This is a genomic window from Collinsella sp. BM28 (assembly GCF_054551995.1).
Window position 1 is genome coordinate 860,479 of record NZ_JBTOLJ010000001.1, and the last position, 114,433, is coordinate 974,911.

At 60.5% G+C, this 114,433-nt stretch carries 105 protein-coding genes and 5 tRNA genes (2 of these 110 running past the window's edge); 82 read left to right on the plus strand and 28 right to left on the minus strand.

Going from position 1 to position 114,433, the window contains the following annotated elements:
- Positions 1-897, minus strand: partial view of a sensor histidine kinase gene (locus tag ACX9NZ_RS03660; RefSeq protein ID WP_294123500.1) — the 5' portion only. 273 nt of this gene lie to the left of the window's left edge; 897 of the gene's 1,170 nt are visible here — the first part of the coding sequence; it begins with the start codon at positions 895-897; its stop codon lies off the left edge, out of view.
- 3 nt (positions 898-900) lie between these two features.
- The gene (locus ACX9NZ_RS03665; RefSeq protein ID WP_118653780.1) at positions 901-1,590 is read right to left on the minus strand and encodes a response regulator transcription factor; all 690 of its coding nucleotides are present in this window, start codon (positions 1,588-1,590) and stop codon (positions 901-903) included.
- Between the two features lie 257 nt (positions 1,591-1,847).
- Between ACX9NZ_RS03665 and ACX9NZ_RS03670 the strand changes: the two genes are divergently transcribed.
- Positions 1,848-3,467 (plus strand): L,D-transpeptidase, encoded by a 1,620-nt coding sequence (locus ACX9NZ_RS03670; RefSeq protein WP_407496409.1) that lies wholly within the window; start codon positions 1,848-1,850, stop codon positions 3,465-3,467.
- On the opposite strand, the gene sdaAA is transcribed toward ACX9NZ_RS03670, so the two are convergent.
- Positions 3,464-5,083 (minus strand): L-serine ammonia-lyase, iron-sulfur-dependent, subunit alpha, encoded by a 1,620-nt coding sequence (sdaAA, locus tag ACX9NZ_RS03675; protein ID WP_118653781.1) that lies wholly within the window; start codon positions 5,081-5,083, stop codon positions 3,464-3,466. The two genes, ACX9NZ_RS03670 and sdaAA, sit on opposite strands and share 4 nt — an antisense overlap.
- A 316-nt stretch (positions 5,084-5,399) precedes the next feature.
- Positions 5,400-6,875: a glutamate--tRNA ligase gene (gltX, locus tag ACX9NZ_RS03680; RefSeq protein ID WP_118653782.1), complete on the minus strand. Its 1,476-nt coding sequence runs from the start codon at positions 6,873-6,875 to the stop codon at positions 5,400-5,402.
- 171 nt (positions 6,876-7,046) lie between these two features.
- On the opposite strand from gltX, the gene metK reads away from it, so the two are divergent.
- The 5 genes from metK (at position 7,047) to ACX9NZ_RS03705 (ending at position 14,025) form a co-directional block, all read left to right on the plus strand.
- A complete protein-coding gene (metK, locus tag ACX9NZ_RS03685; protein ID WP_233546178.1) occupies positions 7,047-8,354 on the plus strand; it encodes a methionine adenosyltransferase in 1,308 nt (435 codons plus the stop codon).
- Positions 8,355-8,364: 10 nt separating this feature from the next.
- Positions 8,365-10,890: a replication restart helicase PriA gene (gene priA / locus ACX9NZ_RS03690; RefSeq protein ID WP_407496412.1), complete on the plus strand. Its 2,526-nt coding sequence runs from the start codon at positions 8,365-8,367 to the stop codon at positions 10,888-10,890.
- A gap of 153 nt (positions 10,891-11,043) precedes the next feature.
- Complete coding sequence (gene def, locus ACX9NZ_RS03695) at positions 11,044-11,580, plus strand: peptide deformylase (protein WP_118653784.1); 537 nt, start codon at positions 11,044-11,046, stop codon at positions 11,578-11,580.
- A 2-nt stretch (positions 11,581-11,582) separates the two neighbouring features.
- Positions 11,583-12,506: a methionyl-tRNA formyltransferase gene (gene fmt, locus ACX9NZ_RS03700; protein WP_407496415.1), complete on the plus strand. Its 924-nt coding sequence runs from the start codon at positions 11,583-11,585 to the stop codon at positions 12,504-12,506.
- 112 nt (positions 12,507-12,618) lie between these two features.
- A complete protein-coding gene (locus ACX9NZ_RS03705; RefSeq protein WP_407496417.1) occupies positions 12,619-14,025 on the plus strand; it encodes an RsmB/NOP family class I SAM-dependent RNA methyltransferase in 1,407 nt (468 codons plus the stop codon).
- A 58-nt stretch (positions 14,026-14,083) separates the two neighbouring features.
- Here the strand turns inward: ACX9NZ_RS03705 and ACX9NZ_RS03710 are convergent, their stop codons facing one another.
- The 7 genes from ACX9NZ_RS03710 to glgB all read right to left on the minus strand — a co-directional run bounded on the left by ACX9NZ_RS03710 (position 14,084) and on the right by glgB (position 27,436).
- Positions 14,084-14,341, minus strand: coding sequence for an FmdB family zinc ribbon protein (locus ACX9NZ_RS03710; RefSeq protein ID WP_302742591.1), 258 nt, complete (start codon positions 14,339-14,341; stop codon positions 14,084-14,086).
- A gap of 249 nt (positions 14,342-14,590) precedes the next feature.
- Complete coding sequence (locus ACX9NZ_RS03715) at positions 14,591-17,887, minus strand: 4-alpha-glucanotransferase (RefSeq protein WP_407496419.1); 3,297 nt, start codon at positions 17,885-17,887, stop codon at positions 14,591-14,593.
- Between the two features lie 240 nt (positions 17,888-18,127).
- Positions 18,128-20,323 (minus strand): glycogen synthase GlgA, encoded by a 2,196-nt coding sequence (gene glgA, locus ACX9NZ_RS03720; RefSeq protein ID WP_407496421.1) that lies wholly within the window; start codon positions 20,321-20,323, stop codon positions 18,128-18,130.
- 144 nt (positions 20,324-20,467) lie between these two features.
- Positions 20,468-21,577 (minus strand): glucose-1-phosphate adenylyltransferase subunit GlgD, encoded by a 1,110-nt coding sequence (gene glgD, locus ACX9NZ_RS03725; RefSeq protein ID WP_407496423.1) that lies wholly within the window; start codon positions 21,575-21,577, stop codon positions 20,468-20,470.
- Positions 21,578-21,581: 4 nt separating this feature from the next.
- Positions 21,582-22,730 (minus strand): glucose-1-phosphate adenylyltransferase, encoded by a 1,149-nt coding sequence (locus ACX9NZ_RS03730; RefSeq protein WP_407496425.1) that lies wholly within the window; start codon positions 22,728-22,730, stop codon positions 21,582-21,584.
- A gap of 135 nt (positions 22,731-22,865) precedes the next feature.
- Complete coding sequence (locus ACX9NZ_RS03735; RefSeq protein ID WP_407496427.1) at positions 22,866-25,292, minus strand: glycogen/starch/alpha-glucan phosphorylase; 2,427 nt, start codon at positions 25,290-25,292, stop codon at positions 22,866-22,868.
- 92 nt (positions 25,293-25,384) lie between these two features.
- Positions 25,385-27,436, minus strand: coding sequence for a 1,4-alpha-glucan branching protein GlgB (gene glgB / locus ACX9NZ_RS03740; RefSeq protein ID WP_317440067.1), 2,052 nt, complete (start codon positions 27,434-27,436; stop codon positions 25,385-25,387).
- Between the two features lie 503 nt (positions 27,437-27,939).
- On the opposite strand from glgB, the gene ACX9NZ_RS03745 reads away from it, so the two are divergent.
- A complete protein-coding gene (locus ACX9NZ_RS03745; RefSeq protein WP_302742601.1) occupies positions 27,940-28,542 on the plus strand; it encodes a thiamine diphosphokinase in 603 nt (200 codons plus the stop codon).
- Between the two features lie 110 nt (positions 28,543-28,652).
- Here ACX9NZ_RS03745 and ACX9NZ_RS03750 read toward each other — a convergent pair whose 3' ends face one another.
- The 5 genes from ACX9NZ_RS03750 to ACX9NZ_RS03770 form a co-directional block, all read right to left on the minus strand.
- On the minus strand, positions 28,653-29,420 hold the full coding sequence (locus tag ACX9NZ_RS03750; protein WP_407496458.1) for a phosphotransferase family protein: 768 nt from the start codon (positions 29,418-29,420) through the stop codon (positions 28,653-28,655).
- A gap of 107 nt (positions 29,421-29,527) precedes the next feature.
- The gene (adhE, locus tag ACX9NZ_RS03755) at positions 29,528-32,176 is read right to left on the minus strand and encodes a bifunctional acetaldehyde-CoA/alcohol dehydrogenase (protein WP_407496430.1); all 2,649 of its coding nucleotides are present in this window, start codon (positions 32,174-32,176) and stop codon (positions 29,528-29,530) included.
- Positions 32,177-32,496: 320 nt separating this feature from the next.
- On the minus strand, positions 32,497-32,685 hold the full coding sequence (gene rpmB / locus ACX9NZ_RS03760) for a 50S ribosomal protein L28 (protein ID WP_006721280.1): 189 nt from the start codon (positions 32,683-32,685) through the stop codon (positions 32,497-32,499).
- A gap of 299 nt (positions 32,686-32,984) precedes the next feature.
- A complete protein-coding gene (locus tag ACX9NZ_RS03765) occupies positions 32,985-33,416 on the minus strand; it encodes a hypothetical protein (RefSeq protein WP_118653797.1) in 432 nt (143 codons plus the stop codon).
- 215 nt (positions 33,417-33,631) lie between these two features.
- A complete protein-coding gene (locus ACX9NZ_RS03770) occupies positions 33,632-34,126 on the minus strand; it encodes a hypothetical protein (protein ID WP_407496433.1) in 495 nt (164 codons plus the stop codon).
- A gap of 268 nt (positions 34,127-34,394) precedes the next feature.
- Here ACX9NZ_RS03770 and ACX9NZ_RS03775 point away from each other — a divergent pair, with 268 nt between their 5' ends.
- From ACX9NZ_RS03775 to ACX9NZ_RS03995, 45 genes are all read left to right on the plus strand, one after another.
- On the plus strand, positions 34,395-34,748 hold the full coding sequence (locus tag ACX9NZ_RS03775) for an Asp23/Gls24 family envelope stress response protein (protein ID WP_199588904.1): 354 nt from the start codon (positions 34,395-34,397) through the stop codon (positions 34,746-34,748).
- A gap of 53 nt (positions 34,749-34,801) precedes the next feature.
- The gene (locus ACX9NZ_RS03780; RefSeq protein ID WP_118653798.1) at positions 34,802-36,460 is read left to right on the plus strand and encodes a DAK2 domain-containing protein; all 1,659 of its coding nucleotides are present in this window, start codon (positions 34,802-34,804) and stop codon (positions 36,458-36,460) included.
- Positions 36,461-36,472: 12 nt separating this feature from the next.
- A complete protein-coding gene (locus ACX9NZ_RS03785) occupies positions 36,473-38,656 on the plus strand; it encodes an ATP-dependent DNA helicase RecG (RefSeq protein ID WP_118653799.1) in 2,184 nt (727 codons plus the stop codon).
- Positions 38,653-39,225, plus strand: a complete 573-nt coding sequence (gene rsmD / locus ACX9NZ_RS03790; RefSeq protein WP_294123388.1) for a 16S rRNA (guanine(966)-N(2))-methyltransferase RsmD — start codon at positions 38,653-38,655, stop codon at positions 39,223-39,225. Before ACX9NZ_RS03785 ends, rsmD begins: the two co-directional genes overlap by 4 nt.
- Positions 39,226-39,232: 7 nt before the next feature.
- Positions 39,233-39,730 carry a pantetheine-phosphate adenylyltransferase gene (gene coaD / locus ACX9NZ_RS03795; RefSeq protein WP_118653801.1) on the plus strand — a complete coding sequence of 166 codons (498 nt, stop codon included), beginning with the start codon at positions 39,233-39,235 and terminating at the stop codon, positions 39,728-39,730.
- A 78-nt stretch (positions 39,731-39,808) separates the two neighbouring features.
- Positions 39,809-40,309, plus strand: a complete 501-nt coding sequence (locus ACX9NZ_RS03800) for an ATP synthase subunit B family protein (RefSeq protein ID WP_407496436.1) — start codon at positions 39,809-39,811, stop codon at positions 40,307-40,309.
- 1 nt (position 40,310) lies between these two features.
- Positions 40,311-40,862 (plus strand): YceD family protein, encoded by a 552-nt coding sequence (locus ACX9NZ_RS03805; RefSeq protein ID WP_407496438.1) that lies wholly within the window; start codon positions 40,311-40,313, stop codon positions 40,860-40,862.
- Between the two features lie 102 nt (positions 40,863-40,964).
- Complete coding sequence (gene rpmF / locus ACX9NZ_RS03810) at positions 40,965-41,144, plus strand: 50S ribosomal protein L32 (RefSeq protein ID WP_039910269.1); 180 nt, start codon at positions 40,965-40,967, stop codon at positions 41,142-41,144.
- A 75-nt stretch (positions 41,145-41,219) separates the two neighbouring features.
- Positions 41,220-42,236, plus strand: coding sequence for a phosphate acyltransferase PlsX (gene plsX / locus ACX9NZ_RS03815; RefSeq protein ID WP_302741736.1), 1,017 nt, complete (start codon positions 41,220-41,222; stop codon positions 42,234-42,236).
- Positions 42,237-42,414: 178 nt separating this feature from the next.
- Entirely contained in the window at positions 42,415-42,663 is a 249-nt protein-coding gene (locus tag ACX9NZ_RS03820; protein ID WP_118653805.1) for a phosphopantetheine-binding protein, read from the plus strand.
- Positions 42,664-42,666: 3 nt separating this feature from the next.
- Positions 42,667-43,392 (plus strand): ribonuclease III, encoded by a 726-nt coding sequence (gene rnc, locus ACX9NZ_RS03825; RefSeq protein WP_302741737.1) that lies wholly within the window; start codon positions 42,667-42,669, stop codon positions 43,390-43,392.
- 9 nt (positions 43,393-43,401) lie between these two features.
- Complete coding sequence (gene smc / locus ACX9NZ_RS03830; RefSeq protein WP_118653807.1) at positions 43,402-46,938, plus strand: chromosome segregation protein SMC; 3,537 nt, start codon at positions 43,402-43,404, stop codon at positions 46,936-46,938.
- The gene (gene ftsY, locus ACX9NZ_RS03835) at positions 46,938-47,855 is read left to right on the plus strand and encodes a signal recognition particle-docking protein FtsY (RefSeq protein ID WP_407496442.1); all 918 of its coding nucleotides are present in this window, start codon (positions 46,938-46,940) and stop codon (positions 47,853-47,855) included. Before smc ends, ftsY begins: the two co-directional genes overlap by 1 nt.
- Positions 47,856-48,007: 152 nt before the next feature.
- Entirely contained in the window at positions 48,008-49,498 is a 1,491-nt protein-coding gene (gene ffh / locus ACX9NZ_RS03840; RefSeq protein ID WP_407496444.1) for a signal recognition particle protein, read from the plus strand.
- A gap of 152 nt (positions 49,499-49,650) precedes the next feature.
- A complete protein-coding gene (gene thyA, locus ACX9NZ_RS03845; protein ID WP_302741739.1) occupies positions 49,651-50,499 on the plus strand; it encodes a thymidylate synthase in 849 nt (282 codons plus the stop codon).
- A 154-nt stretch (positions 50,500-50,653) separates the two neighbouring features.
- A complete protein-coding gene (locus ACX9NZ_RS03850; RefSeq protein ID WP_294158724.1) occupies positions 50,654-51,166 on the plus strand; it encodes a dihydrofolate reductase in 513 nt (170 codons plus the stop codon).
- A gap of 77 nt (positions 51,167-51,243) precedes the next feature.
- The gene (locus tag ACX9NZ_RS03855) at positions 51,244-51,612 is read left to right on the plus strand and encodes a VOC family protein (RefSeq protein WP_294158537.1); all 369 of its coding nucleotides are present in this window, start codon (positions 51,244-51,246) and stop codon (positions 51,610-51,612) included.
- A gap of 1 nt (position 51,613) precedes the next feature.
- A complete protein-coding gene (locus tag ACX9NZ_RS03860) occupies positions 51,614-52,525 on the plus strand; it encodes a TrmH family RNA methyltransferase (protein ID WP_118653812.1) in 912 nt (303 codons plus the stop codon).
- A 115-nt stretch (positions 52,526-52,640) separates the two neighbouring features.
- Positions 52,641-54,548: an ATP-dependent zinc metalloprotease FtsH gene (gene ftsH, locus ACX9NZ_RS03865; RefSeq protein ID WP_407496447.1), complete on the plus strand. Its 1,908-nt coding sequence runs from the start codon at positions 52,641-52,643 to the stop codon at positions 54,546-54,548.
- Between the two features lie 91 nt (positions 54,549-54,639).
- Positions 54,640-55,542, plus strand: a complete 903-nt coding sequence (locus tag ACX9NZ_RS03870; protein WP_407496449.1) for an NYN domain-containing protein — start codon at positions 54,640-54,642, stop codon at positions 55,540-55,542.
- A 189-nt stretch (positions 55,543-55,731) separates the two neighbouring features.
- Positions 55,732-56,073, plus strand: a complete 342-nt coding sequence (gene rplS, locus ACX9NZ_RS03875; RefSeq protein ID WP_118653815.1) for a 50S ribosomal protein L19 — start codon at positions 55,732-55,734, stop codon at positions 56,071-56,073.
- Positions 56,074-56,189: 116 nt separating this feature from the next.
- Positions 56,190-56,978, plus strand: a complete 789-nt coding sequence (locus ACX9NZ_RS03880; protein ID WP_407496367.1) for a ribonuclease HII — start codon at positions 56,190-56,192, stop codon at positions 56,976-56,978.
- A gap of 163 nt (positions 56,979-57,141) precedes the next feature.
- Positions 57,142-57,615 (plus strand): YraN family protein, encoded by a 474-nt coding sequence (locus ACX9NZ_RS03885; RefSeq protein WP_118653817.1) that lies wholly within the window; start codon positions 57,142-57,144, stop codon positions 57,613-57,615.
- Positions 57,612-59,141, plus strand: a complete 1,530-nt coding sequence (locus ACX9NZ_RS03890; protein ID WP_294123870.1) for a YifB family Mg chelatase-like AAA ATPase — start codon at positions 57,612-57,614, stop codon at positions 59,139-59,141. The genes ACX9NZ_RS03885 and ACX9NZ_RS03890 overlap by 4 nt, the downstream gene beginning before the upstream one ends.
- Entirely contained in the window at positions 59,128-60,054 is a 927-nt protein-coding gene (locus ACX9NZ_RS03895; protein WP_118653839.1) for a DNA-processing protein DprA, read from the plus strand. Before ACX9NZ_RS03890 ends, ACX9NZ_RS03895 begins: the two co-directional genes overlap by 14 nt.
- A 27-nt stretch (positions 60,055-60,081) precedes the next feature.
- A complete protein-coding gene (gene trmFO, locus ACX9NZ_RS03900; RefSeq protein WP_118653819.1) occupies positions 60,082-61,416 on the plus strand; it encodes a methylenetetrahydrofolate--tRNA-(uracil(54)-C(5))-methyltransferase (FADH(2)-oxidizing) TrmFO in 1,335 nt (444 codons plus the stop codon).
- A 47-nt stretch (positions 61,417-61,463) separates the two neighbouring features.
- Positions 61,464-62,381, plus strand: a complete 918-nt coding sequence (locus ACX9NZ_RS03905) for a tyrosine recombinase XerC (RefSeq protein ID WP_302741742.1) — start codon at positions 61,464-61,466, stop codon at positions 62,379-62,381.
- 189 nt (positions 62,382-62,570) lie between these two features.
- Positions 62,571-63,317 (plus strand): 30S ribosomal protein S2, encoded by a 747-nt coding sequence (rpsB, locus tag ACX9NZ_RS03910; protein ID WP_118653821.1) that lies wholly within the window; start codon positions 62,571-62,573, stop codon positions 63,315-63,317.
- Between the two features lie 45 nt (positions 63,318-63,362).
- On the plus strand, positions 63,363-64,232 hold the full coding sequence (tsf, locus tag ACX9NZ_RS03915) for a translation elongation factor Ts (RefSeq protein WP_118653822.1): 870 nt from the start codon (positions 63,363-63,365) through the stop codon (positions 64,230-64,232).
- Positions 64,233-64,364: 132 nt separating this feature from the next.
- A complete protein-coding gene (gene pyrH, locus ACX9NZ_RS03920; RefSeq protein WP_118653823.1) occupies positions 64,365-65,087 on the plus strand; it encodes a UMP kinase in 723 nt (240 codons plus the stop codon).
- Positions 65,088-65,090: 3 nt separating this feature from the next.
- Positions 65,091-65,624 (plus strand): ribosome recycling factor, encoded by a 534-nt coding sequence (gene frr / locus ACX9NZ_RS03925; RefSeq protein WP_118653824.1) that lies wholly within the window; start codon positions 65,091-65,093, stop codon positions 65,622-65,624.
- A 3-nt stretch (positions 65,625-65,627) separates the two neighbouring features.
- The gene (locus ACX9NZ_RS03930) at positions 65,628-66,413 is read left to right on the plus strand and encodes an isoprenyl transferase (protein WP_118653825.1); all 786 of its coding nucleotides are present in this window, start codon (positions 65,628-65,630) and stop codon (positions 66,411-66,413) included.
- 28 nt (positions 66,414-66,441) lie between these two features.
- Positions 66,442-67,302 (plus strand): phosphatidate cytidylyltransferase, encoded by an 861-nt coding sequence (locus ACX9NZ_RS03935; RefSeq protein ID WP_317440031.1) that lies wholly within the window; start codon positions 66,442-66,444, stop codon positions 67,300-67,302.
- Positions 67,302-68,480, plus strand: coding sequence for a 1-deoxy-D-xylulose-5-phosphate reductoisomerase (gene dxr, locus ACX9NZ_RS03940; protein WP_407496301.1), 1,179 nt, complete (start codon positions 67,302-67,304; stop codon positions 68,478-68,480). Before ACX9NZ_RS03935 ends, dxr begins: the two co-directional genes overlap by 1 nt.
- A gap of 16 nt (positions 68,481-68,496) precedes the next feature.
- On the plus strand, positions 68,497-69,945 hold the full coding sequence (locus tag ACX9NZ_RS03945) for a M50 family metallopeptidase (RefSeq protein WP_118653827.1): 1,449 nt from the start codon (positions 68,497-68,499) through the stop codon (positions 69,943-69,945).
- 24 nt (positions 69,946-69,969) lie between these two features.
- Entirely contained in the window at positions 69,970-71,031 is a 1,062-nt protein-coding gene (gene ispG / locus ACX9NZ_RS03950) for a flavodoxin-dependent (E)-4-hydroxy-3-methylbut-2-enyl-diphosphate synthase (RefSeq protein ID WP_407496304.1), read from the plus strand.
- A 361-nt stretch (positions 71,032-71,392) separates the two neighbouring features.
- Positions 71,393-73,102 carry a proline--tRNA ligase gene (locus ACX9NZ_RS03955; protein WP_407496369.1) on the plus strand — a complete coding sequence of 570 codons (1,710 nt, stop codon included), beginning with the start codon at positions 71,393-71,395 and terminating at the stop codon, positions 73,100-73,102.
- Between the two features lie 207 nt (positions 73,103-73,309).
- Positions 73,310-73,636 (plus strand): GNAT family N-acetyltransferase, encoded by a 327-nt coding sequence (locus tag ACX9NZ_RS03960; protein WP_459389431.1) that lies wholly within the window; start codon positions 73,310-73,312, stop codon positions 73,634-73,636.
- 51 nt (positions 73,637-73,687) lie between these two features.
- Positions 73,688-73,763, plus strand: a tRNA-Ala gene (locus ACX9NZ_RS03965).
- Positions 73,764-73,787: 24 nt separating this feature from the next.
- Positions 73,788-73,860: transfer RNA gene (locus ACX9NZ_RS03970), tRNA-Ala, on the plus strand.
- Between the two features lie 510 nt (positions 73,861-74,370).
- A complete protein-coding gene (locus ACX9NZ_RS03975) occupies positions 74,371-74,691 on the plus strand; it encodes a hypothetical protein (RefSeq protein ID WP_118653841.1) in 321 nt (106 codons plus the stop codon).
- 168 nt (positions 74,692-74,859) lie between these two features.
- Positions 74,860-75,393, plus strand: coding sequence for an RNA polymerase sigma factor (locus ACX9NZ_RS03980; RefSeq protein ID WP_118653842.1), 534 nt, complete (start codon positions 74,860-74,862; stop codon positions 75,391-75,393).
- Entirely contained in the window at positions 75,390-76,208 is an 819-nt protein-coding gene (locus ACX9NZ_RS03985; RefSeq protein WP_294122165.1) for a hypothetical protein, read from the plus strand. Before ACX9NZ_RS03980 ends, ACX9NZ_RS03985 begins: the two co-directional genes overlap by 4 nt.
- Before the next feature lie 120 nt (positions 76,209-76,328).
- The gene (locus ACX9NZ_RS03990) at positions 76,329-77,300 is read left to right on the plus strand and encodes an ABC transporter ATP-binding protein (protein WP_118653844.1); all 972 of its coding nucleotides are present in this window, start codon (positions 76,329-76,331) and stop codon (positions 77,298-77,300) included.
- Complete coding sequence (locus ACX9NZ_RS03995) at positions 77,293-78,558, plus strand: ABC transporter permease (RefSeq protein ID WP_118653935.1); 1,266 nt, start codon at positions 77,293-77,295, stop codon at positions 78,556-78,558. Before ACX9NZ_RS03990 ends, ACX9NZ_RS03995 begins: the two co-directional genes overlap by 8 nt.
- Positions 78,559-78,696: 138 nt before the next feature.
- Here ACX9NZ_RS03995 and ACX9NZ_RS04000 read toward each other — a convergent pair whose 3' ends face one another.
- A complete protein-coding gene (locus ACX9NZ_RS04000) occupies positions 78,697-78,897 on the minus strand; it encodes a DUF6019 family protein (protein WP_294158565.1) in 201 nt (66 codons plus the stop codon).
- A gap of 163 nt (positions 78,898-79,060) precedes the next feature.
- Between ACX9NZ_RS04000 and ACX9NZ_RS04005 the strand changes: the two genes are divergently transcribed.
- The 27 genes from ACX9NZ_RS04005 (at position 79,061) to ACX9NZ_RS04135 (ending at position 101,628) form a co-directional block, all read left to right on the plus strand.
- Positions 79,061-79,136, plus strand: a tRNA-Ile gene (locus ACX9NZ_RS04005).
- Positions 79,137-79,324: 188 nt separating this feature from the next.
- Positions 79,325-79,399, plus strand: a tRNA-Val gene (locus ACX9NZ_RS04010).
- A 69-nt stretch (positions 79,400-79,468) separates the two neighbouring features.
- Complete coding sequence (abc-f, locus tag ACX9NZ_RS04015) at positions 79,469-81,478, plus strand: ribosomal protection-like ABC-F family protein (RefSeq protein WP_294122163.1); 2,010 nt, start codon at positions 79,469-79,471, stop codon at positions 81,476-81,478.
- Positions 81,465-81,761 carry a hypothetical protein gene (locus ACX9NZ_RS04020; protein WP_118653847.1) on the plus strand — a complete coding sequence of 99 codons (297 nt, stop codon included), beginning with the start codon at positions 81,465-81,467 and terminating at the stop codon, positions 81,759-81,761. Before abc-f ends, ACX9NZ_RS04020 begins: the two co-directional genes overlap by 14 nt.
- Before the next feature lie 8 nt (positions 81,762-81,769).
- On the plus strand, positions 81,770-82,453 hold the full coding sequence (locus ACX9NZ_RS04025) for a site-2 protease family protein (protein ID WP_407496310.1): 684 nt from the start codon (positions 81,770-81,772) through the stop codon (positions 82,451-82,453).
- A 51-nt stretch (positions 82,454-82,504) separates the two neighbouring features.
- Positions 82,505-83,311, plus strand: coding sequence for a segregation and condensation protein A (locus tag ACX9NZ_RS04030; protein WP_407496311.1), 807 nt, complete (start codon positions 82,505-82,507; stop codon positions 83,309-83,311).
- The gene (gene scpB / locus ACX9NZ_RS04035; protein ID WP_407496313.1) at positions 83,312-83,983 is read left to right on the plus strand and encodes an SMC-Scp complex subunit ScpB; all 672 of its coding nucleotides are present in this window, start codon (positions 83,312-83,314) and stop codon (positions 83,981-83,983) included.
- Positions 83,976-84,809 carry a pseudouridine synthase gene (locus ACX9NZ_RS04040; protein WP_369834834.1) on the plus strand — a complete coding sequence of 278 codons (834 nt, stop codon included), beginning with the start codon at positions 83,976-83,978 and terminating at the stop codon, positions 84,807-84,809. The genes scpB and ACX9NZ_RS04040 overlap by 8 nt, the downstream gene beginning before the upstream one ends.
- Positions 84,806-85,486, plus strand: coding sequence for a (d)CMP kinase (gene cmk / locus ACX9NZ_RS04045; protein ID WP_118653851.1), 681 nt, complete (start codon positions 84,806-84,808; stop codon positions 85,484-85,486). Before ACX9NZ_RS04040 ends, cmk begins: the two co-directional genes overlap by 4 nt.
- A gap of 2 nt (positions 85,487-85,488) precedes the next feature.
- Positions 85,489-86,226 (plus strand): lysophospholipid acyltransferase family protein, encoded by a 738-nt coding sequence (locus ACX9NZ_RS04050; protein ID WP_330005514.1) that lies wholly within the window; start codon positions 85,489-85,491, stop codon positions 86,224-86,226.
- Positions 86,226-87,077: a 4-hydroxy-3-methylbut-2-enyl diphosphate reductase gene (locus tag ACX9NZ_RS04055; protein WP_118653852.1), complete on the plus strand. Its 852-nt coding sequence runs from the start codon at positions 86,226-86,228 to the stop codon at positions 87,075-87,077. Before ACX9NZ_RS04050 ends, ACX9NZ_RS04055 begins: the two co-directional genes overlap by 1 nt.
- Complete coding sequence (locus ACX9NZ_RS04060) at positions 87,077-88,483, plus strand: DUF512 domain-containing protein (protein ID WP_407496315.1); 1,407 nt, start codon at positions 87,077-87,079, stop codon at positions 88,481-88,483. The genes ACX9NZ_RS04055 and ACX9NZ_RS04060 overlap by 1 nt, the downstream gene beginning before the upstream one ends.
- Before the next feature lie 423 nt (positions 88,484-88,906).
- Positions 88,907-90,244, plus strand: a complete 1,338-nt coding sequence (gene der, locus ACX9NZ_RS04065; protein WP_294158579.1) for a ribosome biogenesis GTPase Der — start codon at positions 88,907-88,909, stop codon at positions 90,242-90,244.
- A 3-nt stretch (positions 90,245-90,247) separates the two neighbouring features.
- On the plus strand, positions 90,248-90,946 hold the full coding sequence (gene plsY, locus ACX9NZ_RS04070) for a glycerol-3-phosphate 1-O-acyltransferase PlsY (protein WP_118653854.1): 699 nt from the start codon (positions 90,248-90,250) through the stop codon (positions 90,944-90,946).
- A complete protein-coding gene (locus ACX9NZ_RS04075) occupies positions 90,939-91,955 on the plus strand; it encodes an NAD(P)H-dependent glycerol-3-phosphate dehydrogenase (protein ID WP_407496317.1) in 1,017 nt (338 codons plus the stop codon). Before plsY ends, ACX9NZ_RS04075 begins: the two co-directional genes overlap by 8 nt.
- A gap of 78 nt (positions 91,956-92,033) precedes the next feature.
- Complete coding sequence (gene rpe / locus ACX9NZ_RS04080; protein WP_118653856.1) at positions 92,034-92,711, plus strand: ribulose-phosphate 3-epimerase; 678 nt, start codon at positions 92,034-92,036, stop codon at positions 92,709-92,711.
- Between the two features lie 3 nt (positions 92,712-92,714).
- Positions 92,715-93,878, plus strand: a complete 1,164-nt coding sequence (locus ACX9NZ_RS04085) for a cysteine desulfurase family protein (RefSeq protein WP_118653857.1) — start codon at positions 92,715-92,717, stop codon at positions 93,876-93,878.
- Entirely contained in the window at positions 93,879-94,685 is an 807-nt protein-coding gene (locus ACX9NZ_RS04090; RefSeq protein ID WP_118653858.1) for a Nif3-like dinuclear metal center hexameric protein, read from the plus strand.
- Entirely contained in the window at positions 94,682-95,395 is a 714-nt protein-coding gene (locus ACX9NZ_RS04095) for a zinc ribbon domain-containing protein (protein ID WP_294158587.1), read from the plus strand. The genes ACX9NZ_RS04090 and ACX9NZ_RS04095 overlap by 4 nt, the downstream gene beginning before the upstream one ends.
- A 3-nt stretch (positions 95,396-95,398) precedes the next feature.
- Complete coding sequence (gene coaBC / locus ACX9NZ_RS04100) at positions 95,399-96,583, plus strand: bifunctional phosphopantothenoylcysteine decarboxylase/phosphopantothenate--cysteine ligase CoaBC (RefSeq protein ID WP_294158591.1); 1,185 nt, start codon at positions 95,399-95,401, stop codon at positions 96,581-96,583.
- A 59-nt stretch (positions 96,584-96,642) separates the two neighbouring features.
- A tRNA-Pro gene (locus ACX9NZ_RS04105) sits at positions 96,643-96,719 on the plus strand.
- 112 nt (positions 96,720-96,831) lie between these two features.
- Entirely contained in the window at positions 96,832-97,566 is a 735-nt protein-coding gene (locus ACX9NZ_RS04110) for a CDP-alcohol phosphatidyltransferase family protein (protein WP_407496318.1), read from the plus strand.
- Positions 97,567-97,663: 97 nt separating this feature from the next.
- Positions 97,664-98,074: an FHA domain-containing protein gene (locus tag ACX9NZ_RS04115; protein WP_118653862.1), complete on the plus strand. Its 411-nt coding sequence runs from the start codon at positions 97,664-97,666 to the stop codon at positions 98,072-98,074.
- Complete coding sequence (gene ftsR / locus ACX9NZ_RS04120) at positions 98,067-98,966, plus strand: transcriptional regulator FtsR (RefSeq protein WP_302741753.1); 900 nt, start codon at positions 98,067-98,069, stop codon at positions 98,964-98,966. Before ACX9NZ_RS04115 ends, ftsR begins: the two co-directional genes overlap by 8 nt.
- Before the next feature lie 13 nt (positions 98,967-98,979).
- Positions 98,980-99,513 carry an adenine phosphoribosyltransferase gene (locus tag ACX9NZ_RS04125; protein WP_294122139.1) on the plus strand — a complete coding sequence of 178 codons (534 nt, stop codon included), beginning with the start codon at positions 98,980-98,982 and terminating at the stop codon, positions 99,511-99,513.
- A 39-nt stretch (positions 99,514-99,552) separates the two neighbouring features.
- Positions 99,553-100,647 (plus strand): coiled-coil domain-containing protein, encoded by a 1,095-nt coding sequence (locus ACX9NZ_RS04130; protein WP_118653865.1) that lies wholly within the window; start codon positions 99,553-99,555, stop codon positions 100,645-100,647.
- Positions 100,648-100,743: 96 nt separating this feature from the next.
- The gene (locus ACX9NZ_RS04135) at positions 100,744-101,628 is read left to right on the plus strand and encodes a DegV family protein (RefSeq protein WP_407496320.1); all 885 of its coding nucleotides are present in this window, start codon (positions 100,744-100,746) and stop codon (positions 101,626-101,628) included.
- 150 nt (positions 101,629-101,778) lie between these two features.
- Here ACX9NZ_RS04135 and ACX9NZ_RS04140 read toward each other — a convergent pair whose 3' ends face one another.
- Positions 101,779-102,717 carry an NAD(P)/FAD-dependent oxidoreductase gene (locus tag ACX9NZ_RS04140; protein WP_407496322.1) on the minus strand — a complete coding sequence of 313 codons (939 nt, stop codon included), beginning with the start codon at positions 102,715-102,717 and terminating at the stop codon, positions 101,779-101,781.
- A 110-nt stretch (positions 102,718-102,827) separates the two neighbouring features.
- Here ACX9NZ_RS04140 and ACX9NZ_RS04145 point away from each other — a divergent pair, with 110 nt between their 5' ends.
- Positions 102,828-104,126, plus strand: coding sequence for an MGDG synthase family glycosyltransferase (locus ACX9NZ_RS04145; protein WP_407496324.1), 1,299 nt, complete (start codon positions 102,828-102,830; stop codon positions 104,124-104,126).
- Positions 104,127-104,204: 78 nt separating this feature from the next.
- Here ACX9NZ_RS04145 and ACX9NZ_RS04150 read toward each other — a convergent pair whose 3' ends face one another.
- From ACX9NZ_RS04150 to ACX9NZ_RS04165, 4 genes are all read right to left on the minus strand, one after another.
- The gene (locus tag ACX9NZ_RS04150) at positions 104,205-105,518 is read right to left on the minus strand and encodes an NCS2 family permease (RefSeq protein ID WP_294122127.1); all 1,314 of its coding nucleotides are present in this window, start codon (positions 105,516-105,518) and stop codon (positions 104,205-104,207) included.
- 29 nt (positions 105,519-105,547) lie between these two features.
- Entirely contained in the window at positions 105,548-105,991 is a 444-nt protein-coding gene (dut, locus tag ACX9NZ_RS04155) for a dUTP diphosphatase (RefSeq protein WP_118653870.1), read from the minus strand.
- 4 nt (positions 105,992-105,995) lie between these two features.
- Complete coding sequence (gene nrdR, locus ACX9NZ_RS04160) at positions 105,996-106,439, minus strand: transcriptional regulator NrdR (RefSeq protein WP_118653871.1); 444 nt, start codon at positions 106,437-106,439, stop codon at positions 105,996-105,998.
- 96 nt (positions 106,440-106,535) lie between these two features.
- The gene (locus ACX9NZ_RS04165) at positions 106,536-107,003 is read right to left on the minus strand and encodes a LysM peptidoglycan-binding domain-containing protein (RefSeq protein WP_118653872.1); all 468 of its coding nucleotides are present in this window, start codon (positions 107,001-107,003) and stop codon (positions 106,536-106,538) included.
- 158 nt (positions 107,004-107,161) lie between these two features.
- Between ACX9NZ_RS04165 and lexA the strand changes: the two genes are divergently transcribed.
- Positions 107,162-107,800 carry a transcriptional repressor LexA gene (gene lexA / locus ACX9NZ_RS04170; protein WP_118653873.1) on the plus strand — a complete coding sequence of 213 codons (639 nt, stop codon included), beginning with the start codon at positions 107,162-107,164 and terminating at the stop codon, positions 107,798-107,800.
- 17 nt (positions 107,801-107,817) lie between these two features.
- Entirely contained in the window at positions 107,818-108,111 is a 294-nt protein-coding gene (locus ACX9NZ_RS04175) for a heparan-alpha-glucosaminide N-acetyltransferase domain-containing protein (RefSeq protein WP_407496371.1), read from the plus strand.
- A gap of 27 nt (positions 108,112-108,138) precedes the next feature.
- Here the strand turns inward: ACX9NZ_RS04175 and hflX are convergent, their stop codons facing one another.
- The 6 genes from hflX to rny form a co-directional block, all read right to left on the minus strand.
- Positions 108,139-109,428 carry a GTPase HflX gene (gene hflX, locus ACX9NZ_RS04180; RefSeq protein WP_118653875.1) on the minus strand — a complete coding sequence of 430 codons (1,290 nt, stop codon included), beginning with the start codon at positions 109,426-109,428 and terminating at the stop codon, positions 108,139-108,141.
- Positions 109,425-110,345, minus strand: a complete 921-nt coding sequence (gene miaA / locus ACX9NZ_RS04185; protein ID WP_118653876.1) for a tRNA (adenosine(37)-N6)-dimethylallyltransferase MiaA — start codon at positions 110,343-110,345, stop codon at positions 109,425-109,427. The genes hflX and miaA overlap by 4 nt, the downstream gene beginning before the upstream one ends.
- Positions 110,342-111,703 carry a tRNA (N6-isopentenyl adenosine(37)-C2)-methylthiotransferase MiaB gene (gene miaB, locus ACX9NZ_RS04190; protein ID WP_304291638.1) on the minus strand — a complete coding sequence of 454 codons (1,362 nt, stop codon included), beginning with the start codon at positions 111,701-111,703 and terminating at the stop codon, positions 110,342-110,344. The genes miaA and miaB overlap by 4 nt, the downstream gene beginning before the upstream one ends.
- Positions 111,700-112,023, minus strand: a complete 324-nt coding sequence (locus tag ACX9NZ_RS04195) for a stage V sporulation protein S (RefSeq protein ID WP_118653878.1) — start codon at positions 112,021-112,023, stop codon at positions 111,700-111,702. Before ACX9NZ_RS04195 ends, miaB begins: the two co-directional genes overlap by 4 nt.
- A gap of 87 nt (positions 112,024-112,110) precedes the next feature.
- Positions 112,111-113,199, minus strand: coding sequence for an ATP-binding protein (locus tag ACX9NZ_RS04200; protein ID WP_118653879.1), 1,089 nt, complete (start codon positions 113,197-113,199; stop codon positions 112,111-112,113).
- A 10-nt stretch (positions 113,200-113,209) separates the two neighbouring features.
- On the minus strand, positions 113,210-114,433 hold the 3' portion of the coding sequence (gene rny / locus ACX9NZ_RS04205) for a ribonuclease Y (protein ID WP_294122116.1). Its footprint extends 336 nt past the window's final position; only the last 1,224 of its 1,560 coding nucleotides appear in the window; its start codon lies beyond the right edge, outside the window; it ends in the stop codon at positions 113,210-113,212.

Consider the following 114,433-nt stretch of genomic DNA (forward strand, 5'->3'; position numbering starts at 1 on the left):
CAGGACATCTTGCGTGACGCACAGGGTCACGCGTCCCCCTGCCGGCGTGTGCTCCATGCAGTTCTTGAGTATGTTGCCGAGCGCCTCGATGCTCCAGGACAAATCGCCCTCGTATCCGGATCCCTCCTGAACGGATGAGGAGAAATCCACACCAGCGATATCGAAGGCGATGGCGAGGGGCTCAAAGCTCTTGCGCACAAGCTCGGAGGCGTCGACCGGGCCGCTCACGAGCTTGATGACGCCGGCGTCGATCCGCGCGAGCTTGAGCAGGGCGGACACCAGGTCCTCAACGCGCCCTTGGAGCCTTTGCACCAGACGCAGGCGTTCGACTATGTCACGTGCGTCCCCGCGTTCGGCCAGACGGTCGCGGATGAGCTCGGTGCTGATGGCGATGGAGGTCAAGGGCGTTTTGAGCTGATGCGAGATATCGGCGAGCGCGTCCGAGAGGGCGAGCTTTTCTGCCTGCAGCTCATCGACGGTGAGGTGCAGGCGTGCGATGACCTTGTCGATCTCGCTGGAGAGAATGGCGAGCTCTCCCTCGTTCATGTCGCGTAGTTTTATGTCGCGTTCCCCGGCGAGAACACGGTCCAGATTCTGCGCCATGCGTGCGAGCTCACGGTACCGATGACGGGTGGTAATGATGAAGACACCGGTGACCAGTGACCCCGTGGCGAGGGTGCTGAGGGCGGCCACCCCCGCGGCGTTTCCAGCGAGAGAGCTCAGTGTGAACGTGCTCGCGACATCCTCTTCCGTCACGCCCGTCGCGACCAGATATGATGGTGTTTGGGCGTGCTCGATGATGTGCACGGTTCCCAGATATGCCACGGCGCTTCCCGCGATAGTCAGGACGATGCAAGCTATGAGCGCGCGACGCGCCTCTCGATTCCTCAACAGCATCGGTTACCCTTCCGCCTTGTAGCCCATGCCGCGGACGGTTTGGATGAGCCTGGGGTGGCTGGGGTCGTCTTCAATCTTGTCGCGCAGGCGCTTGATGTAGACGGACAGGGTGTTCTCCTCGATGTAGGTCCCTGCGCTGTCCCAAAGGGCGTCGCGTATCTTGTCGCGTGTCACGAGCTTGCCAGGATTGGTAGCGAAGAGCAACAGCAGGCGATATTCGAGTGCCGAGAGCGTGAGCTCCTTGCCCGCCCGTTCGACATACGCACGATCGGTGTCGATACGTATGGGCCCGAGGCCCACGATGCGTCTGCTTGGCTGCGAGCGCCTAATGGTCGCGGCGATGCGGGCGAGCAGCTCGCGTGGGCGAAAGGGCTTGGCAACGTAGTCGTCGGCACCCATTTGAAGCCCGGTGACCGTGTTGAACTCATCGTCGGATGCGGTGAGGAAGATCACGGGGACGTCCGGAGTGTTCTCCTTGATGGCTGCGCAGACTGCGAATCCGTTGCCCTGCCTGAGCGTGACGTCAAGGAGCACGAGCTGATAGGGGTGCAATCCCGCTGCGGGCACGGCGAGTTCGATGGCACGCTGCTGCGTGTCCGCGGTGTCGACGTGATAGCCCGACTCGACGAGGAGCTCGGTGAGAGCCTCGATGATGAGGGGGTCGTCTTCGACCAGAAGGATGCGGGTTGACAAGATGTGCCTCCAAATCGCGTTTGATGCGAACGGTGCCGGTGATTTCGGGCATGTGTCTCCATTGTAAAATCGAGTGGAGCCAACGCGGGGTGACACTTCTGTAAGTGGGGTTTACGCAAGCGATACCTCGCCATTTGCGAGCGATTGGCCTCCTGTTGTCGGTGCTCGTCTAAGCTATAATGGCTGCGTTCAGACAACGATTACCATGAGAGCTGATCTTCAAGATGAACACGCCACTGCAGAACACGCCATCGCCCATGCAAGAGAAGACGACCGTCATGTCACCGGTGTCGCTTTCCCATGGTGCGGACGGACGATCGTTCGAGGGTGGCCACGGGCCAGCGCATGCCGGCGGGGGTCACTGGCGCGACAAGCCCGCAAGCACGCCGAACGGCTCTCGCGGGCGCCGTGTTCTCATCGCGCTCGGCGTCGTTCTCGCCGTGCTCGTTATCGCCTATGGTGGTGGTGTCGTTTTGTTCGGCAACGTGTGCTACCCCAACACGGTCATTGCCGACACCGATGTGTCGCTTATGACCCGCGACACTGCGATTTCACGTGTTCGTTCCTCCGCGGAGGGCTATAGGCTCACGGTTGAGGGTGATGGCTTTACCTGGACCTTCGACCCGGAGTCCGCCAGTGAGGTGATTGACGCCGAGGCCGCGGTCGATCGCACTATCGGTGCGAACGATCCGTTTGAGTGGCCGGTCCGCCTGGTTGAGGCGCTTTCCAATACTGATTTCAATGATGCCGTCGAATCGAGTGCCGATGGTGGCGAGGAGGTCTCGCTCGACCAGATCGACCTGCCGCAAGGATTCGACCGCGACGCCTTCCTCGCCGACCTGGATGCTGCTCTCGATGCGTTCAACGAGACGCGCACCGGTACGTTCGACGCCGCGGGAGCGTATGACGCCGATGCGGGCAAGTTCACGCTGGAAAAGGCGCGTTCCAATCAAAGGCTCGACAAGGAGGCCATTGAGGTCGCCGCGTTGCGGGCGATTTCGACCCTGAGTAAAAACGTGACGCTCGATGAGGGGAGCTTTGTTCCGCTCGCGGGCGGGGCATCGGAGTCTGAGCTGCGGGCCGCGATCGATCAAGCCAATAGCCTCATCGGAACCGATGTCGATTTGAAGGTGGGCGGATCGGTGGTCGCTACGCTCGACGGGGCCACGTTTGTCCAGTGGATGACGTTCGACGAGTCCCTCAAGCCCACATTGAGTACGGAACCCCTTGCCCAGTGGGTACGTGATCTCGCGGAGACCAAGCTCGATACCATAGGTTGCCAGAGGACGTACGCGCGCCCAGACGGCAAGGTCGTCACGGTCTCGGGCGGCACCTATGGTTGGAATAGCGATGAGCAGCAGTTGGTGAAGCTCCTGCAGGAGGCCGTTGCGAATAAGCAGGTGGGCGAGATCGATATCCCGACGCTCCAGAATGCCGCCGTTTGGACGGCCAAGGGCGAGAAGGACTGGGGCGCCTACTGCGATATCGACCTCACCGAGCAACATTGCCGCTATTACGATGCGTCGGGCAATATCCTGTGGGAGAGTGGCTGCGTGACGGGCAACCCGAATGAGGGGGACGCCACGCCCACCGGTGTGTACATCTTGAATGCCAAGCGTCAAAACGAGACGCTCATCGGCATGGATATGGATAAAGACGGTGAGCCTGACTACCGCTCGCCTGTCGCGTACTGGATGCCGTTTGTGGGCAATCTCATTGGTCTGCACGATGCGAGTTGGCAGTCGGCCTCCGTGTTCACGAATCCGACTGCATATCTATGGGCGGGTAGCCACGGTTGCGTTAACCTTCCCACGGATAAAGCGGGGGAGCTCTACAACCTCATTCAAGTGGGCGATTGCGTGATCGTGCACAGCTAGGCCATGCACATGCCGCACCGGTCGCAGGCACGCAGGGCGGAGGGAGCCACGGCGATGCCTCCCTTGGCCGTTTCACGTAGCGACGAGGGGAGGGCGTGCCCCACATTGAGCATGACCTTTGCCATCTCGTCAAGCGGCACGAGGGCGTGCACGCCCGAGAGCACGAGCTGAGCCGAGGTGAATGCTGCCGCGACACCGATGGCATTACGGTTTTGACAGGGCACCTCGACGAGCCCGCCCACAGGGTCGCACACAAGGCCGAGAAGGTTGGAAAGGGTGATCGACGCCGCATCGAGCGCCTGTGCGGGCGTTCCCCCATGCATTTGGACCAACGCCGCCGCCGCCATGGCCGCTGCAGATCCGACTTCAGCCTGACAGCCGCCCTCCGCACCCGCCACGCAGGCGGACGTTGAGAGGATGAGCCCTACTGCCGCTGCGCAATACAAGGCTTCCTCGATCATCGTGTCGATTGCATCCCGGTCATGTGCCAGCTTAGGCGCCACTGCGAGCACGCATCCCGGCACGACACCCGCGGAGCCGGCGGTGGGGGCTGCGACGATGACGCCCATGGTTGCCGAGCGCTCGAGCACCGCCATCGCACGCGCGACCGCCTCGGTTTGTGTCGAGCCAAGGAGGCTTGGGGCATGCAGCGCGCTTCCGAGATGGACACGTTGTGCTTCGCCGTTGAGGAAGCCCCCAAGGGAGCGCTGCGGATCTACGAGGGGTTTGGTCGTTTCCTCGCGCATGACATTAATCACGCGCTCCATGCAGCGACGCGCGCGATCGGCGCCAACCATGCGCTCTTCGCGCATGCGCATGACGTGTCCGATGTTCGAATCGTGCTCTACGCACGCTTGGAGCAGCTGCGCCGCGTCATCGAATAGATCGGGTACGGAGATTCCGGGGCCCAGGGTAGCGACCGAGCCGGGGAGCTCGATGAAGGTCGCGTAGGTCACCAGGTCGAGCGAGCGGACGATGGGAAGCACGCCATGCTGTGGTGCGCCATCGGTCTCAAAGACCGAATACGCATGCCCGCCCTGCTCCGTGCGGTACGTGCGGCAGAAGGCGATATTCATGTGGGCTTTCGCGAGGGCGCCGGTGAGCGCGGCGAGGGCCCCCGGAGCATCAAGGTGAGCGACGAAGAGCGTCGTGTACAGCCCCGAGATCTCAACGTGGACGCCATTGATCGCGCTGATGCGCATCTTACCTCCGCCAAGGCTCTCGCCGCGCACATTGCACGACGATCCCTTCGAGCTTTCGAGTGCAATGTCAACCGTATTGGGATGGATCGAGGGGTCGTCTCCGCCTATGACGAACTTGTAGTCGAGTCCTTTTCCTTTTGCGAGCGAGAACGCATCACGGATGCGTTCGTCATCCGTATCAAGCCCGAGGACACCTGCCACGAGCGCGCGGTCGGTGCCGTGGCCGCGGTACGTATGGGCAAAGCTGTTCCACAGGGTAAAGGTGACGTGTGTGGGCTCGCCCTCGAGCAAGGTCGCGGCAACGCGAGCGCATCGTAGGGCACCGGCCGTGTGCGAGGACGAGGGGCCCACCATGATTGGCCCTAAGATCTCGAACGCAGAGGTGGTCGCAAACGAAAGCGGCTTGGTGGGCATGGTCTCTCCTTGTCGACGGGCGCGCATGGGGTTTACGCCCTGCGCTCAGCTTCGCTTTGCTCAGAAATCGCGCAGGGCGTAAACCCCATGCGCGCCCTGACCATCACGAATCCGAACATCCAGCGTTCAAATCACGCAACAACAAAATAAGTGTAGCGAATCGTCGGGGCGAGCTGCACCGGAGCGATCGCGCCCGTCCGATGGCTTCGAGTGGGTAAATGCAGGAACCCCACACATCTTGCCTCGAAGCGATTTCTGAGCAGCGCGAAGCTGAGCGCAGAGGCAAGATATGTGGGGTTCCGGACAGGTTGACGGACTAGAGCGCCATCGGGCGGGCGCGGTCGATACGGGCGAGGCAGTCGTCGCGGCCGATGAGCGCCATGGTCTCACCGAGCGGGGGGCTCACCATGTTGCCGCATTCTGCCACGCGCACGGCGCCGAACACCAGGCGCTTCTTCACATCGAGTACCTCGGGTAGAGGCTCGAGCGCGCCGTCGATGTTCTCGGCCGTCCAGTCGGTCACGGCCTCAAGTGCGGTACGCGCGGCGTCGAGCACCGCACCCATGCCCTCCTTGGCGAGGCCCTTGGACACGGATTTCTCGTCGTACGCGAGCGTCTCGGCGGTGGCGAAGACGGGCGCGGCAACGGTCGCGGCGTCGGCTGGCATCTTGGTGCGCGGGCGAACGATCTCGGCAAGGGCGTCGAGCCATGCCGCATCGGCTTCGAAACCCTCCTTAATCAGCCCGGCCTTGAGCAGCTCCGGCAGCATGATCTGATCGGCGAAGTCGGCGTTGGACATCGCGTTGATGTACTCGGCGTTCATCCAGTCGAGCTTCTTGGGATCGAAGGTCGCGGGGTTCTTGGAGATGCGCTCCAGGCTGAACTGGCTTGCGAGTACGTCGCGCGGGATGACCGTGGTCTCGCCATCGAGCGACCAGCCGAGCAGCGCCAGGTAGTTCACGAAGGCGTCGGACAGGTAGCCGGCGTCGCGGTACTCCTCCACGGAGGTGGCGCCGTGGCGCTTGGAGAGCTTCTTGCCGTCGGCACCCAAGATCATGGAGATATGGGCGAACACGGGCACGGGGGCGCCCATGGCCTCGTAGACCATGACCTGGCGGGGGGTGTTGGAGAGGTGGTCGTCGCCGCGGATGACGTGGGTGATGCCCATGAGCGCGTCGTCCACCACGGTGGCGAAGTTGTACGTGGGGGTTCCGTCGGAGCGGAAGATCACGAAGTCATCGAGCTCCTTGGCGTCGAAGGTGACCTCGCCGTGGACGGCGTCGTTGATCACGACGTTGCCGCGATCCTCCGGCACCTTGATGCGCAGGACGTAGGGCTCGCCGGCGTCGATGCGCGCCTGGGCCTCCTCCGGCGAGAGGTCGCGGCAGCGGCGCTGATAGCCCTGGAAGGGGTCCTTGCGGGCCTGGGCGGCCTCGCGGTCGGCCGCCAGCTGCTCGGGCGTGCAGAAGCAGGGGTAGGCTTTGCCCTCGGCGAGCAGGCGCTCGGCGGTCTGCTTGTAGAGGTTCAGGCGCTCGGTCTGCGAATAGGGGCCGAAGTCACCGCCGACCTCGGGGCCCTCGTCCCAGTCGAGTCCCAGCCAGCGCATGGCGCGCAGGATGATCTGGGTGTTCTCGTCGGTGGAGCGGGTCGGGTCGGTGTCGTCGATGCGCAGGATGAAGGTGCCGCCATTGGCGCGGGCGAAGGCCCAGTTGTAGATGGCGGTGCGGGCGCCGCCGATGTGCAGCTTGCCGGTGGGCGAGGGCGCAAAGCGGACGCGGACGGAATCGCTCATTCTCGTGCTCCTTGTGGTTGCAGAAGGCATACGTTCAAACAGAGCCATTATAGCGTTCGCATGTTGTTCGCTTGACGATGCGCGCGAAAAGCGCATGCGCGGTACAATCGTTCAACTACATGCCCGGCGGAATGGTAACGGTCGCCGGGCGTCTATATGAAAGGGGCATCCATGCCAACTGAGAATCGTTCCACCATGGAACCGGCTCGCGCCGCCGACTTCGGCGCAGATTCCTTCGTCTTCACCTCCGAGTCGGTCACTGAGGGTCACCCCGACAAAATCGCGGACCAGATCTCCGACGCCATTCTCGACGCCATCCTCGCGAAGGAGGCCGAGCTCGAGGCTAAGGGCTATATCGCACCCAGCGGCCAGCCGGCCAAGCTCGAGAACGTCCGCTGCGCATGCGAGACCTTCGTCACCACCGGCACCGTGATCGTTGCCGGCGAGATCCGCACGGAGGCCTACATCGATGTGCAGAATATCGCGCGCGAGGTCGTTCGTCGCATCGGGTACGACCGTGCCAAGTTCGGCTTCGACTGCGACACCTGCGGCGTGCTTAACCTTATCCACGAGCAGAGCCCCGATATCGCGCAGGGCGTGGACGAGTCCTTCGACGCCCAGGCCGGCCGCACCACCGACCCGCTCGACCTCATCGGCGCGGGTGACCAGGGTATGATGTTCGGCTACGCGTCCAACGAGACGCCTACGCTCATGCCGATGCCGCATTATCTGTCCAGCCGCCTGGCGGAGCGCCTCGCCGCGGTGCGCCACGACGGCACGCTGCCGTATCTGCGCCCCGACGGCAAGACCCAGGTCACCGTTCGCTACGAAGGCGGGCGCCCCGTCGCGGTGGAGACCATCGTCATCTCCACGCAGCATGCACCCGAGATCGAGGACATGTCCGTCATCGAGGCCGACATGCGCGAGCACGTGATCGCACCCGTCATGGAGGCCGCGGGCATCCCGTGGGAGGGTGCGACCCTCTACGTGAACCCCACTGGCCGCTTCGTGGTGGGCGGCCCCATGGGCGACACCGGCCTCACCGGCCGCAAGATCATCGTCGATACCTACGGCGGCATGGGCCGCCACGGTGGCGGTGCGTTCAGCGGTAAGGATTGCACCAAGGTCGACCGCTCCGCCGCGTACGCCGCGCGTTGGGTTGCCAAAAACGTGGTTGCCGCGGGTCTCGCCGACCGCTGCGAGATCGAGCTCGCCTACGCCATCGGCGTGAGTTACCCGCTGTCCATCATGGTTGATACGTTCGGCACGGGTGCGGTCGACGAAGTCACCATCACCGAGGCCGTCAAGCACGTGTTCGATCTGCGTCCTGGCGCGATCATCCGCGACCTGGACCTGCGTCGTCCCATCTACGAGAAGACGGCCGCCTACGGCCACTTCGGTCGCGAGGACGAGGACTTCACCTGGGAGTGCACCGACCGCGTGGCAGAGCTCCGCGCCGCGTGCGGGCTGGCCGAGTAGCGGTTTTCGCATGGCGGGCCAGGAATCGCTCTTTCCCGAATTGAATACGGCCGATCAGGGGGCGTCTGCGCAAGCGGGCGCCCTTCGCCCCCTAGGAGGGGCCGTACCCGGTGGAGACGTGGCGCGGGCGGCCTCGGAGCCCGTGTTGGGCTATGTCTCCGTGGTGATCGACATCCCGGCACGAGCGCTGTCCGAGCCCTTCGCCTACGCAGTGCCTTCCGCGCTGGATGGTGGCTGCCGGGTGGGCACCACGGTGCTCGTGCCGTTTGGGCGCCGCGTTGAGGCGGGGTATGTGGTTGCGCGCGCGGGCACCCTGGGGGAGCTCCCGGGCGCGGAGGGCCTCGACCCCGCGCGCATCAAGCCGGTTCGTGACGTCGTTGCCGCTCCGGCGTTCTCCACCGCCTCCGCCGAGCTCGCGTTTTGGATGAGCCGCGAATACGTGGCGCCGCTCTCCGAGTGCCTGCGCCTGCTGCTGCCCCCGGGTGGCGCCGGCAAGGTCGTGCGTCAGGAGGACGGATCGTATGCGTATGAACCGCCGGCGGTGACGCCCGTCACGGCCCGCTGGGTGAGCCTCACCGAGGAGGGGCGTTCGTTCGAGCCGGCGGAGCGCGCCGTGCGTCAGCGCCAGCTCATCGAGGCGCTCTCCTGCGGACCCGTCACTACGCGTGAACTCAATCTCATGAACGGCGACCTGTCCGCCACGATCCGCGCGCTCGAGAAGCGCGGTGTGGTGACGGTGGAGGAGCGCCGCAGCTGGCGCGGGTGCGAGGGCTCGACCACGCTGTCTTCCGCGAACGCCGCGGCGCCCAAAGAGCTCACGGCGGGGCAGCGAAGTGCCCTCAACGCGATCGCGCGCGCGACCGAGACCGCATCCGGCGATGTGGTCCTGGTGGACGGCGTCACCGGTTCGGGTAAGACCGAGGTCTACCTCGCCGCCATCGAGCGCGTCCTCGCCCAGGGCTGCTCCGCCTGCGTGCTCGTGCCTGAGATCTCGCTCACGGCCCAGACCGTGGGCCGCTTCCGATCACGTTTCGGCGACGCGGTCGCGGTGTTCCACTCGCGCCTCTCTGCGGGAGAGCGCTTGGATCAATGGGACATGGTGCGCTCCGGTGCCGCCCGTGTGGTGGTGGGCGCGCGTTCGGCGCTCTTCTGCCCGCTTGCCGACCTCGGACTCATCGTCATCGACGAGGAGCACGAGCAGAGCTACAAGCAGGGGAGCAGCCCTCGTTACCATGCGCGCGAGGTTGCCGCCAAGTTGGCGCGGCTCCACGGGTGCGCCCTGGTGCTGGGGTCCGCCACGCCGTCGGCCGAGGCGCTTGCGCGATGCGAGGCGGGCACGTTCGGAGGCGCCCGCTGGACCCGGGTCGAGATGCCCGAGCGCCCCGGCACCGCGTGCCTGCCCGAGGTCATCGTTGCCGACCTGCGCCGCGAGTTCGCCTCCGGCAGCCGCTCCATCTTCTCAAAGCCTTTGCTCGACGCGCTCGATGAGGTTGTGGAGAAGCGCCAGAAGGCCGTGCTGCTCCACAACCGCCGTGGGTTCGCGAGCTTCCTCATGTGCCGTGAGTGCGGGTGCGTTCCCACGTGCAAGCACTGCTCCACGGCGCTCACCTATCATGAGCGCACGCACACGCTCGAGTGCCATACCTGCGGTTCCTCCTATCGCGTGCGGCCATACCCCGAGTACGGCAGCGCCTGTCCCAAATGTGGGAGCCGCTACCTCGCCAAAATGGGGCTGGGCACCCAGCAGGTCGAGGACGCCCTGCGCGCGCTGCTGCCCGGGGATGTGGCGGTAATCCGCATGGACGCCGATTCCACGCGCACCAAGGGCGCGCATCAAAAGCTACTTGAGCAGTTCGATGCAGCCGAATGCGCGGTGCTGCTCGGCACGCAGATGATCGCCAAGGGCCTGGACTTTCCCGAGGTGACGCTCGTGGGTGTGATCAATGCCGACTACGCCCTCAAGATGCCCGACTTCCGCGCGGGGGAGCGCGCGTTCGACCTCCTCGAGCAGGTCGCGGGTCGCGCCGGTCGCGGTGAGGACCCGGGTCGCGTGATCATCCAGACCTACCTGCCCGACGAACCCGTTATCCGTGCTGTCAAATTGCATAATCGGTCCTTGTTTACCGAGCATGACCTGGGCATGCGTCGTGAGGCCCTGTATCCGCCGTACGTGCGGCTCGCCAACGTGCTGGTGTGGGGAAGGGAGGAATGCGCCACTCGTGGCCTGGTCGTGCGTATCGCGGAGGAGCTCCGCGCCGAGTTCGGATTGGACGAGGCTCCCATGTTGCACCCGGCGGTCGAGATCGGCAGCGCCAACGGAGAGTTTTCGTCTCGCGAGCTATTGGGTCGTCCGCAGATCTTGGGACCCACACCGTGTGTGATCGAGCGGGCCAAGGACCGGTATCGTTTCCATATCATCGTCAAGGCGCCGCTTGGCTGTGATTTGTCCGGAGCCCTGAGCGCATCGGTCTCGCGCGCCGGCACGCGTCCCGGTGTGAGCATCGCCGTCGACGTCGATGCCTACGACCTTATGTAGTGGGTCTCAATTGGGGACAGGTGCAAATTGAGACGTACGCGCCGGTGGAGATGCTTCGTGCGCACATATCGCCCATCACCTCGCAAGGCAATGCGGGTACTATAGAACACGGTGAATACGTGCGGGTTTGAGCCCGCGTACGAAAGGAAGACCATGGAGATCAACGGTATCGTGCTGTCGCCGGACCCGCGTCTGCGCCAGGAGTGCGCCGAGGTCGAGGAAATCAACTCCGACCTGCGCGCCCTCGTGGAGCGCATGAAGGTCCAGATGTTCGAGAACGGCGGCTGCGGCCTGGCCGCCCCGCAGGTGGGCGAGGCCATCCAGCTCGCCATCGTGGACACCGAGTATACCTCCGAGAAGGATTACGACCCCTACGTCCTCATCAATCCGGTGATCGTGGAGCAGTCCGACAACCTCGTGCCTTACAACGAGGGCTGCCTGTCCATCCCGGGCATTAATTGCGAGATCAGCCGCCCCGATCACGTGGTGGTCGAGGCCTACAACCTCGAGGGCGAGTGCATTCGCTACGAGGCCGCCGGCGACCTGTTCTGTGTGTGCCTTCAGCACGAGATCGATCATCTGCACGGCAAGACGATGTTCGAGCGTTTGCTTCCCAAGCAGCGCATGCATGCTATGAAGCAGTATCAAGAGGCGCTTGCTCGTGGCGCAAAGCCGGGCGAGACGGAGTAGCCATGCGCATCGTCTTTATGGGTACGCCCGCCTTCGCCGTGCCAACGCTTCGGAAGCTCGCCGCCGCCCACGATGTCGCCTTGGTGCTCACGCGTCCGGACGCCGTGCGCTCGCGCGGCAAGAAGCTCGAGCCGTCGCCGGTCAAGGAGGCCGCGCTCGGGCTTGGCTTGCCCGTGATGGAGGCCAACCGCATGACGCCCGAGGTGCTCGACGCCCTGCGCGCCGTCGAGGCCGAAATCTTCTGCGTCGCCGCCTACGGCTGCATCTTGCCCGATGAGGTGCTCACCATGGCGCCTCTGGGCTGCGTGAACGTTCACGCCTCGCTGCTTCCGCGTTGGCGCGGTGCGGCTCCTATCCAGCGTTCCATCCTGGAGGGTGATGCCGAGACCGGCGTGTCCATTATGCGTATCGGCCACGGCGTGGACACGGGCGCGTATTGCGCTCAGGCGAGCTGCCCGGTCCTGGGCAAGTCCTCCGATGAGCTGACGGCCGAGTTGGCCGAGCTCGGTGGCGATCTGCTGGTTCGCACACTGCCCGCCATTGCGGACGGATCGGCCGTCTGGATCGAGCAGGATGAGTCGCTCGTGACGCATGCCGCAAAGATCGCCAAGGCGGAGCTGCGCCTCGATCCCACTGTGAGCGCCCAGAGTAACGAGCGTCGTGTGCTGGCATCCTCCGATGCGGCACCCGCACGCTGCATCGTCGCCGGTAAGCCGGTGCGCATCATGCGCGCCGCCGTCGCGAGCCACGCGCCCTGCCTGACAGGAGGCGTGTGTTTCATGAGCGATAAGCGCTTATTGCTTGCATGTGCCGACGGCGTTCTCGAGGTCACCTCCATCAAGCCCGACGGCAAGCGCGAAATGGACGCTGCGTCTTTCTGCGCGGGCATACGAGAGGAGACCGCCGGGTGGGGCAAACTCGCCTAGGCGGTTTTCGGAGTGTGCTAAAAAAGGAGGGCGTGCCCCAATGGCGCGCGAAATTGAAGCAGCTGGGAACGTACCCCAATTGCACCATTGGGGCTGGAGATAAGGAGGAGAGATGGCACGGCTGTCACCGGCGCGACGCGTTGCACTGACCGTGTTGAGCGAAGCCGAGCGAACGGGTCGTTACGCCCGCGAGCTTCTGCCGCATGCCGCCGAGTCCGCGGCACTCGACCCTCGCGACGCCGCGTTCGCTTTGCGCCTTGCTTTGGGGGCAACGGCCACCGCCGGTTGTCTTGACGATGCCCTTGCCCCTCATATCGCGAAACCAAAAGCGCTCGAGCCTTCTGTCCGCATGGCCCTGCGCATCGCCGTCTTCGAGTCCCTGTATCTCCAAACCGCGCCTGAGGTCGTGGTGAGTCAGGGCGTCGAGCTCGTTCGGAGCGTCTCGCGCGGAGCCGCCGCATTTGCCAACGCCGTGTTGAGGCGCGTGTGCGAAAACCGCCTCTCTTTTCTGCACGCCGAGGACGTTGCCGGGGGTCATCGCGAGATGGTTGCCCATGCGCGCCGCGCCGGACTGCCCGTCTGGCTCGTACGCAGGATCGTGGACTCTCTGGGTGAAGTTGGCGCGCAGGATTTGCTGGATGCCCAGCTTGAGCCCGCGCCCATATCCGTACACCTGAACCCGCTGCGCACCGATGTCGTGGCTGAAGCGCTAGAGGATGACGGTGCCAGCGCGTTGGGCCTTCCTGGTGCCATGCGCGTCGGCCGCGTGAGCGCGCTTGTTCGTTCCGGTGCCTTTGACCGGGGCGATCTCGTGGCCTCTGACTACCATGCGCAGCTGATCGCAGCCGTTGCCACCCGCGAGGGTACATCTTTGGAGATCGGCGCGGGGCGCGGCACTAAGACCTTCATGATGATGGCTCATGCCAAGCGACGCGACTTGGACCACGAACACCTCGCGCTCGATTTATACGAGGGTAAATGCAAGGCGAACTCCCAGCGCGTGGATCGATCCGGCCTAGGCGAGATAAGTTTTGTCGCCGGCGATGCGACCGATTTGGATGCCTGTTTGGCCGTGTTGGACAAAGAGTATCGCCATGCTGTTAGATTCGACACCGTGTTCGTCGACGCGCCGTGCTCGGGTACCGGCACCATGCGGCGCCATGGCGAGATTCCCTGGCGCCTCACGCCGCAGGAGTGTGATCGCAACCTGCCCAAGCTGCAGCTCGCCATGCTCCGCGCCGCCGCAGACCGCGTGGCGCCCCACGGGGAGCTTATCTACGCCACTTGCTCGGTGCTGCGGGCCGAGAACATCGGGGTCGTGACCGCGTTTTTGACTTCACCGCAAGGGGAGGACTTTGTGCCCATCTCGGTGTCCGATGCCCTGCGCGACGCGGGAGGTGCGTACGCAGCGGCAGCGCACGATCTCGCCGTATGCGAAAATGCTGACGGGCTATTCCAGAGCCATCCCACTCGCGATGGATTCGATGGCCACTTCTGTGCGCGCTTCGTCCGGAAGTAGCCCCGGCAACCTCAATTACGTACCTGTGCTTAAGTGAGGTCAACTTTTGCGTCTTGCCTTACGCGTGCGGGCAATTCTCGCAGGCGCAGCCGGAGGAGCTGGGTTCTGGAGCGCTCGTTGCCGGGGTTGCCGAGCCTCCGTTGCGTTGGTCGGTGTTGTAGAAGCCCGACCCTTCGAACTTGATGCCGCTTGCGCTGAAGACCTTGTCGGCCATGCCGCCGCATGCGGGGCAGGCGACCGCGGGATGTTCGGTCATGCCGTGCTCAACCTCGAATACATTGCCACATGCGCTGCAGCGATAGTCGTAACGTGCCATTATTCTCACCCAAATCTCTCAAAGGCGCCCGCCGGTTTAAGCCTGGCGGGCGCAAAACGTGTACGCGGGATACTTTACCCCATCATGCCCACGATGTCCGAGTCTGCAGTTCAAGACATCCATAAATCGCACGTGCACGATATGCCAAAGGAGGACCGAGGCGCATACCAGCGACGTGAAGAGCGTGCCGAGGGCGGGCTCAAGATACCCCCCTGGCAAAACGCGCATCCGAAGCGGCGCGATGCAGGATCACCCGGCAAAGCGCCCCGTCTCGTTCATGACGATGGCCATGGGTTGCTCGTTTTCTACGAGGTCCGCCTCATCTGCCTGCCAGCTCCAGTTTCCTTCGGCGGTGCCGGGCACGTTCATGCGCGCCTCATCGCCCAGCCGCAACACGTCCTGGAGCTGCATCATCACCACGTCGGCATTGCTGCCGAGTGCTTGGTTCAAGATCTCGGTGGCGATGTAACGTGAGCCTTCCACGCTGCCGTCCGAGCAGAACGAGCGTCGGCAGAAGCCCACGAGGGTCGAGGTGTCGTGCGTGGAGATGTAGAGCGTCTTCTCCTTGTGCGGGTGGATGCCCTCACGCACGTCGTAGTCGGCGAACTCGAGCACGTCCATCCCGGGGAAACCCGTGCTCGCCAGAAGGCCGCGCACACCGGGCGTGAGGATGCCCAAATCCTCGGCAATGAGCGGCAACGGCCCCATTTCCTCGTAAGCGCGCTCGAACAGGTCGATGCCGGGACCGGGCATCCACTGGCCGTCTACACCGGTTCCGCCGGCGGGGATGGCAAAATAATTATGGAAGCCCACGAAGTGGTCAAGACGAACACGGTCATATAGCTTGAAGCTGCGGCGCAGGCGCGCGAGCCACCATACATAGCCGTCGGCCTTCATGTCGTCCCAGCGGTAGGTTGGGTTGCCCCATACCTGCCCGGTGGCGGAGAAGCGGTCGGGCGGAACACCGGCGATCTCGTAGGGCATGCCGTCCTTGCCCAGGCTGAACATATCGGGTTCGCTCCAGGCGTCGGCTGAGTCGTCGGCCACGTACATGGGGATATCGCCGATGATCTGGATGCCGTGATCGTTGGCATATGCGCGCATTTCGGTCCACTCGCGCTCGAACCGGAATTGCGCGAAGGCGTGGAAGCGGGCGCGATCGGAGAAACGCTGATCGGCGAAGATGAAAACGTTATAGCGCCTCAGCTCGGCCGGCCATGTGTGCCATGAGGTACCACCCAGCGCATCTTTAACGGCCATAAAGGCACAGTACGGGTCGAGCCAGCTTTCGTTCTCCAAGGCGAATTCGAAGAACTCCCTGCTCGTGAATCCGCCTTGAGATTTGAACTGCTTGTAGGCATGGGTGAGTTCGGCAGCGGTCTCCTCAAGCAGGTTCGCGTTGCCCGCGAAGGCGGAGGGACCGGCGTAAGGCGAACCAAAAGCATCGGTGGGATTCACCGGTAGAACCTGCCAATAACGCATGCCCATGGCAGAGAGGTGATCGATGAAGCGTCGCGCGGGGGCACCCAGCGTGCCGGAACGGCCGCCTGTGTTGGGAATCGAGGTGATGTGCGCCACTACGCCGGCGCCGCGGTCGAGTGGCTTTTGCAAGCGTTCAGTTCGGTGCGCGTACACCAAGGCGCTGCCGAGCGGCCACAAGCGCACTTCGGCGCAGCCGTCTTGTCCGCGCTCGAGGTCCGCGCCCGAGATGAGGTCCACGGCGGCGTCGTTCTCTACCGGAACGCGCACCGAGCGCGTATTGGAAAGGCTACGGTTGATGAGTAGCGAGACCACCTGGCCGTCGGCACCGCGGCGTTTCACGCACAGCACGTCATCGTTGAAGGCGAAACTCTCGAGCGTGCCGTCGATCAAAAACGGCAGTGCACGTCGCAGTATCGAAGTGTTGCGCACCATGGTGAGCATGTCGCGATCGCGCGCATCCTCGGGCGTGGGCAGCGTGCGGCGGTTGCCGGGGTCGGAGAGGCCCTCAAGGCCGTATTCGTCGCCGTAGTAGATGGAGGGGACGCCGGGAAACGTCATTTGCATGAGCGTGGCAAGCCAGAAACGCCCCTTGGCGAGGCCCATCGAGTTCTCGTCTAAGCGGAAGCGTCCGCGCTCCTCCTCGGGCAATTGAGACTCGTCGGGGCCGCCGCCCAGCACGGAGGCGATGCGCGGCTTGTCGTGGCTGCCGAGCAGGTTGAGGCAGCAGGAGAGCGCCTCGGGCGGGTAGTTCTCGCGGAGGGTCTCTAGACGCTCGGCGCATTGATGCGCGGTCTCGCCTCCCACAAGGAAGCCAAGGATGGCGTCGCGCAGTGGGTAGTTCATGGCCGAGTCGAGCTCATCGCCCAGCAAGTAGCGGCGCAACTCACTGTAGCTCACCTTGTTCGAGGCGTCCTCCCACACCTCGCCCAGCAGCAGGCCATCGGGGCGCTCTTCGAGCACTGCGCTCTTAATCTCTGCGATGAGTTCATCGGACAGTTCATCGGCAACGTCGAGGCGCCAGCCGCGCGCGCCGGCGCGCAGCCATGTGCGAATCACGCCGTCCTTGCCGAGCAAGAGATTGCGCACGTGTTCGGATTTCTCGTTGAGGGCGGGCATATTATCGATGCCCCACCATGAGTCGTATGTGCCATCCTCGTGCCAGCAGTAGGCGTCGCGCCAGGGCGAATCCTTGCTTTGCCACGCGCCCGTGCCGGGGTAGTTTCCAAAACGGTTGAAGTAGATGGAATCGTCGCCCGTGTGGTTGAACACGCCATCGAGGATAAGCGAGATGCCCATGGCCGCAGCGTCTTCGGCAAGGCGGCGGAAGTCCTCCTTTGTGCCGAGCATCGGGTCGATGTTGAGGTAGTCGCCCGTGTCGTAGCGGTGGTTGCTCAGCGCCTCGAATATCGGGTTGAGGTAGATGGCAGTAATGCCCATGCCCTTGAGGCGCGGCAAGTCTTCCCTGATGCCTTCAAGGGAGCCGCCGTAAAAGTCCCAGCTGCGAATCGACTTGTCCTCATTGCGGTCATAGACGGGAGGCTCCTCCCAGCGTTCGACCAGATGCTTGCCAGGTCCTTTGCGCGGTTTGGCAACGACTGCCTGCGCGCGCCCGCGCCACTTGGCGTCGCGGCGGTAGCGATCGGGGAAGATCTGATATACCATGCCCCGTTCGTACCACGAGGGGCGGTGCTCACGGTGCTTGTATACGGTGATTTGGAAGGACGGAACGTCATTGCGGTCGGTGTACATCACGCCTTGACCACCCGTTGAACCATCGCGGGCGCCCACGCGCACCTGGGCGCCATCGGAGGTGGTGACGATGAAGCTGTACCAGATGAGGCACGGCTCATGGCAGGGAATATCGGCGACGAGCGTGTTGTTGTCGCCGAGAGTCATGGGGATGAGCGCTTCGCCTCGGCCATCGACCCAGGTGCGGACTTCACCCTTGAGGAAGCTCGCATCTGCCTCCTCGACGCTGAGGGAGATGTGGACGGTCGTACCGACGCAAACGGCACCGAAGGGAACGCGGTGCTCTGAGCGGCGGGAGTTGTGAATCAGCTTCATGAGGGTAACCGTTGGGGATTCGGGAATAATGCGCGTACATTATACAGGTAGGAGGGGTCGTCTGGAATTGCGAGCGGCGCGGTCGGCGTGTACCGTATGCAGGACTAGGGGCAACGGATGGAGGTGCTGCGGCGCCGGTGAAAACCGCGATTGGAACAATCGTGCGAGGACGATAACAGCAGCGAGCCGGATGAGAATCCGGCTCGCTTGCCCATGGAGTTGTAAGGGTGCGCCTTGAGGTTACTTCTTGCTCCCGCGGCGCGTCGCCTTGGGAACGGTCTTCATGGCGGGTTTAGCGACGGGTTTGGCCGTGGTGGCAGCTGCAGCGGGTTTGGTCGCAGCAGTGGTTGTTGCCGGCTTGGCGGTGGTTGCCTTAGTCACAGTGGCGGCTGCAGTGGACGTGGTAGTGGCAGGCTTGGCCGCAGGGGCTGCCGCAGCCGACTTGGCCGCCGTCTTGGTCGCAGCGACCTTTGGGGCCGCGGATGTGGTGGCGCTGGCCTTCGAGGTGGCGTGCTTTGCTGCTGTCGCCTTTGTCGAAGCGGTCTCGGGGGTTGCTGCCTTCGTCTTGGCAGTCTTGGCAGCTGCTGCTTTGGCGACAGGTGCCTTCGTTTCGGCCGTCTTGGTGCTTGCCGTCGTCTTTGCAGCGGCGGTCGCCTTGGCAGTCGGGGTCTTGGTCGCCGGTGCCTTTGCGGGGGTGGTCGTCTTGGCGGCGGCGCTCGCTTTGCCAGCAGCGGCCTTGGTCGTCGTGGTCTTCTTGGTCGCTGTGGACTTGGTCGTGGCGGTCTTGGACGCGGCCGGCTTAGCGGCGGCCTTGCGCGTGGTGGCTTTCTCCGCCGGAGCGGGTTTCTCGGCAGACTCCTTCTTCAGTTCCGTCTTGGGTTCAGCATCGGTCTCGACGGCTGGGGAGAGCTCCTGCTTGGGCTTTTCGACAACTTCGGACTGTGGCTGCGGCACCGGGATCTCGGGATGCAGGTTGTGATAGAGGGCGATGTAGGCGTCGGCGGAGCGTTTCCAACTAAAGTCCGCCTTCATGGCGTTTTCGACCAAGCCGTTGAAGGCATCACGGTTATCCCAGAACAGGCGGGCGGCGCGGAAGACGGTGTCAGCCATTTCGTCACCGTTGAAGTGGGTAAACGAGAAGCCGGTGCCCTCCCCGGTGTACTGGTTGTACGGGATGACCGTGTCTTTGAGGCCACCCGTCTCGCGCACGATGGGAAGCGTGCCGTAGCGCATGGCGATCATCTGCGATAAGCCACAGGGCTCGAACAGCGACGGCATGAGGAAGAGGTCGGCTCCGGCGTACATGCGCTGCGAGAGCGCGGGGTCGAATTGGATGCGCGCCGCCATAGTGCCGGGGTACTTGCCCTCAAAATAGCGCAGGGCGTTCTCGTACTCGGTGTCGCCGGTGCCCAGAACCGCGACCTGGACGCCGCCAGAGAGGACACGATCGAGAGCGTAGGTTACGAGGTCCATGCCCTTCTGGCGCGTGAGACGCGTGACCATGACCATGAGCGGACGGTCGTCGCGTACCTCAAGGCCGAGCTCCTGCTGCAGGCGTGCCTTGCACTCCGCCTTGCCGGCACGGTCCTGAACGGAGTAGTTCGCGGCGATGCGCGGATCGGTCGTGGGATCGAAGGCGGTGGTGTCGATACCGTTGACAATGCCCTGCAGGATGGGGGCGCGGCGGCGCAGGATGCCGTCGAGGTGCTCGCCGAAATCAGGAGTCTTGATCTCCTCGGCGTAGGTGGGGGAGACCGTGGTGATGGCGTCGGTGTAGTTGAGCGCACCCTGCATGTAGTTGACCGCGTCCGGCCCGCAGGTGAGCTGGAAGGCGGCGGCGGGGATGTGTGCGAGGCCGAGGATGTCGTTCAGGACCTTGGCGCTGTACTGGCCCTGGAAAGCGATATTGTGGATGGAGAAGACGGTCTTTACGTTCTGGTACAGGGGCAGCGCCTGGTAGAACTCGCGCAGGAACACGGGAGCCATGGCGGTATGCCAGTCGTTGCAGTGCAGCACGTCGCAGGTGAAGTTGTCGAGTGTGTGCGGAAGGTATTGCAGCGCCTCGACGATCGCCTTGGAGAAGTAGGCAAAGCGCTCTCCGTCGTCAAAGAAGCCGTAGGGGTAGCCGCGGCTGAAATAGCGCTCGTTGTCGACGAACAAGTAGTCGACGCCTTCATGGTTGAGGCGTTCGAGGCCACAGTACTCGTTGCGCCATCCCAAGGGCACGTAGAAATCGCACAGGTGCTCCATGCGGTCCTTGTATTCCTGGGCGATCGTGTCGTACTTGGGGACGAAGACGACGACGTCGGCGCCGGCGGCCTTGAGGGCATGGGGCAGGGAGCCCGCGACATCGCCTAGACCGCCCGTCTTCACGAAGGGCGCGGCCTCGGCGCTGGCGAAGGCGATGTGCAGCTTGGATGGGGTGGTATCGGACATGGGGTAACCAATCTCCTTGATGTGTGCTGGCGCGGGGTCAAAGGCGCCTGTGCGGATACGCCGCCCGGGGGTGAATCCTCAAGGCGGCGTATCCATGGTAGCGCTTCTGTGCGCATTGCGCGTGTTGCGCGTTTTGCGGGGTTGTTAATTTACGAGTGCGACCTTGGGAACCACCAGGACGTTGTCGGGCGTGCCGGTTATGACGGTACCCGCCTCGATGACGTTGTTCTTGTCCACGATCGCGTTCTCCACGCGGGCGCCGCGTTTGATGACGCAACCCTGCATGATGATCGAGTTGGCCACGTAGGCACCACTCTCCACCACGACGTCGCGGGAGAGGGTGGAGCCACGCACGGTGCCGTCGATGCGACAACCGGCGGAGATGAAGGAGTTCGTGGCGTTTGATTCGGAGCTGTACTTTGCCGGCGGGGTGTCGTGTGCCTTGGTCATGACCGGACGGCTGTGGGTGAACAACTGGTGCATGACGTCGGGGTTGAGCATCTCCATGCTGCGACGGTAGTACGTCTCCTCGTTGAACATGCCGACGGCGAGGCCCTTGAACTCATAGGTGCACACGTCGATACGGCCGAAGTCCGGACGGATGGCGTCGAACAGGTCGAGGTAGTCGAGCGTCTCATACTCCTCGCAGATCTGCAGCAGCAGGTCGCGGTTGATGATGAAGCAGTCGAGGAACTCGTTCTCGTCGTAGGCGCAGCCAGAGCCGAGGTCGGTCACGCGGCCGTTGTCGTCGATATCTAGCTTCATGACATCACCGATCTGGCGATCCGCCTTCTTATAGATCATGGTCACGCCCGAGCCGCTACGCTCATGAGCGTCGATGACATCGGAGAGATCCATGTTGAAGACGATGTTCGTGGCACTCATGACCACATAGGGCTCGGAGGCACGCTGGAACAGCATCTTGTTGGTGTTGATGTCGCGCAGAAGGAAGCGAATGCCCTTCTTTGCGGTGCCGTAGGCGCTGCCCTGCAGCAGGAACAAGCCGCCTTTCTTGCGATCGAGCTCCCACTCGCGACCGCTTCCAAGGTGGTCGACGAGGCTGCGGTAGTTGCCGGGCAACACGACGCCCACGGTGCGGATGCCCGCGTTCATCATGTTGGAGAGCGGGAAGTCGATAAGACGATAGCGGCCCATGAACGGGACGGATGCGAGCGGGCGGCTCTCGAGCAGGGCGCTGTGCTGCTTGCTTGTATAGTTGGCAGTGATATAGCCGATGGCCTTACGGTTGATCATCGGATCATTCCCCCCTTCCGATGACGACGTCGTTTCCAACGACGGCGGTGTCCTTAGTCATGTCGACGCTTCCGAGCTTGACGCCCTCTTCCACGATGGCGTTCTCGCCCAAGATGGCACGCACCACATGTGCTCCGTCCTTCACGACGGCGCCGGGCAGCAGCACCGAGTCTTCGACGATGGCGCGCTCGCCGACGATGCAGTCGGTGGAAAGGATCGAGTGGCGCGCGGTGCCGTAGACGCGGCATCCGTTCGAAACGAGGCAGTCGTCCACGCGGCCGTCGGGGCCGATGAAGTGCGGCGGACGAGTGGAGTCGTTGCTCATGACCGGGAAGGTCTTGTCGAATAGGTCGAACTCGGGGTTCTCGCCCAGCAGGTCCATCGAGGTCTCGTGGAAGCTCGCGATCGTGCCGACGTCTTTCCAGAATCCGTGGAACTCATAGGTGTACAGGCGCTTGCCTTCGCCGAGCAGCTTCGGGATGATGTCGTTACCAAAGTCATGGCTGGAGCGCTGATCGACGGCGTCCTCCTCGAGGGCCTTCATCAGAACGTCCGCCGAGAAGATGTAGATGCCCATGGAGGCGAGGTTCGAGTCGGGCACCTCGGGCTTCTCAGTGAACTTCTCGATGCGCCCATCGTCCGGGTTGGCGGTGATGATGCCGAAGCGACTGGCCTCCTCCCACGGGACGGGCTTGACCGAGACGGTGAGGTCGGCGCCATGCTCGATATGGCTCTCGAGCATCTTGCGGTAGTCCATGCGATACAGGTGGTCGCCTGAGAGGATAAGCACGTACTTGGGGTCATGGCCTTTGATGTAGTCGAGGTTCTGCGTGATCGCGTCTGCTGTTCCCGCGTACCACGCACCGCCGTCCTGGGTGGCGTAAGGGGGCAGGATTGAAACGCCCGCTCCATGTTCCGCCAGATCCCACGCGCGGCCGGACCCCACATACTGATGCAGCTGATAGGGGCGATACTGCGTGAGGACACCGACGGTGTCGATGCCAGAGTTGGCGCAGTTCGACAAAGAGAAGTCGATAATGCGGAACTTGCCACCGAAGCTGACGGCGGGCTTGGCGATCTTCGAGGTGAGCGCCATCAACCTGCTGCCCTGTCCTCCTGCGAGGAGCATCGCGATGCATTCTTTGCTTGCCATCAATTTCTCCCTTAAAGTCCGATGGGATGTATAGATGTCTAAGCGGGAAATCGGGACCGGTGGCAGCTTTCCCGTGCTCGCCGCCACCGTTGCATTCCTGGAATTCCGGCTGCGTTCCGGTGCGACCTACCTCCTTTACGCGTGCCAGATCTCGTCGCGATACTCGCGAATGGTGCGATCGGACGAGAACCAGCCGGACATCGCAGTATTGTGCAGGGCTCTCCTGTTCCAATCCTGCGCATTGGGATACGTAGCGGTGAGGGCCTCCCAAGTATCCACGTAGGAGTGGAAATCCTTGAGGACCAGGTCGTAGTCGTTGTTGAGCATGACCTCGTGGTGGATACTCTCGAAGTTGCCGGAAAGGGCGGCAAAGGTGCCATCGGTGAGCTCCTCGATGATGCGTCCCAGTCGAGTGCGATCGGAATTCACGATATCCCAGGCGAAATACTGGCCACTCGCGCGAAGCTCGTCGACCTCGGGTGTGGTGAGTCCAAAGATCGCCTCGTTCTCTCGACCAGCGAGGTCGACGATCTCGATATTGGCGCCGTCCATGGTCCCGAGGGTGATGGCACCGTTCATCATGAGCTTCATGTTCGAGGTGCCCGAGGCCTCCTTGCCCGCAGTGGAAATCTGCTCGGAGATCTCGGCGGCAGGGTAGATCAACTGAGCGTTGGATACACGGAAGTTGGGGATGAAGCAGACCTTCATGATGTCGTTGACGCGGGGATCGTTGTTCACCACGTTGGCGACCCCGTTGATGAGGCGGATGACCTCCTTGGCGAAGGTGTAGCTCGACGCCGCCTTACCGGAGAAGATGAAGGTGGTGGGTTGGATCTTGAAATTGGGATCCGCCAGACGGCGGTTATAGAGATCCATCACCTTCATGATGTTCAACAGCTGGCGCTTGTATGCATGGAAGCGCTTGACCTGGACATCGAAGATGGTGTTCGGGTCAATGACGAGCCCGCACTCGCGTTTGACGTACTCCGCGAGACGAATCTTGTTCGCGCGCTTGGAGGCGCCGACGCGCTCGAGGAAGGAGGCATCACCTTCGAAGTCGGTGAGCTTTTCAAGTTCGGAGGCGTCATCGAGCCAGGCATCGCCGATCGCCTCGCTGACGAGTTTCGCGTAGGTGGGGTTTGCTTCGGCGAAGAAGCGGCGGTGGCAGATACCATTGGTCTTGTTGTTGAATATCGCGGGCTTGAGGGCGGCAAAATCCTTGAGCGTGCTCGCCTTGAGGATATCGGTGTGGATCTTCGCCACGCCGTTGACCGAGTGGCTGCAGATGACCGAAAGGTTGGCCATACGCACCTCTCCGTCCCACAGGACGGCGGTGGCACGCAGGCGCTCTGCGCTTTCAGGCTGAGACATGTCAAAACCTTCGCGCCAACGACGATTGATCTCATCGATGATCTGGTAGACGCGCGGCAGTAGAACGGAGAACGTGGAGATGGGCCACTTTTCAAGTGCCTCGGGAAGGATCGTGTGGTTGGTGTAGGACACCGTGCTGGTCACGATATCCCATGCCTCATCCCAGCTGAGGCCCTTTTCATCCATGAGGATGCGCATGAGTTCGGGGCCGCACATGGCGGGGTGCGTGTCGTTGGTGTGGATGGCGACGTAGCGGGGCAGTTCATCCCAAGCGTCACCATGCTCGCGCTCAAAGGTGTCGAGAAGCGTGCGGATACCAGCCGCGACAAACAGGTACTCCTGCTTGAGGCGAAGTAGGCGGCCGTGCTCACCGGCATCATTGGGGTACAAAATGGCGGAAATTGCCTCGGCGTTGGCGCGGTCGCGGTCGGCACCCGTGTAATCGCCGGCGTTGAAGGCTTCAAGATCGAAGTGCACGTCGATGGGCTCTGCGCTCCAGCAGCGCAGTTTGTTCACCGTCTTTCCGCCGTAGCCGACGATCGGGATGTCGTAGGGGACGGCAAGGACGTCCTGGGTGTCCTCAACGGAATAGATCAGACGGTCACCTTCTTGACGAGAGACGACGTGCCCGCCAAAGCCGATGCGAACCGCCTTGTCAGGGCGCTTGACCTCCCATGGATAGCCCTTGGAGAGCCACTCATCGGCGACTTCCACCTGGCGTCCGTCAACGATCTCCTGCTTGAACAGGCCGTAGCGGTAGCGCATGCCGTTACCGTAGCCCGCGATGCCCTCGTGTGCCATGGAGTCGAGGAAGCAGGCGGCGAGACGGCCGAGGCCGCCGTTGCCGAGCGCCGGGTCGGGTTCCTGGCGCTCGATCTCATCGAGGTCGCCGCCCATGTCAGCGATCGCCTCGGCGACGAGGTCGCGGATGCCAAGGTTGAGCAGGTAGTTGTCGAGAAGGCGGCCGATGAGGAACTCGATCGAGAAATAATAGACGCGCTTCTTCCCCTCTATGCGATTGCGCTCGTCGGTCTGGGCGACGATGACGCGCGAATCGCCTGCGATCATCTTGGCGAGAGCGGTGAACCGGTCGATATCGCTCGTGTCCTCAAATTCCTTGCCAGAAAGAGCGCGCACATGCTGGCGATACTGCTCGGCGAATTCTTCTTTGCTTTGGTAGATCTTATCCATGGTTTCCTTTCGGGTTCGGGTTGGGTACGGGTATCCATTCCGCGCAGTCGACCCTGCGCGTGGAAGGCTATTCGCGTAGGCTTCTAGTCGGGTTATTTGATGATCTTCGCACGCGATGACGCCGGCTTTTTAGTTCCGCGTGTTTGTTTCTTTGTACTTTTGGACGTAACCTTTAGTGGTTTGGGTGGTTTGTAGGAAGAGGTGCGGCGGCGTCGGTACACCAATCCGGCAAGGCCGGGGACGCCGATCTCAATCGACGTGTCGCGCATGTTCCAGGGCTCGGGCTTGGACGATGCCATCTCGATGACCGGGAATCCGGAACCGCCGTATGCGGGGTCGTCGGTGTTGAACACGAGCTCCCAATCGCCTTCGCGCGGGGTGCCGACGCGATACGCCTCATAGGAGGCAGGGTCGAAATTGATGAGCACGAGCAGGTCGTCGGCGGGTTTGTCACCGTGGCGGACGAAGCTCACGATGGATTGATCCGAGTTGTCAGCATCGATCCATTCGAAGCCCTGCTCACTGTAGGCGTTCTGCCATAGGCCACGCTGCGACGTGTACAGGTGGTTGAGAGCCTCGATAAAGCGCTGCTGAGCGCCGTGAGTAGCGTCGAAGTCCTTAGCGAGGAACCATTCGATGGCCTCGTAGTAGCGCCATTCGATTTGTTGGCCGATCTCGTTGCCCATGAAGTTGAGCTTGGCACCGGGATGGGTCATCTGATAGAAGGCAAGCGTACGCAGGCCCGCGAAGCGGCGCCAGTCGTCACCAGGCATGCGGCCTATCAACGAACATTTTCCGTTTACCACTTCGTCGTGGGAAAGGGGCAGTACGAAGTTCTCGGAGAAGGCGTACATGATGGAGAACGTGAGCAGGCTGTGGTTTCCCGGACGCCAAGGGAAGTCGCACTGCATGTAGTGAAGGGTATCGTTCATCCACCCCATATCCCATTTGAGGTGGAATCCCAATCCGCCGTCTTCGGCGGGGTACGTGACGAGGGGCCATGCGGTGGACTCTTCGGCGATCATCATGACATCGGGGAACTCGCGTCCCACCGCGCAATTCACCTGGCGGATGAACGCCGATGCATCGAGGTCCTCTTCGGTGCCGTACTTGTTGAACTTCTTATCTGCAGGGTTGTCGACGCCGAAGTTGAGGTAGAGCATGCTCGAGACGCCATCCATGCGGATGCCGTCGACATGGAACTGTTCGATCCAGAACAGGACGTTCGACACGAGGAAACTGCGCACCTCGGGGCGGCCGAAATCGAACTTGTGGGTTCCCCAATTAGGGTGGACCTCACGTTCAAAGAGCATGTGGCCGTTAAACGTCGCAAGACCTTCGGCGTTTGCGCAGAAACCGCCCGGCACCCAATCAAGAATGACACCGATGCCCGCCTTGTGGCAGGCGTCGACGAAGTGCATCAGCTGTTGTGGTGTGCCGTAGCGTGAGGTGGCGGCATAGTACCCGGTGGCTTGATAACCCCATGAGCCGTCAAAGGGGTGCTCCATGAGGGGCATGACCTCGATATGCGTGTAGCCCATCTTGGAGACGTACGCTACAAGCTCATCGGAGAGGTCGTCATACGTGTAATAGGTGCCTCGTTGAGCGGGGAACGGATCGCCGGGACCAGGCCAGGTGCCATCTTCGCGAGGCTCTCCTTGAGGTTCGTTTCCGTGGCGCTTCCAACTGCCCAGATGCACCTCGTAGATGTTGAGGGGGCTCTTCATGATGTCGCGCTCCGAGCGGCGGCGCAGCCAAGTAGTGTCCTTCCAGGCGTAGCCGGAGATGTCCCAGAGCTTAGAAGCCGTTCCGGGGCAGGTTTCTGCAAGGAACCCGAAAGGGTCGGCCTTCCACAGGAGTTCGCCCTCGTCGGTCTCGATGGCATATTTGTAGAGGTCGCCGGGTTGGAGACCGGGAACGAAGACCTCCCAGATGTCGCTGTTGTCGGCGCGCGTGAGTGGCGTTGAAAGGGGATCCCAGCCATTGAAATCGCCCACGAGATGCACGCTTGCGACCTGCGGTGCCCATACGCGGAACAGCCAGCCTTCCACGCCATCCTGGATATCCCTGTGCGCACCCATTTTCTCCCAAGCGCGTTGCCACGTACCGTTCGAGAAGAGAAAAATGTCGTCGCTCGTGAGCATGAGGGAGGGTCGGTCGTCCTTGGTGCGCGAGGGGCGTGCCTTGTTGGTGGCATTGGATTTGGTTTTCGAGGGTGTCGATGTTGCAGCCATCTGAACCTCTCCATCGTATATGCGGCGTTCTGCCGTGGACCAACGAAAACGTCTCGGGCTCTCGGCATACGCAAATCTGTAGGTGAGGACGCAGATGGCTCTGCGTTCGTCCACATACTGCGGCGTATGTGGAACCATCGACATTCTTACCGTACCACTTGCTCATCATAAAGTGGACAAAAATACCGTCACTGGCGCGATTCGACCTCTGGATGAAACAGGTAAAATCTTCCTTGACAGACGCCGTAAGAGCGTTAAGGAAATGATGGGTTGCATAATATGCCGTTTTGTCGCCCTTTGGGCGCCGTCGGTGGGGGTGTTCAATGGGAGTACGGTTTGCGTCGAAGGTCATTGATGACTTGTTTCCGTACACGCTGATTGTTGGCGGTTCTCCGGAGGCAACAGGGGCTGAAATGCTGACAAGTCTCGCGCAGTCATGCGCGCACGTCGTCGCTGTCGACCGTGGCCTCGATTCCCTCATCTCAGCTCATGTCCCCTGCGACCTGTTTTGCGGCGATGCCGACTCGGTGTCCTCGTTTGGACGAGATCAAGTACAGGCGGCTTTGTCAGGCGCGGAAAGCCTGGTTGGCGAAGTCGAACGGTATGACCCGTATAAGGACTATACCGACTTGTCCCTCGCCCTTCGCGCTGTGGAGTGTCGTTGGGGTTACGCCCCCATTCTCTGCACGTGCCTGTCTGGTGGCCGGACTGATCACGCGCTCGCGGCTCTTGGCTGTGTTGCCAGGTGGAAAGCGCCTATCGCTTGGATAGAAGACGCGTATTCCGCTCGCTTGCTCAAGGCGGGAGATTCTTGGGCTTTAGACGAATGCGAGGGCTCTACGTTTTCATTCGTGCCTCTGAGCCCCTCTGCGAGCGTCTCGGAAGAGGGGATGGAGTGGACACTGGACCATCGTCGTGTACAGCTCCTTGAGGATATTGGAATATCAAATGTTCTTCACGCAGGGGCTCGCATCATCTGCCACGAGGGCCTTATAGCCGCCTACCTCATCCGCTGACGTTGGATGACGTTTTTGGGTTGGTTCCGTCGACATCGACATAGGCAAAAGGGTCCCCGAGCAAGCTCGGAGACCCTTGGTTTGACGCTGTATGCGAAGGTGGTTGGGCTTTAGCCCTGGTAATCCACAACGTCGATCCAGCTCATGAGGAACTCGTCATTGACATCGGTGCGCTTGCGAGAGAGCTCGGCTGCGGCAACGATGGACATCCACTGGCGGACGACCTGCATGGGCACATCGGCGCGATCACAGTAGAGCTCGAGGTAGGCATCGGCCTGCTGCTTGTCGGTGAGCGCGAAGAGCAGGTAGGTCATAGCGGCATCGGCTGCAGGAGAGCCCTGGGTGGCATGGGCCCAGTCGCAGACATAGAGCTGACCGTCCTCAGCGACGATAACGTTGCTGGGATTGAAGTCGCCATGGCAGATCTGGAACTCCTTCTTCATGCCATCGAGACGCTCCATGAGGTTGTAGCGCGTGGTGGCGTTGATGTGGGGAAGGCCGTTGATCATGCGGGCGTACTTGTCGCGCTGGCGGTTGAGCAGCGGGGAGCGGTTGGCGTGGATCTCGACCTGAAGATCGACGAACTGCTCCAGATACTCGTAGAACTTGGAGGGCTCGGCGGCCATCTTGTCGGCAAGCGTGACACCGGGGACCTTCTTGGTGAGCAGCGCCCAACCGGTACCCTCGACCTCGGAAACTTCGAGAGGCTTGGGGGTGCGGATGCCAGACTCGGAGATGCGGGCGAGGTTCAAGGCCTCGTTGAACACATCGGATGCGGGCTTGTTGGCGTTGAACACCTTGGCGATCTTGTCGCCGAGGTCGTAGACCTTCTTGTTGGAGTGCTCGACGAGCACGGTCTTGGACTCGGGAAGAATCATGGCGCTACCGTCCTTTCTCATAGGTCTTGCACCATCGTAGAACGCCCGGGGCGCCGCTCGGCCGAGAATGGCGCGAGCGGCGTAAATCGGGCGGGTAACGGACGGGTCTACAGGACGGCGTAGTCCTGGGGCTCGCGACCGTAGAAGGCGTCAAGGTAGAGCTCCTTGATTTCGCTCATGAGCGGGTAGCGCGGGTTGGCGCCGGTGCACTGGTCGTTGAACGCCTGCTCGACCATATCGTCGAGGGTCTCGAGGAAGTAGGCCTCGTCGACGCCGTAGTCGGCGATGGTCTTCTTGACGCCGATGAAATCCTTGAGCTCCTCGAGCTTGGCAACGAAGTTTTCAAAGACCTCGGCATCGTCCTTGCCCTCGACGCCGCAGTAGCGGGCCATCTCGGCGTATGCTGCGAGCGCGTTGGGGTAGGGGTACTGGGAGAAGGTGCCCATCTTCACCGGGGACTCGGCGGCGTTGTAGCGCATGACGCGGGTCAGGATGACGGCGTTGGCGATGCCGTGGGGCAGGTGATGGAAGGCGCCGAGCTTGTGGGCCATGGAGTGGTTGAGGCCCAGGAAGGCGTTCGCGAAGGCCATGCCGGCCATGCAGGAAGCGTTGTGCATCTCCTCGCGGGCGTGCGGGTCCTTGGCACCGTTCTCGAAGCTGGAGGGCAGGTTCTCGAAGACGAGCTTGGCCGCCTTCATGGAGAGACCCTTGGTGTAGTCGGAGGCCATGATGGAGACGTAGGACTCGATGGCGTGAGTCATGACGTCGATGCCGGAAGCGGCAGTGAGGCCGCGGGGTGCGGTCATGGCGTTGTCGACGTCGACGATGGCCATGTTCGGCAGCAGCGCGTAGTCGGCGAGCGGCCACTTGATGCCGGTGTCCTTGTCGGTGATGATGGCGAACGGGGTGCACTCGGAGCCGGTGCCCGAGGAGGTCGGGATGGCGACGAAGTATGCCTTCTCGCCCATCTTGGGGAAGGTGAAGACGCGCTTGCGGATATCCATGAAGTCCATGGCCATATCCTCGAAGTTGCACTCGGGGTGCTCGTACATCATCCACATGATCTTGCCGGCGTCCATGGCGGAGCCGCCGCCGACGGCGATGATGACGTCCGGCTCGAAGAGCGCCATCTGGGCGGCACCACGGCGTGCGCACTGCAGGGACGGGTCGGGCTCGACGTCGTAGAAGCAGTCGTGGGCGATGCCCATCTCGTCGAGCTTGGCCTCGATGGCGCGGGTGTTGCCGTTCTTGAAGAGGAACTGGTCGGTGACGATGAAGGCGCGCTTCTTGCCCATCACGGTGCCGAGCTCGTCGAGCGCGACCGGCGTGGAGCCCTTCTTGAAGTACACCTTCTCGGGAGCACGGAACCACAGCATGTTCTCGCGGCGCTCTGCCACGGTCTTGACGTTCAGCAAGTGCTTCACCCCAACATTCTCGGAGACGGAGTTGCCACCCCAGGAGCCGCAGCCCAGCGTGAGGGACGGCTTCATGCCGAAGTTGTACAGGTCACCGATGCCGCCCTGGGAGGACGGGGTGTTGATGACGATGCGGCAGGCCTTCATGGTGTCCTCGAACAGGGCGATCTTCTCGGCCTGCGCAGGGTGCACGTAGAGGGAGGCTGTGTGGCCGGGGCCACCGGCGAGCACGAGGTGCTCGGCCTTGTCGACGGCCTCCTGGAAGGACTTGGCCTTGTACATGGCGAGGACGGGGGAGAGCTTCTCGTGAGAGAACTCCTCCTTCTCGGGGTCGGTGGAGGTGACCTCGGCGATCAGGATCTTGGTCTTGGCGGGAACCTCGATGCCGGCGAGCTCGGCGATCTTGGCGGCGGGCATGCCGGGGATGCGGTGGTCGAGCGCTCCGTTCTTGAACATGGCGCCACGCAGGGCCTCCATCTCGGCGCCCTTCTTGACGAAGTAGCAGCCGCGACGGGCGAACTCGTCCTTGACCTCCTTGTAGATGGACTCAAGAACGGTCACGGACTGCTCGGAAGCGCAGATCATGCCGTTGTCGAAGGTCTTGGAGTGAATGATGGAGTTGACGGCGAGCTTGATGTCGGCGGTGTCGTCGATGATGACGGGGGTGTTGCCGGCGCCGACGCCCAGGGCGGGCTTGCCGGAGGAGTAGGCGGCCTTCACCATACCGGGGCCACCGGTGGCCAGGATGATGTCGACATCGGCCATGACCTTATTGGTAAGGTCGATGGAGGGGACGTCGACCCAGCCGATGATGCCCTCGGGCGCGCCGGCCTTGACTGCGGCCTCCAGGACGAGCTTGGCTGCGGCGATGGTGCACTTGGCGGCCGCCGGGTGCGGGGAGATGATGATGGCGTTGCGGGTCTTCAGGCAGATAAGGCACTTGAAGATCGCGGTGGACGTGGGGTTGGTGGTGGGGATGACCGCACCCACGATGCCGATGGGCTCGGCAATCTTGGTGATGCCGTAGGCATCGTCACGCTCGATGACGCCGCAGGTCTTGGTGTCCTTGTACGCGTTGTAGATGTACTCGGCGGCGTAGTGGTTCTTGATGACCTTGTCCTCGAGAACACCGCGGCCAGTCTCCTCGACGGCCATCTTGGCCAGCGGGATGCGGGCCTTGTTGGCTGCCATCGCGGCCTCGTAGAAGATCTTGTCTACCTGCTCCTGGGAGTAGGTAGCAAAAATCCCCTGGGCCTCGCGCATAAGCTCGAGCTTGGCCTCAAGGGATTCGATCGAATCTACGACTTCGGGGGCGGCGGCAACGGTAGGTTTCTTCGCCATACTGCTCTCTCCTTTACGAGAAGCGGGTTTACCCAACGACTTGTACTGTAGCGTAATGAAGCGTTCCAATAACGTGAATGGTAGAAATTGAGCCGTAAACGGTCGAATGAAACGCTTCAATTGCGGTGGAAGACAAGATTTGTGGTGAGCACGTGTCAGAATTGTGATGAATGAAACGCTTCAAATAGTATGATGCACTTCACCATGTGCACGGAAGGTGCGACGTAGGAGGAAGCGACTTCTCGTGAGAAAGAAAGGCGCCCCGGGATTCCGGAGCGCCTGATGCTTGCAAGCAAACGTTTGTCCAAAGAGGGGAGTGCTTAGGAGCGAGCCACCTTCTGGGCCTTGAGGCAGCTGGTGCACACGTTCATCTTGCGACGCACGCCGTTGACGACAACGTAGACGCGCTGGATGTTGGGACGGAACTTACGATTGGAGACGCGGTGGGAGTGGCTGATGGAGCGACCAGCAACAGGGTGCTTACCGCAGATTTCGCAAACTTTGGACATGTCAGTGACCCTTCTTAGGCGACCCGATTCGAGGTCGCGTGAACAAACAGCAATGTACTATACCATAGGAGGCGTCTTATGTGGGAAATCTTCACATAGGACAAATTCTGCGCCGCTATTACGACTCCGCAACCGGTCGATGGCATCTTAGCGGCAATGACTGACTCCTAATCGGTGCACTTACGAGTGCAATCTCTAATACACGATCCATTGCTCCATGCCTTGTCTTCGTCTAAGGATTGCCCAGTTGTGAGTGCGCATCAACTTGGCAATCAAACAGTCTCCTGCACGTAACGGAGTCATTTGTTATAGGTTACACGGGAATTGGCAATCTTTTCGTACGGCATATAAGTTCTACCGTCTAGCGATATGAAGATCAGCCCATCTTCATTGCTGGTATATGCAACATGGACTGTCGCATAAGGTTCACCGTCGTCGCTAGTCAACAGGTATATGTTCGGGTCACCAGTATTTGAAGTAACACCTTTTGTATAGCTGTCCTCTTCCGTTCGAGCCGCCCATGTCGTGAATTCCGTGTTATCGCTTCTTTCGAAGTATATGGATTGGCTCAAAGAGGATTCGTAAGCAAATGTTCCGGTTATATCAAAGCCTTCTTCCATTCTGTGGCACAGTTGACTTCTGGCATGCTTTTCGCCAATATACAACACCATTCCAATGGTCAGACATACCACGAGCGCTACAACGATGATTTGGAGAACGTGCTTTCTCATGCCGGGCTCCATTTCTGAAGGTGACATGATTTACGCGTTAACTACTTTGAAGTCACGTCCAGTGACTTCAGGATACGAGTGCAGGTGCGCGTAGACGCTTCTATTTCCATAGGCATCGATATAGTACGTGGTGTATGGTGTTGATGCATATTCAATATTTGCTTTTACCTTTTTTCGTCCCCCAGCAGGGATATTAACGATTATGCCAGGTGAACTTACGGCGCGAGCAAACGACATTGACACCCCAACAGCTCCGCCAAATGACAAGGGGAAGCTAAATGAGCTCCAACTGATGGCCCTCCTGTGAGTTCGACGTAGATGGAGCCTCCATTAGAGAAACTGTATCCATTCGCGGGTTGCCCACCTACAAATTGATACCCACTATTTGCATAGGTTACCGGGCCGTAAACATTCTCGTAGTAGGGGCGTCCACGGGCTGCTTTCGAATTACCAATGCTTTCGTTAAGCGACTGAATTAACTTATCCCCTTCCTTTTTTGCCTGCTCAAATATAACGGCCTCAAGTTCAGACCTAGTCAGATTGGCATGACCCTTAACGACAGCCAAACGACGGGAGTTGTTCGATGCCGAAGGAAGCGGAGCGTCCGATGCGTAGAGCGTGTCTGGAATAAGCATTGAGCCTGAAATGAGCCCCGCCGCCGCCAGCACCGATCTCCGTGTCAAGCTTGCTTCCCGAACGTTGACGTTCATAGTTACTCCCTTCCATTCCGAAGCAATTGGGCGCGCCTCTCTTATTACAAAACTACCCACTAAAAATGCGGCCTAACTACTCGATTTCGCCAATCGGCGAATGGAGGGTAGCTCGGGGCAATCGGCATACTCCATCTCTGTACAAATATCGTCGTTCACCCGCTTGCAGTAATTATGTTTCGACCGTACGCGGTGGGAAGAGATATACAATATTCCGATATGAATGCTCAGACCGCCTCTCTTGGAGTGCGTGCGGAAGGAGAATCCCATGACTGAACCGATCGCCGGGACCTTGAACGTCTCGAACGAGGTTATTGCCGATATCGCCGGCTACGCCGCCATGTCTTGCTACGGTGTGGTGGGTATGGCCGAGCAGCTGCAAGGCGCCGAAAGCGTGCGTCTGCTTGCCGGTCAACGCCTGCGCAAGGGTGTGTTGGTCACCGCCTCCGAGGATGGGCTCACGGTCGACCTCCATGTGGTCATCGAGGCCGGAGTCAACATGCGTTCCGTCAGCGAGAACCTCGCGAGTTCGGTCTCGTTCACTCTATCGGAGATCGCGCAGATCGATCCGGCCCAGCTCAAGATCGCCATCCACATCGACGGGATGAAATCCCGCCTCTAAGGTGCGCATTGTTCGCACAGACCTGCATTCACGAGACGAAAGTACCAGTAGAGATGATTGCAAAGACCATTCGCACCTGTTTTCCCATCGCGGTCGCGGCTGTCGCCGACAAGGCCGAGGAGATCAATAAGCTCAACGTGTTTCCCGTGCCCGACGGCGATACGGGCACCAATATGTCCCTTACGCTCCAATCTGTCGTTAAGGAGCTCGCGGCGCTTCCGGTCGACGCCGATATGGAGGTCATCGCCGGTGCCATCACCCATGGCTCCCTGATGGGGGCCCGCGGCAATTCCGGTGTCATTACTTCGCAGATTCTTCGCGGTGTCGCTGAGGGACTACACGATGCCGGAGAGCCCGTCGATGCTTCTGACATCGCCTCCGCATTCCGTCGTGCCGTCAAGGTTGCCTTCCAGGCCGTGCGCAAGCCTATTGAGGGCACGATCCTGACCGTCCTGCGGGATGTCTCCACTAAGGCGGACGAGTGCGAGAAGCGTCGTCTGTCCGTTGAAGAGACCCTCGATGCTCTGGTGGTCGAGGCCTATCAATCCGTCGCCCGTACGCCTGACCTGCTGCCCGTGCTCAAGGAGAACGGCGTGGTGGACTCGGGTGCGTTCGGCTTCGCGATCTTCCTCGAGAATTTCGTTGCCGCCGCCCTTGGGCGTACATCTAAAATCGAGGATTTTTCCGCGACCTTCGATGCTGATTCCGCCCGCGCCGGCGCCCTCGATCGCGTGAAGATCGAGGCGAACGACGACTGGGAGGGCTCCGAGTTCCGGTATTGCAACGAATTCCTCTTCAAGGCCGAGAAGCCCTTTGATGAGGATGAGGCTCTCAAGTTCCTCGGCTCCATGGGCGATTGCGAGCTCCTGGTGGGTGCCTATCCCGACTACAAGGTCCATGTCCATTCCAACACTCCGAACCTCGTGCTCGAGCACATGCTCCAGTTTGGCCAGATCTACGAGGTCTTCATCCATAACATGGACCTTGAGGTCGCCGAACGCACGGCGAAGATTCACGCCGACCAGGACGGTGCCGCCGAGCCCGCAAAGCCCCTTGGCTTCGTTGCCGTCGCCGCCGGGTCCGGCGAGGCGGAGATCCTCGAGTCCCTCGGCGTGGATGTCGTCGTTTCCGGTGGGCAGACGATGAACCCCTCCACCGCGGATCTGCTTGATGCCGTGGCGCGCGTGAATGCCGAGGCGGTCATCATCCTTCCTAACAACGGCAACATCCGCATGGCGGCGGAAGCTGCTGCAAGTGCGTGTGCGGACAAGAAGGTCTACGTCGTTCCCACCAAGACCGTTCCCCAGGCGTTCTCTGCGCTGTTCGCCGTCATGCCCGACGCTCCGGTCGAGGAGGTCGTCGAGGCCATGACCGAGGCTAAGTCCGAGGTTCGAGACGGTGAGGTCACCCGCGCGGTTCGCGACAGCCAGGCATCTGACGGTACGCCCATCCAAGACGGTGACGTCATGGGCATCATCTGCGATTCCATCGACATCGTCGGGTCTGACGTCAAGCAGGTCACGCTCGATTGCATCAACCGTATGATGGACGATGAAGAGGGCGACGCCCTGACCATCCTTGCCGGCGAGGAGCTTGACGATGAGGCCTTCCAGGAGATTATCGATGCCATTGAGGAGGCCCAACCCGACCTCGAGATCGACGCCCATCGCGGCGAGCAGCCGTTGTATCCGATCATCTTCTCCATCGAGTAGGCTTCATAGGAGATGGCAGACGTTTGCACCGTGTCGCGGGTCTCGGCCCGTCTTGCACGGACCTGTTCTGTGTCTGAGGACATCTCACGTTTGAAATATGTCTCGGGTGCGAGAGAGGAGGCCCTTCGCAGGCTCGGTATCGAGCGGGTGGGGGACCTCCTTCTACATATTCCGTTCAGGTATCTCGATTTCACTCATGCATTGTCCATTGAGATGGCACCGATCGGTGAGGTCTCCACGATTGTGGGCACCGTGGATTCCGTCGCCAACCGCCCCACTTCCAAGCGCGGTATGATCGTGACCGAGGTGTTCCTCGTCGATGCCTCGGGCGTCCTCAAGATCGCGTTTTTCAAACAACCTTGGATCGCGCGGGAGTTTGCGGTGGGGGATCGTGTGGCGGTTATCGGCAAAGTCGAGTTCGCCTATGGATTCAAGCAGATGACGTCGCCGCAGTACGAGCGGATTGAGGACGGGGGCGCGCAGGGTGCCATCCTCCCTGTGCATCGTGTTTGCGACGGCGTCTCTCAAGCCTGGATGCGCCGCTTGACATCGGTGGCCTTGGAGCGTGTCGGCGTCTTTTGCGATCCGGTTCCCGTTGGGTTGCGTGCGCGGCGTCGCCTGATGTCGCTCTCGCGCGCGGTGCGCTGCGCCCATTTTCCTCGCATCGTGCCGGAAGTCGACCTCGCTCGTCGCAGGTTTTCCTACGATGAGCTGCTCTATTTACAGTTGGCCCTGCGTCTGCGCAACGATACCAACCTTTTGGGCGTCCGCTCCATTCCGCATCTTGTGGGCGAGCATGTCGCGGCCGTGCGCGCAGCGCTTCCCTTTGAGCTTTCGAGCGAGCAAGACGTGGCGGTCAACGAGATCTTGGACGATATGGCGCGGGGCGATCGCGTGATGAATCGGCTCTTGCTCGGCGATGTGGGAACGGGCAAGACCGCCGTTGCGTGCTGTGCGCTCGGAGCCGTTGCCGACTCGGGCACCCAGGCGTGCGTCATGGCGCCCACGAGCGTCCTCGCTCGTCAATATGCCGTCAAGAGCGGACCTATCTTGGAGCGCGCTGGAATATCGTGGGGCCTCCTTACCGGCTCCACGCCCGCCGATGAGAGATCGGTTTTGTTGGACCGTCTGCGTCAGGGGGAAATCACGGTTTTATTCGGCACGCATGCGGTGCTCGGGGACGACGTGACGTTCAAACGGCTCAGCCTTGTCGTCATAGACGAGCAGCATCGGTTCGGCGTGGGTCAACGCAATACGCTGAGGGCAAAGGGGCCTGGGGCAGATTTGCTGGTGATGACGGCAACTCCTATTCCCCGTACCCTCGCGCTCTCGGTGTACGGCGATTTGGACACGAGTGTCATCAGGCATCGTCCCGTCCCGGGGGCGGGCGTATCCACGCAGGTGCTGGAGAGCTCCAGCCGCGATCTTGCGTACGGCGCGCTCCGCGACAGCCTTGCGCGGGGCAGGCAAGCGTATGTGATCTGCCCGATGGTGTCGCCGCAAGAGGGGGCTGATGAACTCGAGGACGTGCCCGGACTTGAGATCGATGAACACGGGCGCGCCCGTCAGGCAGTGACGCTGCATGATGTTGAGTCCGAATGCAAGAACATGCGAAGGCTGTTGCCAGATGTGCGTGTGGAGATGCTCCATGGCCATATGCCCGCTCGCCGCAAAGAGGAGGTCATCGATGCGTTCCGATCGGGCGATATCGATGTGCTCGTTGCCACGACCGTCGTTGAAGTGGGCGTTGATGTTCCGAACGCCACGATGATGATCGTCGAGAACGGGGAGCGGTTCGGCTTGGCGACGCTTCATCAGCTGCGCGGTCGCGTGGGCCGTGGCCCTATTCCCGGCAACTGCATGGTGCTCACGGAGGTCCGGTCAAAGCGCGGCGTCCGGTCGCCCGCGCTCGAACGACTCGAGGCGCTTGCTCGCACTTCTGACGGCTTCGAACTTGCCGAGATGGACTTGCGTCTTCGTCATGAGGGCGAGATCCTCGGCCTGAGGCAGCACGGCGGGGTCTCACTTCGTTTTGTCGATTTAGACGCCGATGTCGATCTGGTCGAGTACGCTCATGATGACGCGGAGGAGCTCCTCCGGTATTCGCGAGATCTTACCGCTAAGGCGACGATGCCGTTGCGCCATGAGGTCATTGCGCGATACGGAGATGTTTTCAAGGAGGTCAGTGGAGGATGAGAATCGTCGGAGGAGAGTGGCGCGGACGGCCCATCGAGTCGCCCCGTGGGCGTGACATCAGCCGCCCCACGACCGATCGCGTGCGCGAGGCTATCGCCTCAATGCTGGAAAGCGCCCTTGATGGGGGCGTCGAGGGCTCCCGCGTCCTCGATGCCTTTGCCGGGTCCGGAGCCCTGGGGCTGGAACTCCTCTCACGCGGGGCGTCTCATGTGACGTTCTTCGACCTCGATCGGGGTGCATCGGCGCTCGTGCAGCGCAATCTCGCCAAGCTTGGATGCGAGCGTGAGCGGGCGCGCGTTGTCGCCGGCGACGTGATTACGGCAGCGCGACGTGGCCGTATGCCCGGGGCTCCCTTCGACGTGGTGCTCATCGACCCGCCCTATGCACTGGGCACGAGCCCAGCGGAGAACCTCGTGAGCGCGCTCGCCTCCCGTGGCTTGCTGGCACACGGGGCGATCGCGCTCTTTGAAAGGATCTCGTCCACTCCTGCGCTTGTCCTCGAGGGCTTCGACACTCTTCGGGAAAAGCGTTACGGCCAGACCTGTATCGACCTCTTGAGATACCAGTGAGGAACCCATGACCAACACAATCCATCACGTGCTGGTGCCCGGCACCTTCGACCCCATAACGTACGGGCACATCGATGTCGTGCGGCGTGCCCTGAGGATCTGCCCCAAGGTGACGGTCGCCGTCGCCGAAAGCCTGGGCAAGAATGGGGTGGGGACCACCTTCACCCTTGCAGAACGCGTGGAGCTCGCGCGAACCGCCTTGCAGGGTCTCGAGGGCGTGGACGTCCTGCCGTTCACGGGCCTCCTGGTCGATTTCGCGGCTCAAGTGGGTGCCGGTGCCGTGGTCAAGGGCCTGCGTGCCATGACCGACTTCGAGTATGAGCTGCAGCAGGCGGATCTCAATTACCGTCTCGATTCCGACCTCGAGTCCATTTTCGTGATGAGCTCTCCTGAATACGGTTATCTTTCGAGTTCGGTCGTGCGCCAGATCGCTTCGTTTGGCGGGGACGTATCGGAGTTCGTTCCTCCCTGCGTCGCCAGTGCGCTGAAAGGGCGTTTTTCATAAACTACCTGCCGCAATAGTTGAAACGTGCATATGTGGTACCATAACGCGTTAGAGTGAAACAGCAGAAAGGAGCCCTTCATGCCGGTCGAGAACCTCCCGGGTGAGCGCATCGAGAGCCTTGTCGATGAGCTCGAGGGCATCATCGAGGAAGCGCGTCCTCCGTTCGGCAAGGGCGCCCAGCAAAAGATTATCGAGACCGATGTCTTCTTCAACATCCTCGATGAGATTCGCATGAGCTATCCCGAGGAGTGGCAGAAATCCCGTCGCATCCTTAAAGAGCGCGAGGAGTTGCTCGCCAGTGCCGCCGCTCAGGCTGATTCCATCATCGCCGATGCGCAGCAGCAGGCGCTCACCATCGCCTCTGAGCAGGAGATTGTGCGTTTGGCCCAGCAGCAGGCGGACGACATCCGCGATCGTGCCAACCAGTACGAGCGCGAGACCCGCTATGCTGCGGAAGATTACGCTGAGCAGGTGTTCACGCACCTTGAGGAGAATCTTAAGTCCCTCACCGGTACGGTCGCCCGTTGCCGCCAGCAGCTAAACGACAGCGCTGCCCAGGACCAGAACCAGGGCTGGTAACATGAGCTGCCTTGGTTCGGTCATGGTCGATTTGTCGGACAAGCTCGAGAATCCCGGTGAGTCCTATTCGTTTGCCGGTCATATCGACGCCGCTAGTTATTCGGTGGGAGACAAGGACCTTGCCTTGCCGCATGGCGCGTCGTTTGACGTTGTGTTCACGAACGCGGGCGACGGTATCCTGGTCACTGGCATGGTGCGAGCTGAGGTGACGGGCGCGTGCGATCGCTGTCTCGAGCCCGCATCCTTTGAGGTCGCCGGTGAGATCGAGGAATACTACCTGTTCGAGGAGCCCGAGGATCCCGACAGCTATGAAGATGGCTTTGAGCTCATCGGATCCGATCGAGTCGTCGATCTTGGCGATGCCATCTCTGATGCCGTGGTCATGGATACGCCGTTCGTCGTCTTGTGCCGCGAGGATTGCCGAGGGCTGTGTCCCACGTGCGGTGCAAACCTGAACGAGGGCGACTGTGGCTGCGCGGATGCCGCTCAAGAAGCCTGGGTTGCATCGGACGAGAATCCCTTCGCTGCCTTAAAGAATCTCAAGCTCGATTAGTCACCTATTCGTTTTTTGATGTTTTGTGTAACTCGGTGAATTCTGTTATTATCGTTGCTTGCGCGTAATCGCCGCCAGTTATGAGTTGTAAGGAAGGTCAACATGCCAGTACCTAAGCAAAAAAAGGGTCGCGCCAAGACGCACTCTCGTCGTTCGACGAACATGAAGATCAACGCTGCTTCCCAGTCCACCTGCCCTCGTTGCGGTGCTGTGAAGCTCCCGCATCATGTCTGCGGCAACTGCGGTTTCTATAAGGACCGCGAGGTCATCGTCGTCGAGTAAACTCGACTGGCGGTTACGTTGAGTTCATTATGGCCGGCTCCTAGAGTCGGCCATTTCTCTATCGGGGGGAACAACATGGATAAGGTTCGCGTGTGTGTTGATGCCGTTGGAGGCGACGAGAAGCCCGAGGTTGTGCTTGCCGGCATCGAGGCCGCGCTCGAGGCCGATGCGGACCTCGACGTGCTCGTTGCGGGTCCCGAGGAGGTTGTTGCGGGGTTCTGCTCTGCGCATGATCGAGCGGAGGCTCTCGTCGCGCCGGAGGTCATCACCATGGAGGATGACCCCATACAGGCAGTCATGACTCGTCGTAGGTCCTCAATCGTTCTTGGTTGTCGTGCGGTGAAAAAGGGGCAGGCGGACGGCTTTTTCTCCGCAGGATCGACGGGTGCCGTCACTGCTGCCGGCACGGCATACGTCACCCCTTTTAAGGTTGAGCTCGATGGTAGGCGCTCGGCGATTCGACCCTGCCTTACCAACGCCTTGCCCAATCGAGCCGGCGGCCTTACCGTCTTGTGCGATATGGGGGCAAATCCTGATGTTGAGCCCATGGATGTCGTTCGTTTCGCTCAAATGGGCGCAGCGTATGCGTCCTGTGTGTTGGGTATCGATGGGCCGCGCGTGGGTCTCCTTTCCAACGGTACCGAGGATCATAAAGGGAGCGCGTTCACGCAGTCGTGTTTTCCCCTTATGGCCGAGAACGTCGAAGGCTTCGCGGGCAACTGCGAGGGGACTGACCTCACGAGTGGGCATTTCGATGTCGTCGTTTGCGATGGCTTTGCCGGCAATGTCGCCCTTAAGTCCATTGAGGGCGCGGCTAAGTTCATGATGCAGGAGCTCAAGAGCGGCCTCATGTCCTCGTTTCGGGGGAAGGTCGCCGCGCTTCTCATGAAGCCTGTTTTGCGTGGCCTCAAGCGCAAGCTGAGTGGTGATGCGAAGGGCGGTGCGGTGCTCTTGGGCCTTCGCGGTGTGGTGATGATCGGTCATGGCGCCACGAGCGTCGAGGCGGTTAAGAACGGCACGCTTGCCTGTGCCGCCGCGGCGCGCCAAGGGCTCGTCGATCGCGTGGCCGATTCCATGGGGGCCGTGGCCTAACAAAATCCCTTCGCCGTGCTCCCATGGCACGCAAAGCAGATGATCACTGGATCAAGGCGTCTCCGCTGACGGCGAGGGCGCGGCTTTGCTGTGTGTGCCGCCTTCGCTTAGGGTAAAATCATTTTCATATGTGGATGGACGACACCCGTGTGTCGTCCAAAGAGAAAGGGGCAGTGCCATGGCACTCGATCGCGCCGAGATTTTCGATAAAGTTTGCGATATCGCCGCCGACGTCCTCGGCGTCGAGGCCGGTGAGCTTTCCGAGGCCACCACGTTCGACGACCTCGATGCCAACTCCCTCGATCGTCTCCAGCTCGTGACCGCCATGGAAGACGAGTTCGACATTGAGATCGATGACGATAAGCTCATGGCCATCAACTCCGTCGCCGAGGCGATCGATGCCATCGAGCAGACCTTGGAGGCCTAGATCTTGTCCATTCGCGAGAAGCTCGATCGCGCGCAGGAGATCTGCGGGCATCAATTCAACGACATCTCGCTGCTGCGCAGCGCGGTCACGCATCCCTCAGCTGTTGAGGGGGAGCCCGTCTCGGCCTCGTATGAACGACTCGAGTTCCTAGGTGACTCCATTTTGGGCGCCGTTGTCGCCGTTTCCCTCTTTCAGACCTATACGGACTTTGACGAGGGCAAGCTCACGCGCCTCAAGGTGTCCCTCGTCTCAGGCACAACGCTTTCCGATGTGGGCCTTGAGCTCGGCATCGACAAGGTGATCATCCTGGGAGCCTCTGAACAGGGGACTGGCGCCCGCGGTATGCATTCCGCGCTCGAGAACGTCTACGAGGCCTTGGTGGGGGCACTGTACCTCGATGGCGGTTGGAGTGTGGCGGAAACATTCATCATGCGTACGCTCAAACCACACCTGGCGACCGAGCGCGCTGAGCACCCCACCAATCCCAAGAGCTTTTTGCAGGAGTGCGTGCAGTCCGATCACATGGAGACGCCGTCTTATAAGGTTGTTGGAGAAGAGGGGCCCGCGCATGAGCCCACGTTCACCGCAATCGCCTTGGTCGATGGTATCCGTCGTGGCCGCGGCACCGGTTCCTCGAAGAAAGAAGCGGAAGCTGCCGCAGCCCTCGATGCGCTTGATCGCATGGGATACACCACAAATGGCGTTATCCTCAAGAAGAAGCTCGGATAGCGAGGCCCCGTGTACCTTAAGTCGCTCACCCTCAAGGGTTTCAAATCGTTTGCCGATCGCGCTCAGATGACCTTCGAACCTGGGCTCACGGTTATCGTTGGTCCCAATGGTTCGGGCAAATCGAACGTCTCTGATGCCATCTTGTGGGTTCTGGGCGAGCAGAGCGCCAAGCAGCTGCGCGGGCAGGCCATGGAGGACGTTATCTTCTCGGGCTCGTCTGCGCGTAAACCGGTGGGTGTTGCCGAGGTGACGCTCGTGCTCGATAATTCCGATCACGTGCTTCCCGTCGATTTCAACGAGGTCGCCATCACGCGGCGCATGTACCGCTCGGGTGAGAGCGAGTACCTCATCAATTCCAGTCCGTGTCGCCTGATGGACATTCAGGATATCTTGCATGACTCCGGCTTAGGCAAGGACACGCACTCCATCATCTCCCAGGGCAAGCTTGATGCGATTTTGCAGAGCCGCCCCGAGGAGCGGCGGAGCCTTATCGAAGAGGCCGCCGGTATTTCCAAGCACAAACGCCGCAAGGAACGCGCCCTGCGCAAGATCAAGAGCATGGATGAACATCTCACGCGTGCGCGCGACATAAACCGTGAGATCTCCCGTCAACTCAAGCCGCTCGAGCGGCAGGTTGATCGCGCTCGAAAATACAAGGACCTCTCGAGCAGGGCGACCGAGCTCACACAGGTCCTTGCCGTCGACGAGCTTCGTCAGCTCCAGGCCCAATGGGCGGATCTCGAGTCGTCCTCGCGCGAGAGCGCTGCGGCCCTCGAGCTCGCCCGCTACCGCCTAGGCGAAAAGGAGCGCGAGCTCGAGAAGCTCCAGGTCATGCTCGAGGAAAAAGGGCTGTTCGTTGGTGACCTTGGTGAACAGCGCCGTCATATGCAGGATATCGTCGGGCGAATCGGTTCTGATATGCGTTTGCTCGAGGAGAAGGGGCGTAATATGGTCGCGCGCCTCTCCGAGATGCGTGGCACCCTTTCCGGCTCCGAACACCAACGGCGACGAACGGTGGAGGAGCTTTCCGACATCAACCGGCAACTTGATGAGGAGCGTGCGACGGCCACCGTGGCTGCAGAGGACGTTGCCGCCCTTGAGCCTGCCGCCGATGAGCTCCACGCGCGACGAATCGAGCTTGGTGAGGTTATCACCGCGCTCACGCGGGAGCAGCGTGAGGTCCAGCGAACGTCTGATGGTGCCGCCCTCGAACTCGTCAAGGTTAAGGAGACGCTTTCCAACGCCGAGCTCGAGGATGATATGTATGCCCGTCGCCTTGAACAGGTCGATGACGAGGCCGATGAGCTGCGTGCTTCTCTGGCCCATCGCCGCGATCGTGCCGACGAGCTCGTCGCGGAGCTGGATGACGCCCGCACGGCACGACAGGAGGCTAAAGATGCCCTTGACGCGGCAATCGCAGCTCTCGCGGATTTGCGGGAAAAAGAGGCTCAGACGCGTGAGAAGCTCGCCGACGTCCGTTCTGAGCTTTCGGGACTCAGGAAGGTCGATGCGAGCCTGAGTGACTCCTCGCCCCTTGCCGCTCGTGTGGTGAGCAACCACCCCGAGTCCATTGCGGGGCGTTTGGGTGATGTCATCGAAGCCCCCGTCGAGCTTGAGCCCCTCGTCGAGCAGTTGCTTGCGGGGGACATCGATGCGCTCGTCTGCATGGACGGCGATGCGCTTGCCCGTGCTGCGTCGTTCGCCCTTGGCCAGAAGGATGCATCTGGTGAGGCTCTTCTGCTTGCGCGAGATGTTACTGCTTCGGACCGGCACCAGGGTGCCGCAGGTTATCGCTTGGTCGAGCGCCTTCAGGTGCGCGAGGGCTACGCTCCCGCCGTCGCCGCTTTGCTCGGTCACGTCTATGTGGTCGATTCCCTTGACGATGCGCTGTCGGCTCCCATCGTTTCCGGCGTGCTTTACGTGACGCCCGACGGCGCTCGCGTGCGTGATGGGGGTGTGGTTCGCTTGGGCGCCACGAGCGGGGGTGCCGCCGGCTCACTTGAGCGCAAGCGCCGCATTCGCGAACTCGAGGGATTCGAGCCTGATTTGCTTGCCGTCTTCGACCATGCCGTTGAGCGCGTTGGTGAGGCCACCGAGGCTATTGAGGAGGCCCGCACGGTCGAGGGTAACGCCGCGGGAACGATTTCGCGCCTCGAAGGAGAGCATGCCTCGCTCTTGTCTGAGATCGGGCGTATGGAACATTCTCTTTCGGTCAAGCTCGGCGAGCGTGCTAATCTCGCCAAGCGCCGCGAGGAGGCGGCGGTCGCCGTGCGCGATGCGCAACCGCGGGTCGACGAGCTCACGACGGTTCGCGATGATTCGCTTGCGCGCCTGGATGAGCTTTCGCGGCAGATTGACGAGGCACAAGACGACCTCGAGCGCGTACGCCGAGATGACGCCGAGGCCGGTTCGAAGCTCGCAGACGCCAAGGTGCGTTTGGCCCGCGCAAACGAGCGCGTGAAGAGCCTCTCGGCACGTGCTCCCGAACTCGAGCGTAGACTTGAGGGTATAGACCGTCGTATTCGCGGCACCGAGCAGTCTGCCCGCTCCCTTGAGGTTCTCCGTTTGCGCGTCGATCCCCTGCATGACCGGTATCAAGCGCTTTCAGAGCGTGCCATGGACTGGGCGGCGCGCCTGCGAGACCGTGCATCGCTGGAGGAGGCCGATTCGGCGTCGCTCAAGCGCACGATCGAAGATGCCAAGTGCGAGGTCTCGCGCGCGAAGGTCGAAGTCGATTTGGCCACCGCCGCGGTGAATGAGGCGAAGGTGTCTCGTGGCAAGCTCGAGGTGCAAGTCGAGGCGGCCGTACGTGCCATCACCGCCGATGGCACCACGGTCTTGGAGGAGGCGTTGCAGCTCCCCGCGCCCGATGACCGTGCCGCCGCCGAGCGCGAGCTCAACGACCTTGTTCGCCAGATCAACAACCTCGGTCCGGTCAATCAGGTCGCGATGGAGGAGTACGAGACGCTCAAGACGCGCGCCGACTACATCGCCCGTCAACTCGAGGATCTTGAGGGTGCCCGCAAGGCGCTCACCAAGATCACGGCGGCAATCGATCGCAAAATGCGCACGAGCTTCCTCACCACCTTCGAGAAGGTCGACGAGAACTTCCGCGAGGTATTCGAAATGCTCTTCCCGGGTGGACAGGCTCATCTGGAGATGACCGATCCCGAGCACCCTGCCGAGACCGGTATCGAAGTCGTCGCGCAGCCACGGGGTAAGCGCATCACGAAGATGATGCTCATGAGCGGCGGCGAGAAGTCGTTGACTGCGCTTGCGCTCCTCTTTGCCGTCTACCGCACTCGTACGGTGCCGTTCTACGTTCTTGACGAGGTCGAGGCCGCCTTGGACGATTCGAATCTCTCCAAGCTCATCGGTGCCATCGACTACCTGCGTACGTCGACGCAGCTGCTCGTCATCTCGCATCAACGTCGCACCATGGAGGACGCCGACGTGTTGTATGGTGTCTCCATGCAGGCCGACGGCGTAAGCCGTGTGGTCAGCCAGAAACTCGATCGAGAAACCGGAAAGGTCGTGAATGCATAATGGGTCTCTTCGATTCCCTCAAGCGCGGTCTCGAGCGTAGCCGCGAGGCCTTGAATGAGGTCTTTTATTTCGGCGGCGAGGTGGACGAGAGCTTTTGGGAGGAGCTTGAGGACACCCTCGTCATGGGTGACATGGGTGGCGAGATTGCGATGCGCGTCACGGATGATTTGCGCGAGACCGCTGCTCGGAAGAATTTGAAGACCGCCGAGCAACTCCGTGGGGCGCTCGCTGAGCGGCTCAGCGAGTTTTTCGTCGAGCCCGCGTTGGATATCTTTGACGATACCCCCAGCTGCGTCCTATTTGTCGGCATCAACGGCGCCGGCAAGACCACGACGGTCGGGAAAATCGCGAGTGCGGAGGCGCATGCCGGCAAAAATGTGGTTATTGGCAGCGCCGACACGTTCCGAGCAGCCGCCATCGAGCAGCTCGATGTGTGGGGGCAGCGCGCAGGGGTTCCGGTTATCAAGCGCGATCGCGGCTCCGATCCCGCGAGTGTGTGCTACGACGTTCTCGATGAGGCCGACAAGCGCGGCAGTGACCTGGTGCTCATCGACACCGCCGGCCGTTTGCACTCGAGCCCCGAGCTCATGCGCGAGCTCGCCAAGGTCGTGAAAGTGACCCGCAAGCGCGCCGAGGCGTGCAGCTCTGGCCCCATGCCCGTCCATGTGGTGCTTGTAATCGATTCCGCTACCGGCCAAAACGGCCTTTCCCAGGCCCAGGAATTCAACGAGTCGCTCGGGCTGGACGGTATCATCATGACCAAGCTTGACGGCACGGCGAAGGGCGGCATCGCATTGGCCGTTGCCGAGCAGCTCAAGCTTCCCATCTACCGCATCGGCGTGGGCGAACAAGTCGAGGACCTCAAGCGCTTCGACGCGCGCGCCTTCTGTCGCGCCCTGGTGGGACTGGAAGATTAGGTTAACGAATCCCCGCGTCTTCCCCTGATGGGCACCTTGCCGCTCAGCTGCGAGCTTACGTACGTTAGTACGCTGCGCTCTTGCTTCGTGGCAATCTGCTCCATCAGGAAAAGACGTCTCAGTACTTGTTAGAGCTAGAAAGAGAGAGATACATGGCTGCATTTGGTTCGTTGTCCGACCGCCTCGCCGATACATTCGACCGCTTGCGCGGTAAGGGCAAACTCACTGAGGCCGATATCAACGTGGCCATGCGTGATATTCGCATGGCACTGCTCGAGGCGGACGTCAACTACCGCGTGGTGAAGGACTTCGTCACGCGCACGAAGGAGCGCTGCCTCACTGCCGAGGTCATGGAGTCGCTCACGCCTGCGCAGAACGTCGTCAAGATCGTGCTCGATGAGCTCACCGAGCTGCTGGGCGGCACCGAGAGCAAACTCGTGCTCTCCAGCCGCATTCCGAACGTGATTATGCTCGTCGGACTTCAGGGTTCCGGTAAGACCACGGCGGCCGTTAAACTCGCCTACATGCTTAAAAAGCAGGGTAAGAGCCCTCTGCTCGCCGCGTGCGACGTCTATCGTCCCGCCGCCGCCGACCAGCTGGCGACCCTCGGCGGTGAAATCGGCGTGCCCGTCTTCCGTGGGGACGGTGTTCATCCCGTCGAGATCGCCCGTGCTTCCATTCGCGAGGCGGTCGACACCATGCGCGATGTGGTCATCGTCGACACCGCCGGTCGCCTGCAAATCGACGAGCAGATGATGCAGGAAGCCGTCGACATCAAGCGTGCGGTCAAGCCCGACCAGGTTCTCATGGTGGTCGACGCCATGACCGGCCAGGACATCGTCAACGTGGTCTCCACCTTCGCGGAGCGCACTGACTTCGACGGTGTCATTATCTCCAAGCTCGACGGTGACGCCCGCGGCGGTGGAGCCCTCTCCGTGCGTGAGGTGACTGGCAAGCCCATCAAGTTCGTCTCCATGGGCGAGAAGCCTGATTCCCTCGAGGTGTTCAACCCCGAGCGCATGGCAAAGCGCATCCTCGGCATGGGCGACGTCATTGGAATTATAGAGAAGGCTCAGGAGGCCGCAACGGCCGAGCAGCTCGCATCTGCGGAGCGCATGCTTCGTGACGGCTTCACCATGGATGACATGCTCGAGCAGATGAAGGCCGTCAAGAAGATGGGCGGCATGAAGGGTATCCTCGGCATGCTCCCCGGCGGCCAGCGCGCCCTCAACCAGATGGGCGGCGACCTCGACGAGAAGGTCTTCGACCGTAACGAGGCCATCATCCTGTCCATGACGGCAGAGGAGCGCCGTCGCCCCTCCATCATCAACGGCCAGCGTCGCGCCCGCATCGCCCGCGGTTGCGGTCTTACACCCACCGACGTCAACGCCCTCATGAAGCAGTGGGGCGAGATGAACAAGATGATGGGAAAGGTGCGCGCCATGGCGCAACAGCAAGGCGTCGGCAAGAAGGGCAAGAAGGGGAAAAAGGGCAAAAAGATGCGTATGCCCGGCGTCCCCGGCATGGGTGGCATGAACATGAACCAGCTCATGAATCAAATGGGCGGCATGCCCGGCATGGGCGGCGGCATGTCCGACATGGAGAAGCTCATGCAGATGAACGAGCAGTTCAGGCGGAAGTAACATCCTTTTCGTCAACTCGATCTGCGCCCGGCCTTATATACGCTACGGAGTGTGGTTGCGCTTCGCTCCACAAATACACTCCTACGGTATATAAGGCCGGGCTTCTGTTACCTTGTTTAGATATGTTCAATTGCGTGTGGAAGGAGCGAGTCGTGAGCAAGGCGGACAAGCTATTTGTGACCATGTGTCGCGACATTTTGGACCACGGCACTACGACGGAGGGGGAGGAGGTCCGTCCACATTGGGAGGACGGCACTCCTGCGTACACCATCAAGAACTTCGGCGTTACTAACCGATATGACCTTCGCGATGAGTTCCCGGCACTCACGCTGCGCCGTACGGCACTCAAGTCCGCCATGGATGAGATCTTGTGGATCTACCAGCGCAAGTCCAACAACATCAACGACCTCAAGTCTCACATCTGGGACCAGTGGGCCGACGAGACCGGTTCGATCGGCAAGGCTTACGGCTACCAGATCGCGCAGAAGTCGCACTACGAGGAAGGCGACTTCGATCAGATGGACCGCGTGCTGTACGACCTCACGCATACGCCGTACTCGCGTCGCATCATGACGAATATGTATACGTTTGCCGATCTGTCCGAGATGCACTTGTATCCGTGCGCGTATTCTGTGACGTACAACGTGACGGCTGAGCCTGGCTGCGACAAGCCGGTGCTCAACATGGTGCTCATGCAGCGTAGCCAGGATATCCTTGCTGCCAACAACTGGAACGTGTGTCAGTACGCCATCTTGCTCATGATGGTCGCGCGCCATTGCGATATGATCGCAGGCGAGCTGTTGCACGTGATCGTTGACGCGCACATTTACGACCGGCACGTGGATATCGTGCGTGAGCTCATCGAGCGGCCGCAGTTCCCGGCGCCCAAGGTCTCGCTCAATCCTGAAGTCACGAATTTCTACGACTTTACAACTGATGACCTCATTGTTGAGGATTATGAGACGGGGCCGCAGGTCAAGGGGATTCCCATCGCGGTCTAAATCCGTTTCGCCCGCCCCGCCCCGGAGCATATCACCCCGTGCTCAAACAGCGCTACGCGAACTGCGCGCGGGACGATATGCTCCGGGGCGGGGCTACGGTATCATCGGTTTAAAAGTGGATTGTGCCCCTGATGTACAAGAGAAGAGTTGCATGATGACATGTGAGCTTAAGGCCATCGTCGCTGTGTGCGATGACTGGGGGATTGGACGGGATGGCGATATGGTGGTGGCCAATCGTGCCGACATGCGCCATTTTGTCAATAAGACCAAGGGCCATCCCGTCGTTATGGGACGTAAGACCCTTGAGAGCTTTCCCGGCGGGCGTCCGCTCAAGGACCGTCGCAACATTGTTCTCACGCGTGATCCCGCGTTTGAACGCGAGGGTATTGAGGTTGTTCATTCGGCTGAGGAAGCGCTCGCTGCCGTCGCGGATGAGGACGTTGCCTGGGTCATCGGCGGGGGAGCAGTGTACGAGCAGTTCCTGCCTCATTGCATCGAGGCGGAGGTCACGCGCAACCACGTGATACGCGATGTCGATACGTATTTCCCCAACCTCGATGTAGATTCCGCCTGGTCGGTCGTCGACTGTTCCGAGGTTTTTCGTATTGAGGAGGGCGCCGGCGACGCCGACGTCACCTTCGAGTTCATGACATACCGCAGATCGTAGGGGCCCGCGCCCCGTGGGAGCCTGTGGTTCGTACCGTCTGGCATATACCGTCAACCATCTTGTACGAAGGAGCAACCATGCAATTCAAGATGTCTCACACAGAAATCCACGTCCTCGATCTGGATGCGTCCCTCGCGTTCTACGAGAAGGCACTCGGCTTGACGCCGGTGCGCGAGGAGGGACCCGAGGACGGTTCCTGGAAGCTCGTGTTCCTCGGCAATGAGGCGAGTCCCTGCCAGCTCGAGCTCACGTGGAACAAGGGCCGTGTCGAGCCGTACAACCAGGGCGGGCATGACATTCATCTGGCTTTCGAGGTCGCGGACATGGGTGCCGCCCATGATCTTCACGCTTCCATGGGTTGCATCGTGAAGGAGAACCCCTCCATGGGCATCTACTTCATCGAGGATCCTGATGGTTTCTACATCGAGATCGTGCCGGTACGTTAAGATGCCTGGGGTTGAAATCGCTCATATTGACTCATTGGACGATCCTCGTCTTGAGGCGTACACGAAGCTGACTGAACGTCAGCTGCGTTCAGTGCTCGAGCCCGAGAAGGGCATCTTCATCGCGGAGAGTGGCAAAGTCATCGAGCGCGCGGTCGAGGCCGGCCTTGTGCCTGTGAGCTTCCTTTTGGGTGAGCGTTGGCTTGATCAGCTCACCCCGCTGCTCGAGAAGGTCGCTACCGACTTCCCCGAAATCGATATTCCCGTCTTTGTTGGCGAGATGGCTCTGCTTGAGCAGCTTACCGGCTTTTCGGTGACCCGTGGTGCACTTGCGGCGTTTCACCGGCCGCCGCTCGCGGATGCGGGTGCCTTCCTAGAAGGATTGGTTGAGCGCGCCTCTGGGCGCCCGATTCGCGCGTGCGTGCTCGAGGGCATCGTCGACCATTCGAATGTGGGCGCGATCTTCCGGTCCGCGGCGGCGCTCAACGTTGACGGCATTCTCGTGAGTCCGACCTGTGTGGATCCGCTCTATCGCCGTTCTGCGCGCGTGTCCATGGGCACCGTCTTCCAGGTACCTTGGACGAGGATTGGCACCGAGGCCCGCACGTGGCCCCGTGATGGCCTCGAGGTCCTGCACGATGCCGGCTTCACGTGTGCCGCCATGGCGCTCTCCGACGACTCGATTTCCTTGGACGACCCTCGACTTCAGGGCATAGAACGGCTCGCGATATTCATGGGAACCGAGGGCGCCGGGCTACAGAGACGCACGATTGACGGCTGCGACACGACGGTTCGCATTCCCATGGCGCACGGCGTTGACTCCTTGAATGTCGCCGCTGCGAGCGCCGTCGCGTTTTGGCAGCTCTGTCCCCACGTCGACAATGGGTACCAATATCGTCCGGGCATGTTTGCGTGATTGATGGCAGGTCTCTCCGTATCGTGACGGAGGGGCGTTCTTGATTCGCGCGTTTAACGGGCCGCGCTCGGGGGTATCCTCAGAGCATTACTGAACGTACGGACGGAGTTTCCTTATGGAAATGGATGATCATAAGCGTAGGCGGAATCTCATCCTCTACATGCTCATTGCCTTTGCGGTGTACCTGGTCTTGAGCAGCGTGCTGTTCCCCAATTTCAAGAACGGCGGGCTCGAGGTCGAGGATGTCACGTATTCCCAGCTTTTGAGCGATCTCGAGGACAAAAAGGTCGATGAGGTCAGCTACACCACCGATGATGCCCAGGCGGTCTACACGCTCAAGGGCGAAGAGGGCAAGGCGTATCGCACCACCACCATGCCCACGGACGTGGATCTCACTAATCGCATCGAAGAGGCTGGTGCAACTCTCAAGGTGACGATTCCCAAGCAGGATTCCGGCATGTGGACCTATCTGTTCATCACGGTGTTCGCTCCCATGCTCATCTTCTTTCTGCTCGGTTGGTGGCTCAATCGCCGTATGAAGAAGGCCATGGGTGACGACAATCCCTCGATGGATTTCTCCGGCGGCGGCTTTGGCGGCTTTGGCGGCGGCAACCTTGGCAAGTCCGGCGCTCGTATCGTCGCTTCCAAGGATGTCGGCGTCACGTTCAAGGACGTCGCTGGTCAGGAAGAGGCCAAGGAGTCCCTCAAGGAAGTCGTCGATTTCCTCGAGAATCCCAAGCGTTATGAGGAGATCGGCGCCAAGCTGCCGCGTGGTGCCCTGCTCGTGGGCCCTCCCGGTACCGGCAAGACGCTGCTCGCGAAGGCTGTCGCCGGCGAGGCGGGCGTTCCCTTCTTCAGCATTTCCGGATCTGAGTTTGTCGAGATGTTCGTCGGTCGCGGTGCCGCCAAGGTGCGCGATCTGTTCAAGCAGGCTAAGGAGAAAGCTCCCTGTATCGTCTTCATCGATGAGATTGACACCATCGGCAAGAAGCGCGATGGCGGCGGCTTCTCTGGCAATGACGAACGTGAGCAGACGTTAAATCAGCTTCTCACGGAAATGGACGGCTTTGACAACCAAAAGGGCATCGTGGTTCTCGCCGCGACGAACCGCCCCGATTCCCTAGACGCCGCGCTCCTGCGCCCGGGCCGCTTCGATCGCCGCGTGCCGGTCGAGTTGCCCGACCTCTCCGGGCGCAAGGCGATTCTCGAGCTCCACTCCAAAGATGTGAAGACCGAGCCGGGCATAGACCTCACTGCCATCGCCCGCGCGACGCCCGGTGCCTCCGGTGCCGATCTTGCTAATATCATCAACGAGGGAGCCCTGCGCGCTGTTCGTCTTGGTCGCAAGCGTGCGACCCAGGAAGACTTTGAGGAAAGCGTCGAGGTTGTCATCGCCGGTCAACAGCGCAAGTCCACGGTGCTTTCCGATTATGAGAAGCAGGTAGTTGCGTATCATGAGATTGGCCACGCCATCGTCGCCGCACGTCAAAAGGGGTCGGCGCCGGTAACCAAGATCACCATCGTGCCTCGTACAAGCGGCGCACTCGGCTATACCATGCAGGTTGAGGAGGACGAGCGGTTTCTCACCACGAAGCAGGAGGTCCTTGATAAACTTGCCGTCTACTGCGGTGGGCGTGCCGCCGAGGAGCTTATCTTCGGCGAGATGACCACCGGTGCCGCAAACGATATCGAGCAAGCGACCAAGCTTGCCCGCAATATGATCACGCGATTCGGCATGTCCGAGGAGTTCGGCATGATGGCGCTCGGCACCGTGCAAAACGCCTACCTCAACCAGGACACCTCGCTCACGTGCGCACCCGGTACGGCGGAGCGCGTTGATGCTGCGGTCCAAAAGCTCATCGCCGAGGCGCACGGACGCGCCCTCCAGATGCTCAAGGAGAATAAGTTCAAGCTCCATGAGCTCGCTCATTACCTGTATAAGAAGGAGACCATTACGGGCGAGGAATTCATGAGTCTCCTTACGAGGGAGAACCCGCTCATGCCCAAGAGCCCTCAGAAGTAATGGTGGTTCATGTCCTCATATGACATACGACCCCGTCCGTCTTTTTGCGCGGACGGGGTCGTCGCATGCGCATGCAACTCGAAGGGATGCTATGTTCGAAAACGCTTCGGAGCTCCGTTTTGCCGTCCTGATCGATGCCGATAACGTGAGCGAAAAATATATCAAGGTCATCCTCGACGAGATTTCGAATGCGGGTGTCGCTACATACAAGCGCATCTACGGTGACTGGACGAGCCCTCGACTGGCGAGCTGGAAGAGCTGTCTGCTTGACCATTCGATTATCCCGATGCAGCAGTACAGTTATACGTATGGCAAGAATGCCACGGACTCGGCGATGATCATCGATGCCATGGACATCCTGTATTCGGGTACGGTCGACGGATTCGCCATCGTCAGCTCTGATTCCGACTTCACGCGTCTCGTGGCGCGCCTGCGCGAGAGCGGTATGGTGGTGATCGGCATGGGCGAGCAAAAGACTCCCAAGCCGTTCATCTCCGCTTGCAACCAGTTCAAGTATCTCGACCTGCTGTACGCTCGACAGCAGCTGGAAGAGGCCGATGATGCCGGTGATTCCCGCGAGGACGATGTTTCGGCCCCTGTCGGCAAGCCCGCGCCTCGCCGACGGCGCCGCCGCCCCGGCGATGCCGGCGGATCCGCATCTGAACCGAGCAGCTGCGCATGTGATGAGGCGGAGGACGAGATCGAGGGAGAGGTCGCTTTCGGCGAGATGAGCCGAGCGGACAAGCGCCGCCATCTTCGGGCGATCCGTTGCGCCATTAACGCCGTCATCGATTCCTTCGGCGATGAGGACGGTTGGATTTCCTTGGGGCTGCTCGGCGACCAGCTCGGAAAGCGCCTTCCCGATTTCGACGTTCGCAACTATGGATATAAACGGCTCCGCCCGTTCCTCAAGTCGCTCGGTGTCTACGAGTTCGACGAGCCCGCGGGCGAGCAGGGCAAGCGCCAGATCAACCTCCGTCAACGAGATCTCTAGAGCGCCTTGTACACGGGACGCGTTGTAGCCGTTTCTCGGTGCGTACGCTACGGGGCGTGCGGATAATCGCGTGGAGGACTTGAGGTTTTCCTTGGTATAGCACTGCTTCTTGTGTATACTTGCTGCTGTTTGTTCAACCTATGTGCCGGCGTACGCGTGCGGCACCTCTAGAAGAGTAAGGAATCTGTCATGGATTACATCCGCGCAATCGAGCGTCAGCAGATCCGCGAGGACATGCCTCGCATCCTGGTCGGCGACAACGTCAAGGTCCACTACCGTATCAAGGAAGGCGACCGCGAGCGTGTCCAGGTCTTCCAGGGCGATGTCATTCGCCTGCAGGGTGCCGGTTCCCGTGAGACCTTCACCGTTCGTAAGATCTCCTACGGCGTGGGCGTTGAGCGTACCTTCCCGGTTCATTCCCCGAAGATCGCCAAGCTCGAGGTTGTTCGCCACGGTAAGGTCCGTCGCGCCAAGCTGTACTACCTGCGCGACAAGGTGGGCAAGGCTGCCCGCATTCCCGAGAAGCGCTAAGCACGGTTTTAGGGTTTACAGATCCGTACGGAAAGCGGGCCGCTCATTTGGGCGGCCCGCTTTCATAGAGAGGGTCGTGCGCCGCGCGGCGCATTGATTCTTATAAGGGGGATATCGTGGCGAATATGACGAGTTCGGCCTCTGCCGCCCAAGTTGCGGCAGAACTTGCGAGCGCATCGTTCGAGGAAATCGAGGCCCTTGTCGAAAGGTATGCCGAAGATCCCCGCCTCCAAGTCCAGAAGGCATGCGAGCGCGCGCGGCGCCGATTGGACAAGGAACGCACCGAGCGCGACCGCGTGGATGCCATGTACGCAACCATGCGCGAGCTTGGTGGTCCCGGCGTCGTTGTCGGCGTCGATGAGGTCGGCAGGGGTTCGGTCGCCGGACCACTGACCGTGTGTGCCGTGTGCCTGCCCGATGAGCCGCGCATCTGGGGTATCAACGATTCGAAGCAGCTCACTCCTGCCAAGCGTGAGATCCTTGCCGTCCAGATAGCAGAATGTGCGCGGGCGATCGGCATCTGCCATATCCCTCCCGCGCGTATCGATGAGATCGGCATGGCCTGTGCGCTGCGTGAGGCGGTGGCAGGCGCGGTTGCCGATACCGGGTTAGAGCCCGATTGCGTCCTCATGGACGGCAATCCTCTCGGTGCCGTCAAACATGAGCGCGATGTCGTAAAGGGTGATGCCACGGTGGCTTGTATTGCGGCGGCCTCGATTGTCGCAAAGGTCACGCGTGATGAGATGATGGTCGAATATGACGCCGAATACCCTGATTATCACTTTGCACAATCAAAGGGCTATGCCTCTGCAGAGCACATACAAGCAATCAAGGAATACGGTCTTTGCCCCATACATCGCGTGAGTTTTTGCGGAAACTTTTTGGAGACTGCACGACTTTTCTAGCTCCTCGATGATCCTTGCGCCTTACAGGTAAGGCCTCTTCCTTCACGTCGCCTGGCTGTGTCAGGTGCTGCCAGATTCCGCGTATGCTTTTGCGGGGCGTTTTTGAGACGGCTATGGGATAGCAGGTCCGATACTTCCCTCACCGGATGTGAAGGGAGTGCATATGGGCGCGAACAAGAATAGAGAGCGGGCGCAGGCGATCCTGAGGCGTGCCATTGACGAAGGGGAGTGCGTCTTCGATGGTCAGTACCTAAGCGGGATGTCGAACAAGCTCATCGGAACACTGGGGGAGGAGCTCGCGGCGTGTTATCTCGAGGGCCGGGGATACGAGATTGTCGAACGCAATTACCGCTGCCCAGAAGGTGAGGCTGACATAATCGCCCACGATTGCGACTCCGAAGAAGTCGTCCTCGTGGAGGTCAAGACACGGCGCAGCACTGCGGTCGATTCATATCCCGAAGAAGCCGTGACACCGTCCAAGATCAAGCGCTATCGCCGCATCGCCTATCAATTCATCGCCGAACACTTCCCGTGCCAGTCGGTCCGTTTCGACGTTATCGCGGTCACGCTCGCCTCGAAGGGCGCATGTGAGATCCGCCACCTGTATGGCGTGTTCGACTGGGAGGCGGACCAATGAGCGCAACGCCTCAAACATTTGCCGTTCATGCGGCTTGTATACGAGGGGTGGAGGCGTTTGAGGTTACCGTTGAGATCTCGTCGTCGGGAACCATTCCGGGTATGACCATAGTCGGCATGGCGGATGCCGCCGTCATGGACGCGCGCAGCCGAATCCGATGCGCGTTGCGTTCGAGTGGTTTCATGGTTCCGCGGTGCACGCTTACGGTGAGCCTTGCGCCCGGGGATGTCCGTAAAACCGGATCGGGGCTCGATTTGCCTATCGCCGTGGCGATTCTTGCCCTCTCGGGCCAAATCCCCCTGGAGGGTCTCGATGATTGCCTCTTCGTTGGGGAGCTCGCCCTCGATGGGACCGTCTGCCCCGTCAAGGGCGAGGTGGCCTATCAGTTGCTCGCACGTGATCTCGGTGTTTCCTTTGTTGGGGGATTTAACTCCGAGCATGTGCCCATCGGCGAGGTGCAAGCAAGTTATCTGGAGCGTCTCAGTTGCCTGAGCGTCGGTATCGGTCGAGGTAAAAAGCCGTTTTGCGTCAATCCGTCCCATCGTGCTGTTCATGGGTCAGCGCTTGATTACGGCGATGTCGTGGGTCAGGAAATCGCGAAGCGGGGATTGGCGATTGCGGCAACGGGAGGCCTGGGCCTGATGATGATCGGGGCCCCGGGATCCGGCAAGACCATGCTCGCCAAGCGTATGACGGGCATCCTTCCTCCCATAGATGAGATTGAGCTTCAAGAGGCGCTCTGTATCCATTCGGTCGTTGGCGAGCGCACCGAGTCCTTGTTGAGGGGCTCGCGACCGTACCGAAACCCACATCACAGTATTTCCTCGGCAGGACTCATAGGCGGCGGGCGTCCGGTCCGTCCCGGTGAGATCAGCTTGGCGCATGGTGGCGTGCTCTACCTGGACGAACTCGGCGAGTTTTCATCGAATACCCTCCAAATGCTACGACAACCGATGGAAGACGGCGCCGTTCGAATCGTCCGTGTCGATGGAGCCTACACGTTTCCGGCGCGATTCCAACTCATCGCTGCGAGCAACCCCTGTCCCTGCGGGTACTTGGGGGACCGTGATGTTCCGTGCCGGTGCTCCGACGCCGCAATCGAACGGTATCGAGCAAAGCTTGGCGGTCCGTTGGCCGATCGTATCGATATCATCCTTCACGTAGCACGCCCGGATCCTGACCTCGTCATCGAAGGAGCCGAGGGACTGACGACGGACGTGCTGCGCGATCAGGTCGAAAAGGGCAGGGCGTTTTGCGCATGGCGCGAATCGCGAATTGCAGATACGGACGAATGCGGCTGCAGCGCTTCGCTCGATGCCGAGGTTCGTTCCTTCGGTCTGGACGCTGCGGGACGCGAAACGCTCCTTGAATTCTCGAAGCGTTCGCATTTGACGGGCAGGGGCGTCGTCGGTCTCTGCCGTATTTCGCGCACTATCGCCGATATGGCGGAGTCTGAATTCATCCAGGCGGCACATGTATTGGAGGCAGCGCAGTATCAAGGGAGGTATGGAGATGGGGGCGTGTAGGGACGGATTCGAGATTCGTCGGGGAGACTCAGGCTATCCTCGATGTGTGGCCGAGCTTCCCCAGGTGCCTCCCGTGCTGTACGTACGGGGTGATGCCACGGTGCTTGATCTTCCCTCGTTGTCCATCGTCGGCTCTCGCCGTGCATCGCCTTACGGTTCGGCTATCTGCGAACTTGCGGCGGGAATCGCCGTCGAGTCGGGCATACCCGTCGTATCGGGCGGTGCGCGCGGATGCGACCAGGTCGCTGGGTGGGCTACGCTCAATGCTGGCGGCAGGCACATCGTGGTACTGGGGACGGGGGCCGATGTCGTCTACCCCTCCACGGCGAAAGCCCTCGTTGACCGGGTCATCGAAACCGGTGGTTGCGTGATTTCCATAGAGCCCTGGGGAACGCCCCCACAGAGATGGGCGTTTCCCAAGCGAAACCGCGTCATAGCGGCGCTCTCATCCGCGACGTTCGTCGCGGAGGCGGGGCTGCCGTCGGGAACCTTTTCGACGGCGGAGGCGGCCAATGAGTTGGGCAGAGAGGTCCTCGCCGCCCCAGGTTCGATCTTTTCCCCCGAGTCACGTGGCTCTAATTACCTGATCGCGAATGGAGCATGTTGTATCGCCGACGAGGAGGCGCTTGAGGTCGCGATTTCCCGGATTTATGGAACGCTTCGCTTTTGCAGGAAGGATGCTCGTGGGTATGGGGGCCTTAAGGGGAACGAGCAGCGTGCACTCGATATGATAGTTGCAAGCCCGCTACGCGTAGATGAGCTTGCGTCCCATCTCGACATCGATGGGGTGACGTGCTTGACCTTGGTGAGCTCTCTCGAGATTCAAGGCTTGGCCGTGCGGCTTCCGGATGGGAGGATCTCACCGAGCAAGTCCGCCCTTCACGCCTTGACGCGCTTAGGGCACAATGGATGAATTGACGCTAACGCAAAGGAGCCCTATATGACATACGAGCGCGTGACGGTGGTGGGTGGTGGCCTTGCCGGCTGCGAGTGCGCATGCCAACTCGCTGACCGTGACATTCCCGTGGTATTGCATGAGATGCGCCCCTGCGTCTCCTCTCCGGCACATCGCACGGACGGCCTGGCTGAGCTTGTGTGCTCCAATTCGCTTAAGTCGACGCGTATCGACTCGGCAGCCGGCCTTCTTAAAGAGGAACTCCGTCGCATGGGGTCGGTGCTGTTGTCGTGCGCGGAACGCGCTTCCGTTCCCGCGGGTGGTGCCCTCGCTGTCGACCGTGATCTGTTTTCCGCCCTCGTCGCTCAGGAGATCGATTCGCGTCCCCTTATTCATGTGGTGCGCGGCGAGGTCACTGAGATTCCCGAAGGACCCTGTGTGATTGCGGCGGGTCCGCTGTGCTCGCCAGCCCTCTCTGATCGCGTTCTTAATTTAGTCGGTGGTGATGCCCTTTCGTTTTTCGATGCAGCGGCGCCGATCGTCGACGCCAGCACGATCGACAGGTCCATCGTGTTCTCGCAATCCCGCTACGATGATCAGGCGGACGGGGATTACCTGAACGCCCCATTCACCAAGGATGAATACAATACGTTCATCGACGAGTTGGTAGGGGCGGAGCGCGTGGTGCTCAAGGATTTTGAGCGACGCGATCTTTTCCAAGCATGCCAGCCCGCCGAGGAAGTTGCCCGTACCGGCCACGACGCGATCAGGTACGGAGCCATGAAGCCCGTGGGGCTGACCGATCCCCGTACGGGTCGAAGGCCTTGGGCAGCCGTGCAGCTCCGGGCGGAAAACGCTGCATGCACGGCATACAATCTCGTCGGATTTCAGACCAACCTTACATTTGGCGAGCAGAAACGCGTTTTCCGCATGATTCCCGGCTTGGAGAACGCCGAGTTTTTCAGGTACGGCGTCATGCATCGGAATACGTTCGTCGACGCCCCCCACGTCCTCGACGTCACCTTTGCGGTTCCTGGAACTCAGGTGCGTCTTGCTGGTCAGATAACCGGTACGGAAGGGTACACCGAGGCGATTGCGTCCGGTCTTCTCGCCGCTTTGAATACGTTTGCCGACATGGCGGCGCTGCCGTCCGTCTCTTTGCCGCGCACCGGTGCCTTTGGCTCGCTGGTGGCATATGCCACCAATCCGGAGACTGTCGATTATCAACCCATGCATGTCAACTTTGGCGTCGTGCCTCCCTTGGAGGACGGCAAGAGACGCAGCAAGCGCGATCGCTACGCCGCGTATTCCGCCCGTGCCTTGTCGGACCTCGAAGCGTTCCTCGTTTCCCGCGGTGATTTGTTTTCCGCACGAGGGTAGGTTTCGGTTCGCTGGAGTCCATTTTGGTTGCGGATGGGGGAGTGAGTGTGAGCGCGTCCGAGTGCGATTTGCTGGCGTACGTCGATGATTACATAGCTCATATCGCTCGGTATGAGGGTGCGTCGCCCGAGACGGTGCGTGCATACACCCAACACCTCGAAGCGTATGTGCGCTGGTGTGCGCGCAGTGGGGTGAACGGATTGTCGCCGAATCCACGAGACCTACGCTTGTACCTATCGGACTTTGCCTCTGCGGGCTACGCCCCTCGCACCACGTCCGCCCACCTATCCGCTCTTCGGTCCTTCTTCACATGGCTTGTCGAGGAGGGCATCGTTACGTCAGAGGTGGTTTCTGCGCTTTCGAGCCCCAAGCTCGACAAGCCACTTCCCCATACGCTTACCTTGGAGCAGCTCGAGCGTCTCATGAAGGCGCCTGACCCCGCAACGCCTCGAGGGCTGCGTGATGCCGCCATGTTGGAGCTCTTCATCGCCACGGGGGCGCGTATCTCGGAGCTCGCATCGCTTGAGGTGTCCTCCATCGACCTTGCGGCGATGTCCGTTCGCTTGTTCGGCAAGGGCTCTAAGGAGCGTATCGTGCCCCTGTACGATCGGGCGTGCCTTGCTTGCGCTCATTATCTTGATAACGGTAGAGGCGAGTTGCTCAGGGGTCATCCGCAGGCAAATACCGTCACTCGTTTTTTCATATCAAATCGCGGAAAACCCATGGATGCCGCAGCACTCAGGTATCGCTTCAACGCGCTCAAGACCGCTTCTGGTGTGCCCGATGACATTACGCCCCATGCCATTCGTCATACATTCGCCACTGAGCTCTTACGCGGTGGTGCCGACCTTCGCAGCGTGCAAGAGCTTCTCGGGCATGTGAGTCTCTCGACGACTCAAATCTACACGCATTTGACGCCCGACCGACTTAAAACCGCCGTGCACCGCGCGCACCCCCGTGCATAGTCCACGCGATTACTTTGTGAAGCCTTGGCAATGAGTGCTCCACCTGCTATTATTCATCAAGTTGCGAATTTGCAACGTTCCATCACACACGCACGGCTACGCGCCGGCCGCGGTGCCCGAGCTTTGGTAGCTCATGCTCGGGTGGTCGACGCGGACGACACCGTGCGAAAGACAAACCGGGAGGTAAACATGGCTACCAAGATCAACATCCGCACCCTGCTCGAGGCTGGCTGCCACTTTGGCCACCAGACCCGTCGTTGGAACCCCAAGATGAAGCCGTTCATCTTCGGCGAGCGCAACAACATCTACATCCTCGACCTCAAGCAGACCATCGTCGAGGCCGATAAGGCGTACACCTTCCTCAAGGAGACCGCGGCCAAGGGTGGTAAGGTCCTCTTTGTTGGCACCAAGAAGCAGGCCCAGGAGGCCGTGAAGTCCGCTGCCGAGCGCGCCAACATGCCTTACATCAACCAGCGTTGGCTCGGCGGTATGCTCACCAACTTCGTGACCATCCGTTCCCGCATGAACCGCCTCGAGGAGCTCGAGGGCATGGTCGCCGATGGCTCCATGGCTCTGCGTGGCAAGAAGGAGCAGGCGGTCCTGGGCAAGGAGCTCGCCAAGCTGCAGGCCAACCTTGGTGGCGCCCGTGAGCTCAAGAGCACCCCTGCCGCGCTCTTCGTCATCGACACCAAGCGCGAGGAGAACGCCATTAAGGAGGCCAAGCGTCTTGGCATCCCCGTGGTCGCCCTCATCGACACCAACTCCGATCCCGACGTCGTCGATTACGGCATCCCCTGCAACGATGACGCCATCTCCGCGATCCAGCTCATGAGCGAGCTCTTCGCCGACGCCTGCCTCGCCGGTTCCGGCAAGGAGCAGATCTCCGAGGCCGAGATGGCCGCCGAGGCTCCTGCTACCGAGGCTGTCGCCGAGTAGCACCCACCTCATCTCATTCGTCAATTCCCTTTGAAAGGAATGAACATGGCTCAGATCACCGCCGCTATGGTCAAGCAGCTCCGCGAGATGACCGACTCCCCGATGATGGAGTGCAAGAAGGCTCTCGTCGAGGCTGACGGCGATATGGACGCCGCCGTCGACGTCCTCCGCAAGAACGGTCTCGCCGCCGCCGCCAAGAAGGCTGGTCGCGACACCAACGAGGGCGCTGTCGCTGCGTATATTTCCGAGGACGGCACCATGGGTGCCCTCGCCGAGGTCGCCTGCGAGACTGACTTCGTTGCCTCCAACCCCAAGTTCACCGGTTTTGCCGCCGAGGTCGCCAAGGTCGTTTGCGACAACGAGCCTGCCGATGTCGAGGCTCTGCTCGCCTGCGATATGAACGGTGAGACCGTCGAGGCTGCCCTCACCGAGATGATTCACGTCATCGGTGAGAACATGAAGATCTCCCGTACCGCCGTGCGCAAGCCCGCTGCCGGTGGCGTTGCCTCCTACATCCACATGGGTGGCAAGATCGGCGTTCTCGTCGAGTTCTCCTTCGAGAAGCCCGAGACCGCTTCTGCTGAGGCCTTTAAGACCTTCGCCCATGATGTTGCCATGCAGGTCGCTGCCACTGCACCGATCGCCGCTGTGCGCGAGGACGTCGCTCAGGATGTCATCGATCACGAGGTTGAGATTTACAAGGCTCAGGCTGCCGAGTCCGGCAAGCCCGAGGCCATCCAGGAGAAGATGGCCATTGGTCGTCTTGAGAAGTTCTTCAAGGGTATCGTCTTGAATGAGCAGGAGTTCATCAAGGACTCCAGCATGACCATCAAGGCCTACGCCGAGAAGGTCTCCAAGGAGCTTGGCGACACCGTCAAGGTCGTTGCTTTCGATCGTCTGGTCTGCGGCGAGTAAATTGACGCTTTAACGTGAAGGCAGGTCGTGGGGTAACGCTCACGGCCTGCTTTTTCATGGGTCGAGTTCATTTGCTGCGAGTATCGTCCATCCCTGCTAAAATGGGAGAAATTGCGTTATAAGGAGGATTCCTTGTCCGAGTACCAATACAAGCGCGTCCTGTTGAAGATTTCCGGTGAGGCGCTTATGGGTAACGCCGATTACGGTATCGACCCCAATGTGGTGGAGCGCATGGCCGTTCAGGTCAAGCAGCTTCACGACGAGGGGATCGAGGTCGCGGTCGTTGTCGGAGGCGGCAACATCTTCCGCGGTGTCGCCGGCTCTGCCAAGGGTATGGAGCGCGCCCAGGCCGATTACATGGGCATGCTTGCCACGGTTATGAATGCTCTCGCCCTGCAGGATGCCATCGAGCGGATCGATTGCCCCTGCCGCGTTATGAGTGGTATCCAGATGAACGAGGTTTGCGAGCCGTATATCCGTCGCCGCGCTATGCGAAGCCTTGAGAAGGGCGATGTCGTCATCTTCGCCGCCGGATCCGGCAACCCGTATTTCACCACCGACACCGCCGCTGCGCTGCGTGCCTGCGAGATCGGCGCCGATTGCTTGCTCAAGGCCACCAAGGTCGACGGCGTCTACGACATGGATCCGGTTAAGAACGAGGATGCCGTTCGTTTTGACAGCATCAGCTATCATGAGGTCTTGGTCCGTGGTCTCCAGGTCATGGATTCGACCGCGACCGCGCTGTGCCAGGACAACCACATGCCGATCATCGTTCTCAACATCGACGGGGACGACAATATCAAGCGTGCACTTGCCGGTGAGCCGGTGGGCACCGTCGTTATGGAAGAGGAGTAGGGAATGTCTGATATCCGCGAAAGCATGGATAAGGCCCTTGAGAGCTTGAAGCACAATTTCTCCAAGGTCCGCACCGGTCGTGCCAACGCCAACATCCTGTCTGACATCACCGTCGATTACTACGGCGTCGCGACACCTATCACGCAGGTGGCGGCCGTCAAGGTGCCTGAAGCTCATATGCTCGTCATCGAGCCTTGGGACAAAGCCCTGGTGAATGCCATCGTCAAGGCGGTAACCGCTTCGGATTTGGGTATCACGCCCAATTCCGACGGCATTGTGGTTCGTCTCCCGTTCCCCGCGCCTACCGAGGAGCGCCGTCGCGAACTCGTCAAGGAATGCCGCGAGCTCGCCGAGCACGCAAAGATCGCCATCCGTAATGCACGCCGCGATGCGAACAACAAGCTCGAGCGTGACGAGGAACTCACCGAGGACGAGGTTCGCCGCGAGCAGGCCAAAGTCCAGAAGGCCACCGATGAGTTCGTCGCCAAGGTGGATGAGATGCTCAAGGCCAAAGAAGCAGAGGTCATGGAGATCTAGCTGATGCATTACGACGTCGATAAGTTCAACGAGTACTTCGCGAACCATCCCGACGACATTTCCATTGATGACATCGACATGGCGCGCATTCCGCGCCATGTTTCTTGCATCATGGATGGCAACGGTAGATGGGCGACGAGTCGAGGTCTCGGGCGCGGAGAGGGCCATAAGGCCGGAATCGTCGCGTTGCAGGAGGTTATCACCGCATGTGTGCGCATGGGCGTCGACGTACTTTCGGCGTATGCGTTCTCCACTGAGAATTGGAATCGCCCTCAGGCCGAGGTCAATCTTCTCATGCACCTGTTCGCAAAGACCTTCGTTGATGAGCTTCCGCTCCTCAAGCGCGAAAACGTCCGTGTTGAGTTTCTCGGGGACATTTCCGCGCTTCCCAAGAAGACGCGCGATGTCTTTGAGTATGGGCTTGCGGAGACTCGTAACCACACGGGGATGACCCTCGCACTGGCCGTCAACTACGGTGCCCGTGCGGAGCTTGCCCGTGCCACGCGCCTCATCGCCGAGGATGTCCGCGCCGGCGTGCTCGATCCCTCGGACATCACCGAGGAGACCGTCGCTTCCCGTCTGTACACGGCCGACATGCCCGACCCCGAGCTGGTCATTCGCACATCCGGTGAGATGCGCGTCTCCAATTATCTGCTTTGGCAGATCGCATATTCAGAGTTCTATATCACGGACACCTATTGGCCCGATTTCGATCGTTGGGGGCTCGTGCGCGCGATCGCATCCTTCCAAGGTCGCGATCGCCGCTTTGGGGGTCTGACGAGTGCCTAGCGCCTCGTCCCGTGAAGGAGTTTTTACATTGGCTTCCAATACCAACAGCGCCGCATCAGAGCCGAGCGCATCGAAGGACGGTCGTTTGCATTCGTTTATCGTACGCGCCGGTGCAGGAATCGTGTACGCCGTCGTCTTCATTGGCTCGCTCATCTTGGGCGTCCTTCCCACGGCGGTTTTCACGTCGGTCATGTCATGGCTTTGCTGCTACGAGTTCTATCGCATGGCTCGCATCGACGGTAAGGTTCCTAATGAGTTCATTGGACTGTCGGCGGCCGTTCTGTTTCCCTTGTCCGCCCTCGTCGACCCTGTTTGGCTGACGGTCATCAACTTCCTACTCGTGCTCTCGCTCGGTCTGTGGTATGTCCAGAACCCGCGCACCCGCATCGCGGACGTTGCCGTTACGGTCTTTGGCCCTATCTATACCGGATACATGCTTTCCGCCATCGTGTTGCTGCGCGAAGCGGTTCCCGGCTGGGAGGGCGCGCTGCTCTCGGTCGGCGTCTGCGCATCGCTCTGGCTCTCCGATTCGTTTGCCTATATGGTCGGCAGCCGCTTTGGCAAGCATAAGATGGCCCCAAAGATCTCACCCAAGAAGAGTTGGGAAGGCTTTTTCGGCGGTCTTGCGGGCTCAATCGTCGTGTGGCTCATCCTGTGGTCCACCGATCTGTACGATCTGGATATCTGGTTTGCCATCATGTGCGGAATCGTCGTTTCGATCATGGGCGTTTTCGGCGACCTCATCGAAAGCCGCATTAAGCGCGGCGCGGGAGTCAAGGATTCCGGCAATCTCATTCCCGGCCATGGTGGTATGCTCGATCGCTCTGATTCGCTTATCATCGGCGTCATTACCGCCTATCTGATGCTTCATTTGGGAGGTGTCCTGTAATGACGTCAATTCAGGGGGAGGGCCGTCGCACCCGTGTTGCGATCCTCGGTTGCACTGGGTCGATTGGAACCCAGGCGCTTGATGTGTGCCGTCAGCACGCCGACAAGCTCCAGGTTGTCGCTCTTTCCGCGCATAGCCGTACGTCAGACCTCGTTCGGTATGCGCGTGAGTTCAAAGTCTCCTACGTCGGCGTGACCGACGAGTCCCATACCGATGACCCAGTGCTTCAGGAGCTTCCCCAGGGCTGCGAGCTGGTGAGCGGTCCGCACGCGGCTGTTGAGCTTGCGCGTATGGATGCCTGCGATGTCGTCCTCGTCGCGATTGTCGGGGCCGCCGGTCTCGAGGCGAGTCATGCCGTCCTTTCGGGCGATAGACGGTTGGCTCTCGCCAACAAGGAATCCCTGGTTGTTGGTGGAGACCTGCTCATGCCGCTTGCCGCGCCTGGGCAGCTCCTTCCGGTTGATTCCGAGCATGGGGCGATCTTCCAATGTCTGACGGGGGAGGACCCTCGTGAGGCGCATTGTATCTGGCTTACATGCTCAGGCGGCCCGTTCTTTGGCCGGACCGCGAAGGAGCTCGAGTGCGTCACGCGCCACGACGCACTGGCCCACCCCACGTGGAATATGGGTGCCAAGATCACCATCGATTCCGCAACGCTTATGAACAAAGGGCTCGAACGCATCGAGGCCATGCATCTGTTTGGTATGGGACTCGACCGGATCAACGTCCTCATCCAACGCGAATCAAAGATTCACTCCATGGTGGAGTTCGTTGATGGTTCGGTGATCGCTCACCTGGGCGCCTCCGATATGCGTATTCCCATTCAGTATGCATTCACCTATCCCGAGCGTTGGGATACGCCTGCTCCGCGTGTTGATTTTCGTAAGCTCGGAAAGCTTTCGTTCGATGCGCCCGATATGGAGGCATTCCGCTGCCTCAAGCTTGCCGAAATCGCCGGTGAGTTGCGGGGTACGATGCCTTGTGTCTTGAACGCCGCCAATGAGGTCGCCGTCGACGCCTTCCTCCATGACCGTCTCGGTTTCAACGGCATTGCCGCCGTTGTCCAAACGTGCATGGACGCTCACGATCGTTGCGATGTGGTTTCGCTTGAACAGCTTCGCGATGTCGATGCATGGGCGCGGGAACGCGCGGAGCGTGCGATTTGCTTAATGGCATAACGTAGATTTGGATTCCATGGATACGTTGTTTGGTATTATCGGCCCCATCTTTTGGGGCCTTCTTCTCTTGTCTGCACTCGTGTTCGTCCACGAAGGCGGTCATTTTCTCGCGGCGCGCGCCTGCGGGGTCCGCGTCCTTGAGTTCTTCTTGGGCATGCCTTGCCGCTTCAATGTCCATCATGTCTCCAAGCGAATCGGCACCAAGTTCGGCGTCACGCCTCTCCTCCTTGGAGGATATGCCGAGATCTGCGGCATGGATCCCACCGAGGTCGACTGCGCGCCCCAGGTGCTCGCCGCTATTCACCGCCATGGAACGGTGCGCGTTGACTTGCTCGCTCAAGAGCTCGATCTTAAGGTGAGCGACGTCGAAGAGGCGTGTTCTTTGCTCTACGGATGGGGTTCCATCGTCCCGTCTGACGAGGCGTCCGATCATGATGCCGACGACGAGGTCTCCTCTCGCGATTTTCCCCTCGCCTTTGCCGCTGCGGCTCGCGATGCGCAGGGCAATACGATCTACGACGGTCGTTCGTTTGACCGCAGCTCCGCAACCAAGGTGGGCGAACCTTGGGATCCCCCTATGGACGACCGCGCGTTCTTTGAGCTCGAGCGTTCTCACACGTATGTGGGGAAGGGCTTTTGGAAGCGCGCGTTCATGCTCGTCGCGGGCATTGCAGTGAATATCCTCACGGGTTTCCTGCTCGTGATCGCCGTGTACTCGGTGCTGGGGGTTTTGATGCCCATCGATGCCAATGTACTTGGCGAGATCGTCGCCGATTCGCCTGCCGAGGCTGCCGGCCTCAAGCAGGGCGATTGCGTCATCGCCGTGAACGGTGAGCGCGTCGATTCTTGGCTTGAACTGCTCGATGCCTTTGACGCGGCTGACCATGAGGGCGAGGTCGAGCTCGATCTGTGGCGCCCCAATAACGTTGACATGGCGTTCGACCACTTGCCCATCGACGACTCCTTCGATTCCGGGTCATGGGCACACGAGAACGGGACCTTCCTCACGGTAGGCGTGTCCTTCGACGATGACGGTTTGCTCGGAATCAGCGCCCCCACCCAGGTTGTCCGCCTCAACCCGCTGCAGTCCTGCCAGATCGCTATCGATAACATCGTCGCGACCGCCCAATCCGTTGGCAGCCTGCTTAACCCCCGCCACACCATGGAGGTGCTCGACAACTCAACCTCCGTCGTGGGAATTTCCGTGATGTCGGCTCAGGCGGCTGCTGAGGGCCCCGCAACGTTCCTCAACCTCGCGGCGCTTATCTCGTTCTCGCTAGGCTTCATGAATCTACTGCCCATCCCGCCGCTCGACGGCGGCAAGCTCGTGATCGAGGCTATCCAAGCAGTTACACGCCGCAAAGTGCCAATCAAGGTTCAGACCGCCATCTCCATGGTTGGCATCGGTCTGTTTGGACTGTTGTTCATCTATATGCTGGGTTCCGACATCGTCCGCTTCTTCTAGCGGACATCACGAAAGGGGAGTGCCATGCAGGGGCTTGCTCGAGAGCGCACACGCCAGGTGATGGTGGGTTCCGTGCCTATTGGCGGTGGCGCCCCCGTTGTCGTGCAGTCCATGACGTGCACGCCCACCATCGATGCCGATGCGACCCTGGCTCAGGTGCGCGCGCTCGTGGACGCCGGGTGCGATCTTGTGCGTGTCACCGTTCCTTCCGCAGATGCGCTCGAGTCCTTCGGGCGGATCTGCGCCGAGTCTCCCGTGCCGATCGTCGCCGACATTCACTTTGACTATCGACTCGCTATCGGGGCTGTCCGCTCCGGCGCTGCCAAGCTGCGCATCAACCCCGGGAACATCGGTGATTGGGATCGCGTGGACGCCGTGATCGATGCGGCGGGGGAGGCGGGAGCCGCGATCCGCATCGGTGTCAACGCCGGATCGCTCGACCGCCGCATCGCCGAGCGTGACGACCTCACGCAACCCGAAAAGCTCATCGCGTCTTCACTTGAGTTCGTCGATCACTTCGAGAAGCGCGGGTTCGAGAACATCGTCCTTTCTGCCAAGGCCCACAGTGTGCCCACCACCATCGAGACGTATCGCGCCCTTTCGCGCGAACTGCCCCAGGTACCGCTGCACCTTGGCGTCACGGAGGCGGGCACGGTGCAGCAGGGCACCATCAAGAGCGCGGTCGGCCTCGGCGTGTTGCTGGCCGAAGGCATTGGCGACACCATGCGCGTGTCTTTGACCGCCGATCCCGTCGAAGAGCCGCCGGTATGCTGGGGTATCCTTTCGGCCCTCGGTTTGCGGCGGCGTGGCCCCGAGCTCGTGAGCTGCCCGACGTGCGGACGCACGCAGGTCGACCTGATCGGTCTTGCCGAGGAAGTGGGGGAGCGGCTCAAGTCCTGCACGAAGCCCATTTCCGTCGCCGTCATGGGGTGTGTGGTGAACGGCCCGGGCGAGGCGAGCGATGCCGATGTGGGTGTTGCCTGCGGACGCGGTGTGGGCATGGTGTTCCGCCGCGGTGAGATCATCCGCAAGGTGCCCGAGGCCCAAATCGTCGACGCCCTCATGGAGGAGATCGAGAAACTCTAACGTATCCCGCCGCTCCGCCCCTTGCGTATATCATCCCGTGCTCAAACAGCGCTGCGCGAACTGCGCGCGGGACGATATACGCAAGGGGCGGAGCTTGTCAATGTAGTAGATTTGGCTCCGTGAGTCAGACCGTATTGTTGATTGCGTGATCTTTACGTTCGCCCCTCCGGCTCGGGCCCATCACGTCCGCCGCGATTTCCGCACGAGCCGGAGGGCCCAGTGGGCCCTCCGTGCGAGCAGGACTGTTCGAGCGCCGGATGTGATGGGCCCGCGCCGGAGGGGCGTGTAGATTCGTTACCTGCTATCATGTTCAAGTTGCATTTGTTTACTCAAGGAGGTCGTCGTGTCTAAGACTCGCGCCATGAAGATGTCTCATCTGTATGCCCCCACGCTCAAGGAGGACCCGGCAGAGGCTGAACTCGCCAGTCATCGCCTGATGCTGCGTGCCGGCATGATCCGCAAGCAGGCCGCGGGCCTCTACAGCTATCTGCCGCTCGCGTGGCGCTCGCTGCGCAAGATCGAGGACATCGTCCGCGACGAGATGGACGCCGCGGGTGCCCAGGAACTGCTCATGCCCATCATGGTCGATGCCCAGGTGTGGCACGAGTCCGGCCGCTACAACGCGTACGGCCCCGAGCTCATGCGCATCTCCGACCGTCATGACCGCGAGTTCGTGCTCGGTCCCACGCATGAGGAGACCGTCACCGACCTCATCAAGAACGAGCTCAAGAGCTATAAGCAGTTGCCGGTGAACCTGTACCAGATCCAGGACAAGTTCCGCGACGAGATGCGCCCGCGCTTTGGCCTCATGCGCGGCCGCGAGTTCATCATGAAGGACGGCTACTCCTTCAACGCTACGCAGGAGTCCCTGCAGGAGACCTACGACGCCATGAAGCAGGCGTACGCGAACATCTGCGAGCGCTGTGGCCTCAAGGCCCTGCCCGTGGTGGCCGATTCCGGTCAGATCGGTGGCGATACCTCCGTCGAGTTCATGGCACTCGCCGACGCGGGCGAGGCTGCGCTCGTGTACTGCGATGATTGCGGCTATGCCGCCGACGATGAGGCCGCTTCCACCACGGTTGCGGTGACTGAGGGCCCCGGCGACGGCACGCTGCAGAAGGTCCACACGCCCGGCATGGGCACGATCGCCGCGGTGGCCGAGTTCTTCGGCTTCCCCGAGAACGGCACGCGTAAGGCGCTCGCCCTTATCGATGCGGACGGGCACCCGGTTGTGGCCATCGTCCCCGGCGACCACGAGCTCAACGACTGCAAGGCCGAACATGTCTTTGGCGAGGGTTATCGCATGATGACCGACGAGGAGCTTGAGGGCTATGGCCTGCACAAGGGCTTTATCGGGCCGGTGAATCTGCCCGAGGGCATCCGCCTCGTGTGCGATGTCACCCTGCGTGATTCCAAGCAGTGGGCCTGCGGTGCCAACGAGGTCGATTACCACTTCACCGGTGCCTGCCCGGGTCGCGATTTCGAGGCGGACGCATGGGAGGACCTCATCACGGTCGTCGCCGGCGACCCCTGCCCTCACTGCGGCGCGCCCCTCTCCGGCGCGCGCGGCATCGAGGTGTCTCAGGTCTTCCAGCTCGGCACCAAGTATTCCGAGGCCATGGGAGCGACGTTCGCCGACGAGGATGGCGTTGAGAAGCCATTCCTGATGGGTTGCTACGGCGTGGGCGTGTCCCGCACCCTTGCCGCCTCCGTCGAGCAGCACCACGACGAGCACGGTATCATCTGGCCCGTCTCTATTGCCCCGTATGAGGTTTCCATCATGCCGCTCGACCCCACGATTCCGGAGTGCGCCGATGTCTGCGATCGCTTGACCACGGAGCTCTGTGCCGCTGGCATCGAGGTCATTGTGGACGACCGCGACATCCGTCCGGGCGTCAAGTTCGCCGACAACGACCTCATGGGCTTCCCGTACCAGATCGTCCTGGGCAAGCGCGGCCTCAAGAACGGGACGGTCGAGCTCAAAGACCGCGCCACCGGCGAGCGCGAGGGCGTCGCCATCGACGAGGTCGCTGGCAAAGTTGCTGAACTCGTAATCTCTCAGCGCCGCTAGTACTGCTTCGAGATCGTATCAAACACGCGTGGGGTGTGAGGCTGAGTTCCTCGCGCCCCATTTTCTTGTAAGGGGAGGCCGTGCAAATCGAGGTTGTAGAGATTCGCGACTTAACGCTGATTTCGGATTTATGCGTCGTGTGGAACAGCTCCGTGCGCGCAACACATGACTTTCTAACGGGCGAGGACATATTGCAGATTGAGCGGTATGTTCCGACTGCGCTCAAAGGTGTTCCCGACCTCGTCGTCGCCCGTGGTTCGCTGGGTGAGCCGATCGGGTTCATGGGGGGTGAACGACTGCACGCTCGAGATGCTGTTCGTTTCAGATTCCTCCAGGGGAGTGGGAGTCGGCAAGCGTCTTCTTGAATATGGAATCGAAAGGTTGGGTGTGCGCAAGCTGACGGTCAATGAGCAAAACCCGCTTGCTCGTGGATTCTACGAACATATGGGCTTTGAGGTCTACGACCGCTCGGATGTAGACGAGCAGGGCATGCCGTTCCCTCTACTGTATATGAGGCTCAGAAAAAAGTTCTGATTTGTGCTTGCACATCCTCGATGGTTCCCGTATAGTACTTCTTCGTTGCAAGGGGGCGTAGCTCAGCTGGGAGAGCGCTTGACTGGCAGTCAAGAGGTCAGGGGTTCGATCCCCCTCGTCTCCACCACTTGCATCTTTCTTCTCTGTTCATGGGGGCGTAGCTCAGCTGGGAGAGCGCTTGACTGGCAGTCAAGAGGTCAGGGGTTCGATCCCCCTCGTCTCCACCCATGAGATTTAAGGCCGGGGTTTTCATCTCCGGTCTTTTTCATAGCTAGGGTTGATAATGCGTTTCAAAGCAAAAGGGTCGCCTCTGGCGATAGTTTTGAAGGTATTAAGCCGCTTTCCAGGGTCTCTGGCAATCGTTTCCTGGGTTTTTGTTCACCGTCGCATGTTGGGGCCGCCGCAGGGGAGTCCAAACCATCCAAAACTATCGCCCGTAGCGAACCTTTGCACTTAGGATATCCAAATCACCGAAAACGGGCCAAAACTAAACGGTCCCGCTTCTTATCAAATCTAAGCCTCCCGTCGCAGTGCGCTCCGCATCCATGCTCGGTCGCGGCCGCGAAGCATCAAGAGTCCGCATACCTATTGCGCAGCCCTCTATTCCCGTATACAAACGACGCCATCTTATTGGCCGCCGATTCTGTGGTTCTCGCGCATTCTTCTCGCTGCGTATTGAGGGGGGGGGTAAGGGTATACGTGAATTACCAGTACTGCCTGTGAAGGGAGTTTCCATGGTGGCCATTGATTGGACGTCCGGGATCGTCACCCTCGTCACTCAGCTTGTTCCGGGTATGATCGCCGTTGGCCTTGCCTTGGTGGCGGCCCTCGCCGCACGGACGAAGGCGATGCCCACACTCGTGTTCGCCAGCGGTCTGAGCGCCGCGCTCTCCTTGGTTGGGGTTCTCGTGGGGCTGCAAACATACGCGCACGCCCTCGAGGCATCATCTTTTTACGACACGATCGACGCCTACGTGTTCTGTGCGATCGTTCTAGTTGTGCTGACGTACGGTCTCGATGCCATTGCGCTCGTTCGCGGGCGCTTCCGCGGGTAGGACGCACAAACCGGCTGAAACGGTCGCGCGGTCACGTGGGATTCCCGCATTCGAAGAGCCGTTCCGTCCAGTGTAATCCGATCCTTTTCCTTGCTCTATTCTATGTAGAACCTGTGTGCGGGCGCTCATGTGGGGCGCCCGCTTCGTTATCTAGGGTGAGAGGAAGTGATGCGCGTGGCGTATCCGCAGCGCGGATTGAACGCCGCGGAAGTTCGGGCCCTCATCGAGGACCACTACGATGACGTGCTCGCGTACTGTCGTCGGCACACCGAAAGCGCGGACGAGGCACAGGACGCCGCCCAGGAGGTCTTCCTACGGTTCGTGCGAACGGCAAAGAGCTATCGTGACGCGGGCAAACCGCTGGCGTACCTGCTCACGATTGCCCGAAACGTTTGCGTGGACGCGGCTCGGGCCCGTGTGCGGGCGACCGACGAACTGCCCACCGACGAGGTTCTGGCAGATCCGGCGCCCTCGGACACCGAGAACTTCTCGCCAGCCGGAATGGATGGCCTACGCCATGCGATCGCCTTACTGACTGCCGAGGATCGCGAAGTCCTCGAGCTGCGGTTCGACCAGGAGCTCACCTTCGCCGAGATTGGGCGGGTGATGGGCATCAGCAGATTCGCTGCTCGGCGCAGACTCGACGGCGCGCTCGCCGCCTTGCGAGAACTGTTGAAATCGGGAGAGGAGGACGTGAAATGAAGGGAAACCGAGAGGATGCGCTCGAGCGGGATCTTTCGGCGCTGTATCGCTCGGATCGCGAGCTGTTCTTAAGTGAACAGGGGTCGAACGGTCGCTCCGAGCTCATCGAGGAGTGCGCAAGCGCCTGTGAGCGCGAGTTGACACTAGAGGCGAGCGCGACGTCCCCGCATATGCAGTTGGGAGGATTCCTTTTTGCCCAAGTGCGCTTCACGCGCTCCGTGGTCTGGACCGCATTTGCGTTCGTTGCCTTGCTGACGGCCGTGGCTCCCCATGTCGAGACGGAGGGGCCGCTGGGCTCCCAGGTGCTCTCTGCCGCGGGTGGCCTGACGGCGCTCGTCTGCCTTGCGAGCGTCACGCGCTCAAAGCCCTTCGGCATGGGCGAGCTAGAAGCCGCCTGCCCGTTCAACGCGGTGTCCGTGGTCGTTGCGCGGCTGCTGCTGATGGGTCTTGCGAGTGCCCTCGTCCTCGCGGTTGGAGCCGTTGCGTCGGGGATTGAAGGCGTTGGTGTCGCGCGGGCGTTGCTGCTCATGGGTGCGCCGTACCTCATCGCCTGCGCGGGCGGTCTTATGTGTGCACGACGCGTTTCAAGCCCGGATGCGCGCGGCGCGGCCATCGCATGGGCCTCTGCCGTCACAGCGACCGGCGCGATGCTCTTCTACGCCGCACCCTCGGCATATGCTCAGACGAGCGCCTGGATGTGGATCCTTGTGTGCGCCGTCGCGGGCGTGTGGTGCACCCGTGAGGTCCGCGCCTGGGTCGGTGCCGGCGCATCCGGATTCATTCCCGAGACGCGGCGGACGCCCGCCTGGCGGTAACGCCGCCCGACCGTTCGCCTTACGGTGTCGCTGCACAGGCGCCCGCCTGGCGTAATCGCCGCCCAAGCATCCGCCCACGAATACCTGCTGTATATCGATACGAATCGAAAGGAGCCCACGATGGAGCTCGTACTCGACCGGCTGACCAAGCAGTACGGTCCCAAGATCGCCGTCGACCGGGTGAGCGCGCGCCTGCGCCCCGGGGTTTACGGCCTGCTCGGCGCCAATGGCGCAGGAAAGACGACCATCATGCGCATGATCTGCGGGATTTTGCGCCCATCCTCCGGTGAGATCAGCCTGGACGGCCGCTCGATCGCCGAGCTGGGCGGGGAGTACCGCGCGCGGCTGGGGTACCTACCGCAGGACTTCGGCTACTACCCGGAGTTCACCGCCCTGGACTTCATGGAGTACATGGCGGCACTCAAGGGCGTCGACGCCCGCGCCGCTCGCGCCCGGTCGCTTGAGCTTCTCGACCGGGTCGGCCTTGCGGGCGAGGAGCACCGCCGCATCCGCACGTTCTCTGGAGGCATGAAGCAGCGACTCGGCATCGCGCAGGCGGTCCTCAACGACCCGGACGTCCTCGTCCTCGACGAGCCCACGGCCGGGCTTGACCCCAAGGAGCGCGTGCGCTTCCGCAACCTCATCGCCGGCTTCGCCACGGATAAGATCGTCTTGCTCTCCACGCACATCGTGTCGGACGTGGAATACATCGCTGACAGCATCCTCATGATGCGCGCCGGGTCGTTCATCATGCAGGGGAGCCCTGCGGAGGTCGTACGCGGCGTGAAGGGCATGGTCTGGGAGGCGCGTGTCCCTGTCCGCAAAGCTGATGAGTTGGCTTCGCGGGTGCCCGTGGTGAACGTGCACCACGACGGCGACGGCATGGCAACGGTACGGTTCCTCTCGTCAGAACCACACGTCGCCGAACTCTCTGCCGTCCCCGTCGCGCCGACGCTCGAGGACCTGTACCTGCACGTATTCGACGAGAGCGGTGCCGAGCACACCGGCGCCGCCGTGCCCGTGACAGCGGTCGAGGGGCAGCGCTGCTCCCGTCGCCGCGGGGTTCATTTTGGAGGTGGGCGCCATGCGTAGCCTTATCAAGTTCGAGCTCAAGAAGATGCTCACCCGTCGCGTAGCGATTGTGGCGAACGTGGGCATGCTGCTCATGCTGACCGTCGTCATGGGACTCAACGTGGTCCAGACCAAGACCGAGGGCAACATCGGGGAGATTCTCTCCGGGCCCACAGCCATCGCGCATCGCCGCGATGTCACCGAGGCGCGCGCAGGCGAGCTTACGCCTGAACGCGTAGCCGCCGACATCGCGCATTACCAGGACATCGCCTATGAGAAACTCGATCCCGAGGAGCTTGCGGAGATGTCCAACGCCACGGCATACGAGGTTGTGGCCGAGACCTACGACGATGCCACGCGCCTTGAGTTATACGATCCGTATTACATCACGATCCTCAAGCCCTGGGCAGTCAAAGGGCTGGAGCCGTACCAGTACGCCTCCCGCGTGACGCCCGAGATGGCGCTCGACTTCTATGGAGCTCTTGCAGACAGCCTGCAGGTCACGCTCGACGAGGGCATGGGAGGGGAGTGGGTGTACTCGCCCGCGGAGCGCGCGTACTGGACCCAGATGGAAGACGGCGTCCCCGAGCCCCTGACGTACGGCTGGGCGGGAGGCTGGGACAACATCCTCGATTGCGCCGCGTTCCTCGTGTTCATTGTCTTCGCGATGTGCGTGACGGTGACGCCCCTGTTCGCCTCCGAATACCGCGACGGAACCGATGCTGTCCTGCTCTCGGCGCGATATGGGCGCGGCAGGCTCGTGAGCGCCAAGCTTTTGGCGGCCATCCTGTACGCCACGGTGCTGTTCGCGCTGGGCGTGGCGATCATCTGCGGCGTGTCGCTGGTGTTCTATGGTGCCGAGGGCGCGAGTCTGCCCATCCAGAATTACGCCCTCGCCTCGCCGTACGCGCTCACGATGTGGCAGGCGGCGGCGATGTATGTGGGCGTCTTCTACCTCGTCATGCTCGGCATGCTCGCCCTTACGCTTGCGCTCTCCGCGCTAACCCCCTCCACGCTCGCAATCATCGTGACCGACGTGGTGGTCCTGTTCGTGAGCGGCCTGCTGCCCTCTGCCGGCAGCGGCCTCCTGCGCCACGTATTCACGCTGTTCCCCATGGGCCTGCAGTCCGCGTTCGACCTGTTCGCGTCGCTGTTCTCATACCCGCTCGGACCGGTCGTGCTCGACCTCATCGGCACGGCGGCCCTGGTGTACTGCGCGCTGGTTGTGGTGGGCGTGCCCGTTGCGTGGCGAGCATGGTGTCGTCACCAGGTGGCGTGAGAGCACCGGCAGACGAGCTGCGCAAGCCACTCGAACTCACCCTCGATTTCGAGATACCCCAGAAGGATGCGGACGCCCTTGGGGATTTGCTGTAAACCTTCGATCCGCTGTCTTTGCTTGAGGATGCGGTCGCAGGGTCTAGGCGTCTTTGGAGTTGGAATTGGTAAGACTATTGATGCCACCGATGTCGCGAAGTGCTTCTTTGATACCGTTCTTTACTGCGGCCTTACTGAGGAAATAGCCCACTGCGAACAGCATCGCAATGGGTAAGAGCGCAAAGAGCAAGCCAGGTAACGGGGCCAGTTCTGACGGAACCATGCCATTTCCAATCTTCTGCATTGCCACTCAATTGACGTCATAGTCCCCAGGAAGAGGGGTGTGCGGGTCTCGAGGCCATAATCGCGCGTTGAATGCGACGGCGGCGCATGATAGTATCTATCGACGGGTCACGGCATTTGGGAGCGATCCTTTTTCTCATCGAAGCCGTCGTGGCACTGCATACGGGCTCTTGGCGCAACGGTTAGCGCAGGGGACTCATAATCCCTGGGTTCTGGGTTCGAATCCCGGAGGGCCCACCATGAAACCTAAGGTCAGGCCGCGTGCCTGGCCTTTTTGGTTTACGTGTGGAATTCAGCTTCGTATCTACTGGTGTCGATCGGCGTCTGGTTACGGCTGGGGCCTTCAGCGCGACTCTCTCCGGGCTTTTCAAATTACCTCTTGCACTAAGGCTCGCATCCATGCTAGTATTCTCCTTGCTGAAAAGCACGGGCGATTGGCTCAGGGGTAGAGCATATCCTTCACACGGATGGGGTCACAAGTTCGAATCTTGTATCGCCCACCATCAAACATTTAAGGCTCCAGGGAACTGGAGCCTTTTTGCTATCACGCGCATGTGCAAAGTGAGGTTGACATGATTCTCCTGGTCGACAAGATCGAGAAATCGTTCGGTTCCCGCACCCTCTTCACCGGGGCTACGCTACAGGTGAACGCTGGTGAGCGCTACGCGCTGGTCGGCCCCAACGGTGCAGGCAAAACGACCCTCCTCAAGATCATCATGGGCCTCGACAACCCCGATGCCGGATCCGTGACCTTCGCAAAGGACACAAATGTCGGCTATCTGGAGCAGGAGACCAAGCTCGCCGGTGCCACCTCCATCATCCGGGAGGTTATGGACGCTGCGATCGAAATCAAGACGATGGGGGAGCGCGCCGAGGAGCTTCAGCTCAAGATTGCCGAGGCCGGAGAGTCTGGCGAGGTCCCTCAGGCCATGCTTGACGAGTATGGTCATGTGCAGGACCGCTTCGAGCGTTTGGGTGGCTACGAGCTCGAGAGCAATGCGCGTCAAATTCTCGCTGGACTGGGTTTCAAGCCGACCGATTTCGAGCAGCCCTGCTCGGAGTTCTCCGGCGGCTGGCAGATGCGCATCGCGCTGGCAAAATTGTTCTTGCGCCACCCCGATGTCCTGCTGCTCGACGAGCCCACCAACCACTTGGACCTCGAAAGCGTCCAGTGGTTGCGTGGCTTCATATCGGCCTACGAGGGCGCCGTGCTCATCGTCTCCCATGACCGCGCCTTCATGGATGCCTGTGTGGATCACGTTGCGGCACTTGAGAACCGCCGCATCACCACCTACACCGGCAATTACAGCTCCTATCTCAAGCAGCGAGAGGACAACCTCGAGCAGATGCGCGCCAAGCGCGCCGCGCAGGAGCGCGAGATCGCCCACATGCAGGTGTTCGTCGATAAGTTCCGCTACAAGCCCACCAAGGCCGCGCAAGCGCAAGAACGCATGCGCCGCATCGAGCAGATCAAGAGCGAGCTCGTCATCCTTCCCGAGGGCCACAAGCACGTGAACTTCAAGTTCCCCGATCCTCCTCGCTCCGGCGATATGGTTATCAAGCTTGAGGACTTCTCCAAGCGCTACGGCGACAAGGTCCTTTATGAGGATGCAAACCTCACACTGTACCGCGGTGACCGTGTGGCCCTGGTGGGCCCAAACGGAGCGGGCAAGTCGACGCTTCTCAAGATGCTCATAGGGCAGGAGGCCCCAACCACTGGCACGCGTACGCTCGGCACCCATGTGGGCGTGGCGTATTACGCCCAGCATCAGCTCGAGGGGCTCAAAGAGGGCAACACCGTCCTTCAGGAGATCGACTCGGTCGCCCCCACCTGGACCGTTCCGCAACAACGCAGCCTGCTTGGCGCCTTCCTCTTCGCCGGCGACGATGTCGACAAACGCGTCGGAGTCCTCTCCGGCGGCGAGCGCGCGCGTCTTGCGCTCGCCAAGATGCTGGTCGCTCCCGAGGCACTCCTGTGCCTGGACGAGCCCACAAACCACCTCGACATCGACTCGGTCGACATGCTCGAAAACGCCCTCAAGAGCTTCCCCGGCACTATTGTGCTCATCTCGCACGACGAGCACCTCGTCCGATCGGTCGCCAATCGTGTTGTCGATATCAGGAACGGCAAGATGACCGTCATCGACGGTGATTACGAGTATTACCTCTACAAGCGAGAGGACTTGGCGCAACGCGCAGCGGAGGGTCACCTGCCCGTCACGCCGTTACCAAGCAAAGCTCCTTTAACCAATGTTGAATCAACAGCCGAGCCCGTACGCGAGGGCAAAAAGACCAAGGAACAGCGTCGGGCAGAGGCGGCGGCACGCGCCGAGCTTAATCGCCGACTCAAGGGAACCAAGGACAAGCTCAAGAACGTCGAGGCTGCGCTCGAGGTCAAACGTGCCCGCTACGATGAGCTCATGGAGCTGATGGCGAGCGAGGAGTTGTACGCCGACCAAGAAAAGTTCAGCGCGGCGCTCGGGGAATACAACGCCCTCAAGCAGGAATTGCCCGACTTGGAGGACGAATGGCTCGAGCTTTCGACCATCATCGAGGAAGAGACTGCTCGTGGATGCGCGTAAGGCTGGTGCCATCGCCCTTTCCGTCATCGGGTTCGCCTGTCGCGTCATCGCATGCGCCCTGTGCGCACTGACCGTTGCGCTCTGCTTTAACGGCGTTGCCGCAAAACTCAACATCGTGACCTTCGTGGTCGAGCTCACCCAGGCGCTTCCCGCGATGATTTCGGGCTATGGGCTCATCGCCACCCCCTTTGGCGGCGTGTTCCGCTTCGACTTCGCCTGCATGGCCGTCGCGTTCTTCGTCATCGATTACCTCTGCGTCCGCATCTCTCGGGCGCTGCGCTAGGAGACCTCATGAATTTCCCGTATTTGCTGAGCCTTCTCACCAGCGCGCTTGCGCTGATCGTCGGCATCGTCGTCCACGAGAGTGCCCACGCCCTCGCGGCCTATGTGCTCGGAGACAGGACCGCCCGGTCCCAGGGAAGGCTCTCCCTCAACCCGCTCAAGCATATCGATCCCTTTGGAACGGTCTTACTTCCATTGATCATGATTCTCGTCGGAGGTCCTGTCTTCGCGTTCGCCAAACCCGTTCCGGTCTATCTGAACAACCTCAAGCATCCGCGCCGCGATGAGGTCCTCATATCGCTTGCTGGCCCAGCGTCCAATATCCTGCTTGCCGGAATCGCGGCGCTCATCTTGCGCGGCATCCCCGGTGCCACGCTCATGGATCCCTACAGCGGTGCGGTTGTCAATGCGGTTATTGGCTTTGCCTTTACGAGCATTTCCGTCAACCTCTCCCTTGCGTTTTTCAACCTCATCCCGCTGCCCCCGCTCGACGGTTCGTCGATCCTCGTTCCGTTTCTCAAAGGACGCGCGCTGCAGACGTACTATGAGATCCAGCGCTACTCGATGCCCATCCTCATCGTGGTGCTCTACATCCTTCCCAGCCTTGTGCATATCGATATCTTGGATTGGTATTTCTCTTTGACGGTCGATCCCCTGTACCTCTTGCTCGTCCGCTTCGCGCTCGGGATGTAGTGCGCTAAACTAATTTCTGTATGTGCATGCGCGATGAGAAGGGGGAGTTTGGTGTCCTATCGCGTTTCCACGCAGGGCTACTCGGGCCCCTTCGACTTGCTGCTGCAATTGGTGACCAGGCAAAAGGTCGATATTGGATCTATTTCCATCGCAGAGGTCGCCGAGCAGTACTTGGCCGAGGTCGAGCGGATCGAGGCACTTGACCTCGATGTCGCGAGCGACTTTCTGCTCGTTGCCGCGACCTTGCTCGATATCAAGGCGTCTTCTCTCGTTCCCGATGACGAGCACCCGAATTCCCGCGACGACGCAGATCTCGATGATGAATTCGAGGGGCTCGACGGCGACGCGCTACGCGAAGTGCTCATCCAGCGTCTCATCGCCTACAAGCAGTTCAAGGGCGCTGCTGCGGCCCTTGACGCGCGTATGGAGTCCGAGAACCGCATGCATCCCCGCGTTGCCGGTCCCGATCCAGAGTTCTTGAACCTCATGCCCGACTACCTCGCCGGCATCACGTTGAGGGGCTTGGCGGTCATCTGCGCGGACTTGGACGGTAAGCGCGAGACCTTCCTGCTCGAAGCCGAACACGTCGCTCCGCACCGCATTCCCATCGAGCTCACCGTCGCCTCGGTCGATCGGGTTACCACGGCGCGTCCCCATATGACGTTCAGGGATCTGCTCGACGGCGATGCCACCACCGAGCAGATCGTCGCCACGTTTCTCGCCATTCTCGAGCTCGCCAAGCGCGGATCGCTCCTGCTTGAGCAGGATGAGAACTTCGGCACCATTCGCATCGACCGTGTTGAGGGCGCGCCCGCGTACCACCCCGATGACGGCTCCCTCTTTGACGAGGAGGACTAAATGGACAACTTGGAATCACTCGCCGAGAACTCACTGAAAGGCGCTCTCGAGGCGCTCTTGCTCGTCTCGAGCGACCCGGTGAGCGCAAGCCAACTCTCCTCGGTGCTCCACGTTGCGCCCGGCGAGGTCGCCTCTCTGCTGGCCGAGCTCAAAGTCGAGTATGAGGAGGCGAACCGCGGCTTTCAGCTCCGTGAGGTCGCCGGCGGATGGCGCTTGTTCACGCACCCCGCCTTCCATGAGCAGGTTGAAGCGTTCGTGTTGTCTTGGGACACCCAAAAGCTATCTCAGGCCGCGCTGGAAACGCTCGCGGTCATCGCGTACCACCAACCCGTCACACGCGAAATGGTCAAGGGCATTCGCGGCGTCAACTCCGACGGCGTCATCTCGTCACTCGTCGACAAGGGTCTAATTCGCGAGATGGGACGCGACCCCCAGCGGGGCCAGGCCATCATCTATGGAACGACCAATGCGTTTTTGGAGAAGTTCGGCCTGCGCAGCACGCGCGATCTGCCCGATCTTGAGCAGTTCGCCCCCGATGAACAGGCGCGTCAATTTATCCGCGAGCGACTCTCGGGCCGCTCCATCCAATCGACGCTCGATGAGGTCGATGAGGACCTCGAGGAGGAGCGTGAGCTCATCGATGGGGACGTCGACGAGGATTTCGATGTGTAGCGAGCAGGGGCCGAACCGAAATACCGCGAAGGTCCACCCCGATGACGAGCGCCTCGTACCCATGCGCTTGCAGCGTTTTCTCGCGCGCGCCGGCGTGGCGAGTAGGCGAGGATCGGAAGCGCTCATGACAGCCGGCCGTGTTCGCGTTAACGGCGAGGTCAAGACCGAGCTCGGCACCAAAGTCGATCCCGCTCGTGACGCCGTCACCGTCGACGACGTCCCCGTGGTTCTGGGTCTCGGCGCGGCATATATCATGCTCAACAAACCGGCAGGGGTATTGACCACCATGAGCGATCCCCACGGTCGCCCCACCGTCGCGAATCTCGTTCCGCGCCACGCATACCCGGGTCTCTTTCCCGTTGGGAGACTCGATATGGACACCACGGGGCTGCTTCTGTTCACCACTGATGGCGATCTGGGCCAAATGCTTTTGCATCCATCCCATCACGTGTGGAAGACCTACGTGGCCCTGGTGGACGGCGAGCTGGATGACGGCGACCTGGAGATGCTGAGGCACGGCATCACGCTCGATGACGGACCCTGTCAACCCGCCCGTTGCCGTCTCATAGGCAAGCGTGAGGCTCACGAGGTCGCGCCTCGGGGAATACCGCACGGTACTTCGGCGGTCGAGATCGCCATACGCGAGGGTCGTAAGAACCAAGTCAAGCGCATGCTTTCCAAAGTCGGACATCCGGTTCTCAGGCTCCACCGCGCGCGTTTTGGTGATCTCGACCTCGGCGATTTGCCCTCGGGGTCTTGGCGCGAATTGACCGAGTACGAAGTTTCGCTCCTCACCAATGGACTCAAGCAGAAGGAGAACAAATGATCATCGCCATCGACGGACCAGCCGGATCTGGTAAATCGACGATTGCCCGAGAGGTCGCATCGCGGTTCGGCTTCTCCAAGCTCGATACGGGAGCCATGTATCGCTCCGTGGCCTTGGCCGCGCTTCGTCGCGGCATCGACCTCGCCGATGTCGATGCGGTCGCCCAGCTCGCACGCGACATACACATCACGTTCGGTGGCGAGTCGCACGGAAACGTATCGGTCTTCGTCGATGGCGAGGACGTGAGCGAGGCCATTCGCACGCCCGAGGTCGATCGCAACGTATCCGCTGCCGCTGCGAACCCCGGCGTCCGCAGCGCCATGCTCGATCCCCAGCGCCGCTTCGCCCTCGATCGCGACGTCGTGGCGGAAGGTCGCGACATCGGAACGGTCGTGTTTCCCGCGGCTGAGCTCAAGGTGTTTCTCACCGCCGACCCCCGTGAGCGCGCGCGTCGCCGTGTGCTGCAGCGTCATGAGGGCGAGCACGTTGACGAGGCCCAGATCCAGGCGGAAGTCGAGCAGACGCTCGCGGACATCGAACGCCGCGACGCACTCGACTCCCAGCGCGAAACCGCTCCTCTGGTCTGCGCCGACGATGCGGTACGCATCGATTCCACCAGCTACACCATCGAGCAGATCGTGGACAAGATCGAGCAGCTCATTGCGGAACGGAGATAGGCGTGGCAGACGAGGCTAAGAAGGAAGAGCGTTCGGGCGCTTGGCACTATGACGCCCCCATGGCTGAGTTTCCCCTGCATGAACGCATGATCTATACATTCGTCATGGCTGTCCTCTGGGTCTTTTCCAAACTCATGTGGCGTTGGCGAGTCGAGGATGCCGAGAAGCTCCACGGATCTGATGGATCGAGTGCCGTCATCATTTGCAACCATACCTCCATGGCCGAAGTGCTGCCCATCATCACGCATGAATGGGCGGCGCATCGCAGGGTCCGTCCCATTTTCAAATCGGAATTCAACAAGGCGGGCATCGTCCGCTGGGCGTTCGCACTGGCGGGCGGCATTCCGGTCGACCGCGGGGAAGCCGATATGAGTGCCCTTCGCGCCGCGCAACATGCCTTGCAGCGCGGAGAAGACGTGTTGATTTTCCCTGAGGGGACGAGGATTCGCACGGACGACCAGCCCGTCGAGGTGCATGGCGGCTTTGCCTTGATCGCCCAGATGGGCAAGGCGCCCGTCGCGCCTATGGCCGTCTGCGGTTTCCGCGACATCACCCCTGCGGGCAAGAAACTCATGCGACCCAAGAAATGCTGGCTCCGTGCAGGCGACAAGGTGTCTTTTGCCGACGCGCCCGAGGGTCTTAAGCGCCGTGAGCGCACCCAGTGGGTCGAGGACGAAGCTGTTCGCAGGATGTACGCCATCCGCGACGAGCTTCGCCGCGAGCATCCTGGGAGGTACTAATGGCCGATCTTAGTATCGAGGTCGCTTCCCACGCCGGCGTTTGTTACGGCGTCGAGCGGGCCCTCAAACTTGCCGCACATGCCGCCGAAAGCGCCCGCGGATCCGTCACGACGCTCGGCCCCCTCATCCATAACCCCATTGTCGTGCGCGATCTTGAGTCCGCCGGCGTGAAAGGCGCTCAGACGGTTGATGAGGTGGAGTCGGGCACGCTCATCATCCGTGCCCATGGCGTGGTTCCCCAGGTCATCGACCAAGCTCGAGCCAAAGGGCTCGAGGTCCTCGACGCCACCTGCCCGTATGTCAAGAAAGTCCACATGGCTGCCGAGAAACTCGTTCGCGAGGGGTACCAACTCATCGTGGTGGGGGAGAGCGGCCATCCTGAGGTCGAGGGGATTTTGGGGCACGCGGGAGATGCCGCACATGTCGTTTCGACACCCCATGACCTCGATGGGGTCGATCTCGCGCGCAAGGTTGGCGTCGTCGTGCAGACGACTCAAACTCCCGCCAATCTCGCCGCAATCGTGAGTGCCCTCGCGCTGCGCACCATGGATCTACGCGTGGTCAACACGATCTGCTCAGCTACGCAAGAGCGCCAGGATAGCGCCGCCGAGCTCGCATCTCGCGCCGATGTCATGATCGTCATAGGCGGCAAGAACTCGGGAAATACGCGTCGGCTCGCCGAAATCTGCATGGCTTGCTGCCCTCGCACGCACCATATCGAGGACTCCTCCGAAATTCAGCGCACATGGTTCGAAGGAGTCGCGCTTGTAGGCATCACCGCTGGCGCATCGACTCCCGGTGCCCATATCGATGCTGCGCTCGCCTGCATAAACCGCCTTTTGGAGCCCTAATGGACAAGCCCATGGTCACGGGTCCCACGGTGCCCTCATATGCGGGTACCGTCGCTCCGTACGCCCTATCAAGAGAACCTTCTTCTGACGGAGCGCTCGTGCTTTCCGTCGCTTCCGATTCCCCGGCATACGATATCGGCCTCGAGCCTGGCATGCGCGTGCTCAGCGTCAATGGCCAGCCACTGACCGATATGATTGTCTGGTTGTGGGAGACCGAAGATGTCGAGGCGGAAATCGAGGTCTTCGACCCACGCGACGGTACCGTGGCCACTGCCGTCATCGAGCGATTCCCCGGAGAGGAGTGGGGTGCCGATTTCGATGGTGTGGTCTTTGACGGGATGCGCACCTGCGTGAACGCATGCATCTTCTGTTTTATGAACATGCTCCCCAAGGAAAGCCGCTCAACCCTCACCATACGCGACGACGACTACCGTCTGAGTTTTCTACAAGGCAACTTCGTCACGCTCACCAACATGTCCGACCATGAGGTTGACGACGCCATCGACAAGATGCTGTCCCCCATGAACGTGAGCCTCCACGCAATCAACCCCGATTGCCGCCGTAAGCTCATAGGTCGCAACGCCGCGCGCGGCATCGAGGTGCTCGAGCGTTTTCTCGATGCGGGTATCGAGATCCACGCCCAGATCGTCCTGTGTCCCGGCATCAACGATGGCGAAGAGCTCTTGGCCACCCTCGAGTACGTTGAGGCGCACCCCGGCATCACGAGTCTGGCAATCGTGCCCCTGGGATTTACCAAACATCAGCATCGCTTTACCGCTTCCTACTCCGATGACGTCGAGACGTCGCGCGCCGTGGTCCACATGCTTGAGCCGTTTCAGGAGCGCGCCCGCGCAACGCGGGGCAGCACGGTGTTCCAACTCGCCGATGAGTTCTACATCGACGCCGAACTTCCCGTGCCGCCCGCAGAGACCTACGACGGGTTCCCGCAGTTCTACGATGGCATCGGCATGCTGAGGAGCTTCCTCGATGAGGTTGAGGAGCTGAGGAGAAGCCGACCTGAAGACATAGCGAGGGCGGGGGAGAGACTGATTTCAGCGGACAAACGCGTCCTCATCACCTGCGGAGAGGCGGCTCAAAGCACCTTCGACGAGTTCTGCCGACTCTTTACTCCCGCCGGCCTGATGAGTACGCACGCCATCAAGAACGAATACTTCGGCGGCAACGTCAACGTGACGGGTCTCATCTGTGCGTGCGACCTACTCGGACAGCTACCGAGGGACCTCTCCAACATCGAGGTCCTCATCCCCAACGTGATGTTCAACTACGACGGACTCACCCTCGACGGACAAAGCCGCGAGAGCGTCACCGAAGAGCTCATCGCCCGCGGAGCCATCGTCCGCTACGCCACCCCCGCGCCGAACCTCATGCTCGATACGCTGCTCTAACCCACCGTTCCGCTGCCGGCTGGCATATCATCCCGTGCTCGGACAATCCTGGCTCGCACGAAGGGTCCCCAGGACCCTTCGGCTCGTGCGGAACTGCGTATCGTTTGTCGTAGCCCGCGCTTGCACCCATATCGTCCCGCGCGCAGTTCGCGAAGCGCTGTTTGAGCACGGGATGATATGGGTGCGAGCGCGGGGGGTGGGATGGAATGTCAGCTTCGATACGTCTACGGTTCACCAAGACTTGTATTCAACGCGAGCGAAAGTAGGGGCTCAAAGCCCTGAGGCCTGGACATATTCTCGTAGGGTGTTTTGTGGAGCGAAGCGGAGCCACACCCGAAGAGATTATGTCCAGGCCGCTGGCGTGCGTGCCCGTACCGAGCGCATGGTAAGATTCTTGCAGTTCTGACTACTCAAGGAGTACGTATGTCCCGACCTATCGTCGCGATCGTCGGCCGCCCGAACGTGGGCAAGTCGACGCTCGTCAACCGTATCGCCCAGACCTCCGACGCCATTGTTCACCAGAGCCGTGGCGTGACGCGCGACCGCAGCTATCACGTGGCCGATTGGAATGGCCGCGAGTTCATGCTCGTCGATACCGGCGGCATTGAGCCCATGAAGAGCGACGACGTCTTTGCCACCTCCATCCGTGACCAGGCCCTCGCCGCCGCCGAGGAGGCTGCCGTCATCCTGTTCGTCGTTGATGGCTCCATTGGCGTCACTGAAGAGGATGAGAGCGTCGCGCGCATGGTGCGCAAGCTCAAGAAGCCCACGTTCCTGCTCGTAAACAAACTCGACAATCCCGCTCGAGAGAACGACAATCTGTGGGAGTTCTACTCTTTGGGCGTGGGCGACCCGGTCGCCGTGTCCGCCCTGCATGGCCATGGCACGGGTGACCTGCTCGACGAGGTCGTCGCCCTACTGCCCGAGGACACGGGTGATGAGGACACGGAGCCCGACACCCTGCGCGTCGCCATCATAGGCCGCCCGAACGCCGGCAAGTCCTCGCTGTTCAACAAGATGATCGGCAACGACCGCTCCATCGTGAGCAACGTCGCAGGCACCACGCGTGACGCCATCGACACGGTGGTCGAACGCGATGGCAAGCGCTATCGCATGGTCGATACCGCCGGCATCCGCAAGAAGAGCACCGTTTACGAGAACATCGAGTACTACTCCATGGTGCGCGGTCTGCGTGCCATCGATCGCGCCGACGTCGCGCTGCTCGTCGTCGACGCCTCCACGGGCGTCACCGAGCAGGACCAGAAGGTCGCTAATCTTGCCATCGAACGCGGGTGCGCCCTCGTGGTGCTTCTGAACAAGTGGGATCTGCTCAAGGACGACTATGAGCGCGAGGCCGTCATGGAGACGGTCAATCGTCGTCTCACCATGGCACCGTGGGCCGAGTACCTGCGCATCTCCGCCCTCACGGGTCGCTCCGTCCACAAGATCTGGGACATGGTCGACGCCGCCGCCGAGCGCCGTGCCTCTCATATCACCACCTCGCAACTCAATCGTCTGCTCACCGATATGCGTGAGTTTGGCCACACCGTCTCCGACGGCAAACGCCGCCTCAAGATGCATTACGTCACGCAGACCGGCGAGAAGCCCCCGGCGTTCACCTTCTTTGTCAACCATACGGATCTCGTGAGCGACAACTACAAGCGCTACATCGAGAACCGCATGCGCGCGACCTTTGATTTCAAGGGCACGCCGATCCGCCTGCGATTCCGCGCCAAGAAGAGCGACAAGGACAAGGAGTAGCAGATGGCAGGCGTCCCCATTCACCCGTGGCTATTCCTCGGGTTCTGCTGTCTGCTTAACTACGCTCTCTGCGGCATCCCCTTCGGTAAGATTTTCGCAAAGAGTCTTGCCCACGTTGACCTGCAGAAGGTTGGTTCGGGCAACATCGGTACGACGAATGCCCTCCGCGCGGGCGGTCCCAAGGTTGCCGTGCTCACCCTTTTGTGTGATGTCTTGAAGGGCGTCATCTGTGTCAACCTGTCGCTCATCCCGCTTTCGGGAGTGCTCGGGCCATTCGGCGTCGAGCGCGCGGCGTTCTACCCGGGCGGCTCGCATGACTACGTTATTGCCGTGCTCGCCCTCTCGTGCGTCATCGGCCACATGTTCAGCTTCTACTTGCACTTCAAGGGCGGCAAGTCAATCGCCACGGGGGTCGGTGTGCTGTTTGCGATCAACGTGCCTTGGGCGCTGCTTCACTTAGGCATTTTCATCGTCCTCGTCGCCATCACTAAATTCGTGAGTGTCGGCTCGATTGCCACGGCCGCTCTCGTCGGCGTCACGGCGTGCATGCTCTTCCCCCAGGCCTCCCTTACCTTCAAACTCATTATGGGATTCCTCGGGCTTCTCGTCGTATGGGCCCACCGCGGCAATATCAAGAAGCTCATGAGTGGTAGGGAATCGAAGCTCTCACTAAGCAAACGCGTCGACAAGATGGATGAGTGACATGCACATTGCACTAATTGGAACAGGCTCATGGGGCACTGCCATGGCGGGGCTCGTTGCCTCGAATGGCAACTCCGTCACCATGTGGTCCTACGACCTGGACCCCGTGACCGAGATCAACGAGCGCCATACGAATGAGTGCTTCCTCAAGGACTTCAAGCTGCCCGAGACGGTCACGGCCACGAACTCACATGATGAGGCACTTGCAGGTGCGGATGCGGCCATCTTCGCCGTGCCGTCTGCGTTCCTGCGCGGCGTTGCCCGCGACTGCGCGCCCTTCATATCCGATGCGCTTCCCGTGCTCTGTCTCGCTAAGGGTATCGAGCTGGGCAGCGGACTGCTCATGAGCGACATCATCGCCAGTGAGATCGGCCATCCCGAGCGAATCGCGGCCCTTTCCGGCCCTAACCATGCGGAGGAGATCTGCCGCGGTGCCCTTTCCGCCTCGACGATTGCCTGCGAGAGCACCGAGATAGGGGAATTCTTCAAGGAACTCACTTTAAGCCCGTCTTTTCGTGTGTACCTCTCCTCGGACATGGTGGGCGTGGAGTTGTGCGGTGCCATGAAGAACGTCATGGCCATCATCTGCGGTATCGCCGCTGGATCCGGCATGGGCGACAACGCGCTCGCGCTCATCATGACGCGCGGGCTGGCCGAGATCAGCCGCTTGGTACACGCCTGCGGCGGTGAGGCGATGACCTGCATGGGCTTGGCGGGTATGGGGGACCTCATCGTGACCTGCACGTCCCAGCACTCCCGCAACCGCACGTTCGGTGAAGCGTTCGCCCACGGCGAGACACTCAAGGAGTACCAGGACCGCCGCCGCATGGTGGTGGAGGGCGCTGCCGCAGCGCGCAGCGTCAGCGAGCTCGCCCGTAGCAAGGGCGTCGATGTTCCCCTCACCTTCGCACTCGAAAAGCTCCTGTATGGGGGAGAAACGATCGAAAGCGCCCTTGCGGCCCTCGTAAGTCGCATCCCCAACGAAGAGTTTTACGGCCTTGAGGACTAAATGACGGCTCTTGGGTGGTGCAGTTGGGAACGGGCCCCTTTTGCACCACCCCCCCCCAGGATCTCGAAAGGAATCACCATGTCAGCCATCAAGATCTCGCCCTCAATCCTCTCCGCCGATATGGCCAACCTCGCGCGCGACTTGGACCGCATCTCGTGCGCTGACTATATCCACGTCGACGTTATGGATGGGCACTTCGTCCCCAACCTCAGCTATGGCACGGCCATCGTCAAGGCCTGCAAGTCCACAACCGACATTCCACTCGACGTCCATCTCATGATCTCGAATCCCGATGACACGGTCGACTGGTACATCGACGCTGGGGCGGACCTCATCACCGTGCACTATGAGGCATCAACCCATCTTCATCGCACCATCTGTCACATTAAGGATCGTGGCTGCAAGGCGGGCGTCGTGCTCAATCCCGCCACGCCCGTCTCTGTTCTTGAAGACATCCTCGACGACCTCGACATGGTGCTCCTCATGAGTGTGAACCCCGGGTTCGGAGGCCAGAAGTTCATCCCCCGCACGCTCGACAAGCTCCGCCGCCTGTCCGCGATGTGCCGCGAGCATGGCGTTAATCCCCTCATCGAGGTGGACGGAGGCATCGGGTCGGGGAATGCCGAGGAGGTCGCCGCCGCAGGCGCAACCGTGCTCGTCGCCGGCTCCGCCGTATTCGGCGCTTCCGATCCCGCGGCGGCCGTCGAGGCCATTCGCCATGCCGGCGAACTCGGATACGCGAAGATTGGTGCCTAGAAGATGCCGCCTCAGAAGTACGTCAACCTCGATTACGCCGCCTCGACTCCCATGCGACCCGAGGCGATCAAGGCCCAACAGGCATATGATTCCTCGCCGCTCGCGGGCGTCAATCCCAACTCCCTCCATTCGCTTGGGCGACAAGCGGCGATTAAGCTCGAGGACTGTCGCCGCACGATCGCCCACAGCCTTGGCGCACGGGTGCGATCCAGCGAGATCATCTTCACCGGGGGAGGAACGGAGGCAAACGTCCTCGCACTGCTCGGCATTCCGGATGCCGTGCGACAACGTTGGCGCACGCGCACGCGTGTCATCGTCTCGGCAATCGAGCATGATTCCATCCTGGACAACATCGCTTCGCTTCGGGCTTCCGGCTTTGAAGTCGATCTTGTCAAGCCCGATCGAGCCGGTCGAATTCTTCCCGATGCACTTGCGGCGGTGATGGGAGACGATGTCGCCCTCGTGTCAGTGATGATGGCCAATAATGAGACGGGCGTCGTGCAGCCCATAGGCGAACTCGCCCGCGTTGCACACGCACATGGCGCACGCATCCACGTCGACGCAATCCAAGGCTGGCTCCACACGCCATTCGATGTCAACGAGCTCGGGGTCGACGCGCTTTCCCTTGCGGGCCACAAGATCGGCGGACCCGTCGGAATCGGTGCGTTGTACCTCAAAACCAGGACGCCCATTCGGGCCCGTTCCTTTGGCGGAGGCCAGGAGGTGGGGCTCAGGCCCGGCACGCAGGATCTGCGCGCCATCATAGCGCTCTCTGCAGCCACTTCTGCGCTGCTTCCCAATGTTCGTACCGATGCCGTTCGCGTGGGCATGATGGCGAATAAGCTCTACGCGGCACTTTGCGAGCACCCCCGTATTCACGCGACGATGGGGGATTGGAGCACCATCGATCGACTTCCCGGCATCGTGAGCATCTACGTTGAGGGCATGGACTCCGAAGAGCTCATCCTCCAGCTTGATGGTCGCGGCTTTGAGGTCTCCGCCGGCAGCGCATGTTCGAGCGGGAGCCTTGATGCCAGTCACGTCCTGCTCGCCATGGGGGTTCCCCGCGAAGATGCCCTCGGCTCGCTTAGGATCTCGTTTGACGATCGCGTCGACGAGCGCGATCTCGATCGCTTTGCCCGTGCCGTGTGGGAAGTGGTGGGATAGATGCTCGTCAGTGAACTTCTTTCGTACCTACTCGATAGGTTCCCACGTGAGGACGCCGAAGCTTGGGATCACGTTGGTCTTTCCGTCGGAGATCCCGATGCTGAGGTCAAGGGGGTCGCCTGCGCGCTCGATGCCACGGTCGACGCGATTTTTCGTACCGCTGAGTTGGGAGCTAATGTCTTACTCACGCATCACCCTGTGTACATTTCCGCTCCCGATTGCTTCGCGCCCGCCTCGTCCGTGCGCCCAAGCTCGTCCGCCGCGGTGTACGAGGCGGCGCGTCATGGCGTGAGCGTTATTTCCCTCCACACTAATCTCGATCGTTCCAAGGAAGCACGCCAGGCCCTTCCCGCCCTTATGGGCCTGAGTGCCTTTTCCTCACTCGAACATGTCACCGAACCCGATGTGCCTGGCCTTGGAGCCGTTTGCGAAATCGAACAAACCTTTTTGGGTGATTTCGCGTCTACCGCTCAAAGCGTCTTCGATACGAGTGCCCATGTTTGGGGCGATGCCGCCTCTTCGGTCTGTCGCGTTGCTTTCATGGGAGGTTCGCTTGGTGATTTCGGTGAGCAGGCACTCGCGTGCAACTGCGATGTCGTTGTCACCGGTGAACTCGGTTACCACCGGGCGCAAGACCTTGCGCTCCGTGGGCTTTCTGTTGTCCTACTCGGTCACGACCGATCCGAGCAACCGTTTTGCCGCATACTTGCCGATGCGACCGCGAACGCAGGTGTCGCCCAAGACCGTATAGATATCATTCCGCTCCCACACCAGTGGTGGGTGCCTACACAAGGAGGATGCGCATGAGCATGGGTTCCGACCTTCTCAAACTTCAGGAGACCGATCTCGAGCTCGAACGTGAGCGCATCGCGCTCAATAATCTGCCGCTCATCGCGGAGCTCGCGAAGAAGCGTTCGGCCCACGCAAAACTCAAGGCAGAGGCCACGCGCCTGCTCGCCGCGCGCAAGGACGCCCAAATCGCCTTGGACGATCTTAATGAGGCCGAGCGTGCATGTCACGAGGCGGTGGAGGCAGCCCGGACACGTCCCATCGACGCCAGCGACCACCGTGCGCTCCTCGATCTTGAGGAGGAGCTCTCGCTTATTGCCAAGCGTCTCGATAAGATCGAGTTCGATCGACCTGCTGCACGTCAAGCCCTTGCCCTTGCACGGGAGCGTGAGCAAAAGCTCTCCGATTACATTGCGCGGTTCGAGGCTTCGATCATCGAGGACACCAAGGCCGCCCGTTCTCAAGCGGCCGATTTGCAATCCTCAATCGACGAGCTGATACGCCGGCGTGAGCATTTGCTGGGTCGCTTGCCCGAGGACGTTCGCGATCTGTACGAGCGCGGGCTCAGCAGGTTCAAAGGGCTTGCCGTCGAGCGCATCGAGGGCAATGTCCCCACCGTCTGCCGCACCGCGCTTCAGCCCGCGTCCATGGATGCCCTGCGCCATGCCCGCGACATTGCCGAATGCCCCTACTGTCATCGCATCATCGTGCTTGATTGCGAGGAGTAGCCCATGGCGAAAACGGTCTTGGTCTGCGTCACCGGATGCATCGCCGCATACAAGTCCTGTGAAATCGTGCGTGGACTCCAGAAGGCGGGTGTTCGCGTCAAGGTGTGTATGACGGAGCATGCGACCTCTTTTGTGGGGCCGACGACGTTTCGCGCGCTCACGCATGAAGAGGTCGCCGTCGATTTGTTCGACAATCCCTCCGACCCCATCCACCATATCTCGCTCGCCAAAGAGCCCGATGCCGTCCTCATCGCTCCGGCCACGGCGAACGTGATCGCGAAGATCGCGCATGGAGAGGCCGACGATCTGCTCACCACGACCGTCTTGGCCTGCAACGCGCCGGTTGTCGTGGCGCCTGCCATGAACGTAGGCATGTGGCAGGCGGACGTCACACAGCGCAATATCGCCGCGCTCGAGGAGCGCGGATACGACATCGTCCGCCCGATCTCCGGATACCTCGCCTGTGGAGACTCGGGCGAGGGAAAGCTTGCCGATGTCGAGGATATCGTCGCTCGAGCCTTGCTCGCCCTTGAAACATCCGAGGCGCTCGAGGGGGAGCGGGTCCTCATCACCGCCGGAGGGACCCGCGAGGCCATCGATCCCGTGCGATATATCGGGAATCGCTCGAGCGGCAAAATGGGACACGCCCTCGCGCGGGCGGCTCATGCAATGGGAGCCCATGTGACCCTGGTGACGGCAGCTGCAGGCCTATCGATTCCCTTCGGCGTAGAGGGCGTTCATGTGGAGAGCGCGGCACAGATGCACGCCGCGGTGAGCGAGCGCTTTGATGCATGCTCGATGCTCATCTGCGCCGCCGCCGTCGCCGATTACACCCCGGCGCATCCCGCCGATCAAAAGCTCAGCAAGGCTGATGGCGAGCTCAAGCATATCGAGCTCATCAAGACCCAGGACATTCTCGCCGATATGTCAGCTCGTAAGGGGAACCGCATCGTTGTCGGCTTCGCCGCTGAAACCAACCACCTCGCCGAGCGTGCGCACGCCAAGCTCGCCCGCAAAGGTTGCGACGCCATCGTCGCCAACGACGTCTCCCGTGCCGACTCGACGTTCGGTTCAGATACGAACGAGGTGCTCTGGGTTACGCCCGACATGGCGGACCCCCTGCCATGCATGGGCAAACAGGCCCTCGCATTCGAACTGCTCAAGCGCGCACAGGCACTAAAATCTTAGGAAGTTGCAAATTTATCCTTGCATCTATGCCGAGCTTTGGGTAAAGTACTTCCTTGCTTCGGGACGTAGCGCAGCTTGGTAGCGCACTTGCATGGGGCGCAAGGGGTCGCTGGTTCAAATCCAGTCGTCCCGACCACGGAGCATGAGAGGGCGGCCTTATGGTCGCCCTTTTTCATTTGCGGAAGGCTTATCCGGTCGTAAAGCGGGTATCATCCTCCCAGTGTCTATATCGTTACAAGGAGTCGCGCGTGGCTGCTGGCAAGATTCGGAAAAAGATCAAGAAGGAGCTCATCGGCACCTCCGATTACCCTTCTAACAAGATCTTCACCATCTCCAACTTCATTACGTTCACGCGCCTTATCCTCACCGGTGTCTTCCTCTTCCTCTTCGCTACCGATTACAACCGCTATGTCGCACTCGTCATCTACGCCGTCGCCGCCTCGACCGACTGGCTCGACGGTCAAATCGCTCGCATGACCAAGACGGTCAGCTGGCTTGGGAAAATGCTCGATCCCATTGTCGACCGTGCCCTGCTGTTTTGCGGCGTGGTTGGCCTCGTGGCTCGCCATGAGCTGCCCTTATGGATCTGCCTTGCCATCGTTGGGCGCGACATCTATCTGTTCCTCGGCAATTTCGTGGTCAAGCGCTATCATCGTCGTCCCATCGACGTCGTCTTCATCGGCAAGCTCGCGACCGCGTTGCTCATGAGCGGCTTCACGCTTATGCTCCTGGGCCTTCCCGTCCTCGATGGCATGGGCATCGTTTCCAGCTCCATCACCTGGTTGCCCGGCCTCAATGGTGAGGCGGTGCCCCTTGGCATGTACTTCGTATATGCAGGCGTATGCTGCTCGCTTCTAACCGGCGTGGTCTATACGACCAAGGGAATCGCGGCCATTCGCTCGGCCATCGCGCATCCTGAGGACGAGGACGAGGATTTCCTCAACCCCGAGATCGACGAGGACGAGGAGTCGGCAGAGGAATAGTCTGCGTATTCCCACTGAACGCGTGCCGCTTGCGCTAGAATGAAACGATAGTTGACGATACTTCGGATGTATTCCGATTTTCCAGTAGGGGGTTCCCATGGCAAACATCGAGCAGAACGAGACCACGCGCGTCTTTCGCATGCCGAGCAGCGATGCCACGGCGCCCGACCTCATGAAGAGCGCCTCGCTGGTCGTTCCGGTCCTCTCAATCATCAAGGGGCCCCAGACCGGCAACGTCTTCGAGCTCGATGCGCCCGAGATCACCATCGGTCGCGATCCCGCGAACACAATCTTTCTCAACGACATGACGGTGTCGCGCAGCCATGCGAAGATCCTGCGCAACGAGGCGGGTGTCCTCATTGAGGATCTCGGCTCCCTTAACGGCACCTGGGTTGATGGCGCGATCGTCAATTCCGCCCCTCTGCATGATGGCTCTTCCGTGCAGATCGGCACCTTCACGCTGATGTACCACGAGAGCACCGTGGAGCGCATCGAAACCGGTGAGTAGCTTGGCTGAGCGCAGCTACCTCAGCATTGGGCAGGTCGTGAACCTGCTCCGCGGTACATACCCCGACCTTTCAAACTCGAAGATTCGCTTCCTGGAAGACGAGGGGCTCATCACGCCGCACCGCACTCCTAAGGGCTATCGTCAGTACTCGAAGGCGGACGTCGACCGTCTCGAGGTTATTTTGCATCTGCAGAAAACCAGGTATATGCCACTTTCCGCCATCAAGCAGAAGTTGGACAGTGCATCTGACCTTTCGACCCTCGCATTCGAGGTCGGCCTGCTTACGGATGCGCCCATGAAGGTTGCCTCAAAGGAGACTCGTCAGAAGCTCCATCCCATCGAGGACGTCCCAGATATCCTCGGCGTCGACATTGCGTTCTTGCGGCAGCTTTCCGATAACGATCTTATCCGGATTGTTCGCAGCCCCCAAAACCGGGAACTCATCGACGGTCGGGACTTCGAAATCATCCGTCATTGTGCAGAGCTGTCGCGCTTTCACATCGAGCCTCGCAATCTGCGGCAGTACGTCAATGCAGCCAACCGTGAATCCGCCCTATTCGAACAGGTTCTCATCGGTATGCTCGGTACCGACGATTCTGATGACAATCGAGAGGCGAAGCTCGATCGCGCGTTCAAAACGCTTCATGACCTCACGGACGGAGTTCGTACCGCGCTGTTGCGTAACCGCGTCTTCGAGTCGCTTAACGCCGTGGTCGAGGATGCCGATGTCGATGCCATCGACGATGAGATCACGCGCGCGGAGATGGCAGCCCAAAGCAACTCCGCCGTCCTTCCATATGCCACCCCCGAGTCGACCACGGGCGTGGCTCCACTCGATGCAACCGAACTTGCCGCCCAGCCCATTCGCGTGACGCCCATTACAGCCGAGTAGAAAGCACAGGATTATGGAACCGTTCGATTACGCCGCTTACATCGCCGATATCCCGGATTACCCTGAGCCCGGCGTCGTATTCAAAGACATCACGCCGCTCTTTGCCGACCCTGTGGCCATGCGCCATACCGTCGAGGACATTGCCGATCATTTCAAAGACGCGGGCGTCACTAAAGTGGTCGGACCCGAGGCGCGTGGCTTCATGATTGGCGTACCCGTTGCTCTCGAGCTTGGAGCCGGGTTCATTCCCGCACGCAAACCGGGCAAGCTGCCCCGCGAGACCTACTCGGTGAGCTATGAGCTCGAGTACGGAACCGATACCCTTGAGATTCATAAAGACGCCATTCAGCCCGGTGACCGCGTGCTTATCGTAGACGATTTGATTGCGACCGGCGGTACCGCGGCGGCGGCCGGAAAACTTGTGCAAGATGTGGCGGCCGAGCTAATAGGGTATGCTTGTATCTTGGAGCTATCGTTCCTCGATCCTCGCAAGACGCTTGCGACTGCGGGAGATCAAGAGCTGTACAGCCTCATTCAGGTATCGTAACGAACGCGCGCCTTGCCGCTCGTATCGAGGAGTTTTCATATGACGCACTCTAAACGCAGCCTTACCGCACGTCGTGCCATCGTCGCCGGTCTTTCCGGCATCGTTCTTATGTCCGGCGTTCCCACGTTCGCCTTCGCCGACACTGAGTCTGATCTTGCAGCGGCCCGCGAACAGCTCGAGGAGATTGGACGTCAGACAGAAGAGATCACCAATCGTCTTTCTGAGCTCACGTACTCCCTTGAGGAGACTCGCGGTCAGATCGATGAGACGAACAATGAGATTGCGGAGCGCCAGCAGCTGCTTTCCACGTTCGTCTCCTCTGAATACAAAGGCGGTCTTGCCGGACTGATCGAGATTGTGCTTTCCTCGACGTCCTTTGATCAGTTCGTCTCGAGTGTGACGTACATGAACAAGGTGGCGAACACGCAGGCCGAGACCATAGCAGAGGTTAAGACCCTCAAGGAGGAGCTTGATACCAAGCAAGCCGAGCAAGAGGAGAACGTCAAGGAAACTCAGGCGAAGGTCGATGAGCTCAACGCGCAGCGCGCTGAGGCCGCGTCGGTCGTGAGCTCGCTCGACGCAAAACTCCAGGAAGAGCTTGCCGCCGAGGCGGCCGCAAACGCTGCCCTCCAACAGGGGCTTAACGCGAGCCAGGGCGACCAGATCGATGACGTCCAGAACGTCGATACGCCCTCCAACAACAATACGGACCAGGGTGGCGGAACCAACACCAACAACTCCAACAATACGCCCGCTCCCACACCTTCGCCTGCGCCGACACCGGAGCCCGATCCCGAGCCCAACTATGTTCCGAGCACCGGTAACGCCATCGTCGATCGTGCATGGAGTTGGGTTGGCAAGGCTGAATATGTATGGGGAGGGTGCGCTCCCGGCCAGTTCGACTGCTCCGGCTTTGTGAGCTACTGCCTCACTGGTCAATACCGTCGTCTTGGTACCACCAATACGTTCATGGGCTGGCCGCAGGTGAGCAATCCCCAGCCGGGAGATGTGTGCGTCAATTGGGGTCACACCGGCATTTATATCGGTAACGGACAGATGATCCACGCGGCCACCTATGGCGTCGGCGTCGTCGTCGGCCCTGTCCAGGCTGGTATGATCTACGTTCGCTACTAACATCTCGAACAATGCACGTGGACGGCGGAGGGGGAGTGCTCCTTCCGCCGTCTCTCTATACCGGACATTCGTCATACAACGCGAAAGGATTCATACATGTCATGGGCTCTCATAGCGGACTCCAGCTGTAATCTACGCGCATACCAACCCGCAACGGCGGATTGCGCCTTTGCGTTGGCTCCGCTCAAAATCGTAGTTGCAGGCGAGGAATACGCTGACGATGCCTTCCTCGATGTTGCCACGCTCAACCATCGGGTGGCCGCCGAGCCCTCCGCATCGGGTAGTTCATGTCCGAGTGCAGGGGAGTGGGCGGAATTGTTCCGCTTGGCGGACAATGTTATTGCCATCACCATCTCGGCGAACCTTTCCGGCAGTTTCGAGGCCGCTCAAATGGGTCGCAATCTCGTGATGGATGAATATGCCCGCGACCATGATGGTCAAATCGCTGGGAAGAACATCTTCGTTCTCGACTCAAAGGCTGCCGGAGGAAAGCTCGAGCTTATCGTTCAACTTCTAGATAGGTACCTAACGGATAATCCTGATGCTACATTTGACCAGGCAGTATCGTATGCTGAACAGCTACAGGCAAGCTCTCAGGTGCTCTTTTCGCTGAGCAGTTACGAGAATCTCACGAAAAATGGACGCATGCCCAAAGTCGTCGGAGCCCTCGCCAGCGGTCTTTCCATCCGCATGCTCGGTACTGCGAGTGCTCAGGGGACGATCAAGGTCGTAGCACCAACGCGTGGTGACAAGAAAACGTACCGCAAGATCATCGAAACCATGCGTGCTGATGGGTATCGTGGCGGCATGGTCTATATTGACCATGTTTTCAATGAGGACGGTGCCTCGGCACTCAAGGATGCGATTGTTACCGAGTGGCCTCATGCCGAGGTGTTCGTCTTACCCTGTGGCGGCCTATGTTCGTACTACGCCGAAAAGACCGGCCTGATCATTGGGTACGAATGGGCGCACCGTCTTTGACATCATCAACAGACGAAAGCGAGAACCCCCGCAACGCGCGGGGGTTCTTTATTTAGATCGTCATCTACTTTACATAATATATATTATCGTAATTCTGAATAATGTATCACATACTCAGACCGAGAGACACACCATTACGACCAAACCCGATTAGATCCTGCCAGACTCCTCGAGGTAAGCATAGGCGGACATGGCCGCAATGGCACCGTCAGCCGCCGCGGTGATGACCTGTCGCAAGGACTTGGAACGCATATCGCCAGCGCAGAATAATCCGGGAGTCTTCGTTGCCATTGATTCATCGGTAACGACGCCACCGTCTGAACCAAGGTCAACATAGGGAGCTACGATTTGGGTAGCCGGATCATGGCCGACGGCGACAAATATGCCAACCGAGCCTTCGTCGAACATCTCGGCGTGCGTCTCTCCCGTGGCATTGTCTCTCAATACGATGCGGTTGATAAACGTCGAACCGCTCACTTCGATAATACTAGTTTGGTACCTAATGGTAATGTTGTCACGCGTGAGAAGTCGCTCTACCATGCCCCGTGGAGCCCGGAACACATCGCGTCTCACGACAAGTTCAACGTGCTCGGCGATATTGGAGAGATACATTGCCTCCTCAACAGCGGAATTGCCGCCACCGATGATAAAGACGTGCTTTCCGCGATAGAACATTCCATCACAGGTGGCGCAATACGATACTCCCCTTCCGCGGAACTCATCCTCACCTACGAAGCCTCCAAGTCGGGGCGTAGCTCCGGTCGCCACGATAAGCGCAGGGGCTTCGAGCTGCTCCATATCGGTGTTGACGATGAACATGTCATCTTCGCGGTCGATCGACGAGACCGATCCGTACGTGGACTGAGCACCTGCATGCTCGGCGTGCTCCAGCATCTTCTGGCCAAGTTCGGCCCCCGAGCAACTGCCTAATCCGGGGTAGTTGTCAATGATATCTGAGGTGGCAATCTGTCCGCCAGCCATCCCATGCTCGACAACCAGAACGTCTAGGCTGGCTCGTGCGGCGTAGAGGGCAGCGGAATAGCCTGCGGGACCTCCACCGACGATGATGAGGTCTTTCGTGGAATCCATAGCCGGTACATCCTTTCGGTACGTCGTTTCTTTGCTCTTACCCGATTGCGCCGAGCTCTTGCAGGGCGGGACGTACAATGCTGTTAGCAAGCAACCAGGGAGACGCCCACATGACAACTGAACGCCTCGACAATCTTGGCGATAACGTGCCGCTCAATTCCCGGGGGACGGTATCACCGGCAAGCGAAGCCCCACGGCCCGTTATTACCATTATGCATGCCTCGGTAGGCTCCGGACATCGCGCGGCGGCCATGGCAATCGCACAGGCGGTGGAAAACATGCGGGGTGCACATGGCGTACCCGATGATGTTGAAGTTGATGTCCTCGACGTACTCGATTTTGGGCGCATCAAATTCGACGGTAACAAAACTGCGGCGGCGTTCACGGGCGCCACGAGGCCCATCTACGATGTTACGTGGCGCTATACGCTCACGGGCAGATTGCTCTGGGGCGGTGGATCGGCGTGGTCCAGAATCATGTTCCACTCATTTAACGACTATGTGACTGAGAAGCGACCCCTTGCCGTCATTTGCACACACATCACCGCCGCAAATACCGCCGTTGGAGCCCGCATGATGACAGGTGTGGAGTTTCCCGTCGTCTGCGTCCCCACCGATTACGAGATAGAGGGTTGGTGGCCACACAAGGAAACCGACCTCTTTTGCGTCGCGACCGAGTTCATGGCGGAGACGCTCCGCCCACGAAAGGTTCCCGAGCGATGCATCGAGGTCACGGGCATACCCATCAGACCGGGATTTAGCGAGCCGCGCAATCGCGAGCACGATTGCGAGACGTTCGGGGTGCCAGGCGACAAGACCTTGGTGCTGGTCATGGCAGGCGCCGCCCTACCCCAGCCGTATGTGCGATTCCGGGCGGCCATGGAGGAGACGCTTCCCTACCTGCGCAGCTTCGAGAGTATGCACTTCGTGTTCCTGCCGGGTAAGGACATTGCATACGCGAAGCACCTGCGCTCCGTGTTCGAGGGCATGAAGCTTCCCAACGTCACCGTACTCGATTACGTGGACGACATGGCGGCCCTCATGCGGACCTGCGATCTGGCGATTCTCAAGTCCGGCGGACTTACCGTGACGGAGTGCCTGTGCGCCGAGCTGCCGATGATCTTGCTTGGAAAATCGTATGGGCAGGAGAAGGCGAACACGACGATGCTCACGTCTTTCGGCGCGAGCATGCATGCTACCACCTCACGCGAGCTCATCATGCAGTTGAGGCATCTCCATGATAATTCAGAGGCGCTCCACGGTCTCCTCGTCAACGCTGGCGCACTCCGCCGTCCCGATGCCGCACAGGACATCGTTTGCAGCACGATGCGGCTGGTCGGCGTGCCGTGTGATCGCGAGCAACATTTCGCTGAATTCTACTGGGGTGGAAAACCCGCGCATATACGGTAGAAAGATGCCCTCGCGGACAAATGACCGCGAGGGCATCTTGTATTGACGCATAAAGCCTTCTACGTGCTTACCGCATTTCTACACGAGCAGGAAGTACGCAAGGAACGCGGCGGCGGCGACCCACATGAGCGGACGAATCTTCTTGAGGTTGCCCGTCACGGCAGCAACGACCACGTAGGCGATGAAGCCAAGACCGATGCCGTTGGAAATCGAATAGGTGAACGGGATACCGACGATGATCATGAAGGTCGGGAAGCCCTCGAGGATGTCCGACCAGTCGACCTCGGTGACCTCGCTCATCATCAAAAAGCCGACGTACACGAGGGCGCCACAGGTAGCGGCGGAGCTGATGCAGCTGATAACCGGGGAGAAGAATGCGGCGAGCAGGAAGAGAACGCCTGCCGTCACGGAAGTAAGTCCGGAGCGACCGCCGTCGGCAGCGCCGGAGGCAGACTCAACGAACGTGGTGATGGAAGATGCGCCGAACACGCCACCCGCAGCTGCAGCCACGGAGTCGACGATGAGGATGGGCTTGATGTCCTCAACCTTGCCATCCTCGGTGAGGAACTCGCCCTGCTTGGCAACGGCCATGGCGGTGCCCATGGTGTCGAAGAAGTCGCTCATCATGAGCGAGAAGGCAAAGAGGAGCAAGGCGGGAGTGGTGAGGGCCTTGACGACGCCCATGACGCCATCGGCGTCCGCCATGAACGGGGCGCCGAAGGTGGAGAAATCGAGCGGAGCGACGATGCTCGAGGGAGCAGCGGTCACGCCGAGCGGAATGCCGAGGACGGAAGCGATGACGATGCCCCACAGCAAGGCGCCCTTCACGTTCATGGAAGAGAGGACGACGGTGGCGACGATGGAGATGAGGCCGACGAGGAAGACCGGGTCGGTCACCTTGCCGAGGGCGACCATGGTGGCCTCGTTGGCGACGATGATGCCGCCATCCTTAAGGCCGATCATCGCGATGAAGAGGCCGAGGCCGATAGAGATGCCGTGACGCAGGGACACGGGAATGGCATCCATGATGGCCTCGCGAAGACCGCACAGCACGAGCAGCAAGATGGCGATACCCTCGATGAAGATGATAGCCATGGCAGTCTGCCAACCGAGTCCCATGGCTCCGCAGAGCGTGTACGCGACGATGGAGTTGATGCCCATGCCCGAGGCGCAGGCGAGCGGACGGTTCGCGATGAGGCCCATCGCGATCGTCATGACCGCGGCACCGATGCACGTGGCGGTCACCGCGGCGGCGACGGGAACGCCACCGGCGGAGAGGATGAGCGGGTTCACGACGATGATGTAAGACATCGCCAGGAACGTGGTCAGTCCCGCACGCAGCTCAGTGGCCACGTCGGACTTGCGCTCCCCCAACTTGAAAAACTGGTCCATAGATAATTCCCCCTATACGACTGGAGCGACTATTTCGAACCGCTCGACCCGAAACCGCCGCTACCGCGATCGGTCTCGTCGAGTTCGTCGACCTCTGTAAGGTGCACGACGGGCACCTGCTGGATGACGAGCTGGGCGATACGCTCTCCCCGCTCGATGTGAATGGTCTGCTGGGAATCAAGGTTCACGGCGATGACCTTAAGTTCACCGCGATAGTGGGCATCAATGAGCCCCGGGGTGTTGGCGATAGTGAGACCGCGCTTGAGAGCCATACCGCTCCTGGGCTGAACAAACCCGGCGTACCCATCCGGAATTGAGATGGCAAGGCCAGTGGGGATGAGGACGCGCTCGAAGGGCGCGATGTCGACGCTCTCATTGGCACGCAGGTCCAAGCCCGCATCACCCTCATATGCATAAGCGGGTAACTCAACGGTTGGATCCAGGCGCTTGACGTTCACGTTCAACATGGACATGTAATCACCTCAGCTTATCGAGTTCGGATAGGAACTCATCGATGTCTTGGAAGTCACGATACACGGACGCGAATCGGATGTAGGCGACCTTATCGATCTTCTCGAGGCGCTTGAGGACCATATCGCCAATATCATGGGAGCTGACAGCCGAACGCGCCCCGCCCCTCAGTTCCAGTTCGATGTCATCAATGAGCGCGTTGAGCTGCGTGAGATCGATGTCGCGTTTGGAAGTTGCGCGCATAAGTCCCACGAGCAGCTTATTGCGGTCGAAAGGCTGCGTGGTTCCATCGCTCTTCAGCACCTCGATGGGGTCCTCGCATCGTTCGAATGTGGTGAACCGGTATCCGCACGATCGGCATTCACGACGACGTTTGATGGCGTTCGAGGAATCCTGCATACGCGAATCTATCACACGCGTGTCATCATGGCCGCACTTCGGACACCGCATGGCATCGTCTCCCCTCACATCCGACAACTTCGCTAGGATACCACGCGTTGAGGGCCGTAATGCTAGAAACACAAGATATGGTGAGTTGTAATAGTTCTAGCCTGCAGAGGGAACGACCAACTCCATGCCAGGGTGAAGCGAAGCGCTGGTAAGTCCGTTCCAGTCCCTCATGACCTCGACGGCTTCTTCGATTGCGAGCCCATCCACGGGGTTGTCCTCCGCGATGCTCCACAATGACTCTCCGGCAGAGACCGTTACATTTTTAGACGTCAGCGTGTCGACGAAGGCCGCATGACTCGCATTCCGAGCCTGGAAAACTGTGGACAGGATGGAAGCACACGCTACGATCAAGACCAATGACGCGACGCCGAAGAGGATAAAGCGAGACCGCGATGAAGGTGCCGGACGATCCCGCGCATAGACATCGGGTGCGGCAACTTGGAAGTGACCGGGCTGGATGTGTGAAACAGTCGACACGCCGCCAGAGACGACGCTTAAGGCTGGTGTGGAGGGTCGGTCCAACGTGAGGGCCAGGGATCCGTAGGTAAACGATGTGGAAGTCATATTCGCTCCTCCCGCTCTGCATCTTGTCGCCTTTGGTTATATCGAGCCGTGCGGACAAAACTTCTGGCACAAGAACGAGTGTTCGTGTATTATTATCTTCGAACAGTTGTTCTTGTCAAGAGAAATGCGAACAGATGTTTGTATTGAGAGGAGCGGTTATGGCCCGCAAGATCACGAAGCGTCAGCAGCAGATCTACGACTTCATCCGTTCATATCAAAAGGAGAAGGGCTATCCCCCGAGCGTTCGAGAGATGGCCGCCGCCGTCGGCCTCTCCTCCCCTTCCACCGTTCATGCCCATTTGAGCGCGCTTGAAGATCTCGGGCTCATCAAGCGCGACGCGACAAAGCCGCGCGCCCTCGAGGTGTTCAACTCGGACGGGTCGTCGGTCAAGCTCGATGAGGTCAAGGAAGTCACCACGCGCGGTACGGTTTCACTGCCGCTCGTGGGTCGCGTCGCCGCTGGGCTGCCCATTCTGGCCGAGCAAAACGTCGAGGACACCTTCACCCTTCCCACGGAGATCGCGACCGATTCGTGCTCCTTCATCCTTGAGGTCCACGGTGATTCTATGATCAACGTTGGCATCTACAACGGGGACTACATCGTGGTGCGTGAGCAAAAAAGCGCCATGAACGGGGAAATAGTCGTCGCCATGATCGACGGGGAAGCGACCGTCAAGACGTTCTACAAGGAACGTGGGCGCGTGCGTCTACAGCCGGAAAACGATTCCATGGAACCCATCTACGCCGACAACCCCACCATCTTGGGTAAAGTCGTCGCGCTCATGCGTCGATTCTAGACATCGCATGCGCCATGATGCAGAACGAGCCGTCGCATCATGAGAATAATCGTAGTGCAAGCGTTGGTGAACGCGTGCTTCGACGAGCTTCGCGGTGCCGTCATCATATTTATCCCCTCATACCGTTTAGCCTGCTCTACACGGCGAGTGCGACGTTGGCACGGTCTTGGCAACAAAAAGGCCGTACGTACCCAAATTGGATGCACCGTGAACATATCCCGATATTGGCATGGATGGGAAGGCATTCGTTGATCATCTATGCAACGCACCAAGTGCTGCTGCTGATGGTGTTGGAGACTGTGTTTCAGTGAGATCGACCGTCAAACGATAGCACGATGCTATTCCGTTCGAAATGGCTGTAGACGCGCCGCGATACGTGCGGGAACACGGCAGACCATGCTGACATGATCATCGAAAAAAGCCTCCGAAAGTACCTGCCCCTGCTTGCGGATCGCGGCAATTAAGGCGCCCTCGCGATATGGAATCTCACATGAGACGAGAGCATCAGATGCAGCGGCCTCACGTGCGATTCTCGTTTGCAGGTCCTGCAAACCTTCGCCCGTGAGCGCGGAGAAGAACACCGCATCGGGGAAACGCCTCTTCAACGCTTCGATATGATCGGAATCGAGCAGATCGATCTTGTTGAACACCGTTACCGCGGAACATGCTCCCGCTCCAACCTCTCTAAGAACATGCTCGACCGCATCGATTTGCCGGTGGCGGTCATCATCTGAGATGTCAACGACTTTAAGGATGAGATCGGAGTCGCGAACCTCCGATAAAGTCGATTTGAAAGCCTCAACGAGTCCATGTGGGAGTTTTTGGATAAATCCCACGGTGTCGGTGATCGTAATGGCGCGCCCACCGGGAAGTTCATATGAACGCGTCGTTGGATCGAGCGTCGCGAACAGCTTATCCTGGGCAAGCACATCAGAGCCCGTCAGACGATTCAGCACGGTCGACTTTCCGGCATTCGTGTATCCGGCAAGAGCCACCCGGAAAGCAGGAGAGTTCGCTCGCCACTTTGATTGAACCGCTCGGCGTTTTTCAAGCTCCTTGAGCTCATGGCGAAGCGCGGAGATGCGATTGCGAATCATGCGACGATCGACCTCGAGCTGGGTCTCGCCCTGACCAAAGCGGCTACCGATGCCGCCACGGGTCTGCTCCTTGGCAAGATGGCTCCACATGCCGCGAAGACGTGGGAGCAGATACTGGAGCTGGGCAAGTTGCACTTGCAAGCGTCCCTCACGCGTTCTGGCATGGAGGCCGAAGATGTCGAGGATCAAGGCCGTGCGGTCGATGATCTTGACGGGTTCACCAAGGGCACGTTCCAGATATGATTGCTGAGATGGACTCAAGTCATCGTCGAAGATGACGACATCGGCATCGAGGCGGTTGACGAATCCGCGAAGCTCCTCCACTTTCCCAGATCCGATATACGATTTGGGAATCGGCCGATCGAGCTTTTGGGTCAAGCGCGCGACGACCGTGGCGCCCGCGGTATCCGCAAGACGCTCCAGTTCGTCGAGCGACCTATCGATGGGCCAGGCGTTATCACGCCAATCGACTCCCATGAGGATCGCACGCTCAGGAACAGGAGCCGTGGAGACAGGATCAAAACGGCTCATCCGTGCATTGCCTCCGAGAGAATGAATTCAACGGCACCCGCAAGTCCCCGCTCGTCCATGTCGATCCAACGCATGCGCACATCACGGCGACACCAAGCGAGTTGACGCTTGGCGTACCTGCGTGAACGACGTTTGATAAGATCAATTGCCTCATCCAGAGTGCACGCGCCATCGATGTAATCGATGATTTCCTTATAACCGATCGCTTGACGCGACGTAAGGGATTCGCGCGCCCCCTCCTCCAAAAGCCGCTCAACCTCAGCAAGAAGGCCTTGTTCCATCATAAGATCGACGCGGCGATCGATGCGTTCGTATAAGCGCTCGCGATCCATGGAGAGTGCATATGTGACGTGGGGAAATGCTTCACGGGGGTGCGAAAAGCCAGATGCCTTCTCAGCATAGGAAACTCCCTCGTCCGCCATTTCAAGTGCGCGAATCACGCGCTTGACGTTGTGCGGATGAATCACCGCGGCGCTCTTTGGGTCACGGCGAAACAAAAGAGCGTGGAGGCCCTCGTCTCCCAGCTCCTCATGAAGGGCAAGGTAGGAGGCGCGGCGGTCATCGTCGATCTTTCCTTTGGGAAACTCCATGACGTCGAGAGCCGCCCTCAAATACAGCCCGGTGCCTCCGCAAAAAACCGGAGTGCGTCCGTCCTCCTGAAGCCGTGCTATCTCTGCGCGAGCGTCGCGTTGATACAGCGCAGCGGAATATGATTCACTCGCGCCAACGAGGTCGATGAGGCGGAGGGGAACCAATCGCTCCGATACGGGCGTCTTGGCCGTACCGATATCCATGTTGCGATACACCTGCATGGCATCGGCAGAAAGGACCTCGGTGTGCAGGGCACGAGCAACGCGGTCGGCAACGGCGCTCTTCCCCACCGCCGTGGGCCCGGTGATGGCAATGATGGGGCTCATCGTGGCTCGCTCGTGGACAACCCGGAAAGATACCAGGTGCGTGCCACATCGATGTGAACGTCGAGCACCTTACCGACGAGTTCACGCGGATCGACGCCATCTGGAACGGGGCAGTGAACCGTTTGGTTCCAGGGACTCTTGCCCTGCAAAACGCGATCGTTCTTCTTCGAAGTTCCCTCTATCAACATGGGAACCGTGGTGTCGAGTGCATGCTGGTTATACTCGAACGCGGTACGCTCGACATGCTTGACCAGACGGTCGAAACGCTTCTGGATAACGGACCTCGGCGTGGGATCTACGATCTTCGCGGCGGGGGTACCCTCGCGTTTGGAGTAGATGAAGGTGAAGGCTTGCGCAAACCGGGCCTCATCCACGAGCGTTACCGTTTGCTCGAAATCTTCATCAGTCTCACCGGGGAATCCGACGATGATATCGGTTGTAAGCGCGATATGGGGAATGCGATCGCGCACGCGATGCACGAGGTCGAGATATTGCTCACGCGTGTACTTCCTATTCATGAGCTTGAGTATGCGCGAGGAACCGGACTGCACGGCAAGGTGCAGCTGCGGCATGACGGCGGGAACCTCCGCCATCGCATCGATGGTCTCGGGCAGCAAATCCTTGGGATGCGATGAGGTGAAATAGATACGCTCAATGCCCGTGTCACCCACACGACGGAGAAGTTCGGCAAAGCGCGGTGCGGAACCTTGGTCACGCCCATAGGAGTTGACGTTTTGGCCAAGCAGGGTCACCGATCGCACCCCTTGACGCACCAGACCGGTGACTTCATCGACGACTTCGTCCATCGGACGGCTCTTCTCGCGCCCGCGTACGTAGGGAACAATGCAATAACTGCAAAAATTATTACATCCCGTCATGATGGGAACCCACGCATGATAGGCAGTCTCGCGATGCCAGGGCATATCGGTGGCAGAGCCCGTGTCGATTTCCTCAACGCGGACATGGCGGGAACCGTCAATAAAAGCGTCAGCGAGAAGTTCGCCCACATGAGCGATTGAATGGGTTCCGAAGATGACGTCGACGTTATCGAGATTGGTGAGAAGACCCTCGCCATCACGCTGGGCGATGCAGCCGCCCACCGCGACCACACGATGCCCGCTCGGCGACTTAGGAAGGCTCTTGCAAGAGGAGCACTGGCCGTACAGACGCGTATCCGCCGCCTCGCGCACGCAACACGTCATGAAAATGACGATATCGGCATCCTCGGGTCCGCTCGCCTGAAGGCAGCCGAGCGAGTCGAGCAACCCGCCCACGCGCTCGGAGTCATGGAGGTTCATCTGACAGCCGAAGGTGCGGATGAAATACGTCTTACCGGAGAGGATGGAGAGGTCAGTCATGAGCAAACCTGCTTACAATCGTCGGAGAAATCGAACGCGTCGGCGTTGGAGATCGAGATGTGATGCACATACACGGAGAGCCTGATGGCCGTGCGGGATTCACCGTTGATGAGGATGTCGGAGAAAACGGGGGCACAGGAGATGTCAAAACCCGTAGGTATCAAAAAGCCCCGCGCGATTGCCATGGCCTTGATAGCCTGGTTGACGGCGCCCGCTCCGACGCATTGCATATTGACGGGAACGCCATCTTTAACCATGCCCGCAATGGCACCCGCAACCGAGGCGGGTGACGACTTACTCGAGACCTTGAGGAATTCCATGTGCGTTTCTCCAGCGTATAAAGTGCATTTAGTCAGATTGATTGCAAAGATACCGCAGGGCAGGACGAAGGGCAAGCAGGTGGACCGTCAGGTCTCATCCTTGCCGATATCGAAGGTGACGGTAATGCGATCGCGCGTAACCCGGATCTTGGGATCGTGTACGAGCGTGAGGTAATAGCGAGACGCGAGTTCCGAGAACTCCCTCTCCATGCTGCGCGAGAATGAGGCAAGGTCATCCTGGGCGATTTTAAGGCCTCGCCTGTCGCGAGCAAGATCGACCGGTGCCGGAGTGTGAGCGGAGTCCGTCTTCTCACGTAATAGGCGCGAAGCGACGCTACGAAGAGAGGGGATCGAGCCGCCGAGAATGCGATGAGCAGTTCGCTCGGAGATCTCGATGCCAACAGATGCTGCGATACGTATGAAATCTGACGCGTCGGCGGCACAGGCCAACCGGTCAACGACCGGGAGACGATCCTCGGAATCGATGAAGAGAAGTCGCGTAGTATCCACGCGCGAAAGTGCGTGGGCGTACAGCGTCGCGGCGATCTCAGTCGGAGAGCCAAGATAGACATCGCAGTCGTGTAACTCTTCACAGGCGAACTCGCAAACCGCGCGGGCGATGTTGTGGGGGCCACGCACACATGCAAGGACACCTTGCTCGTCTTTTGCGGTCTGGGGCCATGTCGACTGATCGGCGCGCTCGGGAAGCGTGTTGGTATCGGCGACAATGCAGAAGGAGGATCCGAGGTTCACTCCGGAAGCAACCACGCGGGAAGACCGGGTGTTCTGGCGAATGGAGAAGAGGGCCATACCGCGACCATGAACGCCCCATCGGTCCATTTTCATGGACTCGAGCTTTGACGTGACGCGAGCGTCGAAGATTCGTTCCCGCATCTCAGTGGGGACACCGGAACCATCGTCGAGGAAAAGGAGGGTGCGAGCACCCTCCTCCTTCATAGTAGCGACGTAAATCGACTTGGCACCTGCATCACGGGCATTGCGAAGCATCTCGACGACGATGTCCTCAACATGCTGGATATCGTGCTTCGCCTGGCGACGCTCCGCTTCGGAAACCCGCAGGCGCACGAAGCCATCACCGAGATTCTCCTCAACACGAAGATTGCCCTCTCCCGACATGGAGGCGATAAATGAGATGAGGTCGTTACCGTCTGCCATAAGGTTCAGCCTACTTGGCGATATCGATGGCGCGGCTCTCGCGGATCACGACAACGCGAACCTGGCCGGGATACTCCATCTCCTCTTCGATCTGCTGGGCGATGTCGTGAGCCAAGACAGTCGATTCGGCGTCGGAGACCTTGTCGGGCTGGACCATGACGTGGACCTCGCGGCCCGCCTGCATGGCGTAAGTGCGCTCGACGCCGTCATGAGAGTTGGCGATCTCCTCCAGCTTCTCAAGACGCTTGATGTAGTTCTCAGCGGATTCACGGCGTGCCCCAGGGCGAGACGCCGAAATGGCGTCACCTGCCTGAACGAGGACGTCGAGGACCGTATTGGGATCGGTATCGCCATGATGTGCCTCGATGGCGTGGACGATCGCGGGCTTCTCGCCGTAACGGCGCGCGAGCTCGGCGCCGATAACCGCGTGCGGGCCCTCAACCTCGTGGTCGATGGCTTTGCCCAGGTCGTGCAACAGGCCGGCACGCTTAGCGGTCAGGACATCGACGCCGAGTTCTGCGGCCATGATGGCGCACAGATCGGCGACCTCGAGCGAATGGCGCAGCACGTTTTGTCCAAAGGACGTGCGGTAGCGAAGGGCACCGAGCGTCTTGACGATCTCGGGATGCAGGTCGTGAATGCCCATGTCGAAGGCAGCCTGCTCGCCTGCCTCGCGCACACGCTGCTGAACGAGGTCTGCGGCTTTCTGGTACATCTCCTCGATACGGGCCGGATGAATGCGGCCATCGGCGATGAGATTCTCCAGTGCCACGCGTGCCGTCTCACGACGAACGGGATCGAAGCTGGAGAGTACGACGGTTTCAGGCGTATCGTCAATGACGAGATTGACGCCGGACACCTGCTCGAACGTACGGATATTGCGGCCCTCGCGGCCAATGATGCGGCCCTTGAGGTCATCAGAGGGAATGTGCACAGACGTGACCGTCACCTCTGCGGTGTGGTCGGAAGCGCAACGCTGGATGGCGAGAGAAATGATTTCCTGAGCGGTCTTATGGCACTCGGCCTTGACCTTCTGCTCGGACTCGCGAATGATCGTAGCGGCCTCATGCGTGACCTCGCCGCGGACCTTGTCGAGCAGCTCGGCATGCGCGTCATCGCGCGTGAGCTCCGAGATACGCTCAAGCTCACTTGTCTGGCGAGCGAAGAGTTCCTCAAGCTCACGGGAGCGCTTGTCGATTTGGCCCTGCTGGCTGGAAAGCTGATGCTCGCGCTT

Bases quoted from the DNA above. Each gene is read 5' to 3' on its own strand.
- ACX9NZ_RS04055 (WP_118653852.1), top strand. From the start codon at position 86,226: ATGGCCGATCTTAGTATCGAGGTCGCTTCCCACGCCGGCGTTTGTTAC.
- miaA (WP_118653876.1), bottom strand. From the start codon at position 110,345: ATGAGCCCCATCATTGCCATCACCGGGCCCACGGCGGTGGGGAAGAGC.
- hflX (WP_118653875.1), bottom strand. From the start codon at position 109,428: ATGAGCCGTTTTGATCCTGTCTCCACGGCTCCTGTTCCTGAGCGTGCG.
- glgD (WP_407496423.1), bottom strand. From the start codon at position 21,577: ATGATCAACCGTAAGGCCATCGGCTATATCACTGCCAACTATACAAGC.
- ACX9NZ_RS04200 (WP_118653879.1), bottom strand. From the start codon at position 113,199: ATGGCAGACGGTAACGACCTCATCTCATTTATCGCCTCCATGTCGGGA.
- ACX9NZ_RS04135 (WP_407496320.1), top strand. From the start codon at position 100,744: ATGTCATGGGCTCTCATAGCGGACTCCAGCTGTAATCTACGCGCATAC.
- ACX9NZ_RS03990 (WP_118653844.1), top strand. From the start codon at position 76,329: ATGGAGCTCGTACTCGACCGGCTGACCAAGCAGTACGGTCCCAAGATC.
- ACX9NZ_RS03780 (WP_118653798.1), top strand. From the start codon at position 34,802: ATGATTGCAAAGACCATTCGCACCTGTTTTCCCATCGCGGTCGCGGCT.
- ACX9NZ_RS04115 (WP_118653862.1), top strand. From the start codon at position 97,664: ATGGCAAACATCGAGCAGAACGAGACCACGCGCGTCTTTCGCATGCCG.
- frr (WP_118653824.1), top strand. From the start codon at position 65,091: ATGTCTGATATCCGCGAAAGCATGGATAAGGCCCTTGAGAGCTTGAAG.
- ACX9NZ_RS04140 (WP_407496322.1), bottom strand. From the start codon at position 102,717: ATGGATTCCACGAAAGACCTCATCATCGTCGGTGGAGGTCCCGCAGGC.
- ACX9NZ_RS04060 (WP_407496315.1), top strand. From the start codon at position 87,077: ATGGACAAGCCCATGGTCACGGGTCCCACGGTGCCCTCATATGCGGGT.
- abc-f (WP_294122163.1), top strand. From the start codon at position 79,469: ATGATTCTCCTGGTCGACAAGATCGAGAAATCGTTCGGTTCCCGCACC.
- ACX9NZ_RS04095 (WP_294158587.1), top strand. From the start codon at position 94,682: ATGAGCATGGGTTCCGACCTTCTCAAACTTCAGGAGACCGATCTCGAG.
- ftsH (WP_407496447.1), top strand. From the start codon at position 52,641: ATGGAAATGGATGATCATAAGCGTAGGCGGAATCTCATCCTCTACATG.
- tsf (WP_118653822.1), top strand. From the start codon at position 63,363: ATGGCTCAGATCACCGCCGCTATGGTCAAGCAGCTCCGCGAGATGACC.
- ACX9NZ_RS04175 (WP_407496371.1), top strand. From the start codon at position 107,818: ATGCAGAACGAGCCGTCGCATCATGAGAATAATCGTAGTGCAAGCGTT.
- ACX9NZ_RS03945 (WP_118653827.1), top strand. From the start codon at position 68,497: ATGGATACGTTGTTTGGTATTATCGGCCCCATCTTTTGGGGCCTTCTT.
- ACX9NZ_RS04040 (WP_369834834.1), top strand. From the start codon at position 83,976: ATGTGTAGCGAGCAGGGGCCGAACCGAAATACCGCGAAGGTCCACCCC.
- ACX9NZ_RS04025 (WP_407496310.1), top strand. From the start codon at position 81,770: ATGAATTTCCCGTATTTGCTGAGCCTTCTCACCAGCGCGCTTGCGCTG.
- dxr (WP_407496301.1), top strand. From the start codon at position 67,302: ATGACGTCAATTCAGGGGGAGGGCCGTCGCACCCGTGTTGCGATCCTC.
- glgB (WP_317440067.1), bottom strand. From the start codon at position 27,436: ATGCTCACGAGCGACGACATTTTTCTCTTCTCGAACGGTACGTGGCAA.
- ACX9NZ_RS03985 (WP_294122165.1), top strand. From the start codon at position 75,390: ATGAAGGGAAACCGAGAGGATGCGCTCGAGCGGGATCTTTCGGCGCTG.
- ACX9NZ_RS03745 (WP_302742601.1), top strand. From the start codon at position 27,940: ATGCTGACAAGTCTCGCGCAGTCATGCGCGCACGTCGTCGCTGTCGAC.
- ACX9NZ_RS03785 (WP_118653799.1), top strand. From the start codon at position 36,473: ATGGCAGACGTTTGCACCGTGTCGCGGGTCTCGGCCCGTCTTGCACGG.
- ACX9NZ_RS03855 (WP_294158537.1), top strand. From the start codon at position 51,244: ATGCAATTCAAGATGTCTCACACAGAAATCCACGTCCTCGATCTGGAT.
- ACX9NZ_RS03805 (WP_407496438.1), top strand. From the start codon at position 40,311: ATGAGCTGCCTTGGTTCGGTCATGGTCGATTTGTCGGACAAGCTCGAG.
- ACX9NZ_RS03895 (WP_118653839.1), top strand. From the start codon at position 59,128: ATGGGGGCGTGTAGGGACGGATTCGAGATTCGTCGGGGAGACTCAGGC.
- ACX9NZ_RS03730 (WP_407496425.1), bottom strand. From the start codon at position 22,730: ATGGCAAGCAAAGAATGCATCGCGATGCTCCTCGCAGGAGGACAGGGC.
- rplS (WP_118653815.1), top strand. From the start codon at position 55,732: ATGGATTACATCCGCGCAATCGAGCGTCAGCAGATCCGCGAGGACATG.
- cmk (WP_118653851.1), top strand. From the start codon at position 84,806: ATGATCATCGCCATCGACGGACCAGCCGGATCTGGTAAATCGACGATT.
- ACX9NZ_RS03955 (WP_407496369.1), top strand. From the start codon at position 71,393: ATGAAGATGTCTCATCTGTATGCCCCCACGCTCAAGGAGGACCCGGCA.
- coaBC (WP_294158591.1), top strand. From the start codon at position 95,399: ATGGCGAAAACGGTCTTGGTCTGCGTCACCGGATGCATCGCCGCATAC.
- glgA (WP_407496421.1), bottom strand. From the start codon at position 20,323: ATGTCCGATACCACCCCATCCAAGCTGCACATCGCCTTCGCCAGCGCC.
- ACX9NZ_RS03885 (WP_118653817.1), top strand. From the start codon at position 57,142: ATGGGCGCGAACAAGAATAGAGAGCGGGCGCAGGCGATCCTGAGGCGT.
- ACX9NZ_RS03870 (WP_407496449.1), top strand. From the start codon at position 54,640: ATGTTCGAAAACGCTTCGGAGCTCCGTTTTGCCGTCCTGATCGATGCC.
- metK (WP_233546178.1), top strand. From the start codon at position 7,047: ATGCCAACTGAGAATCGTTCCACCATGGAACCGGCTCGCGCCGCCGAC.
- ACX9NZ_RS03770 (WP_407496433.1), bottom strand. From the start codon at position 34,126: ATGAACGTCAACGTTCGGGAAGCAAGCTTGACACGGAGATCGGTGCTG.
- ACX9NZ_RS03715 (WP_407496419.1), bottom strand. From the start codon at position 17,887: ATGAAGCTGATTCACAACTCCCGCCGCTCAGAGCACCGCGTTCCCTTC.
- ACX9NZ_RS03820 (WP_118653805.1), top strand. From the start codon at position 42,415: ATGGCACTCGATCGCGCCGAGATTTTCGATAAAGTTTGCGATATCGCC.
- priA (WP_407496412.1), top strand. From the start codon at position 8,365: ATGGCGGGCCAGGAATCGCTCTTTCCCGAATTGAATACGGCCGATCAG.
- ACX9NZ_RS03930 (WP_118653825.1), top strand. From the start codon at position 65,628: ATGCATTACGACGTCGATAAGTTCAACGAGTACTTCGCGAACCATCCC.
- dut (WP_118653870.1), bottom strand. From the start codon at position 105,991: ATGTCCATGTTGAACGTGAACGTCAAGCGCCTGGATCCAACCGTTGAG.
- ACX9NZ_RS03995 (WP_118653935.1), top strand. From the start codon at position 77,293: ATGCGTAGCCTTATCAAGTTCGAGCTCAAGAAGATGCTCACCCGTCGC.
- ACX9NZ_RS04085 (WP_118653857.1), top strand. From the start codon at position 92,715: ATGCCGCCTCAGAAGTACGTCAACCTCGATTACGCCGCCTCGACTCCC.
- ACX9NZ_RS04125 (WP_294122139.1), top strand. From the start codon at position 98,980: ATGGAACCGTTCGATTACGCCGCTTACATCGCCGATATCCCGGATTAC.
- ACX9NZ_RS04090 (WP_118653858.1), top strand. From the start codon at position 93,879: ATGCTCGTCAGTGAACTTCTTTCGTACCTACTCGATAGGTTCCCACGT.
- rsmD (WP_294123388.1), top strand. From the start codon at position 38,653: ATGAGAATCGTCGGAGGAGAGTGGCGCGGACGGCCCATCGAGTCGCCC.
- ACX9NZ_RS04075 (WP_407496317.1), top strand. From the start codon at position 90,939: ATGAGTGACATGCACATTGCACTAATTGGAACAGGCTCATGGGGCACT.
- der (WP_294158579.1), top strand. From the start codon at position 88,907: ATGTCCCGACCTATCGTCGCGATCGTCGGCCGCCCGAACGTGGGCAAG.
- trmFO (WP_118653819.1), top strand. From the start codon at position 60,082: ATGACATACGAGCGCGTGACGGTGGTGGGTGGTGGCCTTGCCGGCTGC.
- gltX (WP_118653782.1), bottom strand. From the start codon at position 6,875: ATGAGCGATTCCGTCCGCGTCCGCTTTGCGCCCTCGCCCACCGGCAAG.
- def (WP_118653784.1), top strand. From the start codon at position 11,044: ATGGAGATCAACGGTATCGTGCTGTCGCCGGACCCGCGTCTGCGCCAG.
- ftsY (WP_407496442.1), top strand. From the start codon at position 46,938: ATGGGTCTCTTCGATTCCCTCAAGCGCGGTCTCGAGCGTAGCCGCGAG.
- ACX9NZ_RS04195 (WP_118653878.1), bottom strand. From the start codon at position 112,023: ATGGAATTCCTCAAGGTCTCGAGTAAGTCGTCACCCGCCTCGGTTGCG.
- ACX9NZ_RS03735 (WP_407496427.1), bottom strand. From the start codon at position 25,292: ATGGATAAGATCTACCAAAGCAAAGAAGAATTCGCCGAGCAGTATCGC.
- plsY (WP_118653854.1), top strand. From the start codon at position 90,248: ATGGCAGGCGTCCCCATTCACCCGTGGCTATTCCTCGGGTTCTGCTGT.
- ispG (WP_407496304.1), top strand. From the start codon at position 69,970: ATGCAGGGGCTTGCTCGAGAGCGCACACGCCAGGTGATGGTGGGTTCC.
- ACX9NZ_RS03850 (WP_294158724.1), top strand. From the start codon at position 50,654: ATGACATGTGAGCTTAAGGCCATCGTCGCTGTGTGCGATGACTGGGGG.
- ACX9NZ_RS03710 (WP_302742591.1), bottom strand. From the start codon at position 14,341: ATGGCACGTTACGACTATCGCTGCAGCGCATGTGGCAATGTATTCGAG.
- fmt (WP_407496415.1), top strand. From the start codon at position 11,583: ATGCGCATCGTCTTTATGGGTACGCCCGCCTTCGCCGTGCCAACGCTT.
- ACX9NZ_RS03980 (WP_118653842.1), top strand. From the start codon at position 74,860: ATGCGCGTGGCGTATCCGCAGCGCGGATTGAACGCCGCGGAAGTTCGG.
- ACX9NZ_RS03975 (WP_118653841.1), top strand. From the start codon at position 74,371: ATGGTGGCCATTGATTGGACGTCCGGGATCGTCACCCTCGTCACTCAG.
- ACX9NZ_RS03960 (WP_459389431.1), top strand. From the start codon at position 73,310: ATGTTCCGACTGCGCTCAAAGGTGTTCCCGACCTCGTCGTCGCCCGTG.
- ACX9NZ_RS03775 (WP_199588904.1), top strand. From the start codon at position 34,395: ATGACTGAACCGATCGCCGGGACCTTGAACGTCTCGAACGAGGTTATT.
- ACX9NZ_RS04165 (WP_118653872.1), bottom strand. From the start codon at position 107,003: ATGACTTCCACATCGTTTACCTACGGATCCCTGGCCCTCACGTTGGAC.
- ACX9NZ_RS03765 (WP_118653797.1), bottom strand. From the start codon at position 33,416: ATGAGAAAGCACGTTCTCCAAATCATCGTTGTAGCGCTCGTGGTATGT.
- sdaAA (WP_118653781.1), bottom strand. From the start codon at position 5,083: ATGCCCACCAAGCCGCTTTCGTTTGCGACCACCTCTGCGTTCGAGATC.
- rpsB (WP_118653821.1), top strand. From the start codon at position 62,571: ATGGCTACCAAGATCAACATCCGCACCCTGCTCGAGGCTGGCTGCCAC.
- scpB (WP_407496313.1), top strand. From the start codon at position 83,312: ATGGACAACTTGGAATCACTCGCCGAGAACTCACTGAAAGGCGCTCTC.
- adhE (WP_407496430.1), bottom strand. From the start codon at position 32,176: ATGGCGAAGAAACCTACCGTTGCCGCCGCCCCCGAAGTCGTAGATTCG.
- plsX (WP_302741736.1), top strand. From the start codon at position 41,220: ATGGATAAGGTTCGCGTGTGTGTTGATGCCGTTGGAGGCGACGAGAAG.
- ACX9NZ_RS04150 (WP_294122127.1), bottom strand. From the start codon at position 105,518: ATGGACCAGTTTTTCAAGTTGGGGGAGCGCAAGTCCGACGTGGCCACT.
- ACX9NZ_RS03890 (WP_294123870.1), top strand. From the start codon at position 57,612: ATGAGCGCAACGCCTCAAACATTTGCCGTTCATGCGGCTTGTATACGA.
- ACX9NZ_RS04000 (WP_294158565.1), bottom strand. From the start codon at position 78,897: ATGCAGAAGATTGGAAATGGCATGGTTCCGTCAGAACTGGCCCCGTTA.
- ffh (WP_407496444.1), top strand. From the start codon at position 48,008: ATGGCTGCATTTGGTTCGTTGTCCGACCGCCTCGCCGATACATTCGAC.
- rpmB (WP_006721280.1), bottom strand. From the start codon at position 32,685: ATGTCCAAAGTTTGCGAAATCTGCGGTAAGCACCCTGTTGCTGGTCGC.
- ACX9NZ_RS03800 (WP_407496436.1), top strand. From the start codon at position 39,809: ATGCCGGTCGAGAACCTCCCGGGTGAGCGCATCGAGAGCCTTGTCGAT.
- ACX9NZ_RS03670 (WP_407496409.1), top strand. From the start codon at position 1,848: ATGCAAGAGAAGACGACCGTCATGTCACCGGTGTCGCTTTCCCATGGT.
- lexA (WP_118653873.1), top strand. From the start codon at position 107,162: ATGGCCCGCAAGATCACGAAGCGTCAGCAGCAGATCTACGACTTCATC.
- ACX9NZ_RS04130 (WP_118653865.1), top strand. From the start codon at position 99,553: ATGACGCACTCTAAACGCAGCCTTACCGCACGTCGTGCCATCGTCGCC.
- rpmF (WP_039910269.1), top strand. From the start codon at position 40,965: ATGCCAGTACCTAAGCAAAAAAAGGGTCGCGCCAAGACGCACTCTCGT.
- ACX9NZ_RS03860 (WP_118653812.1), top strand. From the start codon at position 51,614: ATGCCTGGGGTTGAAATCGCTCATATTGACTCATTGGACGATCCTCGT.
- coaD (WP_118653801.1), top strand. From the start codon at position 39,233: ATGACCAACACAATCCATCACGTGCTGGTGCCCGGCACCTTCGACCCC.
- nrdR (WP_118653871.1), bottom strand. From the start codon at position 106,439: ATGCGGTGTCCGAAGTGCGGCCATGATGACACGCGTGTGATAGATTCG.
- ACX9NZ_RS03705 (WP_407496417.1), top strand. From the start codon at position 12,619: ATGGCACGGCTGTCACCGGCGCGACGCGTTGCACTGACCGTGTTGAGC.
- ACX9NZ_RS04145 (WP_407496324.1), top strand. From the start codon at position 102,828: ATGACAACTGAACGCCTCGACAATCTTGGCGATAACGTGCCGCTCAAT.
- miaB (WP_304291638.1), bottom strand. From the start codon at position 111,703: ATGACTGACCTCTCCATCCTCTCCGGTAAGACGTATTTCATCCGCACC.
- rpe (WP_118653856.1), top strand. From the start codon at position 92,034: ATGTCAGCCATCAAGATCTCGCCCTCAATCCTCTCCGCCGATATGGCC.
- ACX9NZ_RS03750 (WP_407496458.1), bottom strand. From the start codon at position 29,420: ATGATTCTTCCCGAGTCCAAGACCGTGCTCGTCGAGCACTCCAACAAG.